Below are 92,224 nucleotides of genomic sequence, written 5' to 3'. Positions count from 1 at the left end.
GGGGAAGTTAATGTTCCCAACGTGGACTCCGAATACATTAGCGCAAACCAACTCCGTTATTACTTAATTGTAGTTGCAATAACGAGGCGGACCATACATTTTTGTGACCTGTCAGTGTAGAGATAGGTATTACTTCACTGTAAGGACCATCTTGCCTACGTGTCCCTTCTCTTGGAATGCCGCTTGCGCTTGGTTGATGTCTTCCAGTGGGAATGTCTGTGCGACTAATGGTTTGATGTTGCCTTGTTCAATATGATGAACCAAGTTTCCAAACACTTCAGGCTCAAGGACGGTACAACCAAAGAAGCTGAGATCTTTGAGATACAGAGTGCGAACGTCTAGCTCAACCATCGCACCGCCAATGGCACCTGATACCGCGTAACGACCTTTCGGGCGCAAGACTTCAAGAAACTGTGGCCACTGGTCGCCAGCAACCAAATCAATCACCACATCGACGCTGTTATTGCCAAGCGCTTCAACAAGATTTGCATTACGTGGCACGACTTCACCTGCGCCCAGTTCCAGCACTTGTTCATTTTTGCTTGGGCTTGTGATGGCAATAACAGTAGCACCGCGCGCTTTGGCGAGTTGAATCGCCGCAGAGCCCACACCGCCGGAAGCACCAGAAATCAGGACTCGATCTCCTTTGGTAACACGAGAGCGAGTGAGCATGTTTTCTGCCGTTGAATACGAACATGGGAAAGAAGCAAGTTCAGCGTCAGTCAAATCCGTCTTTAGCTGGTAGGCGTGCTTAGCTGAGACCACGGTGTATTCAGCAAATCCACCGTCGCATTCTGAGCCAAAGTACCAAGGTGGATTAATGGTTTCCCCGTTTACATCGCTTAGGCAAGGCTCAATCAGAACGCGTTCACCGATGCGACGTTCATCTACCATACCGCCAACGGCAACAATCTCGCCACAGACGTCAGCGCCTTGAATGCGTGGGAGAACCAATGCATTGCCGCTCCAACTTGCATCCTCGCTATCGCTGTCGCCTTTTGAATACCAGCCGATACGCGTATTGATATCGGTATTGTTCACGCCTGCTGCGGATACACGAATCAGCACTTCATTCTCTTTTGGTGTTGGGACAGGAATATCTTGGCGGTATTCCAACATTTCTGGTCCGCCGTGACCGGTCAATAGAACACCTTTCATTGTGGTTGGTAGCGTTGTCATGATTAATCTTCCTTTAGCAATCTTAAAACAGCTTGTTGCGCAGAGTTCAGAGCCTCGTTACCCAGTACTGGCCAAGCGCTGGAGACGCCTTCGTGCAATAAGAACAGCTGCGTGGCGAGGTCTTGGCGAAGGCTCTGTTTACCCAAAAATTGTCGAACGTCTTCTTTGTGCGCTTTCACGGTTTGGTTGATGACGTCGTGCTCGGGAAATGCCGCAATCGCGTTCATCGACATGCAACCATGCGGTGCGTAGTCTTCCATCCATTGTTTGAGCTTGTTGAATACGTGTTGAGTCGCTTCTAGCCCGGCTTGTGGCGAGTTATCCAGCAGGAAGTTTAAGTAGCGCTGGTGGCGGTGTTCTAACGCGGCCACGATCATGTCTTCCTTAGATGGGTAATGCTTGTACAAGGTGCGTAGGCTAACGCCACAGGCAGTCTTGAGCTGTGCCACACTAGGCTCGGCAAATCCAAGCTCGCTAAAAGCTTGCTCTAAACTGGCAGCGATCTGTTCTTTCAACATAGCGTCTTCTCATGAGTAGAATGATTGTTCTACTTTTAGGGTAGAGCGATCGTTCTACTTGTGTCAATGTAAATCGAGAAATAAAAAAACGGAGCGCAAAGGCTCCGTTTAAAATCATTGAGTTAGATCTAATAAGTTTGGTATTGGTCGACAATCAATTGACTGATCTGAGCAATCACTTGGTTTCTTGCTTGCAATGACAAGTCTGTCTCTGTGATATAGATGCTGACATAAATCGGCTTATGATTCTCTTTCCAAATCATCGCTGTCACGCCCCTAGAGCCAAAACCGCCAGCGCCAGAGCGGTCGGCAATCGACCAACCTTTCGGTAGGACTGAACGAATAAGTGGATCCGAAACCTTATTATCCTGCATCCAAATTTTAAGTTGGATGCGAGATTCGTAAGATAGCGCATCGCCTTCTAGCAGAGTGTGCAGAGTGTTTACCATGGCGTTAGGTGTTGTGGTGTCTTGCTTATCGCCTGGTTTGGCTTCATTCAGTCTTGGCTCAAAACGGTCCAACCTCGTCGCTTTGTCGCCAAGAGAGCGTAAAAAGAGCGTGACCCCTCGTGGACCACCAATGCTGCGTAATACGATATTTGCTGCGGTGTTGTCACTCATGAGCATCGCTGCTTCACACGCGTGTTCGATGCGGGTGGTTTGACCTGCCATACGATCCATGACAGGTGACCATACCACCATGTTACGTTCTTCGACTTTCGCAGTGGCGTTTTTATCTAGCTTTCCGGTGTCCATTTGATTCAGCATTGTGGCACAGGCAAGAGTTTTGAAGGTACTCATCATCGGGAAGCGTTCATCGCCTCGGTAATCCCAATGCTCGTTACTTTGTGTATCCCAAATCGCCACACCGATTCGACCCGCGATGTGTTGTTCGATGGCAGAGATGTCTTCGTTCAGTTTGGCGGCGTATGTTGCACTCGAACAGACTAACAATCCGAGTAGCAGAAATAGCTTTTTCATTATTGATTTTCTTAGTGTTATTTATTCCAGTTCGCATCTTGGCGAATTTAGCCGGAACTATAACGAGTGAATACTCTAATGACTGTTAGATTATTGTCTTTTTTCTGTAGGAATCCTTGCATATGTCGAGCTTTACCCGCTTTTACTCTTATTGACGTTGCTTTACATGTGAAGCGCTAAAGTAAAGTTGTCGATTAACCGAGTAACCAATCATGAAAACATTCCGCAATCTCATCTGGGCAATGATCGCCGCGATGTCCGTATTATGGTTTGCGATGGAACCGCAGCTTTTCTCTTCTACCAATGTCTTTGAATGGCGATCTGCCATGATCCAATATTCAGGCATTCTGTCTTTGATGCTGATGTCTATCACCATGGTGTTGGCAATGCGTCTTCCTGTGGTTGAAAACTGGCTACACGGCATGGACAAAGCGTATCGAGTGCACAAATGGCTCGGCATTGGTGGCGTTGCATTAGGTCTTGCGCACTGGCTTTGGTATCAAGTGCCGAAGTGGCTAGTCATGTCTGGCGTACTAGCAAGACCAGAGAAACACACAGGTGCAGGGCCGGAGGGTAACCTCTCTGGAATCGAAGCTTGGATTCATGGTCTGCGCGACCTTGCTCAAGGCATGGGTGAGTGGGGCTTCTACATGCTGTTGGTTTTGCTGGTGGTTTCTCTATGGGGCGCAGTGAAGTACAAACCCTTTAAACTATCGCACCGCTTTATGTCGGTGGCGTATTTGCTGATCGCGATTCACTCCGTACTGCTGCTCAAACGCGCGTATTGGGGCGAGCCTGTTTACTATCTTACTGTTGGTTTTGCAGTCGTCGGTTCGGTTGCCGCACTTTACAGTTTGTTTGGCTTTGTTGGTCGCCGTAATAAACATTCTGCGGTTGTGGCGTCGACACGTTATTTCCCTCTAGCTGAAGTGATGGAATTGGTCGTCAAACCAAATGGGTCTTGGCAAGGGCACAAAGCGGGGCAATTTGCTTACTTACGTTTTGGTGATGAAGATGCCCATCCGTTCACCATCGTCTCTAGCAGTGAAAGTGATGAATTACGTTTCCTAATCAAAGAGCTCGGCGATTTTACTACCGGCTTGTATGAGCGCGTAAAAGCGGACGATGCTGTAATGGTAGAAGGGCCCTACGGACGTTTGGAATTTGATTTAGAGAAACCTCAAATCTGGATTGCTGGTGGGGTAGGGATTGCTTCTTTCTTTGCCGCTTTGGAAGCATTGAAAGTGCAAGCGCAAACTAGCGACGTTCATTTGTTTTACTGCAGTCGCGGTATCGACGGTCAGTTGGTCGATGAACTGTGGCACTTAGCGCACCAAGCAAGCGTCAAACTGCATGTGATAGATACCATGAAATCGCCACGTTTGAATGCTGAACGTATTGCGGCTCAGTGTGGTGATTTGAACAAGTATGAAATGTATTTCTGTGGACCAGAAGCGTTCTCAAAAACACTGAAAAAAGAGCTGGATGCGCATCAATTTAATATTGAGCAGAGTTATCACGAAGAGCTATTTATTATGCGCTGAGTGTCAAGATTGTTAGTCATGAGTTAGCTCAGCGGTGAGCTTTTTAAGCCTCAATTTCGATATTCAGAAATGGGTAGGGTAATAAGCAAATCCAAACCGAGAGAGTAAAGATGACTATCACATCAAAACGCATTCTAGCGCTGACAACATTGGCAACAGTGACCGCTTCTAGCCACGCATTGGCAGAAGGCCGCAACAATTCAATTGAAGCGGGTGCGACCTTCGTTGGCGACCACGAAATGTACACCTTGGGTTACAGCCGTGATGTGGGCAACAACATCGTCACTGGTGGTGGTATTTTTGTTGGTTCTGACGCAATTGATATGCCCGTAAAGAACGATCAAGACGCTTGGGGTATGTACGCGAACATTGGTTACCGCTTTGAAATTGCTGAGTTCGATATCATTCCTAAGCTTGGTATCAACTACTTTAATGCGGACGTTGATATCAATAGCGGCACCCACTCAGGCCAGAGCATGAACATTGATAGCGTGTACGCTTCTGTTGGCGGTACGGTTAACTGGCGCATGGTTGGTCTAACAGTTGATTACGGTAAGATCAACGACTCAGCGGTTAACCCGATCAATGGTAAAGAATTTGAAGAAGATGTGGTTCGCGCTACGTTGAGCTTCAACTTCTAACGTTTTTCATCGACCTTTATATTTTTGTCGTTTTATTTTTACTGCACACACTGCTTGTTTGCCGCCTGTACTGGGCGGCTTTTTTGTATGTCCAGTATGCCAGTAATGACCATTGAAGTTACAAATCGTTGAGAATATCGGATAGGTGCTTTTCTAATTTCACTATCGTTGGGTGTTGATAATAGCCACGGTGAAATTGCAAACCAATATCGAAATACATCTGTTGATTGTTTTGAATCAACGGAATCTTTTTGATGTTTTGTGGTAACACTGAGTCAGGCAAAGTAAAGCAAATCATCACGTAATCGGTTTTAGTTAGCCAGTCTAACGCTGCATGAACAGAGGGGACGGTGAGGCGTTTGGTTAGCGCGAAACCCAACTGACGTTTCACTCTCTCATAGTAAATTGCATCATCGAGCGCGCCCATGGATACTCGTACTAACTTTTCACTTTGTAAGCGCAGAATATCAATTTGTTCTGCTTGCCAGAGTGGATTGCTCTTTGAGGTATAGAGATACAGGCCAAGTTCGCCAATTTTTCTTTCTACCACACGCTCATTCATCACCGAAGGGTAACCTGAAATCCCAACTGCAAGTGACCCTGCTTTGGGAAACTCAATACCGTCTAAATTCCAGTCAACCATAGAAAAATCGTCAACATTTTCATGTTGCTCAAGCAACTCTAGTAAAGGAGTGGTTAGAAGAGCACTAAGAGGATTAGGGACGAAGAAACGAAATTGCGTTGGTTGAGAGGCGGCTTCAAGTACATTGATTTGAGTCTGTGCTGACTCTAGCTGTTCAAGGGGTTCTTCAATAAGACTCATCAGTTGGCTGCAAAACAACGTAGGTTGGTAAAGCCCCTTACTGGCGATAAACAACTCATTTCCAAACAACACTCGGCAATCGGCTAATTGGCGATTAAATGTTGCTCGACTGATATCGAGTGTATGACACACTTTAGGCATCGATTTTTGTTCAAAGATCAAATGCAAAAAGCGGTATAGATTGAGGTCGATAGAGTGTTTCACAAGAGCCCTTTAAATAAAAAAAACACATCGATTAATACGACATTGTGTGTTGATTTAAGGTTCAAATTTGAGTCTCTTAACCGTCAAAAATGCGCACGTAATCCACGTATTCTGAGAGTGGTAAATCGACGTATTCATAGCTCGGAGGTGTCATGCTTAAAGATCTGGTTGGCTTATTCATTTTGGTGCTTTTGCTAAGTGCTCCAGTATTTGCAGAAGAGAGAGAACCCTTTATCGCGGGTGGCGTGACGTTTTTGGATAAGCATGAGGTCTTGAGTGCAGAGATGGGCGCAGAAGTGTTACCCAATATCAATTGGTCACTTGGCTTCAACGCACCGATAGACAGTGGTGAGCAAGAGCACTTCGGCACGCATTGGGCAGAGAAGCAAGTTTGGGGATTACATACGGCATTGGGCTACGAAATTCGCGTGAATGACGTGTTGGCGATAACGCCGCGTATCGGGTTGAATTACAACAATGTCGAGATTGAGTATTTTGAAGAAGAGACGGGTGAGTATGTCGACACAGACAGCCAAAACAACGTTGAACCAACCTTAGGTGTTAAAGTCGATATTGCCAGCGTTGGACTTATTGTTGAAGGCTACAAAATTGACGAGGACATCAGCTTATCGGAGGAAGATGAGATGGCGGTTCGAGTCATGGCAGCCTATAACTTCTGAGCTGATGCCACTGCGTAAGCATGGATTCAGAGAAAAAAGGAGCTGAAATGTCAGCTCCTTTTTGATGTGCAAGTACGATTTACAGCGTAATGTTCTTCGTCATGCCCGCCTCTGCATGCCCTGGAATGTTGCACGCGAACTCAACGTTGTTGTCACCGTGGAAATGCCACAATAACTGCTTCGCTTTACCCGGTTCTACCGTTACAGAGTTGCCCGAGTCGTGCATGTGATCGCCACTCATTGTCTTCATCATTTCGCGATGTTCTAGCTGCTCTTTAGCCGAACCAATCGTAAACTCGTGGTTGATCTTACCGGTGTTCATGACTACAAACTGCACCACATCGTTTGGCTCAATCTTAACGTCTTTCTTGAACTTGATGGTCATGTCATCACCCAAGATAACGTGTACCACCTTGTCTGGCTTTGCGCCTTTTGCTGGCATACCTACTGCCGACATGCCCGGCATATCCATCATGTTTGAATGGTCCATTTTACTGTGGTCCATCTTCATGCTGCTGTGGTCCATATTTTCATGCTTCATGTTGCTATGATCCATGTTTGAATGATCCATTTGGGCAAACGCAGTCGTTGTTGTTAGGGCTAGAGCAAGAGTAATTAGTGTCTTTTTCATTTTTATATCCTTGTTTTAATTCATTAATAACTTGGTTGCTTCCCCTCAAAACCGCATGTTTGAGGGGAAGGTAGGGATTAAGCCTTGTTACCAGTGCGATCTGTGCTGTCGGCGTTTTCGATTTGGTTGCCAGCTTGCGTGTTTGTTTGACTAGGAGTTGAGTTGCCTGAGCGCAACTCGCGTTGTTTCCACAGCTTGAAGATGGCTGGAAGTACCAACAGCGTCAGCAGCAGTGCCGATGCCATACCACCAATCATTGGTGCGGCGATACGTTGCATCACTTCTGACCCTGTCCCTTCGCCGTACATGATCGGAATCAGACCAATAATGACCGTCAGTACCGTCATCATTACTGGGCGAACACGCAGGCCTGCACCTTCACGAATGGCATCAGTTAGGTCTTTCGCTTCAAGCCTCTGTTGGCTCTCTTCCGCATCCAGCTTTTTGTAGTGCCATGCTTGGTTGAGGTAGACGAGCATGATGACCCCAATTTCAACCGCGACGCCTGCTAGGGCAATAAAGCCGACCCCAACGGCAATTGAGAAGTTGTAGTTGAGGATATGCATAAGCCACAAACCACCGACCATAGCGAGTGGTAGGGTAAGCATGATGATCATCACTTCGCCAACGCGACGGAAGCTGAAGTAAAGCAGCAGCATAATGATGGCGATGGTGATTGGTACCACGACGCTCAAGCGGTCTTTCGCACGTTCCATGTATTCGTATTGACCAGACCAAGCCAGGGAGTAACCCGCAGGAAGTTCCAATTGATCGGCCACGACTTGCTGTGCTTCCACGACGTAAGAGCCAAGGTCACGACCATCGATGTCGACAAACACCCAACCGTTTGGACGCGCGTTTTCCGTCTTGATCATCGGAGGACCGTCTTCGTAACGAATGTCCGCTACATCAGCCAGCGCAATACGAGCACCATTTGGTGTCACTAACGGCAGGTTTTGCAGTTTAACCACTGAGTCGCGGTAGTCTTGTGGGTAACGAACGTTGATTGGGTAACGCTCTAAGCCTTCAATGGTTTCACCCACATTCATACCGCCCACCGCAGTGGAGATCACTTGCTGAACGTCTTTGATGCTCAAGCCGTAACGCGCTGCCGCACGACGTTTAATGTCGATCGTGACATAACGACCACCTGCTACACGTTCCGCATAAACCGATGCTGTACCTTGTACGCCATTAAGAATTGGCTCCAGCTGGGAACCGATCTTCTCAATCACTTTCAGATCAGGACCCGCGATTTTAATGCCGATAGGGGTTTTGATGCCCGTTGCCAGCATGTCGATACGCGTTTTGATCGGCATTACCCAAGCATTAGTAAGACCAGGGAACTGAACCAGATTGTCGAACTCTTTGCGTAGTGACTCGGTTGTTACCCCTTCACGCCATTGATCGCGTGGCTTCAACTGAATCACGGTTTCAATCATGGTGAGTGGCGCTGGATCGGTTGCGGTCTCTGCTCGGCCAATCTTGCCCCATACGGTTTTCACTTCTGGAACGGTTTTGATCAGCTTGTTGGTTTGTTGTAGAAGCTCGCGTGCTTTACCAATCGAGATGCCCGGATAGGTCGTTGGCATGTACATCAAGTCGCCTTCATCCAGCGGCGGGATGAACTCGCTACCCAGTTTACTAGTTGGGTAGTAAGCCGATGCCATCAGACCTAATGCGATAATAATCATGGTCTTAGGGTATTTTAAGCTAGTGTTCAACAACGGACGGTACAACGCGACCAAGCCACGGTTAACTGGGTTTTTGTGTTCTGGTAACACCTTACCGCGAATAAAGTAGCCCATAAGAACAGGCACGAGTGTGATTGCCAAACCTGCCGCAGCTGCCATGGCGTACGTCTTAGTGAATGCAAGCGGCGAGAACATCTTGCCTTCTTGGCCTTCTAAGGCAAACACTGGTACGAAGCTAAGAGTAATGATCAACAACGAGAAGAACAGCGGTGCGCCGACCTCATCTGCGGCTTTGCCGATTACTTGCCAGCGGTTCTTGTCGGTCAATGGCGTTCGTTCAATGTGCTTGTGAACGTTTTCAATCATCACGATTGCACCATCCACCATGGCACCGATGGCAATCGCAATACCACCCAAAGACATGATGTTGGCGTTGATGCCTTGCCAATGCATTACGATAAACGCACTAAGAATACCGACCGGTAGGCTCAGAGCAATAACCAACGAAGAACGAATGTGGAACAGGAACAACGCACACACAATCGCAACGACGATGAACTCTTCTGCAAGCTTCTTCCATAGGTTTTCTACCGCTGAATCGATAAGGGTAGAGCGATCGTAGGTTGCAACAATTTCCACGCCTTCTGGTAAGCTGCGTTGTAGGTCGGCGAGTTTGTCTTTGACTTTCGCAATCACTTCACTGGCGTTTTCACCAAAGCGCATCACTATAACGCCACCGACCGCTTCACCTTCGCCATTCAGCTCTGAGATACCACGGCGCATTTGTGGGCCAAGGTTAATGTCTGCGATGTCTCCTAATAGCAACGGCGTGCCTTTCTCGGTGACTTTTAGAGGCAGTGACTTAATGTCTTCAATGCTGGTTAGGTAACCCGTGGTACGAACCATGTGTTCGGCTTCGGCCACTTCGATAACGGACGCGCCGGTTTCTTGGTTGCCGTTTTGGATTGCCATGTTCACTTGTTGCAAAGTGAGGTTGTAAGCACGCAGTTTGGCAGGATCAATCTGCACTTGATACTGCTTCACCATACCGCCCACGGTCGCGACTTCAGAAACGCCATCTACGGTTTGCAATTCGTACTTCAAGAACCAGTCTTGCAGGCTGCGAAGATCCGCCAAATCATGCTTGCCAGTTTTGTCTTGTAATACGTAGCTGTAAACCCAGCCCACGCCCGTTGCATCAGGACCTAGGGTTGGTTTTGCGTTCGGTGGCAGCTTTGGTGCTACTTGGCTCAAGTACTCCAACACGCGTGAACGTGCCCAGTACATGTCGGTATCATCGTTGAAAATGATATAAACGTAAGAGTCACCAAAAATGGAGTAGCCACGAACTGTCTCAGCACCCGGCACGGCAAGCATGGCGGTGGTGAGTGGGTAAGTAACTTGATCCTCAACGACTTGAGGAGCTTGACCCGGATAGCTTGTCTTGATGATCACTTGCACATCAGAAAGATCCGGAATCGCATCAACAGGCGTATTCTTTACACTGTAAAGTCCGCCTAATATAAGGGCTAAGGTCGCGACCAACACTAGGAATCGGTTGCTCAGTGACCAACGAATAATAGCATTGATCATAATTAACCCTCGACGGCTGTTGTTGCAGGAACTAGCTGTTTAAGAACGTAGTCAGATCCTTGTTTTTCAACTAGAAACCGAACTTTCTGTCCTTCTTCAAAACCCGATAGATCAACGTCTTCACCCACAGAGAAGTTCATCTCACCTGCATCCCAGTTCCATTCTGCAACCGGTAAGTGGTTTAAGGTGATCATGCCAAAATCAGCCATCAGCATCGTGATGTCACCAGTTAGCCAAACTTCTGCTGCAATGACGCTGTTGTCTGCCTTATAGTCAACGATTTGGTACTGACCGGAATCTGTCTTTTGCATTTCAAATTCGATAGCCTGACCTTTTTTCAAGTCACCCATCTCAACGCCATCTGCAAAAGTGAAGTTCATTACCATGCCCGGCCAATCCCATTCTGGTACAGGTTGGTGGTTGATGGTCAGCATGCGGTGATCTTTCATTACGTCTGTGATCTCACCTTTAGCCCATGCCGTTTCTGCCGCTGCTTCTACACCATTGATGCGAGATAGATCCGCCGACTGGCTTGATTCAGAGTCGAGCATGAAGTGAGATGACGTAACGATCTTGTCGCCTTGTTTAAGTCCTTGTAATACTTCGATTTGTTCGCCAGCTTCACGGCCAACTTCAATTCGAGCTGAGCGATATTTGCCGTCGCCTTCCGCCAGAACAACGCGAGTCATACCGCCAGAGCGGATAACAGATGATTTAGGAATCGTTAATACTGCGTCGTCAGTGACAGGTTGCAGGGCAATATTGGCGAACATGTTTGGCTTCAATGCGCCATCTGGATTAGGGAATTTAAGACGCACACGCAACGTACGTGTTTTCGGATCGAGGATTGGGTACACGTAATCGACAACACCTTGCCATTCATTGCCCGGAATCGCGTCAAGGGTCATTGTGGCTTGAGAGCCCGCTTTCATCCAGTGTGCTTGACGCTCAAAGACTTCCGCATCAACCCAAACATTATCCAAAGGACCCGCACTGATCACCGCCTGAGCAGGAGACAAATAGCCACCTTCACGCACGTTTAAGCTCGCGATAACGCCATCAGCAGGCGCTTTGATTTCAATTGTTTGTGACGCTTTACCACGACGAGTAATGGATTTGATTTGAGCACGGTCAACACCAAGTGTTACCAAGCGTTCGGTCGCCCCTTTTACAAGACCTTTGCGGCCAGTGCGGTAAGCATTCAGTAATTCTTCTTGTGCTTTAACCAGTTCTGGAGAGTAGAGCGTGAAAAGCACATCGCCTTTCTTCACTTTCTCACCCACAGCATTGATGTAAAGCTTCTCTACCCAACCCGCCACACGAACGTTGGTTTGCCATAACAGACTTTCATCAAAGGCAATATAACCAACCGTTTCGATGCGTGGTGATAGCTGTTGTAGTGTCGCGTTTGCGGTTTTAACCCCGAGGTTGTTTTCTACTGAAGGGTCAATAGTCACTGTACCCGGTGCGTCTTGTTCACCGGATAGGTCTTCTGCGTAAACCGGAATCAAATCCATGCCCATCGGGGATTTACCCGGCTTGTCACGTTTGTAATTCGGATCCATTGGGGCAACCCAGTAAAGTGGATCATTAGAGCTTGCACCAGAATCGCCACCCATCGCACTCATGTCGTGAGCCGAGCCCGTAAGAAAATGATTAGCACCAAACCCTAAAGCACCACCAACAATCAGCGCGATGGTTGCAATTTTTAATGTTTTCATTGTTTTACCTTATTTTCCCCTTCACATTTGACGCTACAGCGTTGTTGCCTGCTCTCGTTCACCCAAGTCACATAGAAGATCCCTTAGTTTGTTAGGGAAAGTACTCATGGGATTCTCTCGTTTGCCGCCTAGCTGGAGCCCCAACTGTCTTGGGGAATCACAAATTAATATGCCGAAATAGAGCGAGCTTCTGGAGAAGCCACTTGGTAGTCGAAACCACCGAGTAGGGTGGCTAAATTGCTGTTTGCGATGTTGAGATCGGTCAACAGACGTTGTTGCTCTAATTGCAGAGCCAATTCGTCTGTGGTGGCAGAAATTACATCGTTAAACTGCGCTGTGTTGTTTTGATAACCCCGCTCAACGGCTTGAATGCGCGCTTTCGCTTGAGGCAATAAGGTGGATTGATAACGTTCTAAACGCTGGGTTAAGTTGCCGCGATCAACCAGCAAAGTGTTCACCTTGGCATTCATCTGCGTTAGTAAGGTGTCCTTTTGTGATTGTGCCGCGCCAACTTGGTATTGAGCGGCCGCGAGATTGCGATCTTGGCGGTCACCTGTGAACAGCGGAATGTCCATGGTGAGGTAAGCGCTGACCAAATCGGAGGCGGGTTCACCCATCATGTTGTCGGCTTGGCGGTAGGCGTACATTACTTCGACGCCAAACTGCGGGTTGTAGGCTTGCTCAGCAATTTCCACCTGAGTTTTATTGGCAGAAATGCTAACGTCAGCCATCTTAACCATCGGGTGTTGGCTGAGTTGCTGGTAATGCTTGGTGGAACCCTGATTAGCAGCAAGTTTGCTGTTCAGAGTATCCCAGTTCAATTGATTGCTCGCGTGCAGAGCCTGTTCGTTTGCCAACCAATCTGACCCCAACCAATCTGACCCCAACCATTCGGAGAGTTGAGAGATAAGACGACGTTGCATTTGTGCGTTGGCTTGCAGTTTCTCATCCAACTTGCTGACTTGAAGCTGGGCGTTGAGAAGGTCTTGCGCTTCACTCTTACCAATCGAATAGTTGGTTTGAATAAAGCTTTCCATCTCCTTCATCAACTTGCGATTCTCAAGCATGATTTGTTCAGCGCGTTGCTGGTAACCAAGCTCTAACCAAAGTTGAGTCATGCTGTTAGCGACCTCAAGCTCACGAGCATGCACTTGAAGCCCAAGGCCGTCGGCTTTTTGATTGGCTTTCTTCTGCTGTAAATCAAGCGTCGAGCCACGCTCAAATTGTTGCATTAAACCAACGGAGATGTTGGTCATTGGGTCTTCATCGAATTTGAAGCTGTCGACAGGCAAGCCACCAAAACCCACTTTCAGTTTTGGGTCCATCAAGGTCGCACTCGCGACGCCCGTTTCACGCATGGCAGCAGATTGCGCTGAGTATTGCTTACGATTGCCATCGTTACTCAAAGCGACGTTGATCAGTTGGGCAAGCTTGGTCGTTGAAGCTCGCTCACTTGATGCGGAATTTTGCGCTGCGTGCGTCTCTTTACCTGCGGCGTTAACCAAGGTTGGCGCAGCGACCAGAGCCACCATAAAAATAGGTGCAGCTAAGCGGTATGGTTTGATATCCATAATCTAAATCCAGTGTTCGCCGGATCGATGGAGGTGCGGATTTTATTGCGGGAACAGTAAAGCCTTGTTACCTCATCGTTCAGGCGCATTAAAACAACCTGCGATACACGCGCAGGGTCGAATGCTAGGACGGATTTAGGCTATAGGAGGTCGGTACAGGTCGCGGCTGACGTGTACGACTGGGGAAGCAACTTCAGGAGTAATGGTTGCGCGATAGACGACGGGCATTGGGCTATTGTTAGGATTCGGTAGGGGGACGAAAACTATCGTACACGCGGCAGTACAGCAGGTATGAACCATGCCGGAGCCTCCACCACAGTTCATGCTGGTTTCTCTTGCATCGCCATCTTCGGACATAGAAGCGTCAGTCATGTAGACGTCCATCATGCCAGGCATACCGCAGTGTTCGCTGTCACTCATCATAGAAGGATGGTGAGCCATGCCAGTAGACATCATTTGAATATTCATCAACGGCTCACTGTTCGCCACACTAGATACCAATAGCACTAGCGTCGTGAAGAGAGTTAACCAGATTGTATGCAGCGATTTTAAGTGCATACCCTTTCCCATGTGTTTGATGAAAATGATGAAAACCCTTCGATTCTAAAGGTTAACCTAAGGGTAAGGTCAATCATTTATTACTCTTATTATCAAAATAGGCCAACCCTTCAGTTTTCGCACTTTCGAGGGAGTAAAACGTTTGTTAAACACCGAGTGTTGAAAGTTAGCGAAAGAAGCCCTCGCTTTTTATGACACGTGAAAAATGTGGTTTATAAGTTTTACATCACACTAACTTGTCTTACAAATGATTATCCTTATAGAATGCATGGTTTTACTTGTGCAGATTTGGATTTGCTTTGCTGCGGGGGTTGCATGATAGAAATTGTCATCGATGGAAAATATAGAATTGTAGAAGAGGGTCTAACCCTTTTAGAAGCAGCAAAAGTGTGTGGGGTCGAGATCCCATCGCTGTGCGGAATGAACAAAAGTAATGAGAAAGTACCGTGTGACTTGTGTGTAGTTGAAGTCGAAAGTGGCGGTACTAAGCGTGCGTGTGAACTCGAAGTTTACCGCGGCCTTAATGTGGTCACGCAATCAGAACAATTAAGCGAGCACCGCAGAAAAGCACTCAACCGCATCATGACGGACCATTACGCCGATTGTGAAGCGCCATGTAAAACCGCGTGTCCTGCGGGCGTGGATATCCAATCGTACCTTTATCACATCGCACAGAACGATCATCAAAAAGCGATTGAAGTGATTAAGCGTACGCTTCCTATGCCGTTATCGATTGGCCGCGTATGCCCAGCATTTTGTGAGAGCGAATGTCGCCGTTCGTTAGTCGATGAACCTATTGCAATTCGTCAGCTTAAACGTCATGCCGCGGATGCGGATTTGTCTGTGCATGAAGCCTACGTACCAGAAAAGAAACCAAGCAAAGGTTTGAACATTGCCGTCGTCGGCAGTGGCCCTGGTGGTCTAACGGCTGGCTACTACTTATCGAATGAAGGCTATGACGTTACGGTCTTTGAATCCATGCCAAAAGCGGGCGGTTGGTTGCGTTATGGCATCCCAGAATACCGTTTACCAAAAGACATTCTCGATAAAGAAATCGAACTGATGTGCCGCAATGGCATGCAAGTTCACACCAATCAAAAGCTGGGTGTGGATTTCACGCTTTCTCAATTGAGTGAAGAATACGACGCGGTGTGTTTGGCGGTCGGCGCGTCTCAAGCGGTCGAAATGCATTACACAGGCAGCGACCTTGAAGGTTGCTACTTAGGCGTTGATTACCTAAAAGATTACGTTACTGAGCAAAACTATGTAACGGGCCAGAAAGTCGCGGTGATCGGTGGTGGTAATACAGCAATTGACTGTGCTCGTACTGCGCGTCGTGCTGGTGCAGACACCACGTTGATTTATCGTCGTACTCGTGACGAAATGCCGGCAGAAGACTACGAGATTGTCGAAGCGGAACACGAAGGGGTGAAATTCCACTTCTTGACCAACCCTGCAGAAAACCTTGCCGATGAAACCGGACGCGTGAATGCGATTCGTCTAGAGCGCATGGCGTTGGGTGAGCCGGATGCATCTGGTCGTCGCAGCCCTAAACCAACTGGCGAGTTCTTTACCGAAGAGTTCGACACCGTGATTGCGGCAGTATCGCAAAAGCCAGACCTGAGCTTCCTCGATGGTGAAGATTTGTCGATTCCACTTACGCGCTGGAACACCTCCGATGCAGATGAAAAGACCATGCACACCGGCACGGGCAACATCTTCAGTATTGGTGATTTCCGCCGTGGTCCAGCAACGGCAGTTGAAGCGGTGGGAGATGGCCGCGTTGCGGCAAAAGCCATTGATCTGTTTTTGAATGGCGATATGGCCGATATGCCAAAGGCAGCGTTCAACTCGCGCAAAGAGAAGAAACTCTCTCAAGTTGATCCGCTTCACTTCGAGAACATCCAGAAAGTCGCTCGCTCTATCATGCCTGAGCTGACTCCTGCACAACGCGAGCAAAGCTTTGCTGAAGTGGAGTTGGGTTTTGATAATGAAGAAGCGATGAAGGAAGCGGCGCGCTGCCTAGAATGTGGCTGTCAGGCAAATACCGATTGTGCGCTGCGTGATTACTCCACCGAATATGAAGCTGAGCAAAGCTTTGATTTCTCTTTGCAGATTAAATCGCATCAAGATTGGTTAGATCTTCGTGCGAAAGACTTGCGTCATAAGTACGAAGTTGACCGCAGCTCGGAATTTATTGAGTTTGATGCAAACCGCTGTATTAGCTGTGGTCAGTGTATCCAAGCGTGTCGCGACAAAGCCGTGCACGGTGTACTGAACTTCGTGTGCGATAAACAAGGTCGTCCGGCATTACGTCCTGACGATCGTCCACACTTTGGAAGTAATAAGAATGGCTTAACCCTAATGGGCGATTCGAACTGCGTGCAATGTGGCGCGTGTGTTCAAGTGTGTCCAACAGGTGCGATGGTCGATAGTCGTGACCGTTCGCAAGGTCGTACTGAAGATCTGAAAGCGGTCGACACCATTTGTACATACTGTGGTGTGGGTTGTAAGTTGACTATGTTCGTGGACGAAGCAACCAATACGATTCGTTACGTTAAAGGCGGTGACTCGCCGGTTAACCAAGGCATGCTGTGTGTGAAAGGGCGCTTTGGTTTTGACTTCATTGGCAGTGAAGAGCGTCTTACCACGCCATTGATTCGTAAAGACGGTTGGTTGCAGCCTGCAAGTTGGGAAGAGGCGATTCAACTGATTGCGAGCAAGTTCTCTGGCATCAAGCAAGATTTTGGCAGCAACGCATTGGCGGGTTTCTCTTCAGCGAAAACCACCAACGAAGACAACTATGCGTTCCAAAAATTTGTCCGTCGTGAACTAGGCACTAACAACGTCGATCACTGTGCGCGCTTGTGTCACGCATCGAGTGTAACCGGTCTTGAGGCGTCACTGGGTAGTGGTGCAATGACCAATGACATTCCAAGCATTAAGCACTCGGATGTGATCTTTATTATCGGTTCGGATACCACATCGGCACACCCGATCATCGCTTCACACATCAAACAAGCAATTCGTCACCACGGTGCTCGCTTGATTGTGGCTGACCCGAAACGTGTCGATATGGCAGAGCATGCTGAGCTGTATATGGCGCACCGTCCGGGTACGGATGTGATGCTCCTTAACGGCGTCATGCAGCAGATCATCAAGAACGGTTGGTACGATCAAGAGTACATTGAAGAACGTGTCGACGGTTTTGATACCTTACTGCAAGAAGTGATGTCGCCAGCTTACAATCTCGATAAAGTGGAGTTGGTTACGGGCGTAAAAGCCGAAGACATTCAAGCAATGGCGCGCATGATTGGCACGGCAGATCGTACCGCTGTGTATTACTCGATGGGGATTACTCAGCACACGACAGGTCATGACAACGTGCGTTCTATCGCTAACCTGCAATTACTGTGTGGCAACATCGGCATTGAAGGTGGTGGTATCAACCCATTGCGTGGTCAATCAAACGTGCAAGGTGCGTGTGATATGGGCGCGTTGCCAAACAGCTTCCCGGGCTACCAAAAGGTATACAACCCAATTGTGCGTCAGAAGTTTGCGATTGAATGGAATGCGCCAAATCTGCCTTCTGAGCAAGGTCTAACCTTGACAGAAATCATTGATGCGGCTTGCCATCGTGACGTTCGTGGTATGTACATCATGGGTGAGAACCCAGTGTTGAGTGACCCGAACCAAGCGCATGTGATTGAAGGTTTAGAAGCACTCGATTTCTTGGTGGTTCAAGACATCTTCCTAACGGAGACTGCACAATACGCGGATGTGGTTCTGCCTTCTTGCTCGTTTGCAGAGAAAGCGGGTCACTTCACCAATACGGAGCGTCGTGTACAGCGCGTGAATCCGGTTGTCACGGCACCGGGTGAAGCGAAAGAAGATTGGTGGATTATTCAAGAAATCGCCAATGCCATGGGCAGTGATTGGGATTACCACTGCGTGTCTGATATCACTAATGAAATCGCACGCGTGACACCTCAATACGCGGGCCTTCGTTGGGATGCAATTACGCCAAACGGTGTCCAATGGCCGAGCAATAAGAACAACCCTGCGGGTACTCGCATCATGCACCAAACCCAGTTTACTCGTGGTAAAGGGCAAATGGTGGGCGTACCGTTCCGTTATGCGGCTGAGCTGCCAGATGAAGAGTACCCACTTGTGCTTACGACAGGTCGTGTACTTGAACAGTTCCATACAGGCACCATGACGCGCAAAACCAAAGGGTTGGATAACCTTGCTGGCCCTCGCGCAATGGTGAGTGTGGAAGACGCAGAAGCGCTTGGCATCAGTAATGGTCAGCGTTTGACGGTGTCTACACGTCGCGGCAGCATTGAGATTGATGCCTTTGTGACTAAGCGGATTCAAAAAGGTGTGGTGTTCATTCCTTTCCACTTTGTTGAGTCGCCGGTTAACCGTTTAACGACAACGGCGACTGATCCGCATGCGAAGATCCCTGAGTTCAAGGTCGCTGCGGTTAAAGTGGAAGTGAGCGAAAAAGCGCTGCTCACAGAGCCTGCAACGGAAGCGGTTCATTCTATTTAAGCCAATCTGTTTAGATACAGGTCAGCAGCGCACTGGCGAGTTGGGCGATTACATATAAGCTTATGATATGTAATCGCTAAACGAGCCGTGCGTGTGCTAAGAGTCATTCAATGGATTGTGTTGTTTTTACCCGCTTCAATTTGGCTGGTGGCAAGGCAATATCATGATATTTGGTGGGCGGAGAATCTAACCTCGATTCCCGCTCTCCTTTTATTCGCCTACCTAGGTTTTGCTTTGGTACTTTTGGGTTGCCGTCATTGGACGAAAGCCATTGCCGCGACCTTGATTGGTTTCGCTTCTATTGCGTATCTCTTACCCACTCAAATCACAAACAACCAAACCTGCGAAAATCCGCTGACGATAGTCCAATTCAACCTGTTCTACGAAAATCCGGACATCAATCAGTTCATCAATTACTTGCTTAAACACCCTGCGGATTTGGTGGTGATGCAAGAGCTCTCGCCTCAAGTGGGGGAGAAACTTCATCTTCTCGACGATATTTATCCTTTCTATTATGGCGGCCAGCGCGGCGTTGGTTACCCTTCAAATCAGATGATTTTGAGCCGTTATCCTTTGGAGCCAGTTTCGATTTATCACACCCCAGATGGTCAAGAGGTGATTCGAGCAACATGGCAAGTGGACAACCCTATTACCCTGATGACGGCGCATCCTCCTTCGCCAAGAACTGAGCCGTTATGGCAACGCCGCAATGCACTGATTCGAACCATAGAAACTCTTACTGATTTGTACCCAACACCAGAAATGATCGTGATAGGGGATTTCAATCTTTCTGCTGCAAGCCCGAGGTTTAATGGGCTGTTTTCTGGTTTCCAAACTCAACCCGTAGCCAGTTGGCCAACATCAGTAAAGAACTTGCCGGTTCCTGCTTTCGCCATGATAGGGATTGATCATCTCTGGCTTAAATCGGAAAGCGTAGAGAGGACCATTTGTTCTTGTAAGTCGACAAGCCATCCAAATGGTTCTGATCATCGCTTGGTAACGACGGTGATAGGTAACGTTATGAATTAATTCCTGTTTCATTCTCAAGATTGTGAGCGAAATCGGTTCACCCCTGACAAAAGCGGTCTTTACTTTATACACCATGCTCCTCTTTCTTTTTTGGAACGGGATTCCATAACTAAAGCAGTAAATAAACTGGTGATATAAGGGTTAGAAATGAAACCATTCAAACGAACGTTAGTGGCAGGTGTCATCCTAGGGTTAATTGGTACCGTGGCAGGATGCAGCCCAGCAGAAGAAGCGAAACAACCACAACAAAAGCCAAAACCTGAGGCTCAGGTAGAAGAGTAAGCTCAAGCTCAAGCAACTGCGCCTGTGGAAAGCGGTGAAACGATCTATCTGGCTGATACCATCATCACAATGGATGAAGACCAACCTCGTGTAGAGGCAGTTGTAGCGGACGATGACGGCAAGATTGTCTTTGTTGGACAAGAAGCGCAGGCGCTGAACCAGTTCCCAAATGCGGATAAAGTCGACTTAGAGGACAAGGTGATCATGCCTGGCTTTATTGAGCAGCACCTTCATCCGTTCCTTGGTGCACTTACGCTGAGCATGCCGGTCATTGCTCCTGAAGAGTGGCAGTTACCAAGCCGTACTTGGCCTGCGGTGAATGGACATGAAGAGTATCTGGCCGCGCTGACTGCCGTTGAAAAAGAGATGAAGGATCCAAATGAAGTATTGTGGACGTGGGGCTACAACAACTTCTTCCATGGTGAATTGACGCGCGCTGATCTTGATAAGATCTCGAAAACACGTCCAATCGGTGTATGGCATCGTTCGGCACATGAGTTCTACGTCAACTCTGCCTTTATTGAAAAGTTTGGTCTTAACCAAGCAGATATTGATAAGCAAGGTAAAGAGGTAGCAGCTCAGTCAGATCTGGAAAATGGGCATTTCTGGGAAGGTGGTGCACTGATTTACTTGTTACCGCGTATCTACAAAGATCTTGGTAGTGAAGCAAGATTCCGTGCCGGACTAGAGCAAATGGTGGAAATGCTGCACGAGAAAGGGATAACAGCTTACAACGAACCTGGCGCGTTTATACCAGAGGATATGGTGGGCCTGTATAAAGAGATCTTGGGGGCTGATGAAACGCCAATGTACTCCTTCTTTACACCAGAGAGTAAGTCACCGTACTTTTTGAAAGGCAAAGAGGGTGTGGTTCAAGCGGTTGAAGAAATCACCAAAACCTTCCCTGATGAAGGCAAAGTTCGCTTCTTTAAAAACCAAGTTAAGCTACTGTTCGATGGTGCGATCATCTCTCAGTTAATGATGATGAAAGACGGTTATCTGGATGGCCACCATGGCGAGTGGATTCAAAGTCCTCAAGAAGTTGAAGACATCACCAAGCTGTTCTGGGAGAAGGATTACCAAATACTCGTTCATGTAAACGGTGATGAAGGCGTTGAAAAGCTGATTGAAATTTTGAAACGTCGTCAAGCTGAATACCCACGTGATAACCACCGTTTTACGATTGTTCATTTTGCCAATTCGACCGACGAGCAAGTCAAGGAACTGAAAGAACTCGGAGCTATCATCAGTGTGAACCCATATTACATCACTGGCTTTGGTGACCGTTTTGGTGAAGTCGGCTTAGGTGAAGAGCGTGCTCATGCCATGGTGCGTCTGGCGACCATAGAGAAAGAGCAGATCCCAGTCTCATTGCATTCAGATATGCCAATGGCTCCGGCTGATCCTCTATTACTTGCTTGGAGCGCCGCTACCCGTCAAACCAACAATGGCAATGTATTACGCAAAGACTTGGCCCTATCTCGTGAAGCCGCATTAAAAGGCATCACTATAGAAGCCGCGTACTCTTGGGGAATGGAAGACACCCTCGGCAGTATCGAGGTAGGTAAGGTTGCCAACTTTACGGTACTCGAAGAGGACCCTTATAAAATCGACATCAACAAGCTAAAAGACGTACCAATTTATGCCACTGTCTTTGAGAACAAGCTATTCCCTATTGATAAGTAAAAGTAACTTTTAGCACTAAAGAGCTGCAAGGTGTCTAGTTATTTAGAATTAGGTTAAATCAGGCGACGGCTTGTCATGGAATTGACCGACTCTGACCGTCGCCTGTTATTTGGGTGAATTCTTTAACCTAAACTTCATCCGCTTCCTATACTGAAATTATAGAGAAAAGCAGAAATTCATAACGATAAGAGGCAACTTGCATGACAAGAACTACCTCAGCAGTGTTAATTATTATTTTGATGAGCGCCTATTTTGCCTATAACCGTTTCTACGTTTATCCGCAAAAGCTGGAAACACAGGCGGAATCAATGCTGATCCAAATGGCCAATCGAGAAGAATGGCTTGATGTTCCACAGATGATGGAACGTGTCGATGCGCACAAAGCACACTTAGAGCTGGATGCCGACATCACTTCAACCAGTGGCAAGCGTGCTTATGGTGAAGGCTATATTACTTACAGTGACCGCAGTAGGAACGTATGCAAACAAGTGGTTTTTAATTTTAAAATCAACTCGTTGAGAAACTACATTATCTCCGATTTGCACGATTGTTCACTCGGTGAGTATTATTGATGTTCTACTCGCTTTGATCAATAACGCCTCCGAATGTGGAGGCGTTTTTAGTTGTGGAATCTGGTGGGTTAATCGAGTGATTTTTTGAAGCGTAATGACGCAACAACTAAACCTATCACTGTAAAGCCCAGTAGCCAGACAGTATCTCGCCATAGCTCCATTAAATCTGCACCACGCAACACCACACCACGAATAATGCGCATAAAGTGGGTGGCAGGCAGGGCTTCTGATATCCATTGTGCCGCGACGGGCATTCCTTCATACGGGAACATAAATCCGGACAGAAGAATCGATGGCAAAAGAATAAACACCGTCATCTGCATGGCCTGAAGCTGTGTCGTCGCAATGGTGGATATCACCAAACCTAAAGTTAAACTCGCGGCGATAAACAACAGCGTGCCAAACAGTATCTGACTAATGACACCGTTTATCGGCACGCCAAATATCCAGTGCCCTAAGCCTAATATGATAAACACCTGTATCAGACCAACAAAGATGTAAGGGATGATCTTCGCCACCATGAGTTCGATGGAGTGGATTGGCGTAGTAATCAGTAACTCTAAATTACCTCGTTCCCGTTCTCGAACAATGGCTGCACTGGTGAACAAGATCATCGTCATGGTCAGAATTACGCCCAATAAACCAGGGACAATGTTCACCGCCGAGCGCCGACTCGGGTTGTAATACAGCGCAACTTCAAAGGTTTTAGTTGGGGCAGGGCGTATCTCAAAATCAAAATCCGTTAACGGCATGGTTTGTAGTGAGAGAATCGCAGAACTGATCATGGTGTCTGAACCATCCACAATCCACTGCCCAAGTTCTCGACCTTGCACCATACGTTGGGTTAAGTCGCTAGGCAGAATTAAAGCCGCTCGCACCAAACCGTCTTGAATGGCTTGCTCAGCTTCAGAAGCGGTAGCGAAGGTTTCGACCACATCGACCACTTGCGTGACTTTGACGGACTCGGTAATCACGCGTCCGGCAGTACTGCCACTTTGATCGACGACGCCAACGGGAATGTTGCGAATATCGGTATTAATGGCAAAGCCGAACAGCAGAAGCTGAATCAGGGGGATCATTACGACCATGCCAAAGGTGATTCGGTCACGTGAAAGCTGACGGATCTCTTTGATCATCACCGCTTTCATACGGGCAATAGATTTCATCATTGGCGACCTTCTCCCGTAACGCTGACAAACACATCTTCCAAGCTCGGGCGAGCAATGTTCATCTCGCAGCCATCAAGCTCAGGAAAGGTTTGGGTTAACCATTCGATCGGTTGTTCGATGTGCTGGTGGATTAAAATGCGTAAGCGAATGCCGAGCTGTGCGGCAGAACGGACTTCTTCGCGTCGAATGACTTTCTCTTTTAGCTCGCGTAAATTATCCGCTTTGACTTCGACGATGTTAACGCCCATTTGCGCCATGAGTTCTTCTGGCTCACCATCGGCGCGGATTTCGCCTGATTCCATAATCGCTAGACGATGGCAGCGCTCTGCTTCATCCATGTAATGCGTAGTGACCAAAATCGTTGTGCCTTGGTCAGAGAGATCAAACAATTGCTCCCAGAAATCTCGTCGGTTCTCTGGGTCAACCGCAGATGTGGGTTCATCGAGAAACAACAGTTCTGGTTTGTGCATGGTGGCTGCGGCGAGAGACAAGCGTTGTTTCTGGCCGCCACTCATTCCGCCGACGCGCTGTTTACGCAACTGGTCGAGACCGTAGGTGGCTAGTTGTTCTTCGATGCGAGCTTTTAGGGCCTTGGTTTCCATACCAAAGATTTGTCCAATAAACTCAAGATTCTCTTGAACCGTCAGGTCATCATAGAGGGAGAACTTTTGTGTCATGTAGCCTATCTTAAGGCGCAGAAGCTCAGATTGTTTTGGGATCTCTAACCCAAGCACATCCACGTTGCCCTCGCTTGGGCTAAGCAAGCCCGTCAGCACACGAATGGTTGTCGATTTACCGCAGCCGTTGGGGCCAAGAAAACCATAAATACTGCCTTTGGGCACATTAAGCGTGATGTTGTTGATGGCGGTGAAGTCACCAAACTTCTTCACTACATTTTCAGCTTGAATCGCGTATTCGGTCATTGGCTTACTCCACCAAATCCACTTGCGCTGGAATACCTGAAGGCAAGGATTGTGCTGAGTCTTGAAGGTCGACTTCTGCTAAGTACATCAACCGCGAGCGTTCTTCCTCGGTGAGCGCGAAATAAGGCGTGAATGAAGGTTCAGTCGCTACCCAACGAACGGTGCCGCTATATGGCTGCTCAACGCCATCTACATGCACGTTAACCGTTTTACCCGGCACAAAATCGACTCGGTAGTTGGCAGGAACATAAACGCGAGCGTATGGGACGCGGCTTGCTTGTATCACAGCAACAACACCATTGACAGGGACGCGTTCGCCAAGGTTAAACGGTAGGTTATCTAACAAGCCATCTCGCGTGGCGGTGATGGTGAGCTCTGCCAGTTTCTGTTCTTGCAGTGCCACATCGGCTTTTGCTGCCATGAGTGCGGCTTTCGCTTGTTCAATATCTTCAGGGCGAGAGCCAGCCGTTAGTTTGCTGAACTCTTCTTGTGAGGAGTCTAGCTCTGCACGGGCAGAATCTCTGGCTGCTAAAGCGGTGTCTTTCTCTGATTGGCTGATGAGTTTCTTACGAACTAACTCCGCTTTACGTTGGTAGTTCTTTTGCGCTTCAACCAATTGAGCTTCCGCTCTGGCAACGCGTGCTTGCGCTGCGGCAATGTCTTCTGGTCGCTCACCATTGGTCAATTTCAAAAGATAAGCGTCAGCCTTGGCTTGTTCAGCTACGGCGTGAGCTAAAACGGCTTCTTGGTTCTTTGTATCGAGCTGAACCAGCACTTCTCCTTCGGTGACTTGGCTGCCTTCCCTGATGGGTAGGGCACGAATTATCTCGCTAGAGGTAGCAGTAAAGGTTACGCGGTCACGCTCCAGTGTGCCAAGGGCTTGCTGTCCGCCATCTTTGGAACAGGCAGTTAAAAGAGTCAGGGCTAGGGTGCCAAGAATGATTCGCTTCATCATGCGACGCTTCCTCTAAGAAGGTGAGCTCGAAATCGTATCAAGCTATAGAAGAGTGTGGGACTGCATTCAGTGTAACGTGAGTCAGTTTTGTCCGGCTAGGAAGTTAATTCCTTCAATATTCATCAATTGATTAATTATTGAAACTGGCCTCACTCTTGAATGCGTCTCTAAGAATATTCTCATTCAAATATAGTGGGTTACCGTGATGTTGGTGAGATTAGGAAAGATAAATTAAAGAATCGAGACAAGGATCAGGTTTACCGTGCACGCGTAAAGAAACGGCTAGATAAAGCAAAGCCCGATGGTTGAGCATCGGGCTTTACAGAGCGCGCTAGGACAAAGTTAACGCAACCTTTAATGGCTGTTTAAGCCGTTTTAAATTGACTGACGATTTCTTGTAGACCAACTGCCAGTTCACTTAAGTCTCGGCACGCTATCGCGGTTTGACGGGAGCCTGTTGCGACTTCACTAGAGAATTGGTTGATGTGTTCAACATTGCGATGCAGCTCTTCAGTCACAGAGCTCTGCTCACTGCACGCACTCGCGATTTGGATGCTCTTTTCAGCGATGTTGTCGGCGCTTTGTTCGATGTGACCAATCGTCGTCCCCGCGCGCTGAGCTTGTTCAACGCACACTTGAATCAAATCGCTGCTGTTGTTTGTTGCCGATACAGCGGTTTTCGAGCAATTCTGAAGTTTACTGATAATGGCAACGATCTCTTCTGTCGATGCTTGTGTGCGACTAGCTAGCGTACGAACTTCATCAGCTACAACGGCAAATCCACGGCCTTGTTCACCCGCTCGGGCAGCTTCAATTGCAGCATTGAGAGCAAGCAGGTTAGTTTGCTCTGCGATGTCTTGAATCACGTCAACCACCACGCTAATGTTCGATGCGTCTTGCTCTAGCTCGCTTACCATGGTGCCAACAGATTGAATCGCGACTGAAGCTTCGTTGATCTGTTCAATACACTCTTGAACCACTTCTAAGCCTTCTTTGGCTTCTTGAGAGGCGCTGTTTGCAGTTTCTGAAGCGGCTTCCGTGTTGCTGGCTACATCATGCACCGTTGCTTGCATTTCGTTCATGGCAGTCGCAATCAGGTTAAGTTGCTGTTGCTGTTCATCCATGCCCGAAGAGGTTTGTTCTGAAATTGCGCTCACTTCCTCGGTGGCGGTGCTCACCTGAGCGGTAGTAGAAGAGATGCTGTCGACCAGACTCAATAGCTTGGCTTGCATATCTTCACAGGCGTCTGCCAATAAACCGAGTTCGTCGTTACCAATTTTATTGCGCGGAAGTTTGTAGGTTAGATCGCCGGAAGCAATCTTAGAGGCCATTTCAACCACGTATTGCAGTGGAGAGCAGATTTGTTTTGTGAGGAATAGGCCGAGTACAAAGCTCAATGCCAATAAAGCAACAATCGCGATAATGCTATAAGTGATGGCGTCTGCTACCACATCGTGAGTGCTGTTGATGTCTTCTTTGATGAAAGTTTGGTTTAACTCAACCAGATCTTTAATCGAGTTAGAAAGTGCTTGGAACGTTGAAAAACCATCCAGCAGCATAGCGTTGGCTTCATCAATGCGTTTCGTGGTTAGTAGCTCTGAATATTTGTCGTTGAAGCTACGGTATTTTGACCATGCACTCGATACTTTATTATAAGCATCACGGTCGCGCTGATCCCAAAGTGATTTACCGTATTGTTCAATATAGTTGTCGATTTTATTTTCTGATTCATCCAAACCTTTAAGCCAAGTGTTAAATTCAGCATGGTTTACATTGGTCAGTAAAGAGAATTCGTCTTTTCTTAAGGTGCCAATTTCGATTTCAATATTTTTTACCAATAAAATACTTGGCACTGTGGTATCAGAAAATTCTGTCATCTTGCCATCAATAAGTTTTATTTGAGAGGTAAAGAAGAAAGATAACGCAATGACGGCAGCGGAGATAACAAGTATCAACGCACTGATTTTACTTTTAATACTTAGGTTAGAAAGTTTCATAGACTCACTGCAAATTGGGGGGCTTGAAAGGCTCGGAGTCTATTCCTGAGATTTGAAATTTAGTGTGATGAAAGTCTCAAATAGTTTTATCGGAAACGAAAATAAAATGGAAACTTAATGTTCATATTTCGTTTGAAAATAAGTTAATAGTTAATCAATATTGATGTGGAAAATAATTAATTAACTTATAAATTATTTCGAGTACGAATTGGTATTAATCTTGATAACCTTACATTCAATCAGAATTTTCTTATTGATGAATCTCGTTATTTATGTGTTAGCAAGTTTTCTTAAATATTAAAACAAGATATCGTACCGAATTGAAGTGTTATCTCGGTAAAATAAAAGCCCGATGCTGAACATCGGGCTTCATTGTTTGAGTTTTATGAGCGAGTTTTTAGTTATCTAGACTACGTTGGCTTAGTCACCAAGAGGCTGTCTTTCCAAACCGCCACGATAAGAATCGAGAGCAACTTTGAGTCGGCGAAGTTTATCGCGCGAGCGTCGCTTATGATTAACGGCTAATGCCATCGAAAGTACATCAACCAAAGCCAACATCGCGTAGCGAGAAGCGGATGGCTTGTAGATGAAGTCCGTCTCTTGGTGCTCAATAGGCAGGACCAAATCGGCTTGCTCAGTCAAAGGCGTGTCTTTCGGTGTAATCACAATAACTTTCACGCCGTACTGCTTGGCTAATTGCGCGGTTTCTATGATGGCAGGGGTATAGCCAGTGGCTGAGATCATCACCAACACATCATTCGTGTCTGCCGTCGCCGCAATCATGCGCGATAACAAGCCATCGTTGTACGCCACAACAGGGTAGCCTAGACGGAACAAACGGTGCTGCATCTCCTGTGCTGCAATGGTCGAGCCGCCACCCATACCAATACAGATCACTTGTCTTGCGTTGTGCAGCCAGTTCACAGCAGTGTCGATATCTTCTTCAACAATCAAACTGCGGTTTACATCAAGGGATTGCTTGATCGACTCATAAATGCCTTGGTAGCCACTTTGATCAGGCGGTTCAAGGATGAATCGTTGTCCAACCGTTAAGGTTTGTGCCAGTTTGATCTTCATATCACGCACGTTTTTGCAGCCAACAGCTTTAGCAAAACGGGTGATGGTGGCTTCACTCACTTCTGCGCTTTCTGCCAGTTCAGTAATGCTGGCATTGGCGGCAGTTTGAATGTCGTCCATGATCAACTTCGCGACCTTCTTTTCGGCATCGCGCAGCGCACTGAAACGTTCAGTGATTTGAGAGATAATATCGACTTCTAAACTCAAGCTGTGTTCCTATCTATTGCATGGAGACGATTGTGCCGCCTCCACTGGTTTGGCATGAAGTATAACGAAAAGCCTCACTAAGCTCATCATCAGAAACGGGTTTTCACCCAATGAGTGACTTGATACTCATCATCACAAACCGCCACGGCACGCCATTTATCAAACGTTAAACATGGGTGAGAGGTTGAGAAGGCAATCATATCACCCACTTGAAGGTCGCTATTTGCGTCTACTTCGATGAACGCGTGCTGATCCATCACCGCGGTCGTTACCGCACTTTCAATAGAGATTGACTCACCATCGCGATAAGCACGCTCAGGGATTGGCAATCCGGCATCAAACGCCACGTCACGTTTACCAAAGCCAGCAACTAACTTGGTTGGTTCAGGGCGAGAAATGACATAAGCCCAAAGCTCTAGTGCCGATTCCAAGTCACCACCTAAATCACACGCCGCACCTTGGTTGTTTTCAGCGCGCTGCATGACTTTGTTTTGTGCGTCTAGGTAAATGCCTGTGTCATGAATCGCGTAGCAACCGGGGCGAATGACGGCATCAAAATCTTCTAGGTTGGCAAAGCATTCAGAAACCACGTCATACCAAGCAGAGCCTGCGCCTGTGACCAGAGGCTTGGACTCAATCAATTTGTCGTTTTGTAGTTGGGCTGCGATTTCTAATGTGGTGTTGAGGAAGTCACGGATGTCCTGCTCAGCATTGTCACCATGAATGACACCTTCGTAAACCTCGATACCTTTTAGCGTGAGGTGAGGTTGCTGGTGGATGAGTGTGGCGAGCTCAATCACATCTTGTTGATTACGGCATCCACAGCGACCGCCTTCGACACCAAACTCAATCAGTACATTAAGCGGCAATTGATGTTCAGCGAAGGCACGCTCAAGCGCTTTGACGTTTCGGCTTGAGTCCACACAGCAATAGAAGTTGACCCCGTGGTTTTCAATCAAGTTGGCGATGATGGTCATATTCGCGCGCCCGACTAGTTGGTTCGCCATGATGATGTTTTTCGCTCCGCCTAGCGCGGCAATCTCTGCCTGAGCCGGCGTTGCGACGGTAATGCCCCAAGCGCCGTTTTCTAATTGCTGCTGAAAGAAAGCGGGAGTCATGGTGGTTTTACCGTGCGGTGACAACTTCACTTTGTGTTGATTGGCAAAACGCTGCATCCAATCGAGGTTGTTCTTTAATGAAGAAGATTTGATCACCGCAGCGGGCAAGGTGATCTCTTCATGGATCAAGCTGTGTAACCCGTCCGAATTGCACGCAACAGGTTGAGCCTTTTCTCCGTAACCTGGCGTGGTAACACACTCATTATGATAGTTTTTATCACACTTTTGGCGATTGTCTTTCATGGCGTACCTACTTCTAACATGGTCTAAGTGATTGATATTAAGTGTTTGTTGCTAACCACCATAAATAATATGTTAGAAAGTATCAAACAAATCTGAGTTTTTTTGTGTGTTTCTTCACTGTTTAAATTTCAAGAATTATTAAGATGGAATCATGTTAACGACGGACGAAGAGAGTGAAGTATGTTGTTCGATACCATTATCAAAAGCGTAGAGGTATTTGACGGTACGGGTGCAGCACCATTCATTGCTGATGTTGCGATTCGTCAAGATCGTATTGAGCAAGTAGGGCAGCTAGACGAGCTTTCTGCAAAGAAGGTTATCAACGGTCAGGGTCTTGCGTTGGCTCCGGGATTTATTGATGTGCACACGCACGATGATACCAACGTGATTCGTTACCCTGACTGCTTGCCAAAGATCAGCCAAGGCGTGACGACGGTAATCGTAGGCAATTGCGGAATTAGCGCGAGCCCTGCGGTACTCAGTGATACTCCGCCAGACCCAATGAACCTATTGGGCAAGCAGGAAGACTTCAAATACCCAACTTTTGCGGAGTATGCGAAGGCGGTACAAGCGGCGAACCCTGCGGTCAACGTTGCTGCGTTAGTCGGTCACACAACTTTACGTAACAACGTGATGGACGACTTACTGCGCACGGCTACCGATGAAGAAATCGAGCAAATGCGCCAAACACTGGCACAAGCGATGGAAGAGGGCGCATTGGGATTGAGCTCGGGTCTTGCTTATGCGAGTGCCAAGCAAGCGAACGCGGATGAAGTCATGCGCCTAGCGGAAATTCTTGGCCATCACGGTGGTATCTACACCACACACATGCGCACCGAGTTTGAAGAAATCATCAGTGCAATGGAAGAAGCCTTTGAAACTGGGCAGTACGCCAAAGTGCCAGTGGTGATTTCTCATCTGAAATGTGCAGGTGCAGGCAACTGGGGACGCACGGTAGAAGTGCTGGATTTGATGGATAAGGTGTCTGAGCATCAAGACGTGTCTTGCGATTGCTACCCATACTCCGCCAGTTCTTCAACGCTGGATTTAAAACAGGTGACGGATGAAATCGACATCTTCATCACTTGGTCTGAAAGTAAACCTGAACACGCTGGCAAGATGCTGAAAGACATTGCTGACGAGATGCAACTGCCTCTTATGGAAGCTGCAAAAGCGTTGCAACCTGCGGGCGCGGTTTATCACTGCATGGATGAAAACGACGTCAAACGTGTACTTAAGTATAAGTTGACCATGGTGGGCTCGGACGGATTACCAAACGACCCGCACCCACATCCACGTTTGTGGGGCACATTCCCGAAAGTTTTGGGGCATTACTGTCGTGAAGAACAGCTTTTCCCATTGGCAGAAGCGATTCACAAGATGACGGGGATGTCAGCAACACGCTACCAACTGAAAGATCGTGGGGAAATAAAAACAGGCGCTTACGCGGACTTGGTTTTATTTAACCCAAATACAATTAAAGATACTGCAACGTTCGAAAATCCAATTTCTGTCGCGCAAGGTATTGAATCTGTATTTGTAAATGGCGTGCTATCTTATTTAAAAGATAAAGTCACCGAAAATAGAAATGGCGTATTTATTTATCGAAATAATACCCATCAATAACTTATTAAATAAATTAATTTTATAGATTAAGCATTATCACTGGAGAATATTATGTCAATTAAACGTTATGGTGTAGAAGGCGGCGTAGGTACAGGCGGTCAACATTTACCATTTGCACGAGCAACAGAAGCGGGCGGCTTCTTATACGTATCGGGTCAAACACCAATGACTGATGGCGAAGTGGTAGAAGGCGGTATCGTTGACCAATCTCGTCTAGCGATTCAAAACTGTGTCGACATCATGGAAGAAACAGGCTATACGTTAGCTGACGTGGTACACGTGAAAGTGGTGCTAACGGATTCTCGTTACTTCCAATCGTTCAATAAAGTGTTCAGAGAGTTCTTCGGTGACCACCCACCGGCACGTATTTGCATGGTATGTGATCTCGTGGTGGACGTGAAAGTCGAAGTTGATGTGACTTGCTACCGCGAAGATCGCCGATAGAAATCACATTTTACCTAATTAAATAAAATTGAGTGCCGGAAATAATTACTTTCCTGTTATTATCTTTTGGGCACTCTCACTCCCTACATAAATATAATTTCATAAAGCAGTAGTGCCTAATATATTTAGCAAAAGCTATAAAAATAAAATTAGATAATTTCTGGAATAAAATCTAATACTTGCTGCTGGAATTATATCAATCTGAAAGATGGATTTTGATATGAGAGGTGTTCAATGAACAGTACACTTTTTCTTACAGGCTTCGGTGCGTATGTCTTATTTTTAATTTGGTTGGGATGGTTTGTCTCTCGCAATCAAAAATCAGGTGAAGACTTTCTACTCGGTGGTCGAGGCTTACCTCTGTTCCTCGTATTAGGTACCACGGTAGCAACCATGGTTGGCACGGGCTCTAGTATGGGCGCGGTGGGCTTTGGTTACTCAAACGGTTGGGCTGGTGCGCTTTACGGCATTGGTGGCGCAATTGGTATCTTGTTATTGGCGCTGTGGTTTGCGCCAGTTCGTAAACTCAACTTTATGACCATGAGTGAAGAGCTCGCATACTACGTAGGTGCAAACCGCATCGTGAAGAACGTGGTTGGTCTGCTTATCTTTATCGCTTCTATCGGCTGGTTGGGCGCACACATCCTTGGTGGTGGTATGTACCTAGCGTGGATTGCCGATATTGAGCTGAGCACTGCGAAGATGATCATCGCAGCAGCGTTTACCATTTACGTTGTTATTGGCGGCTACACTGCGGTGGTTTGGACGGACACCATTCAAGCTATCATCTTATTCGTTGGCTTCATCCTAATGGCGGTACTGTCAGTGCAGCACATTGGTGGCTTGGATAACCTCTACTCTGCCATGGACCCAGAAGCGGTTAGCTTCCTTGCGATTGATAAGCTTGGTTTAATCCCAGCGGTTTCTCTTGCTGTTGTGATTGGTGTGGGTGTACTTGCAACGCCTTCATTCCGCCAACGCATCTACTCAGGCAAAGATGTATCAACCATCCGCCGTTCGTTCGTGGCTTCTGGTGTGCTGTACTTGTTCTTCTCTATCATTCCAGCAGTCATTGGTATGGCGGCGCATGCGATTGACCCTGAACTAAACAACGCGAACTTTGCTTTCCCATACATCGCGGCAACGGTATTGCCAGTAGGTGTTGGTCTTATCGTTCTGATTGCAGGTCTATCGGCAACCATGTCGAGTGCAAGTTCCGATGCGATTGCGGGCGTGTCTATCTTACTGCGTGATGTTTACGTCATGTTCACCGGTCGTGTGCCAAACAAAGAATCCATGTTGAATTACTCTCGCTTGGCTTTGGTTGTAGTGATCGGTTGTGCATTGCTGTTCGCGCTAACTTCGAACGACATCATTAGCTACATCACTAAGATGATCTCGACAGTTATGTCTGGCATGTTCGTGTGCGGTATGTTGGGTCGCTTCTGGAAGCGTTACAACTGGCAAGGTGCATTGGCAACATTGGCAGGTGCGTCTATCGCTTCATTTGCAGTAATGATGAGCCCTGACCTAACCGCTTTCTGGGGCAACCCAGTGATTCCATCTTGCTTATTTGCCCTAACTGCTGGTGTGTCAGTGAGCCTAGTGACTCCAGCTAACCAAGTGTCACCAGAAATGGCACGAGCAATCCTAGATGATGAGCGTGCTCTGATGGAAATGGAACTGTCTGACGATGGTGTTCTAGAAGAAGATGCTTCATTAAAAAACCGCACAACAGCAAATCAAAACGCTTAATAGCAAAGAGCTTCGGCTCGAACAGAAACTTGCTCATAAGCTCCTGACAAACTGGTGGCTCCCCCGAGCCACCATTCTAAATCTATCCAAAGTAGGTGAACGATGACCGATTCATCCCAGACTAAAATTGCTTTCTTTGGCGAATGCATGATTGAACTGAGTGGCGACCCAATTCGAAAAGGCTTTGGTGGCGACACGCTCAATACCGCACTTTACCTCTCTCGACTGACGGCTCAGCAACCAGTCCAAGTGTCTTACGCTACCGGTCTTGGGGAAGACGTACTTTCTCAAGAACTTCTGGAAAACTGGCAACAAGAGGGCATTGCGACTGACCTTGTCGAGATCTTCCCAGCTCAACTACTGGGTTTGTACATGGTGCAGACCGACCAAGAGGGCGAACGCAGCTTTCTTTATTGGCGTGACAGCGCAGCCGTTAAAAGTTACTTCTCTACCTCTTCACTCAACAAATTAGAAGCCGCGATTGCGAACCGAGAGCTGGATTACCTCTACCTAAGTGGTATTAGCATTGCGATATTAAATGACGATAGTAAAGTAAGGCTTAAAAAGGCGTTAAGTCAGTTCTCACAAGGTGGAGGCAAGGTTATCTTTGATAATAACTTCCGTCCTCAACTTTGGTCTGCACAAGAGGCAAAGCATTGGTACAGCCAAATTCTGCCTTTAGTCGACATTGCGCTTATCACTGAAGACGATGATGTCTTGGTATGGGGTGAAGAGGAAAGTGCCGAGCAGCGCTGCCTTCGCTTTGGTTGTCAAGAAATCGTGATTAAACGTGGCTGTGAGCCTTGCAAATTGGTTTGGTCGCATGGTGATGACAAGCAAACCGCTTACGTAGCTGCAGAAAAGGTTGTCAAAGTAATCGACACCTGTGCCGCTGGCGACTCTTTTGCTGCTGGTTACCTTGCAGGTCGATTGACCGGGCAAAGCTGTGAGCAGTCTGCCCAACTCGGTCACGCACTAGCAGCAACTGTTATTCAATATCCTGGCGCGATCATTCCAAACGACGCCATGACTAATCTAATTCGATAATTTCCGAGAACGTATTATGTCCCAAGCAATGATTAAGCAACTTCAGCAATTTAAAGTTATTCCTGTTATCCAAATCAATAAGGTTGAGCACGCGATTCCATTGGCGAAAGTGTTAGTAGAAAACGGTCTGCCAGTCGCGGAAGTGACGTTTCGAACAGAAGCCGCTGCCGATGCGATTAAAGCCATGCGTGATGCTTATCCGCAAATGTGCATCGGTGCTGGCACGGTACTGACGCCAGAGCAGATTACCCAAGCAAAAGACGCGGGTGCAGAGTTTATTGTTGCGCCGGGGTTGAACCCCAATACCGTGCGTCGCTGCCAAGAAATCAATATGCCAATCGTACCGGGCGTCAATAACCCAAGTCAGGTTGAACAAGCACTCGAGCTGGGTTTGAACTTCCTCAAATTCTTCCCGGCGGAAGCGAGCGGCGGTATCGCGATGGTGAAGTCACTACTCGCACCTTATGTTGATGTGAGTCTGATGCCGACAGGCGGTATCGGTAAAAGCAACGTCAATGATTACCTAGCCATCGACCGTGTGGTTTGTTGCGGTGGTACTTGGATGGTGGCACCGAGCTTAATTGAAAACGAACAATGGGACGAAATTGGCAAGCTGGTTCGTGAAGCAGTAGAGCTGGTTGCGTAACTCAAACTGAGCTCTTTTACCCAAGTCACCAGACCCCATTAAATAGCGTGACTTGGGTTGAACAAGTATAGGGTCTGTTGAACTTTCGAGCTGATTTTTGCAGCGAATTGTTGGATATTTATACAAGGCAGAGACTTTGCTATGTAGCTAGCCTACATGAGAAGTCGATAACGCAGTAGAAATGACCAACAAACGCTGCCCAAAGGGTTCGGCTAAAATCGTTTTATGCTTTGTTAAGGAGTATTTGCTTAGAATGACTAGGCGGCACACTCCTTGCCGCGCCTAAAACGATTTTATCTCGAACAAAATTTAACCGCGAAAGATCAACAGACCCTAGTAACGACAGGATGGCGCGGATGAACAAAGGTACATTAGCACTACTCATTTCAGGCTTAATCACAATTCCAACGGCAGCAATGGCGATGACTCCCAACACCGATCTTAACCTAATGCCTTACCCACAAAATGTAGAGTTGGGGCAGGGTAAAATCACACTGGATAAATCCTTCAGCATTTACATCAAAGGCTACGATTCACCGCGCGTGCAGTTCAACGCTAAGCGCACCATGGACCGTCTATATCGCCAAACCGGCTTACCGATGTTGAACTGGCATGCCGAGTCGGAAAAAGACGCGACCTTGGTGATTGATATTCGTAATGCGCCCAAGTCAGAGGTGCAAGACATTAACAGTGATGAATCGTACCAACTTGAATCGCGTAATGGTCAGATCATCATTCGCTCCGAACGCCCTTACGGTGCTTTCCATGGTTTAGAAACCTTCTTGCAGTTGGTGACTACGGACGCGACTAGCTACTCTGTGCCTGCGGTGTCGATTCAAGATGAACCTCGCTTTCCTTGGCGTGGTGTTTCTTATGATACTTCCCGTCACTTTATCGAACTTGATGTGATTCTTCGTCAACTCGATGCAATGGCATCAGCAAAAATGAACGTCTTCCATTGGCATATTTGGGATGACCAAGCGATTCGTATCCAGCTCGATAATTACCAAAAGCTTTGGCAAAACACCGCAGATGGTGATTACTACACCAAAGATGAAATCCGTTATGTGGTGAATTACGCGCGTAACCTTGGGATTCGAGTTATCCCTGAAATTTCTTTGCCGGGACATGCTTCGGCAGTGGCGCACGCTTACCCTGAATTAATGTCTGGTATGGGTGAGCAATCTTATCCGCACCAACGTGGCTGGGGTGTGTTTGAGCCGCTAATGGACCCGACCAATCCTGAACTCTACAAGATGCTGGCGAGCGTGTTTGACGAAGTGGTTGAGCTCTTCCCAGATGAGTACTTCCATATCGGCGGGGATGAACCAAATTACCAACAGTGGAAAGACAACCCGAAGATTCAGCAATTCATCAAAGACAACAATCTGGATGGAGAGCGTGGTCTGCAATCGTATCTGAACACCAAGGTTGAACAGATGCTGGAAGCACGTGGCAAGAAGATGACAGGTTGGGATGAAATCTGGCACAAAGACCTTCCAACCTCGATTGTGATTCAAAGTTGGCAAGGGCACGACAGTATCGGTAGAGCAGCAAAAGAGGGCTACCAAGGTATTCTCTCAACAGGCTATTACCTAGACCAGCCACAACCAACCAGTTACCACTACCGCAATGATCCAATGCCGAAAGGAATCACGGTTGATGATCAACTTCATCAAGGTGAGAAATTCGCGACTTATGACTGGGTGAAACCACGCAACAAAGGTGGTCCACGTACAGGTAATCTAACCATTATAGAAGCGACAGACGGTAGCTACCGTGCGTTTACCGATTACAACGGTAAGTCTCGCGAAGAGGTGTTCATCATCGAGTACGTGCCGGGTGTGAAGTTTAAAGGGCACTTCGATAACTTTATGTCTTACACCGAATTCAACTATGACTTCGCGGATGGCAAGTTGAAAGACACCAGTTACCAATTGATTGGCAATGTTCGTTGGCCTGCGACTGGAGAATTGGTCGCGAGCAGCGACATGGCAGGGAGTGTCATTCCTAAGCCGAATGGCGGCTATCCGGCTGAACTGACCGAGAAAGAACAACAGTTAATTTTAGGTGGAGAAATCACCATCTGGGGTGAGAACCTCGATTCAATGACCATCGAGCAACGCTTATGGCCTAGAAGCTACGCGATTGCTGAGCGTCTATGGTCGAGTCAGGAGCTGACCGATGAGCGCAGCATGTACAAACGCATGAAGGTGATGGATACATGGTCTGAGGTTTCGCTTGGTCTACGCCATCACGCCGATGCCAATATGATGCTAAAACGTCTTGCTAATGGTGCGGACGAAACGCCGCTACAAACATTTGCGCAGTACATCGAACCTGCTCAATACTACGCTCGTCATTGGGAGAAATGGATCTCTACGCCAATTGAAGGTGATTTATACAATCAGTATGAGCGATTAAACCGCTTTGCGGATGCACTGCCAGTAGAAAGCCTAGCAGTGTATGAGATGCAAGATTTGGTCGCGGCTTATGCTCAAGGTGATACAGCAGCATTGGATGCGTTGGCGATGCATTATCAAAGCGTTAAGTTAGCAGCGCAGCAAGCCAAACCTATTTTCGCGTCGAACGTGGCCTCAGCAGAAACAGTGCCGGCTGCAGAAGCCGCAATCAAAGTTGCCGATTTAGGTTTAACCTTGATTGAGCTCGCCAAGCAGGGCAGTGACATTAGCCAATCTGACGCTGAAGCGTATCAACGCACCATCAATGAAAATGCGATTATTTTTGATGAAACGATTGTCGCCATCGTCGTACCAACCGAGCAGTTGCTTCACACTTTAACCGATTGATAACTAAAAGGGATTGCCGTCTGGTAACGCAGGCGGCATCTTATCGGTTAAGCACTCTTTTATCTCCTAAAGGTTTCCCATGATAGTAAATGGTCACTTACATTTTTATGTAGGCACCTATACCGATTCACCAAGCCAAAGTCAGGGCATTGCGTGTGTTTCTCTCGATACTGCTACTGGCGCATTAACGCTCACCAATGAACATGTTCCAGAAGCGGTGAAAACGGTTCGTAACCCTTCTTACCTTGCGCTCAAAGGAGAGGGTTTATATACCTTTAATGAAGTCAATCGCTTGGAAGGTGTAGAGCTGATATTTGCTGAAAAAACAGACAGCTATGGATTGCCAATTGAAGGTGATTACCCTTGCCATATCGATATTAAAGAACCGTTACTCGCTGTTGCAAACTACGGTTCCGGCAATGTAAGTGTTTACCAACTTGATGAGCAAGGCAAGCCTTTGAAATCCATTGCAGAATTGTATGTAGAAGGCAATGGGCCGAATATTGATCGTCAAACTTCACCTCATGCGCATCAAGTCACTTTTTTAAAACACTCCGCTCAATTGGCTGTGGTCGATTTAGGCACAGACTGTGTTCATTTCTATGACTACGGCAATGATGGTGAAACAGTTAAGTTTTCACTTTCTCAAAGCATCGCTATGCCTGCTGGTTCTGGGCCTCGTCATTTGGTCTTCAATCGTGATGAGTCTGTCGCCTACGTTGTTTGCGAACTGTCCGAAACGCTGGTGGTACTTCACAAGCAAAGCGGGCAATGGAATCTGACTCAGCAAGTGAAGCTGCTAGCCGATGAAGAGAACAAAGAAGCGGCGTCTGCTATTCGTCTCTCCGTGGATGAGCGCTTTGTCTATGTCTCATGCCGCGCGCAAAATCTGATCAGTACATTTGATGTAACGAGTAATACTCCGGTTCAAATTGCCGCGTCCGATTGTGGCGGCGCGTTTCCAAGAGATTTTGTTATATCCTGTGACGGGCAGTGGATGCTCGTTGCCAATCAACATTCGAATAATGTCGCTAGCTTCCATAGGAATCCGGAAACTGGCGTTATCACTCCAACCGGATATTCGTGCGACATCGGTGCGCCTGTGTGTTTGGTTGAGAAGCAGTAATTAAGAGAAATAACATGACAATTCATCGTATTAATCCATGTAAACGTTGGTCTGATGTAACGGTATTCAACGGTATTGCCAACTTTGTTGAGGTGGCAGAAGCAGATACAACTGCAGATATGAAAGGACAAGTACAACAGATTTTCGACCAAGCCGAGCAAATGCTAGCCAGTGTTGATAGCGATAAGTCGCGCATCTTATCTGTGACGATTTACGTGACAGATTTTGCTAACTTCGATGCCCTTAACGAAGTATGGGATGCGTGGTTCCCTGAGGGCTGCGCACCAAGCCGTGCTTGTGTCAAAGTTGAACTGGCAAATCCTGAACTGTTGGTAGAAATGGCGTTCGTTGCTGCTGCGGGTGAGAAGTTCCAGTAGTTCGACATCACTCTACTCAAACCATCAAGTCCAGCGTTATATAGTTCAATAACGCTGGGCTTTGTTTTATTGGGCTAATGCTAAAGACAAACTAAAGGTCTACACAAAAATCTTGCCTTTCATGTAGAGCACGCCGTCGCCAGATACTCTTACTTGTTCGCCAATAACTCCGCAATGAAGAATACCTCCGCGCTGGGAAGCTTGGTAAGCGACCAGTGATGTTTTGCCTAATTCTTCTGCCCAGAACGGTGCTAATCCAGCGTGAATCGAGCCGGTTACGGGGTCTTCATCGCCACCATTTGCAGGCCAAAAGTAACGCGATACAAAGTCTTGTTGATCGCCTTTCGCAGTAACGACCACATCGTAAGGAGCGAGTGTCTTGAGGTGCTCCGAACGGTACTGAACATCAAGTACCTCCTGTTGGCTGTCGACCACCACGAAGTACGCTTGAGGGCTAAGCAGTACGCGTTCCACATCGCAACTTAAGCCTTCAATTAATGCCGAGGGAATATCAGAAACGGCTTTTGGAGGACGAGTGGGGAACGTCATCTCGATCTTACTTTGCGCATTCTTCTCCACGGTGAGGGTTCCTACTTCCAGAGTATGAAACTCAATCGTGCCACTAATGCCAAGCTCATCAAACAGCACTAACGACGAGGCCAGTGTGGCGTGTCCACAAAAGTCGATTTCAGTTATAGGAGAGAACCAACGAATCTCATATTGGTTTGCGCCAATGGATTTTAGAAAGGCCGTTTCCGATAAATTGTTTTCTGTCGCGATACTTTGCATCAACTCTGGAGCAAGCCATTCCTCTAACGGCACCACCGCTGCAGAGTTGCCTTTGAATTGCGTATCGGTGAAGGCGTCCACCACGTAGATATCCAGTTCCATTTGAGCTTCCTTGTTTGCTTTTGAGCTAATGAGCATAAACCAAATAGTTCGTAGATAAGCGCAAATTTAAAAATATTACGAAAAGTATCACTGATTAGCTTAAAATGAATGCTATTGATACTTAATGGTGGGCTGCTGTTTCTTTTTGGGCATACACTTATGCCGAACTTAAGAAATAGGAGCATCATCATGAAAGCAATCACTACATCGGTTTTGGCATTAAGCTTATTGGCGGTTGGTTCAGCGCAAGCATTTGAATTAACCAGTAAAGACATTCAAGAAGGTCATCCTATGGCGAAGACCTTCGAATACAACAGCTGGGGCTGTAATGGTGGTAACCAATCCCCACAATTGATGTGGAAGGATGCGCCAGCAGGAACAAAGAGCTTTGCAATCACGGCTTATGACCCTGATGCACCTACTGGCAGTGGTTTCTGGCACTGGGTTGCGTTTAACATTCCAGCTTCAGTTAGCGAACTGCCACGCGCAGTGAACATTGAAAAATTGGGCGGTAAAGAGTCACGTATTGACTACGGAACAGTTGGTTTTGGTGGCGTTTGCCCACCAGAAGCAGATGGCATGCACCGCTACCAATTCACGGTTTGGGCATTGCCAACCGAGAAACTAAACCTAGATGAAAACACACCAGCTGCTGTGGTTGGTTTTACGCTTAACAGCATGGCACTAGACAAAGTAAAACTGACGGCGACGTACACACGTTAAGCCGTAATAGATAGATGATAAAAAACGAGGGGAATAGATGAGCCATCAATATCGAGTCACGTTGTTTCGTGCCGAGCAGTTACAGAAGCTGCGTAATGTGAAGATCCATTCCCCAAGTATCATTCAGATCATCACGGGCAGTAAGCGTCTTTTCTGGAAAGAATCGGCGCTGGATCTTTCCAATTCTGAGCTGCTGCTTTGTGAGGCTTCTGCATCATTGAGTTTTGAGAACTTACCGCAAAAAGGTAAGTTTCTCTCTAGAATGTTCAGCTTTCATTGCTTGCCGTCAGAAGCAATGCTTGAACTGAGTGCAAGCATTGATAAGGGTGAAGAAAAGCCGACATTAGAAGCCGATAAAGCCTTGGAAGACACGCTCAATGCTTTGTTCTCGTTTGACCAACAAACCATGAGCAAAGAGACCCAAACCTTCTGGGTAATGGGGTTGTATCAACAACTTGCTGAGCGTGGTGTGTTGCATCACTTGTTTGCGAGTGCGAACACAACATTCAGCCAGAAGCTGAGCCGTTATTTGTCGTATTCTCCGGGAGAGGAACACCCATTAGAGCTGGTGGCTGAACGTTTTGCCATGAGCCGTGCGACCATGATTCGCAAGCTCAAGCAAGAGGGCACTCAGTATCGGGAAGTGCTGGCGGAAGTGCGCTTAAATCATGCGCTGCACTTAATGCAAAACGGTCACTACAGCGTGGCGATGCTGGCGCAATTATGTGGATATCAATCTGAAGGGCGTTTTAGCCAGCGCTTTAAAGGTAAATTCGGCCTAACACCGAGTGATTACATCAAAACGGTGGTCGTCAATTAATGTGTCCTGAATAAAACTAAGCGCGTTTCACTGAGCTTAATGTGCTCGAAGACTTAGAATCCGCAATCGCAAGATCGGACAAGAGTTGTTGCAGTAGTTCTGCTGCATGAACGTTCGCGCGCACTTTGTCGACATCGGTCAAAGTTGTGCTGTCTTCTTCTTCTAGACACTTAATCGTCTGTTGTGAAAGCTTGAGAACAGCATGCCACTTCAGTTTTTTATATTCTAAATTCATTACTCAAACTCCTATATGAATTTCTAATTTAAAACATTGTTCAAAACTTTGAGTTAGCAAATTGGATTTTGTTGATCTCATCATGCCTAGCATGGAAAACAAAAAGCGCCCGTCGCTTTAACGACGGGCGCTTTCAAGTCACTATAACCTTTGGTTATTTGTAGTATTTCTTTTTCATTTTGAGCGCGACGTTCACCAAAGCAATCAATACAGGCACTTCGATCAGTGGACCAATGACACCAGCAAAAGCTTGGTCTGAATTTAGGCCAAACACCGCGATAGAAACCGCAATTGCCAATTCAAAGTTGTTGCCTGTTGCCGTGAAAGCAATCGATGCGTTTTTGTCGTAGTCGATGCCCATTTTCTTACCAACGAAGAAGCTGACAAAGAACATCAACACAAAGTAGATAGCCAGTGGAATTGCTACACGGAATACATCCATTGGCAGTTCAAGAATCATCTCACCTTTCAAGCTGAACATCAGTACGATGGTCGCAAGCAGGGCGATAAGCGTAATTGGTGAAATGCGTGGGATGAACACGTCGTTGTACCATTGCTCACCTTTCGCAGCGACCAGCCATTTGCGGCTCAGGAAGCCCGCTAGGAATGGAATACCAAGGTAAATAAGAACGCTTTCCGCGATGTCCATCATCGAGATATCAACCACGAAACCTTCGTAACCAAAGACTGGTGGCAATACAGTGATGAACAACCATGCCATCACACTGTAAGTCACGATTTGGAAAGCGCTGTTTAGTGCAACTAGGGCTGCGCCGTATTCTTTGTTACCGCCACCGATATCGTTCCATACCAATACCATCGCAATACAACGAGCAAGACCGATCAGAATGATACCAACCATGTAACCCGGATGATCACCTAGGAAAGTCAATGCAAGGATGAACATCAAAATAGGGCCGACAATCCAGTTCATGACCAAAGACAGCGTGATCGCTTTTCTGTCTTTAGTGACGGTACCTAATAGGTTGTAATTTACTTTTGCCAGAGGCGGGTACATCATTAAAATCAAACCAATCGCTAGTGGGATGTTTGTGCTGCCCACTGACATTGATTCATTCCATTCAGCAACCTGCGGAAAAGCAGCGCCAATACCTACACCGATTGCCATTGCCACAAAAATCCAAACCGTTAAATAACGATCGAGGAAGCTCATTTTGTTGCTGGCACTATTTAAAACTTGAGTAGTCATAGTGGTCTCTTTATTCGTTTATCGTCGAAAGGCGATAGTTAAAGGTATAGTTTATCTCTGCACACCTGACCAGTGTGCAAAGTCAATTAATCAAATAACTTGGAAAATCCTAGATTGAACTTATCAAACGCGTCGCGTTGAATGCGGTAACAAACCTTAGGTGGGTTTGGCTCCGCGCTGATAAAGCCTGCTTGCTTGAGAATACGCAAGTGCTCGGAAACAGTAGATTGTGCAAGACCCAGTTCAGAAACCAAATCACTGTTCAAACAACCGCCCATGGTATCGAGAGTGTGCAGGATATGCAGAATGCGCAAACGTGCTGGATGTGACAAAGCTTTTGCTTGTGCTGCTAGAGTTTGTTCTTTCTCGAGCTGTTGTTGTGTTGTCTGAAAAACAACTTCGCACGTGTCGTTGCACTTATCACTCATTCGCTGGCCTTAATAGTTAATCGTCGAATTACGATAAAGTGTACGCCTGAAGAGCTAAGGATGCAACTACAGAATCGAAACTAAGTAAAAACGCAAGGCAAGTATGAATAATTTGCGGGGTTTAATTGCAAAGCTAGGTCATTGGCTTGAGGAAAAAGAAAAGCAGAACTTAAAGATACAACGAAGTGGGGGTGTAGTATCAGGAGCTAAGTTCTGCTTAAGGTTCGTTTACCAGTTGAAGAAATCGTTCATTGTTACCAGAGCCATTACTTCAAGCTTGTTGTCCGAATGCGCAACGCGCTCTCGGAAATAGGTTGCCATCGTAGGCATGTCTTTCGCTGATCGAATTCGGAATCGCATAGTGTTTCCTCCTTGTTGCTGACAGGGTCAGTATGCGAAGAAAAGAGGAGCTGAAAAAGAGAGTAGATTTCTGTGGTTTATTCCTAGTTAGCCCCAGAAGGTGCGCTAACTCACCGATTTTTGTGTTAGTGGGGGTAAAAAGGGGAACAAAGTGTTTGGAAGTTTTCTTATTTTCTCTCGGATAAGTTGAGTAAAATAAACCTATATCCACTTTTTGAGGGCGCGCGGTGTCTGATCTCAACTTGTTCCGCTACTACCAACGACTCACTCCCTTTGGCGTGGGGAGTGAAGCCAAAACCACATTGCAGGAAGTCGCTGACTTGTTGTTCACTTCTCCTCGCCATGCACGCAGCTTACTGTCGCAAATGCAGGAGCAAGCATGGTTGAGTTGGCTGCCAAAAGCGGGACGAAATCAGCGTTCAACGTTATTGCTGAACATCGAGTTGAGTGCGTTAAAAGAAAGCCTCGCACTGGAGCGAATCAAGCTGGGTAAATACGAAAAAGCGTTGGCGATTCTCGATGAAGATGAAGCTGCGTTTGGACGTTTGCTCAAAACCACTTCTGGGGCGTCTGTTCAAGAAGGTCGACTCAACATTCAGCTCACCTACAAACGTATGTTTGAGCGTATTGTTCCTCATCAACTGCACCGCAGCAGTGAGCGCTTCTTCTTGCGTCAAATCTACTGTTGTTTGGTATCCAGTGACTACAACGGAGTGGTGAAGCCAGAACTTGCTCATCATTGGCGTTATGACGAGAAAAGTTACGAATGGACTTTTTACCTGCGCCCGGGCTTAACCTTTCACAATGGTGCACCGATTGATGCCGATACCGTTGTTAGCCTGTTTGCTAAGCTCAGTTCTCTTGAGTTGTATGAGAAAGAGTTAGCTCATGTCGATAACATTACCGCGCCAAACCCACTCAAGGTTGTGTTTACCCTCAGCAAGCCAGATTTGGGTTTTGCTGGGCTTATTTCTGGCGTGAAGTACGGCATTCAACCCGTTAGCCAAGTGAACGTTGCCAATAACAATTTGGTCGTTGGCAGTGGTCCTTTCTCTGTGATTGAACACAGTGCTCATCGATTAAAACTGCAAGCTTTTGACGGCTATTACGCCTGTCGAGTACTGACCGACATGGTGACAATCTGGATCGTCAATGATGAGAAAATGGAGAACCCATCCCTAGCTGCAAATACACCGCCGAAACAGGTAGAGAAAGCGGACGACGAGCTTGCCGACAGCATGTGCGGGCACTATATGTCGACACAAGATGCGGAAGTGGCTCCGGCGAGTCAGCGCAGTCGCACCGAGGACGGTTGCTTGTTCGCCTTGTTCAATCAACATGCAAAGTATCCTCTGTCTCAAGCGCAGCGTCGTTACATCGCCGAGTTGATTCAACCGGAGCGCCTTGCTGATGTGATGCGCAAGGAAAAGATCGTGTTTGGAAGTGTGCCTGCTTACAACATGTTGCCAACGTGGAAGCCCGTACTAAGACCGTTTGGTGAAGAAAGCAAGCTACCTAAACATATCACCATCGCAGGGTACAACTACACGGCATTGAGACGATGTGCGCGTGCAATTGCTAACCTACTTGAAGGGACGGGAAGCAAAGTCGGCATTGTGATGTATTCCTACCGAGAGCTAAGCGAAAAAGCCAAAAACGGCACGCTAGATGAAACCTTGGTGGTGACGAACATCAACTTGGATGACAACCGTCATGCATCGGCGTTTACCAACTTCTTTAGCAATACCGTGTTGCACCACACATTGGGTGAAGAAAATGCGACTTGGTTGGATGAGCAATTAGAGAAAGTGCGCGCGTATACCTCGCTAGAAGGTTACCTCAAAGCGCTCGAACCTATTGCTTCCACACTCGTCAGCGAATACTGGATTGCACCTATGTTCCACCATACGCAAACTTTGCGCTTCCAAGGTGTGTTAGAAGACGTTGCACTAACTAACTGGGGATGGCCAGATATTCGTTCGGTGTGGTCAGCGGATTAACTGCCTTAGTTATTTAGCAAAGTGCTGCTTCACGAATTCAATGAAGGCCTTGGTTTTCGCTGATTGATAGATAAGTTGCGGATACACTAAGTACACTGCGTTGTGCTGGTGGTCAGTTTCTTCCGATAGAACCTGCACAAGTCGCCCATTATCAACGTCTTGCTCGACAAAGTAACTTGCTAATCGTGCAACGCCATTGCCAGACAGGGCTGATTCTTTGAGTAAGCGGTTTTCATTGCTTGAAAGCCAACCTTGGGTTTGAACCGTTCCTGTTTTTAAAGGCCATTCTTTTTGATGCAGTGTGGTTAAGCATTGATGCTGTTTTAAATCCGCTAACGTCTCCGGCGTGCCTTTTTCTTGCAGATACTGAGGAGAGGCAACCAGCCAGTGGTCGTAGTCCAAAAGGTGATGCGCAATCATATTCTCGGGCGGCGTTCTTGTCGCTCTAAACGCAAAGTCGACGCTGGTTTCCGTCAGATTAAACGCTTGATAGCTAGAAAGGATCTCGAACTCTACGTTTGGATGTAGAGCGCGAAACGCGACGCATAAATCATGCAGCACCGCTTCAGCAAACATCTTGGGAGCGGTAAGCCGAATCAGACCGTCTATTTGCTCAGATTGCTGACTTAAACTCTTTTCCATTTCCATTACGCGTCGTTTGAGATCTTCCGCTTGCGCAAAGATCGATTCACCTTCTGCCGTCAATCTCACGCTGCGTGTAGTTCGAACAATCAAAGGCGTAGCGAGTTCCGATTCCAATCGCTTGATTTGTTCCGACAGGTAACTTTTAGAAATGCCAAGTTGCTCCGCTGCTCTAGAAAAATTGAGTGTTTGAGCCACTTCGGCAAACAGCATCAGTTTTTCGATTCTTTTGTAATCTGCCATCTTAATTGTTCGCTAGTGAGGATAATGAATTCGATTTTACGGTATTAAACTAATTTTTACGAACGGTAAGATGGTTCGAGTTAATTTAAGAAATTGAAAATGCAGAAATCGGAAAAGTGAGAATAACGATGAACAATCCAACACTACCGCTCGCCAAAACCTTACCTAACGTTAGCCGCTTGGTTTTCGGCTGTATGGGACTCGGAGGGGAGTGGAATCGCAACTCATTAACCGCCCAAGATGAAAACCAAGCTTATGCCGCAGTAGAGGTAGCATTAGAGGTGGGCATCAATCTCTTTGATCATGCGGATATCTACAAATTCGGTAAGGCAGAAGAAGTGTTTGGGCGCATCTTAGCCAATGACTCAACGTTACGAGAACGAATGTATCTGCAATCCAAGTGCGGCATCCGTCTAGGAGATGAGCAAGGTGTGAAGCAGTATGACTTCTCTGCTAAATGGGTGACGGCTTCTGTTGAGGGTATTCTTGATCGCCTTGGCGTGGAAAACCTTGATGTTTTGATGCTGCATCGCCCGGATCCTTTGGTTGAATTTGAAGAACTGGGCACAGCGCTACAAGCCCTGAAACAAGCTGGCAAAGTTAACCACTTCGGTGTCTCTAACATGAACAGTGCTCAAATTGATCTTCTCCAACAGGCAACGGGCGAAGTTATTGTGGCGAACCAGTTGGAAATGAGTCTGGCTAAGTCTGACTTCATCAAGCAAGGCATGGGGCTTCCTTCGTCTGCATCTGACTACGTTGCAGGAACACTGGAGCATGCCCGTAAGCACAGTATCCAACTGCAAGCGTGGGGCAGTATGGCGCAGGGAAGATTCTCAGAGCGCGGCTTACATTCTGATGATCACAATACTAGACAGACGGCGGAGATGGTGATGGCGTTGGCTGCTGAATATGGCGTGTCGTCTGAGGCGATTGTTTTAGCCTTCCTGACGCGTCATCCAAACCAAATTCAGCCTGTTATTGGTACTGCAAACCCACAACGTATTCGCGCTTGTGCTCAAGTGGAAAACGTCACGCTGTCGCGCAGCCATTGGTATGGCTTGTTCGAGAAAACCCTTGGGCATGAGATCCCGTAGGAGAGAAAAATGAAATACGTACAAGTTCAAACTCTGATTCAAACGGCATTGGAAATTGCCACTACTCGCAAGCAATACATTGCGGTTGCCGTGGTTGATACGCATGGCGAATTGCTCGGTTTTGCCCGAATGGATGATGTGAGCGTGCAAGCAGGTTTGTTGGCACAAAATAAAGCCTACACCTCGGCTAGAGACCGTCAGCCTAGTGGCAATTTGGGCGCTTGGGCTCGTGAAACAGGTAAGCAGTTGAGTTATTGGACTGACCCAAAGATCACTGGCTTTATGGGCGGAGTACCTGTAGAACAAGAAGGGAAAGTCGTCGGTGCAATTGGTATCAGTGGTTTGGCTGAGCAAGACGATGAAGCGCTTGCGATGGAAGTATTAAAAGCGCTGTAAACAAAAAATCCCACCAATGCTCTTCGCTAGACATTGGTGGGGATGGTCAAAATGATGGAGTTGACCACGAATATCAACGGTAAATGCCTGCTCGCCTTCGAAAGGCGTCATCGAAGTGGAGCGTGACAAGGTGGTTATTGCTGACCACTGACAAAATCAGCGCAAACCTAGGTTAGGAGCGTGCTTACTGGATAACAGAAAGCCGCTATCCAATAAGCTGTCAGTTCATTTTGCCAATCAGTTAAAGGCGCGAGCTAAGGTTCCGTGACCTTGGCAAACGTACTTCACTGAGTTACTGCAGACGAATACCGATTCACCCGCTTTCAAAGTGATGTGATCGTCTTGGCTAGAAACCGAGATTTCCCCTTCGATACAAAACAAAATCTCTGCGCTGCGCACGAATTGAGTGGTTGCTGTACCTTCAACGACCATCACTTCAAAACCGAAATCATCCACCGGAATTGGGTAACTAAGCTTGCCTTGTTTATGTACGGGCGCGAGCTTGATTTGTTCTGGGTCAATCGCGTTGAAGATGGTGTTGTCGATAAGCTCAGGAACGTCGATGTACTTAGGTGTTAAGCCAGCGCGCAGCACGTTGTCTGAGTTCGCCATGATCTCCAAACCTGTTCCTTGGACGTAGGCGTGTGGCGTTTCTGCATGGAGGAACATCGCTTCGCCCGGAGCGAGTTCAATCGTGTTCAACATCAATGGCGAAAACAGACCAATATCGTCCGCGTAATGCTGACGGAAGTCTTGAATATAACCGTAAGCTTCTCGTGCCATAGCGGTTTTCGCAGGGCGCTCTAGGCTTGCGTAAAGCTCATTCAAAGCCTGCTGTTTGCGTTCGCCTTCTAACGACATAATTGCTGAGAAGAACACTTTGAGACCTTCACTGTTTGGTGTGGTTTTCAGTGCGTTGATTTCTGTCTCTAGAGCAGAGATGTTCGCTTGCTCAAACAGAGATAAGATCTGCTCAATTGGACGGAAGCCGTTCATCGCTTTGTAAAACGTCAGCGCGTAAACCAACTCCGGTTTATGGTTTGGATCTTTGTAGTTACGGTTGGCAGCATTAAGTGGAATGCCTTGTTCGTTTTCACGAGCGAAGCCAATTTCCGCTTTGTGCTTACTAGGGTGTACTTGGATAGAAAGCGGTGTTTCAGCGGCAAGCACTTTAAATAGGAATGGTAGTTCACCAAAACGTGCAGCGGTGTAATCACCCAGCGATTGCGTTTTGTTTTGGTTGATGACTTCTGACAACAGTTGTTTGGTGTCAGCAAGCTTTGAACAGCCGTTTGGATGAGCTCCCATCCAGATTTCTGCTTGTGGCTCGTTCGCTGGATTGTCGATGCCGAATAAATCATGAATCGAGGTGTGGCTGCCCCAAGCGTAGTTTTGAATCACATTGTCCAGTTTGAATAGAGCGTGTTGCATGGCGATATTCTCTTGATTGGAACGAAAGAAGAGGAGAGGCTTGCTCCACGATGAGAGCAAGCCTGAGTCGGTTTGGACGGGTTATCTAGTTGATGACCTTACCCTGAGAACCGGATTAGAACTTCACTTGGAAAGACTTAACCTGACACGGTTTCAGCGCGCCGAACGATGATGTATCTACCTCATTTGATAGTACTTTCTCGTCTAGCTGTGTTTCTTTCCATGACGTTACTTCTGCAGTAAATGCCACAGTGTCGTTAATCACTTCGCTCTCTGATGGGTTGTAGACGCGCAGAATGAGTGCATCCTCGTCTTCCGCCTTCTTCAGTACGCTCAGTACTGCGCCTTCTAGCGATTTGTTTAGTAAGCTGTGCGTTAGCGGTAAATTTTGCTCGCCTACGTTCAGCTTCATCGCGTTGTAAGGGATCTTGTTGTAGCACTGGATTGGAGTCACGTTGTCACGCGCTGCCGCCATTACGTTTGCTTCGATGTGGTTGCCCGCGAAACCAAACAGTGCGAACTCACAAACGATCTTGCCGCGTACTTGTGAATCTGGCGTCGGGATCTTGATACCAGATGGACGACCCGGACGAAGCAACAACTCTTCTTTACCCAATACGCCGATACCACGCAGAAGGGTTAGGGCGAATGTGTCACGCTCTTCATTGCCTTGGCTTGAAATCACTTCAAACTCACGCAGACCGTTGCTCATCAGTGCCATACCACCTTGTGCGTTCTCAACCGCAGCAAAGTTCATTAGCTGGTAAACTGGCACTGGTGCTTCTTTCCAGCCGTCTGCTTCCCAGTTCGCCATTTCTGGATCGTTCGTTGGACGAGTGATCAAACCGAACTGGTTGTCCGCTACCACGGTTTCAGACACAAACGGTGTTGGTACTAATACGCGAACGCGGTGGTCGTCAGCTTGGTTGTCCAGCTCCATACGAACTTCAATACGGCGTGTACCTTGTTTTAGAACCACTTGGCAGTTCACGTCTAGGTAACCGTTTTGACCTGTGCGCTCTTCACGTTGTTGTAGGTTCTCAGGCAAGTTCATGCGCAGTTTGATGGTTGCTACAGACTGGAAGCCTTCATGCTTCACATTCACTTCTGCATCGAATTCGTCTGAGAACAGTAGCCACTCTTTACGAGAAGGTGAGTAGTCGTATTCGTCGCCATCGTCAGAGCCGTCTTCAATGCGCAGCGCTTGTTCGTAAAGGTGCTCTGTCTCTTTGTCGAAGATGTTCAGAGTGCCATTCGCGTTTACGTTGATGCGGTAGAATTCATTCTCAAGAAGGAACTCTTTTTGCTCAGCCACTTTTTGCGTGCCTTTCTCATTCGCTTGAATGTGTAGGGTAGTGAAGCCCATCGCTGGCACGGTGTGCTTGATTTGAATATCGTATTCGATGAACGGGTCGTAGTTACCGTAGTGAACGATTTGACGGTCAATCTTACCTGGGTCGATCACGCGTTGATCTTGGATGAAGTACTCAACTGGCGTGCCGTTTTCATCAAACAGGTTGAACTGTTCTGCACGGATAGTGATGGTGGTGTTTACCACTTCTTCACGAGCGTATGGCGATAGGTTGAATAGTGCTAGCTTGTCGCAACCTTCGCGTGCTGGCATGTGGTCAACAATCTTACGTTTGTAGAAGTTGATCAGGTTAGTCGCCATATCGTCCGCAAGGATGTAACGGTTCAAGATCTCTGCGTGTACCTTGTCTGAACAGCAGCAGCCAATCGAGTCGTGAGCGTGGTTCTTCATGCTCTCTTTCCACATCTTCTCGATTAGACCGTGGTGGTATTCAAAGCCCAGTGTCCATGCGATAGACGCTAATGGCTCAAGAATGTTTACGATCTTGTTCTCTACTTCTGCGTGGATCAGTTTGATGTCCATACGTGTTGAAGAAATAGTACGGTGAACACGCATGTATTTACCGTCGTTGAACTCGCCTTTGATGGTATCAAGCTGATCGCGCTCGGCTTCAATACGCTCGAACACTTCTTCAAAGCGGCTCATTTTGAATTCTTTGTCTGGGTAGATTTCACGTAGCTTATCCATCACCTCGAAGATGTCTTTTTGGATAGGCATTTGGTCGTGACCGTTTGGTAGTAAGATGTCTTTGGTTACCGACGGCTTTTCTAGCACTGGGAAGTATTTATCTAGACGTGCGCGCAGACCTTCTTCGTCTTGCGGTAGGTATTTACCAATCGCGTAGCCCAGTGGCAGTACTTGCGCAGAGACTTCGCTGCCATCGTTTGATTGCCACAAGAATTCGGTTTTATCTGTGCCGTGACGCTCTGAACAACCACGCCAGAACATAGCGCGATTGATGCCAAAACCTTTGTAGATAGCTGGCAGCTGAGAGCTCATAGAGAATGAATCTGGTAGGTAACCAATCTTCATTGGCTCACCTAGAGCTAGACAGTCGCGCAATCCGTAAAGCATGTTACGTACGATAGATTCACCAGATACTTGCATTGTATCCGTTTGAGAGTACCAAGGGCCAACAATCAGTTTGCCAGCTTGTGCTAGCTCACGTACGCGCTCTTTGTTTTCTGGCTTGATTGCGAAGTAATCTTCCAGAACTGCGGTTTGACCGTCTAGAACGTAGTATTTGTAGTCTGGATCGTTTTCCAGACGAGTCATGATTTCTTCCATGTTGTTCACTAGTAGAATGCGAGACTCTTCTGTAGTGAAGTACCATTCACGATCCCAGTGCATGTGAGGAGTAATATGAACGCGAGATGTAGTCATAACTTTTACCGTCTTAGGCAATAATTGCCGTTAATTTGTTTTAAATTTGATTGTTTTCTATTCGTTTTTGCGGCATTTATGCTTGCCGACGAATATTTAGGGCGCAGAAATCCCACGCCCAAAGTTTGTGTTGAGCGAATCTATATACCCAAGTGATTTCAAACTGCAGGATTCAGAGCGTTGTCATTGATTCGAGTTCAAGGAAAACAATGCAGTGTAATAGCTCTCTATTTCCAAATTGTTTGAAGCAGAAATCGGGTCAATGACACGCTCCCAAAGGGCGAGTTGCCTTGGCATGTATACTTTGTTGCCGATTTTTGATTTAGACCCACTAGACCTTCAAATCGCCGCCGCGTCTACAAACCAAGTCATTCTCGCTGAACCAAGCAGCTTGAAGTTACTTGGGTATAAATAATTCGAATTAATGTTGAGCGGCAGCCTCAGTGACAAATTTGCCCTTTTTTACTGCGTGTGCTCGCCACATGATGAGAGTGATGGTCGAGATAGTTGCACCAATCAGCGCAGCGCCAAACCAGATTGCCGCAGCCGTGAATGCGCCTAGACCTGCATCGTGTAGTAGGAAGATTGAGAAGATACCAGCCCCCGGAGTCGATAGACCTACGCCAGCAGCACCCACCATTGCGCCTGTTACGACAGAGCCAAGTAGGAATGAGCCAATAACGCGGATTGGGTCTTCGATAGCCATTGGAATCGCACCTTCAGTGATGCCCGCTAGACCAAGCAACCAAGTTGATTTACCCGTCTCGATTTCAAAATCTTTAAACAGGCGAGGCGCAAGCATGGTTGAAGCCGTTACTGTGAACGCAGAGACCATTTTCACCGAACCGAAGATAGCGTATGGGCCGTAAACGCCGTTTGCCATTGCACCCAGACAGAATGCGTAAGCGGCTTTGTTGACTGGACCACCAAGGTCGAATGATACGAATAAACCAATTACTGCGCCTAGAAGTAGGGCGTTGGTGCCAGACATGCCGTTTAGCCAGTCCGTCAAACCTTGGTTTAGCCAAGCAACAGGTTTACCGATAACGAACAGCATCAATGAACCAGCAACCAAAGTACCGATAACCGGGTATAGGTAGAAGGTTAGGAAGCCGTTGAACGCTGGGTTTAGACGTACGTTTTCTTTTACCCAACGCATGACGTAACCAGCAATCAAGCCACCGACAACACCGCCAAGGAAGCCAGAGCCGATAAGGTTCGCTGCAATACCTGCGGCAAAGCCTGGGCCAAGCGCTGGTTTATCTGCCAATGAGTAAGCGGTGTATGCCGCCAGTACAGGAACCATCAATGTACCCAGTAGACCACCACCTAGTTTGCGGTACATCCACAACCAAGAGCCTTCTTCTGCATACAAATCTTGTAGGTTGAACATTTGTGCCAATAGCACGGCAACAGCAAGTACGGTACCGCCAGCGACGATAAGAGGAACCGCGTAAGAGATACCTGATAGCAGTGCTTGTTTTAGTTCAGTTTTAAGTGGTAGCTTCTTAGGTTTGTTGTTGGTCGCAACTGCAGCACCAGCGCTTCGACCTGCTTTACCTGCTTCAACCGCTTCGTTAAGAATGCGCTCAGAGTGTTTGATTGGCTCAGCAACTGGCACTTCTACACGAGGAATACCATCAAAACGCTCTAACTCTTTGATTGCCACTTCAGCCGCGAAAACGACCGCTGTTGCACTGTTGAGCTGTTCAGCAGTCAGGCGATCTTCAATGCCGTTTGCGCCTTGCTTTTCAACATGCACGTTGTAACCCAGCTTCTTACCTGTCTTTTCTAGGTATTCTGCTGCCATGTAGGTGTGCGCAATACCTGCAGGGCAAGCGGTCACACAAACGATGGTTGGTGCATTTGTATCTAATTGGTCTTGTTTTTCTTCTTGCTCTGCTTGACCATCAAGCAAAGCGAAAATTTGTTCTATATTTGTAGCATTGAGCACTGCCTCACGAACATCGTCATCCACTAGCGTTGTGGTCAGTTCGGTCAACAGGTGCATGTGTGTTGAACCTGCTTCCGCATTTGGAATTGCGATTAGGAAGATCAGGTTTACGTCTTCGTCTTCATCCAGACCTTGCCACTTTAAGTCTTGTTTTAGTGTGGCTACGGCAAACGCCGCCTCTTTTACTGCATCTGTCTTACCGTGCGGTACTGCTAAGCCTTCGCCTAGCGCCGTCGGGCCTTGCTCTTCACGAGCAAACACTGCTTGTAGGTATTCTTCCTTGTTATGCAGTTTGCCTTGCTGGTCTAGCTGGTCGGCAAGTGCACGAATCGCTGCGTCACGACTTTCGAACGTCGTTTGTAGGTTTATCAGCGATGGGTTTGTAAGAGAGGTTAATTTCATAACTTTTGTCCCATTGTCACATTCGACATTGTTGTGCATTCAACAATGATGTGAATAATACCTTTTAAATACAAATGATCCGTGATCAGGATCGCAGTTGAATTAAAATATGTATTATTGTTGTATTGTTTTGGTTTGTTTTTGTATGCCGATATGCGAACAAGTGCTTGTCATGTTGACCTGAATTCGTATTATAGAGCTCATAAACCAAGTCTTTCTTGCAATGATAGTTCACACCAGTGTGCTCGGTTCTTGAGTTGTCTCAAACAAGTTCACTTGAATGGTCATTTGTATTGTTTTTATAGAGGTAAACATGGCAAGACTGCCAATGTATCGCCAGATTGCGGACGCGATTCGCGAGAAGATCAGCGATGGCGAATACAAAGTAGGAACCGCTCTTCCTACCGAAGCTCAGTTACGCGAAGAATTTTCTTGTAGCCGAGTCACGGTTCGCCAAGCGTTAAAACTGCTGATTGAAAATGGTGAACTGGAAAGTGTGCAGGGTAGTGGTACCTATGTGAAAGAGAACAAGGTTAACTACGACATTTACCAGCAGACCAGTTTTGCAGAGAAGTGGGCGCACCTAAATGCAGTGACACACAGTGATGTGGTCGCGTTCGAGATTACCAAAGCATCGCTCACGATGGCTGATGCGCTGAACATCAATGAAGATGACAAAGTCTTTTACGTGAAACGCGTTCGTTACCTTGATGACAACCCAATCACAGTAGAAGAAACTTGGTTGCCGACAGACATGTTCCCTGATCTCACCTACCAAGTGATGCAAGGTTCTAAGTACCACTTTATTGAGAAAGAGAAGGGCATGGTGATTGATCGCAGTGAACAAGAAATCATCCCGGTATTGCCACCGCAAGACATTGCAGAGTTGCTAGATATTGATCCGGCCGAGCCGATTATCGAAAAGCGCACGCGTGGTTTCTTGCAAGGGGATGTGGTGTTTGAATACAGCCGCAACTACTTCAAATCGACTGACTATAAGTTTACGCTGGTGGCAAAACGTCATAAGTCGTAAGCGCGATATTACGCATTTCATTTTAAACCCGCCACTCGGCGGGTTTTTTGTGTCTTTTCTCTTCCGACCTTCTGTTCGCTCTATGCTGAAACTAAGCAACGTTTCGATTTCTTTTAGCAAACAAGTGTGATGATTATCCCTGTTTGAAACTCACTAGCGCCGAATTAGTGGAAAATGAAGTTTGAATTTAATCACGATAAATACCGAGTCAAGAGTCGTAATGTGATCGAGATAAATTATTGCGAATTTCTAGAAATGTTTGGATAGGTGCGGAAGTTCAAATTATGCCTATTGACATGTTGCTGAAAGAAAATTTGTTGCTAACTTTCTTTGTCTATTTTTGAGCTACGTTCATTAAAACAAATTGACAGCCATTTAATTGTGATTTGTTGCACAAAAGAGGCGTGCTTGCGCGGTTCTACGACTCTTATTGATAATTAACCCATCGATACCGAACTGCTGATAGGGTTTAAAAATGCTGTATGAATTAATCGACCGCGAACTAGTAGATGTTATTAATGACCGCGCTTACCAATGGCAAGATGCAGTTAAAAAGACAACGCAATACCTAGAAGACAAAGGTTACGTTTCTCAGCAATACGCGGATGCCATCATCCAATCGACCGAAGAAAATGGTCCTTACTATGTGTTGTGCCCTGGACTGGCGATGCCACATGCTCGCCCAGAAACCGGTGTCCTAAAAACGGGCTTGGGCATTCATATTTTCCCTTCACCAGTTGATTTTGGTTCGGACCTTGGTCCTGCCAACATTCTTATTACCCTAGCTGCAAAAGACTCTGATACCCACATTGAGGTGATTCAAGCGCTGAGCGAGATGTTTGTGGACGAAGAGAACATTGCAAAACTGGCACAAGCTTCATCTAAGGAACAAGTGCTAGACATAATAAAAGCATACTAAAAGGAACATAACGTGAAAGCAAACATGCGAGCCAATGTGCAAGCCTTCGGGGGTCATTTGACCGCTATGGTGCTGCCAAATATCGGAGCCTTCATCGCTTGGGGCTTTATTACTGCACTCTTTATCCCAACAGGTTGGATGCCAAACGAAGCGTTTGGGGAACTTGTTGGTCCAATGATCACTTACTTATTACCACTGTTGATCGGTTATACCGGCGGTCAGATTGTTGGTGATAAACGCGGCGCGGTAGCCGGTGCCATCGGTACCATGGGTGTTATCGTTGGTGCGGACATCCCAATGTTTGTTGGCGCGATGATCATGGGCCCACTCAGTGCTTGGGTTGTGGTGCAAATGGATAAGCGAATCCAACACCGCATTCCTTCTGGTTTTGAGATGGTGGTGAACAACTTCTCACTAGGTATTGTGGGCATGATCCTGTGCCTGTTCGCCTACGAGATTGTTGGCCCAGCAGTAACAGCGGCAAACTTGTTTGTGAAATCAGGCATCGAAGCCTTGGTGGCGACGGGATTCCTTCCTTTGCTTGCGATCATCAACGAGCCAGCGAAAGTGCTGTTCCTAAACAACGCTATCGACCAAGGTATTTATTACCCACTGGGTCTGCAGGCGGCAGCTGAAACAGGTAAATCTATCTTCTTTATGGTGGCATCTAACCCAGGTCCAGGTCTTGGTATGCTGCTGGCTTATGCGAAGTTTGGTCAAGGTCTGTCTAAACGCTCTGCGCCAAGTGCCATTATCATTCACTTTTTCGGTGGTATTCATGAGCTGTACTTCCCGTACGTGTTAATGAAGCCAATCATGATCTTGGCGATGATTGCGGGTGCCGCGACAGGTATCGCAACCTTCAACCTACTTGATGCAGGTTTGGTAGCAGGTCCAAGTCCAGGTTCGATCTTCTCTTACTTAGCATTGACTCCGAAAGGCAGCTTCCTAGCGACCATCGCAGGTGTCACAACTGCAACGATTGTTTCCTTCCTTGTTGCAAGTGCGATTCTGAAGATGAGCAAAGCAGAAGACAAAGAAGACGAGTTTGAACAGTCTGTCTCTGATATGAAAGACATGAAAGCGGAAGGTGCAATCAAACCAGTTGCTGCTGCAACACAAGAAGTCAACAAACCAATTTCATTTGTCGCATTCGCTTGTGATGCGGGTATGGGCTCAAGCGCGATGGGTGCTTCAACCTTCAAACGCAAGTTAGTTCAAGCCGGGATTGATATTGAAGTGAAGAACTTCGCCATCGAAAAAGTCCCAAGTGAAGCCGACATTGTCGTGACACACGAAAGCTTAGAAAGTCGAGCCATCAAAGCAACAGGCTTGCCAGTGGTAACGATTAAGAACTTCCTCAATGACCCAGCGCTCAATGAGCTGATGGATACGATTAAGCAACAAGCGGTCGCGACTGAGCAACCAGCCTAACAATGCAGTATGGGGTGGCACCTACCACCCCATTTAGGAGAGAAATCATGGTACAAACAACGGCAGCGGTTATCTGTGGTGAGAAAGATGTTCAACTAAGAACCTTTGATTTGCCAAGCATTTCAGCTGATGAACTTCTGGTTAAAAACATTTCAAACAGCATTTGCTTATCCACTTACAAAGCAGCATTGTTGGGTAGCAAACACAAACGCGTGCCTGAGAACATTGATGAAGTGCCAGTGATGACGGGTCATGAATACGCAGGTGTGATTGTTGAAGTCGGTGAGAACCTAAAAGACCAATACAAAGCAGGCGATTACTTTGTTCTACAACCAGCAATGGGTTTGCCTACTGGTTACTCGGCGGGTTACAGCTACGAAACCTTTGGTGGCAACGCAACGTATTCCATCATCCCTAAAATCGCTATCGACTTAGGCTGTGTGCTGCCTTACCACGGTGACTACTTTGCAGATGCGTCTTTAGCTGAGCCAATGTCATGCATCATCGGTGCTTACCATGCGAGTTACCACACGACGCAATACGTGTACGAGCATGATATGGGCATCAAAGAGGGCGGATCATTAGCGCTACTTGCATGTGCTGGCCCAATGGGCATTGGCGCGATTGACTACGCGATTAACGGACCTGTGAAGCCAAAACTGATTGTGGTGACAGACATTGACGCTGCGCGCTTAGACCGAGCAGAGTGCTTAATCCCGGTTGAAAAAGCAAAAGAACAAGGCGTCGAACTGCATTACGTGAATACCGCTCAAGTCGATGATCCTGTGACTTATCTGAAAGCGCTGAACGATGGCAAAGGCTACGACGATGTGATGGTGTATGCAGCTGTATCGCAAGTGCTAGAGCAAGCCGATGAGCTGTTGGGCAACGATGGCTGCTTGAACTTTTTCGCAGGCCCTACCGATAAAAAATTCAAAGTACCGTTTAACTTCTACAACGTGCATTACGAATCGACGCACATTGTGGGCACGTCTGGAGGTTCAACAGGTGACATGGTGGAATCTATCGACTTGTCTTCCCAAGGTAAGATCAACCCATCGTTCATGATCACGCACGTTGGTGGTCTGCAAGCTGCGCCACATACGATTCTGAATCAGCTCGATATCCCGGGTGGTAAGAAGTTGATTTACCCACACATTGACCTGCCGTTGACCGCGATTGATGATTTCTTATCGTTGGCAGACCAAGACCCGTTCTTCGCCGAATTAGACGCAATTTTGAACGCGAATAACTATGTGTGGAACGCACATGCAGAAAAAGCGTTACTTGAGTTTTATGACGTGAGCTTAACGGTTTAGTTGCAACGAATTTGTGTGGTAGCCTTTGCGCTGCCACATAATGGAGAGGTCATAATACGTTGTCACGTGAAGACGAATTACTGGAGAAACTGGACGAGTGCGAAAATGCGACTGCGTTTCTTCAGGTTTCTAACAAAATAATTAACCTCAAGTTAAAAGCATTACTTCCGAGTGTGTTCGTCCAAGACGACCTTGTGAAGGAGTATGCTGTGGAACCTTTATTGAAAGAAGATGGTCCGTTGGTGACGACCGATGTGGTATCGAAGCTGATGTTTGCGATGGGCAAAATCTCTTTGGAAACTTACGCCGATATCGGATTGTACGATCAGGTCTTGGAGTACGTGGTTAGCCAACCGGAGAAAGTCGAATTCGCGGATGACGTGATTTACGACTTCATCAAAAACCAAGCGGTACTCTCTTCTCAGCAAGACAGCTTTTATCTTGAGTCGATCAATCAGCTTAAGTTCTCTTCGTTTGAGTCCTTTTCGCAAATGAGATACGAATCTCTCATCAAAACAGTGTTGAAGCTGTCGTGTGAAATGTTGATAGAAAGAATCGAAGGGGAGATCAATCAATAAGGGTTCACCATGAAAGTGAATTTAAACGTCAGTGGTTTTGAAACCGAAGCTACCTTTCCCGATGCCGACGTAAAGCGAATCCATCAACCTCTTATCGAAAAGTTTACCCGTCTATATCATGAGAAACAGGAACGCATTGTCGTGTTCTTGTGTGCCCCTCCAGGCAGCGGTAAGTCGACCCTTGCTGCGTTCTGGGAACACCTCTCTGAGCAAGATGAAAGCCAAGAGCCACTTCAGGTTCTACCTTTTGATGGTTTTCACTACCCGAATGAAATCCTCGACAGCAACACCATTGAACGTAATGGCGACATTGTTCCTCTGCGCAGCATTAAAGGCTCTTACGAGACGTTCAATCTCACCGAGCTTATCGATAAGCTGAAACAGCTTAAAGTGAAAGACAGCAAATGGCCTTACTACGATCGCAACCTGCATGATCCGGTTGATGATGCCATTCAGGTTAACCGCAATATTGTTGTCGTCGAGGGCAACTGGCTGCTGCTTGATGAACCAGTATGGAAAGAACTGCATCGCTTGGCTGATTTTACGGTGTTTATTGATACTCAAGCGGAGTTTCTACAAGAGCGTTTAGTCAATCGTAAGATTCGTGGCGGCACAGACCCAGAAGCCGCCTTGGAGTTCTACTTACGCTCTGATGCGGTCAACGTTGATAAAGTGTTGAATCATTCGATTCCTGCTGACTTATCGCTGTTTCTCAATCAAAACGGTTCGTTCGAAATTCGATAGTTCGTCCACAATCTCAGGAGGTCACCATGGATATCGTGATTGATAGCCACACCCATACTATTGCCAGTGGACACGCTTACAGCACCATTTTAGAGAACGCATCGTCTGCTAAGAATAAGGGGCTAAAACTTCTTTGTACCACCGATCATGCTCCCGAGATGCCTGGAGCCCCTCACTACTGGTATTTCAACAATCAAAGAATTTTGCCCCGCTTTTTACACGATGTAGGTATTCTCCGTGGCGTAGAAGCCAACACGCTGAATGTTAAAGGGGAGATAGACTTACCACCGTCCTCTGACCAACATCTTGACTGGGTGATTGCGAGTTTCCATGAGCCCGTTTTCAAGCCCGCGACCGAAGCTGAGCATACGGCGGCCCTGATCAATGCGATTAAAAGCGGCAGAGTGGATGTTCTTGGTCACTTAGGTAACCCAAATTACCCATTTGATATGGAGCAAGTGTTGCGCTGTGCCAAAGAACACAATGTCGCAATTGAAGTGAACAATACATCGTTGACAGGCAAAAGCCGCAAGGGCAGTGATTCCCGTTGTGAGCGCATTGTCGAACTGGGCAAAGAGATTGGCGTTTACTTCAGCACAGGGTCGGATGCTCACTTCTGTGAAGAGATCTCTAAGTTAGACTTGGCGATTGCTTTGCTGGAAAAACATGGTGTGGAAGAAGAGAAGATACTCACTACATCGACGAGCCTATTTCTGAACTTCTTATTACTGAGAGGTAAAGGGAGGATTCCAGAGTTCGAAGCGCTCTATTGAAAAGCGAGCGACTCAAACGGCTATCTACAAACAAACATAAACCCGCAGCGTGCGGGTTTAGTTCGTTTAGGGTGACGCATAAAGCACTACAGCGGGGATTCCACCACAACAAACTTACGCTCGGCTCTGAGTGGCGCAAACCACGTATTTTTGTATTTGAAATAGCTCTGTCCGTCGACGACGACCGTTTCTTTCGTGTGAGGCAATGAATCTACGATCTCTCCAAGCTTGTAAGGGCTAGGTTCAGGTTTTCTAGCCGGAACCACATGAGTGACTCGCGGCGTGTTCGAACTTGGCGAAGAAGACACAACTTGCCCTGACGACGATGGCGCATAGTTTGACGACGTTGAGGAGGACGTAGTGATGGTGTTTCCATTCACAATCGTGTAGTTACCACTTGGCGGGTAACGGACGTAATCATAGCGGTCTCCATTCCTGCGGTAATACGAGTCTTGAACGATTGCATAGGTGATGCCGGCAAAGATGGCGAAGGTCGCTATGCCTACGAGATCGCTATGATAATAGTAATAACGTCCGCGATAGGGTGGATACCAATACCCCGGTCTTACATAGATAAACGACGAATGATAGCGCGGTGGCCTAACGACGTAAGGTGGTCGGTGGTAATAGGGTGGTCTGTAGTAGGGCGGACGGTAATAAGGTGGCCGATTATAGTGGGGTGGCTTGATGGGCCTATGAGGGCGATTCACAGGGCGCAAATCGTGTTTGTTACCCGGTTGCGTGATCGGCTTTACCGCGGGTTTCACTTGCGGTTGTGCAGACAGACTTGTTGCTCCCAGCAAGCAGATAATGACGGTGATCATGACCCAGATGCTTCTCATAAGGCTTTCCCCCATGGTTGGAGTACCGAAGCTCTAATCTTTAAGTTTAGTTCACCTTAGCTTTGTTAAGGGCCTGAGTCTAGAGCACTACTTTTTGTTATCGTTTTTCTGTTGCTCTAGCACCAAAAAAATTAGCTTGGTCAGTAAAGATTGTGCTTCTGGAGACAGTAACCTTGCTGCAGAGGCAACATCTTCTGATGAGATATTACTGACACCTCTTGCATCCAGAGCGATATCCAGATCCGTTAAGTTGAGAGTTCGTAAAATCGAACGGTATTGGGATAGTTTCAAATCCGACTCGCCTCTCTCTATTCTCTGATAGGTTTTTTCGCTCATCCCCGCAACTTTTGCCATTTGTTCACGCGACATCCCTTTCTCTTTTCGTCGAGTAATCAGCACTTCAATCAGTGGGTCTACATGCATAAGAGCTCCTTAAAGGACAGTTTTGTCCTGAAGCACGCAATAAACGGACCAGTTTAACCACCCCGTATTTACCCAAATTGATATAGCGATAAGAATGACGCTCCACAAAAAATTTACGTAATTTCAGTTAGTTTCAGAAAATGGAAAAACATCAGATTTATAAATCAATTTCTGGCAAGGTAGGCATTCGCAAAATGCAATGCGTTTTAGAACAACTGCTTGCTGAGATTCGTAATCGCAGCTGCGATATTCGATTGGACGTAACCTGGCTCACACGTGAATCGCAGAAACGACTAATGAAGTACAAAGAGCTCTTCTTGCATCGAGGTTATATTGAGCAAGCAGAATTGGAGCAAACCTATGAAAACCTGAGTCCGATGGAGCGCTCAGTGGCGGACATGGGCATTGCAGCCATGACATACATTATTGATGCGTTGGATAACGAACTCTGATTCTTAGGCGACATAGTAGGTAAGCGGATGTGTGCGCAAAATCATCAATTGTGATTAGGGGACATAAAGGAATCTAATAGAAAGGATATAAATGCTGGGGAACCACTCCCAGCATTCAGAACACTCATTTACCAAAAACTTCGAACCGTAAATCAGTGTTTAGAGGTATGTGAACCGAATCGTGTCGGTACGTAGCGAATAATAACGATATTGCTGAATCTAGGCTATGTTCTGCGATTCTAATGCCTTCCAACAAAGTGTACATTTTCATGTACACCTCAAAAATGAGCTTGAACGCTCAAGTTTCATTCGCCAAGACAACAAAAGGCTAAATAACAAGCTACTTTGCAACATATCCGTTGCAATTGCCGATAGTTGTTAAAATATATGGCTATAAGATGGAGCTTTTGCTTTTCAATCGTCCTATTTATGCCTTACAATCCTCTCGAACCAAATCCATTTAGCAGAGAATGGGATTGACGAAAAAGGATGTGCTGATTTTGCTTCGAACCCAAAATAAGACGTTCCGTGAATCAAGACTCTGTTCGGAAATGATTCCCCTTACACACAAATGCGCTTGCAGAGTCGAACCTGCGTGTGTTGTTTTTTGTGATCTGAATTTCAGGCGGGGACATTTCTGTTGATCGCGTTTCTAACCAAAACCGCGATAAGTGATAACTAAAACGGATTAAATTTAGAGGTATTAACCGTGAACCTAAAACTTGTCGGCAGCTCCCTGATCGTTGCAGGTACTGCTCTTGGCGCTGGTATGCTTGCTATACCAATGGTGCTTGCTCAATTCGGCCTCCTTTGGGGCACTCTTCTTATGCTGTTCATCTGGGCGGGTACAACTTACGCTGCACTTCTTCTGTTGGAAGCAAGCTGTAAAGTAGGTGGTGGCGTTAGCATGAACGCGATTGCTCGTGAAACCCTTGGTAAAGGCGGGCAGTTTGTAACGAATGGTCTTCTTTACGCCTTACTTGTGTGTTTGTTAATGGCTTACATCATTGGTGCTGGCGATCTTGTACAGAAAGTCACTGCATCAATGGGCATTCCTGTTTCTACTATTTCGAGCCAAGTTGGCTTTACTGTTCTTGTCGGTCTTATTGTATCAGCGGGTACAGGTGTCGTTGATAAACTCAACCGTGGCTTGTTTATCGGTATGATTGTCGCTCTGATTCTGACGCTTTTCTCCCTTGCTCCAAACGTATCGTTTGAAGGTCTAAGTGAAGTAGTGAACGCCGACAAAATGGCACTGATCAAGCAAAGCTCAGTTCTTTTCACAAGCTTTGGCTTCATGGTCGTGATTCCTTCTTTGGTGACTTACAACAAAGAAGCGAGTAAAAACCAACTGCGCAACATGATCATTGTGGGCTCGACGATTCCACTTGTGTGTTACCTACTATGGTTGTTTGCAGTCGTGGGTAACTTGCCACCACACGAACTTATCCAGTTCTCAAACGTGTCTGAGTTGATCTCTGTTCTTGGTCAACAGTACACCGGTCTTGAGTTCATTCTGTCTATGTTTACTGGCTTGGCCCTGCTGACGTCTTTCTTGGGTGTAGCAATGGCGCTTTACGACCAAAATGCGGACCTTCTGAAAGCAAGTAAGCCAGTAGTATTCGTGACGACGTTTATTCTGCCGTTGCTTGGCGCGGTATTTGCTCCAGAGCACTTCTTAGCGATCCTTAGCTACGCAGGCATCATCCTTGTATTCCTAGCAGTGTTTGTTCCATTATCGATGACGATGAAAGTGCGTCGTGTCCCAGTAGAAGACAACAATGTGTACGAAGCGGGTGGTGGTACGGTGGGCATGAGCGTGATCTTCCTATTCGGTTGTTTCTTGCTGTTCGCTCAAGCGGTATAAATCGACTCTACGAACACACAAATTGAATCTAGAAAGCCGCTTGTCCATAACTGGGCAAGCGGCTTTTTTGTGCAGAATTGTTAGTGCTGCATCAGCGGCGTGTATGGCCTGACCGTTGCCTGATAAATCGCGATGATATTTGACCTTGAGGTGAAACTGTCTCGTCAGTGGCTGACATGGATTGTTGATGGGCTCTTTAAAATAGGCAGCAAGTTATAGAGCAAAGGGGAAAAGAGTGTCGAAGCGACTTTCTTTCACGATCGTTGGAATGATGCTTTCTTTGGGGATGTTCAGTGCTGAAGCGAGCGCGCACCCTAAACATCACCACAAGCACGGACATCATCATGGGCATCACCACCATCATAAGCACAGACATAAGCATAAACACAAAAAGGTTGTGGTGATGAAGCACAAGCGACCAAAGCATCACTATTACCATTACAAACACATTCCACCACGCAGCACCTACATTCAGATTGGCAATTTTACCTACCTGAAAGTGGATGATTTTTATTACAAGCGTTCGAAAGATCGCTATATACATGTGGCCTTGTAAGAAAACAAAAAAACAGCGAGCACTTTGGCTCGCTGTTTTACTTGTTGGGTGATGAAGTTTGTTCTGGGTTAAAGAGGAGAAGTTAGACCGTAAATCGGTTTAGAATCTCGTCTTGTTTACGAACGTCTTCATGTTGTGCTTGCATTGCATCGTTGGTGCGGTTCGCTGAGTCAGCAACTTGAGTTGATAAATCTTTTATGTTGACTGTGTTGTTGTTGATTTCTTCGGCAACCAAGCTTTGTTCTTCGGCAGCGGAGGCGATTTGCAGGTTCATGTCTGAGATGCGTTGGATTGCATCACGAATACGTTGTAATGCGCCATTCGCAAATTCAGCTTTCTCGACGGCCTCTACGGCACTGGATTTGCTTTGATGCATTGCGCTTGCCACAGAAGATGCACCCGATTGAAGCTGTTCAATCATGCTGCGAATTTCTGTAGTAGATTCTTGCGTGCGCTGTGCCAGTGTTCGAACTTCATCCGCAACAACGGCAAAGCCACGACCAGACTCTCCCGCACGTGCAGCTTCAATCGCTGCGTTTAGTGCCAGTAGGTTAGTTTGGTCTGCGATGTCGTTAATCACTTTAAGAATCGTCTCGATGTTTGCCGTCGCCGACTCAAGACCTTGCACCTCTTCGACCGCTTGGTCGATGCTATCTGAAAGCAGGTTGATCGTTTCAGTCGATTCATTTACGACGGAAGATCCTTGCACGGTCGCATCGTCCGCTTCTTTAGCCGCACTTGCTGCACCCTGCGCATTGTTAGCGACTTCTGTCGCCGTCACTGACATCTCGTGCATTGCTGTTGCGAGTTGCTCAAGTTCTTGCAGCTGAGTCTGAATCGCTACGGCGGAATCTTTCGCTCCTTCTGCGGTAATTTGAGTACCACTTAAGATCTGATCAGAAATGCTTTTCGATTCGATGATTTGATGCTGCAAGTTCTCCATAAAGGTATTGAAGCCTTTCGCGAGCTCAGAGAATTCTTGGTCAGTATTGGTGTCCAAACGTTGCGTCAAATCGCCTTTGCCTGAGGCAACCGCTTGGATGGTACTGTTCAGCTCATCAAGAGGGCGCATTAAGGTGCGGATAAGAAGAGTAAGCGCGATAATTGATGCAATTACGGCAATCAAAGAGTAAATAATGGCGCTGTTACGTAGAGTATCGATTGCTGAGTAAGCAATGCTTTCATCAACAACCGCGCCCACATACCAGTTCTCACTCGGAATGTGAGTTAGGCTGACCATATACTTGTCGCCGTTCATCTCGATATGTTGAGCACCTGACGTTAGCTCGACTTGTGGGAGGTAGCTAGATAGCTTTTCACCGTTGTACTTTGCTTCTGGGTGGGCAATTGTTGTGCCATCAGCGGTCACAAGGAATAAGTAACCCGCATCGAATAGGTTTACTTGGTTGACTAAGTCAGAAAGGGTTGTTAGCTCCAAATCATAGAACATGGCTGCTAAAAACTGGCCAGCTTCGCGAACTGGGGTACCGATAGAGATGATCACTTTCTTAGAAGAAACATCCACGTAGGGATCGGTGACGACAAGCTTACCTTGTGCTTTTGCTGAGACAAACCAAGGACGGACTCGAGGATCGTAATCAGGTGTCGCTTCCCAGTTGTCATCGTTCTCAATCACGAAACCGTTATTGTCGTACGCGTAACCGATTGCCAAGAAGCTTGATTTTGGCATTGGTTTTTCAAGCACTTTTTTCACGTAGTCGTGATCAGTTGGATTAATTTCTAGAATCTCGGTCATGGATTGAGCGAGTTCTTTCTTTGCACTTATTTCAGATTCTACCGTGTTCCCCACACTAGATAGGATCTCACTAACGCTCGTGTCGATGTTTTCTTCGATCTGCGAACGAATGGTCATAACTTGTTGTGTCGACAGCAATGCCACAGTCACAAGCAATAAAATTGAGGAGGCGGTGACAACTTTATGTCTGAATTTCATACTTTCCCTCTCGAGTCTCCCGGCTGGTTTACTCTGCTTGTACCTCTTATTTATTGGGTACATTCGGCAGAAGTGAACACATTATTGTGTTTGTAATTTTGTTATCGACAGATATATCAGAAACCTGAAGGCGATTTGTTTAATTTCTTAACAATTGCCAGGTCGTGTTCAAAAGTTGTGAGATTGATCTTCTTTGTAAGACTTCGTCATTAAACTGTTAAAAACATAAGAATAGTATCATTGAGCCTTATATAAACAAGTCTGAAGAGATTGTTTTTCTCATTTAAATTAATGAATTTAAAGTGATATTTATAACTTTGTGTTGAAAATTAGATATCTTTATATTGATTCTTTTCAGGAAGGGGGGGCTAAGTTGGAACGGAAATAGCAAAGGTGAACGACAAATACAAAAAAGGCCCCGACAATGCGGAGCCTTTGTTAAAAAATGCGATTTTAGAAAATCAGATGAGCAACACCGGCAATAACAGGAAGCGTAATCAACGTACGTAGAATGAAGATAACGAACAGCTCCACGATGTTTACCGGAATCTTACTGCCTAGAAGCAGTGCACCTACTTCTGACATGTAGATAAGCTGAGTTACTGACATCGCTGCAATCACGAAGCGCGTCATTTCATTATCAATTGAAGCTGCTAGGATCGCTGGAATAAACATGTCTGCAAAACCCACTACAATCGTTTGAGACGCTGCCGCTGCTTCCGGAATGTGCAGTAGTTCTAGGTAAGGGATAAATGGCTGACCTAGGATTTCGAATACCGATGTGTATTCAGCAATAATCAATGCCATTGTACCTAGACCCATAACGACAGGAAGTACGCCAAAGACCATGTCGATTGCGTTATGTACGCCTTCTTTAAATACCGACTGTACAGAAGTCACTTGGCCAGCGCGTTTTAGCGCAAGGTCCATACCCCAAGAGAAAGTTGTGTGACCTGCAGGTACTGCGTCTGCGTCTTTCTTAGGCTCGCTGCCATCCATGTAGCGGTCTTTCTTTAGACTCAATGGCGGTAGGCGAGGAATGATGATAGCCGCGATAACACCTGCTAAACAGATTGCGCCGTAGAAAGGCAGGAATAGATGTTCTAATTGAACCTGAGCAAGAACAACCAAACTGAACGTGATAGATACTGCAGAGAAAGTTGTACCTACAACTGCGGCTTCACGCTGGGTGTAGAAGTTGTTTTCGTACTGTTTGCTTGTCAGTAGGATACCCACACTGCCGTCGCCTAACCAAGAAGCCATACAGTCGATTGCACTGCGACCTGGAAGGTTAAATACCGGACGCATCACTTTACTTAGTAGCGCACCGAATAGCTCAAGCAGACCAAAGTTGAGCAGTAGAGGAAGCAGTAGGCCTGCAAAAATGAATACTGCAAACAGTGTTGGTAGAAGACCAGTCAGAACTAAACCGCCAGTATTCTCTTCCCAGATCGCTTCAGGACCCACTTGGAAGAACGTCATCAGAACCGCTGCACCACCAAATAGTCGAACGATTAACCAAAGTGGGGAAGGGTTAAATAGACCGTTTAAGAAACCATTACGTAGGATTGCTGCTGGCTTAAAAATTTTGCAAAGAACAGAAGCTAGAGCCATGAAAGCGACAATTGCCGTTACGATAGCAATTAAGGTATCGCCAAGAACTGCAGGAATGACTTTTGCCATTACCGCGACAGGAATTGTCAGGCCACCATCGTAAGAAATTGGCGCCATGAAAAGTAGAAGACCGATTAGGGATGGGATGAAGAACATCCAAAAGTTGCCCTTAGGTGCTTCAGCAGCATTGGTGTTGTTATGCATGTTTTGTCTCGTGTTACTACTAGTCAATACTCGCCATATTCCATGACATAAATATTCACTAAACATCCGTATTTAATCACAGTGTGCGGAGGTTACCCGCAAACTGCATCCATTGCAATACTATTCATTAAATACATCTAGTTATTCAGCCGTTTTTATGGTCAAACTGTACTTAACTAGAATCTTGTATATGAATTTGTTGCCTGTGTTAGAAAATTGTAGCACGTGAGCCGCTGTTAACAGACTATGATGAAGCACAGTGTGACTCGAGCAATAAAAAGCCTAGCAAATGTGATTAGGATCTCAAGGCGATCACAATGCTTTCTGTTAGTAGTGCTACTTAATTTATGGATTTGAAGGATAAAACACTGGTTAAGATCAGCCAGTGGCGTCTTTCAAGTAAAAGACAAATATGAAGAAAAGAATAAGAGAAGACGGTTTAAGGCAAATGCTTAAACCGCCACAATCGCATTAAGCAGTTTGTTTACGACTAATAAGGAAAAGATAACTCCAGTAAGCGATAGCAATGATGAAAGCCAAAATCGCTGGGAACGCTAATGCATAAAGCTCAAACGAATTAAACAGCATTGCTCCGGCAGTACCACCTAACAAGAAGCCGAAGAAGATAAAGATAAACAGCTTGGCTTTACGACGGTCAAATTGGCGACCACGCAAGCTTTCACCAATCATAATGCCGAGATCGGTAATAATTCCGGTCATGTGTGTTGTTCGAACCACTGCTCCACTGAAGGTGGTGATCATAGCGTTCTGCAAGCCGCACGCAGCAGAAGCAAGATACTGACCATAAACATTGCCTTGAACTAGGAAGCCTAAGCTGAGAAGTAACAGGCTGCCTTCAATACAGAGTGCAACGCCGTAGCGGCGGCCGAGTTTAAGTGCACTGCTTTCGATAAAGAACCCACTAAACGCTGAACCAATCAAAAAGCTAAATACGATGAAGAGCAGGTGAATAGTGCTGTCTGCATCGGTTAATAAGCTGTTCCCTAGCTGAGTTACGGTTCCGGAAAGATGTGTTATCGCTTGATGTTGAAAGCCTAGGAGACCCACGGCATTGACGCAGCCTGCGAGAAGTGCAAGCAAAAACGCGCCATATTCCACCCAACGAGGAAGTCTGGAAATCACAATAAAACCTCACCAAATGTTAGGGGCAGATTATAGCGCTCATAGCGCGGAACGAAAGTACTTCTGTGAAAACTCGGTTGATCATTCTCAATAAAATCTCAACTTTTGTTGAATGCTTTTCTTGAATTTAGATTGTTTAGTACCATGTTTGTTGAAAGAGATGCTTAGCTAATGTGTTCCATAGTGCAATCAAAGCTCACCCAGCCGTGCTTTCGTTGCTCATAAATAGAGACAGTAGGCTCTGGAAACTCCTTATCGTTAAATAACCCCATAGGAATCACGGCGTACTCGGGAGCATCTGATAGCTTCAAACGCATTGTCGTGCCGCATGCTGGACAGGATTCGTATTGAACTTGATGACCTGAGTCAGCAACACGAGTATAGCTAGTGACATCACCATCGAGGATGACTTGGTCTTTGTTGAAGCGGGCTTGAACGCCGAATACACTTCCCGTGCGTTTTTGGCACTCAAAGCAATGACAGACGGAAGTACGAATAGGTTCTGCGGTGCAGCGCAGTTGAACTAGACCACAGGCGCATTCACAAGAGTGGGTGATTTTTGTCATCGTTGTCCCCAATTGGTTGCTCATCAAACAGTTTAGTTTAATTTTGAAACACTTGAGTCAAATCGAACGAGTAGGCGTTGAGGTCTTCATGGGTGAATTGGTATATACTTCGAGCATAATTAAGAGAACAAGAACACAAGGAAGTCTTCATGGCTCGTAAAAGAATCTTACCCATTCCTCTCATTCTTCTTATCCCGATTGTTTTGCTTGCTGTTGTGATCATCGCTGGTATATATCGCTTCAGTCTCTCAGATGATGAGATCATGGCGAAATTCCCCCAAGTGCAGACTCAATCCAACCCAATCGTTGAAGAGGTATTGGGCATTCAGTCACGAAACCCATGGACTGTCCAAGTCCCAGAGCAAGGGGCGGTCACTTTTTTGCAAGAGTGGGACAAAGAGCATGGCTACTTAAAAGGGGATTACGATGCTGGTGCGACGAAAGGGTCTGTGCTTGTACCGACTGATTTTATTGCTAAGCGAGAGATTGGTAAGACTACATGGGTTGCCGCACCAGTGATTGTGACGACACAAGGTTCAGGGGCATTTTATTACCTGGGCTTGTTTAAGCTCGACCCCGTACCAAGTCGTGTTGTACTGATCAATAGTGTGTTTGTTGGTGATCGAATTCAAATGTCGAAACTCGAATGGAAAGACGACAAACACATATCATTGTCTTACTTAGAACACGGTGAAGATCAAGCGATGGCAGAACAACCAGAACAATTGATATCGAAGACACTCAAGCGTGTAGGTAATGACCTACATATGCAACAGTAATGAATTTTTTTGTCTTCTGTAAAAAATAAGTGTTTTCTGCGCTAGATCTCGTAATTACCTAGTGATTTCTTATGCGGGAATGCATAAGCTATGAGCCTTGTTATAAAGGAGATAGTAATTCCCGTGTCTACAAATGAAATTACAACAAGACGGTTGCCGAATCTGACAAGTCGTAAAGCGCTACTGTTGTACTCCTTGCCAGTATTAGTTGCGATTGGTGTTTCCAACTCTCTCAAAGAGTCTTCCCTTACCAAAACCATCGCTTTAAACCTGCCAGAGTCGCAGGTTGTTGAAAAAATTCTTGATGCGAAGACAGCTGTTGTTGTCACGCCACCCAATTTTGAATATCAAATCCAAGCAGGTGATAACCTGAGTACCATCTTCAGTCAATTAGGCCTCGGCTACAGTTCGCTGATGAAAGTGATGGAAACGGATTTAAACTTCCTTGCCCTTGATACGTTAAAACCTGGTAACACACTGCGTTTTTGGCGTGATGAATCGACGGGTGAACTCGATAAAATGGAGCTGCAATTCTCTATTGCAGACAAAGTGGTTTATCAACGCAATAGCGATGGTAGCTACGACTTCTCTGATATTTCCATTCCAGGTGTATGGCACCAAGAGCCTCTTGTTGGTGTTATTCAAGGTAGCTTCTCTTCTTCTGCAAATCGTTTGGGTTTAAGCTCAGCTGAAATCAGCCAAGTGGTTAACCTGCTAAAAGAGCAAGTGAACTTCGGTAAAGATTTGCGTGCTGGCGATCGTTTTGAAGTTGTGCGTCGCTCTCAAAGTATTGATGGCGTATCGACGGGTAAAAACGAAATTGAAGCGATTAAGATCTACAACCGCGGCCGTGAAGTGACGGCTTACCTTCATACTGATGGACAGTTCTACAATGCGAAAGGTGAAAGCCTACAACGTGCCTTCCAACGATACCCTGTTAGCCGCAGCTGGCGTATTAGTTCTGGCTTTAACCCGAACCGCCTACACCCAGTAACCGGCCGCGTTGCTCCTCACAATGGTACCGACTGGGCTGTGCCTATTGGTACTCCTGTAGAAGCGACAGGTGATGGTACGGTGATCATGACACGTAAACACCCTTATGCGGGTAACTATGTGGTGATTGAGCATGGTAGTAAATATAAAACACGCTATCTGCACTTGAGCAAAATACTGGTTAAGAAAGGCCAGAAAGTTTCACGTGGACAGCGTATCGGTCTATCCGGTAAAACGGGTCGTGTGACTGGTCCGCACCTTCATTACGAATTGATTGAATATGGTCGTCCGGTGAACGCAATGCGCGCTAATATCCCGATGGCAAGTTCGGTTCCGAAGAAAGAGATGGCAACGTTTGTAGCGAACCGGAATGAAATGGATAAGCTGCTTAAAGACAAAGAGAAAGCCGTTCTCTAATTGAATAAAAAAGACCAAACATTGTTTGGTCTTTTTTATGCGCTTTTTACTTGTTTGTCATTGATGATCGAAACCAGTTCTTCGACGCTGTGTGGTCGGGAATAGAAGTATCCTTGAATATGATGACAGCCCATCTCAATCAGCTTCTGCAATGCTCGATCGTCTTCGACCCCTTCTGCAATCAAGTCGACGTCGAGTAATTGTGCCAATTGTGCAATCAGTAAAACCACTTGCTCTGATGTGGTATTAGCGAGCATGTTGCGAACAAACGTTGCATCGATTTTAATGCTATCAATTGGGTAGTTATGGATGTAGTTTAAACTCGAATAACCCGTGCCAAAATCGTCGAGTGCGACTTTGAATCCAAGGTATCTAAGTGAGTTTAAAACCATCTGTTCTCTGCCACTTTGTGATAACAGAACCGTCTCCGTGAGCTCTATAACAAAGTCTGAAGCTTGATGATTGTATTTCTCCAATACTCTAGTTAAGTAGTTTATATAGCGATTGGAATCGACCAGCTCATAAGCAGAACAATTAACCGACAGCTTTACGGTGTAACCCAACTCTCTTTCGAGCTTTTGTTTTGCTCGGCAGGCTAGCTCAACGATGCGTTCGCCTAGTTCAATGATCAAACCGGATTGTTCAGCAGCCTCGATAAATTCGACTGGGGAGACGCTGCCATAAGTACTGCTTTTCCAACGCGCCAATATTTCAAAGTAGTCCCAACGGTCACTGGTGATATCGACAATAGGTTGAACCACAACATAGAGTTCTTCGTTTTCATCGATGCTTAAGCGTAATTGGTCTCGCAATGCTTCTATCAATTGTGTTTGACGGTGGTACAACGCGCTTAAATGCGTGTCATAGTGCTGTATTCGCGTATCACGATGCTTTTTACAGTCTTTTAGCGCCAAACTCGCGTTAAGTATCAAGTCATCGCTATTGAGCATGTGGACAGGGGCACGAGCTATACCAATGCTAACTGTGAAAGATATGCGATTGGATTTGTCGACATAGCCTGATTCTATCTTGTCCAAAATTTCCTGACATACCGCAACGGGATCTTCATCGTAAGTAATGAAGGCAAACTCATCACCTGCAACACGAAAAGCATTATTCGGAGAGGTGAGACTTTGTTGTATGGCATTGGCTGTAAACTTGATGATCTGGTCACCGATGTAATTGCCGTTAATGTCATTGATGGATTTAAAGTTATCGATGTCTAGGTAGGCAAGACTAAAAGGACGGCTAGCGAGTTGCGTTAACGTTTCAAGCGTATCCGCTAGGCAACTTCGGTTGAGTAGGCCGGTTAAGTTGTCGTGTGAAACCTCATAACTCAGCTGGTTTAGAAGTTTGTCTGACCGTTCACTTATCCATTTTTCACGTAGGCTATGGATGATGACGTTAGAAAAAAAACGGTGATGCTCAATGATGTTTTTTGCTTCTGATTCTCCAACCGCTCGGGTAAAGGTTGAGAGCAAAATCCCTAGCACCTCTCCAGCATGGGTTTTTAAGGGCAGTCCAATATAAGCTTGGATACCAGCATCTTGAAACATTTGGTCTTCAGGAAAGAGGCGGTAGACCTCTTCTTGATAGAAGATGATTTCACCAATGTCTTGTGCCACTTTTTCACAAGGTGTACCGGCGAGCCCGTAACTGATGTTATCAGTAATGGTTCCGTCACTCGAATGAGAAAGCGTAACCGCGCAATGCTGGAGATGCGCTATCTCAACCACACATGTACAGTGGCTTTGAAATTGCTGATGAAGATCCAGAGTTACTCTATTGAGCAGAGCGCTTCCGTTCAAATTCAGAATTTCATCAATTACTTGGATACTAATTTGTTCATGATCCATTGAAGGCTTCACCCGACGTTGTCATTAACCGTATCGTGTTTCTTTTGGTTTTGTTACACGATCATTTCTCATTTAATCGATATGCATCACGTTAACTATTGTTTACTTCGTGTGATTTTTCAAATTCTGATGGCTCAAGAAAGGTATTTTTCAACTATTAGGTTAGGAGGAATTGAATCAAGCTCTCACAAAAGTGGTAGTCTTTTTGGTTGTGATTGCGTTTCTGCATTATATGACGAGTCTGAATGCAGAGTGATTTTTGAAGGAACACTCATCTCGAATGAATACAGAGATTCAATATTGAGATTAGCCTGCAGAGTTAGATCGAGTGCGTTTGTCTACAGGCATTTTGATTTTTCAGTAGATTAGCTCAATAAACTGAGCTATTCGCAGACGACCGCTACCTTCTCACTTGCGGCAGTGCTGGCTGGAACCGGGTGGTCGATCAGTCGAATCGGGGACTCATACAGTGCAGACAGTGCTTGTTCATCGAGTAACTTATCGGCGCTGCCTTCGAATGCTATCTGACCTTTCTTCAGAGCAACGATGTATGTCGCGTAACGTAGAGCAAGGTTTAAGTCGTGCAGAATCACGACCACGCCAACGTTTTCTTTTTTATTAAGCTCTGACAGTAAACCCATCAGTTGGAATTGGTGATGAACATCCAGTGCTGATGTTGGCTCATCGAGGATCAATACGGGAGACTGCTGCGCAAGCAACATCGATACCCAAGCACGCTGGCGTTCACCGCCGGATAAATCGTCTGCTAATGCCTGTGAAAACTCGGCGACGCCCGTTCTCTCCATTGCTTGTTGGATGATGGATTTGTCTTCAGAGTTCCAACGACCTAACGCTCCCCGCCAAGGAAAGCGCCCTAAACGAACCAGCTCCGCTACCGTTAAGCCTGCAGAAGCAGGGAGCTTTTGCGGCAAATAAGCAATCTTCTTGGCTAGGTCTTTGCTTTTGAAGGCAGAAAGAGAGGTATCGTCTAACTTCACTGTGCCGTGGTCTGGGGCCATTTGCCCTGAGAGCAAGTTAACCAGCGTAGATTTACCAGAACCATTGTGACCAAGAACTACGGTGAGCTCATTCGTCGGAATAGAAAGTTCGTCGATTGCGAGAATGGTTCGCTCATCACGAACGATTTTGATATTTGAAAGCTGAAACATGTCAGTCCTGTCTCCGACCAATAAAGCCGCTGATAAAAGCAAATGCTCTCTGCTGCTCTTTAATAATAGATGGTGATATTAAGCGATTTTTTTGTTTTCTGGGAGCCTTGGGCAATCGTCGCAATACTTTCCAGAGTCGCATTTGTAGACTAGACAACAGCTGACTCTTATCAGCCTAAGCATCCCTGAATTAGCATCGACCTTGAGGCTGTCTAAATGACTGTCCGGTAATTGGCATGCTTCTAACCAAAGCTTGGCTTGCTCGGTGATGTAATCATTGGTTAGGCTTGGCTCATGCTGCTGCAATTTGATCAAACTGCTTAGCAGTAGATCCGCTAACAAATGGTTGGTGAACCCTGGTCGGATACGTGTCCATTCATTTATCTGACTGCGGTAAAACTCGGTGAGTGCAAGTATGGCTGCACCAGCCTGAGGTATCAGTTCCTCGGGTGAACCGTGTTGATGGTCACCGTTAAAGAAGCGATAACCTGTGACGAACTCTTTGTACCTAAATTGACCAATATTCTTGATATCAGGTAGAGAGTGGAGGCCGTAAATAGAAACGAAAGTGACATAGATGGGCTGCCAACACACTAGATCCCAAGTTCGAGTTAACCAATAAGCTTTACCAGCTTCAGAGTGATTTGCCGCTAGACCATCGTAAACGCGTTTGATTTCGATATGACTCTTATCATTGGTCATCGCGATACTTTTGCTGCTCAGAGAACCATAGCTTCCACTTAGATAAGGTGTGACCTGCTTAGAGTAAGCGAAGATTTTCTGGTGTAGAGAAGGGGCTCTCCGACGAGTAATAATATTGTGCAACTGGGAAAGCATCTTAAACCAATGAATGAGAATTAGTTGCGTTATCATAGCTAACCTTATCGAGGATAACCATACAATATGGAGCATCTCCTCGGAGTTCTTGCACGTTGAGGGAGCTATCAATTGATTATGCATTAGTCATTTTTAAGTGATAAAAGGCTCTTTAAATGATAAAAAGTATTTCTGTATCTACTATATTGTTGCCACTACAGAGATTATTAACGCGTGACTATGAACACACCTGCATTTGATCGTATCAGCCGTGTCTTGGCTTATATCCATGCGAACCTTAGCTCTGCACTATCGCTAGAAGATATTGCGAAACAGAGCTGTTGGTCTCGCTGGCAGCTGCAAAGAGTGTTTCAAGCTGAAACGGGACTGACCGTGGCAAACTACGTGAGGGAGCTAAAGCTAAGTCAAGCGGCTGAAGAACTGTTGGACAGCAAAAAGCGAGTGATCGATATCGCACTTGAACTCGGATTCAATTCAGAAATTAGCTTTAGTCGTTCTTTTAAGCAGATGTTTGGCTCCAGCCCCAGTCAGTATAGAAAAGCGGGCAAAAGAGCAGGGCTTAGAAAACCGATACAAGTATCTGAAACGGTAAGCGCTGCTGATAACGGTCCACTCAGTTTTGTTGAGGTACGCATTGATGAGAGAGAGTCATTCCTTGTTAAAGGTATTACCTCAGAAATAAGTGGCTTATTTTCACTGACACAAGATTTTGCAGAGAAAGTCCCTCAATTGTGGTCGCGCTTGGAAGACGAAGTGAGCTTGCCAGACGATAACGCACTTCAGTTTATTGGTGTTATTGACCTTACTCAGTCTTGCTTTGATGGTACCAATATTCACTATTGGGCGGGAGTAGAGCTCAATGATGAGATTTCAATTCCTCAATTGCCGAGCATTATCTCTGATAAGTTAGACGTATTAACCATTCCAAAGCAAACCTACGCTGTAGTGAAACATTGCGGTCCTATTGAGAATCTTCGACATACTCTAAGCTGGTTTGTTCTTAACTGGTTGCCAAGTTCTGGTTATCGAGCCATCGATGGCTATGAGCTTGAAGTGTATCCCTTGGGTTATCGAGCTCATTCGACTGATGCGGTAATGGAATACTGGGTTCCTATTATTAAATCGTAGTCATATCCCACCTAACGCACTCTCTACAGAGCCTCTCGTTTAATAGGGCTAATTGTGCTTTTAATGAGCAACTGTCTTAGTTTTACTCAAAATAGGCCAAGTTCTTTTTGAACTTGCACCAAATTGTTAATTATCCCATTTATAGATACATACAATGCAAATGAGATTTATTATTGTTTATATTAAGCATTGGTACCGAGGGAATTATGACCACTCACACTCGTTTTAAGTATTCATCATTGGCAGTCGCTTTGTTGACTGCATTTTCAGCGCAAGCTTTGGCGGAAGAAGCCGTTTCAGCGACAGATTCGAATATCGAAACTATCACTGTTTTGGGGAAAGCTTATCGTAATACCGCGACTAAGTCGGCTCTTGAGCCAGAAGAAACGCCTCAAGGTATTACCGTTATTGATGAAGAACAGTTAGAGCAACGAGGTGTTCAATCTTTGAATCAAGCCCTTCGTTATGCACCGGGTGTTGTAACTGAAAACCGAGGTGGCTCGGTAGCAATGTTTGATTCTTACTCTATTCGTGGTTTTAATACTAATAACGTTAACTACTACGATGGCCTTTCACTTCAATTCTTGAATGGTTGGAACCTACAACCGCAGATTGATCCGATTGCGATGCAGCAAGTAGAGGTATTTAAAGGACCAACCTCTGTGCTTTATGGTGCGATGCCACCGGGTGGTATGGTGAACATGATTGCTAAAGCCCCGCAAACCGAATCATCGACTAAGGTTGGCGTAGCAACAGGCTCTCGCAATCTACAAGAAGCTTCTATCGACACAACAGGCCAGTTTGGTAACAGTGATTTTTCTTACCGTTTGATCGCACTTGCTCGCAAACAAGATAGCCAAGTTGATAATGCAGAAGAAGAACGATACCTCATTGCACCTTCAGTGGACTGGCAGGTAACGGACAGCACACTAATCAACTTTAACCTTTACTACCAAAATGATCCTTCAATGGGTATCAACTCGTCAATGCCACTAGACGTGTTGAAAGCAAGCGATCCATCGGTTTCTATGGGTGACAAGAACTGGAGCAAGTTTGAGCGTGAAGTTCTTATGGTCGGCTATAAAATCAACCATGAGTTTAATAGCAATTGGACATTCCTACAGAATGCTCGCTATACCGATGCTTCTTTATACCAAGAGAACACTTATCATGTGAGTTACGACCCAAGCACACCTAATCAGCTGGATCGTTACTTGTACTCTACCGATGAGAGCTTTAAAGGGTTTGTTATTGATAACCAATTGAGCGGTATTGTGGATGTTGGCTCGGTAGAGCATAACTTGTTGCTTGGTATCGATTACCAAGATCTAGACGGTAATGTTAACTACTCATCGTATAGTGCGAATGGCAGCGGGTTTAATAGCTTTGATCCATTGAATCCGAACAATGATCTACTAGACCGCAGTGATGTGACTAAGACGGGTGAATATCTGGATGATACGACGTCAAGTCAGTTGGGTTTTTATGTTCAAGACCAAATTCGTCTAGACGCATTGGTGCTGATTGCAGGTGGACGATTTGACCACTACAAATCAGAGAGTGATTACTACGCCCATGAGTCTGATCATAAGCAATTTACTTACCGTTTAGGTGGCTTGTATCAGTTTGACAATGGGCTTGCACCATTCGCAAGTTACGCGACGAGTTTTGAACCAGCTCCAGATGTTGATAAAGCCGGTAATGAATTCGACCCAGAGACGGCACAACAAGCAGAGATTGGTGTGAAATACCTGTCTGACGATATGTCCAAAGAAGCAACAGTTTCTTTATTCCATATTGTTAAGCAAGACATGTTGATGACCGATCCTAACGACGTTTATGGCCCTAGAATCCAAGTCGGTGAAGTAGTGTCGCAGGGTGCTGAACTATCAGGACGTTGGTTTGCGACAGAAAACTTTGATATTGCGGCTTCATACACGTATGTCGATATGGAAATTACCGAAGACTCTAGCAACGGTTTAGAAGGTACGACGCCAATCTATGTACCTGAGCACACAGCTAATATGTGGGCTAACTACAACGTATTTAACGGCATGTTAGCGGGCTCTCGATTTAGCGTAGGTGCTCGTTACGTTGGTGAGATGCAAATGGATGCGAGTAATACACAAGGGAAAGTTCCTTCATACACTTTAGTCGATTTATCTGTTGGCTATGATCTGGGTGAAGCAAGTGAAACGCTATCTGGCGCGACAGCTAACCTAGCCGTGAACAATATCTTCAACGAAGAATATTACGCGTGTTATGACCAATCGAACTGCTGGTTTGGTGCCGAGCAATCTATCGAGCTTAGTGTGAACTATGAGTTCTAACTAAGTTAGGAATATCACTGCTAAAGCAGCCTTTTCTGGGCTGCTTTTGTCGTTTGTAGAAATCTCGAATTTAGATGAAGTAGGCAAATATATGAGCTTAAAATCAATCGCTTCCCATTTTTCTAAAGTAAAAAAGTTGAATACAAAACTCGTTCTAACGATGTTAGCGAGTGCTTTATCGTTTAATGCGATGGCGGATTTCAAAGTAGAAGACAGTGAGGGGATTAAAACACTTGAAGCTCAACCTGTCAGAGTAGCAGCGCTTAACTGGGACGTCGCTGAGCAAGTGATTGAACTCGGTGTAACTCCAGTAGCAGTACCTGATATTGCAGGGTATAGCGATTGGGTTGTTCAACCTGCGATTCCAGAAGGCGTGGCGGACATTGGCACTCGAACTGAGCCTAACTTTTCTGCTTTGAAGAAGCTAAACCCAGATGTAATTCTTATCGCTTCACCTCAGAAAGATCTTCAGGAGCGACTTTCAGAAATCGCGCCAGTACTTTACTACCAAACGTACAGTGAAGAGCACAGTAATGCGGCGGCAGCTATCGATAACTTCAAGAAGATAGGCCAATTGCTTGGTAAAGAAGAGCAAGCGAACAAGAAACTGGCTGCGATGGATCAGCGTCTTGAGGTTCTTAAGGCTGAATTAGATAAAGCGTACCCGGGAGACAAGCCAAAAGTCACTTCTTTCCGTTTTGCGAGCACCACGTCGGTTTACATTTACGGCGATAACTCGATTCCGCAATACGCGCTTGAGCAGCTAGGTTTTGAAAATGCGTTGGATCTTCCGGCGAGTCAGTGGGGGATCAGTCAAAAGCGTATGACTGAACTTAAGAAGGTGAAGAACGGCATTGCACTTTACTTTGAACCTTTCCCGTATCAAGACAAGTTAGAGCGTTCTCCGGTCTGGAAGAGCATGCCTTTCGTTCGCAATGGTCAATTTAGCCCAGTAGCAGCGAGTTGGAGCTACGGCGGTGCTATGTCTATTTTGTATAACGCTGAAGCCATGGCGCAATCGTTGTTGATGCTAGCGGAGCAGTAATGAGATCCAGTGGGTTCATGATGGGGGCGGTGCTATTGCTCACCGCTCTTGTTCATTTATGGTTAGGCCAGTCAGAATTTGGTCCTGTTGGAGAGTTGTTCCAACAAGTCTCACAGATCAGTGACATCGCTACATTCAATAAAATGGTCGATGATTCATTTGAGTTGATGGCGTTAGTCTATGTTAACTTGCCTCGTTTGGTGATGGCGATTTTGGTTGGTGGAACACTCGGTACCATAGGTAGCTTGTTTCAACAATTAACGCAAAATCGCATGATGTCTCCGCTTACCTTAGGTACATCATCAGGGGCGTGGCTTGGTCTGGTCATCCTGAACGTGGTCGCGCCAATGTTGGTTGCGCAATATTCGGTTTGGTTTGCGCTGATAGGCGCGCTGCTTGCAATGGGACTGATTGTTTCTATTGTTGGCATCAAAAACATGAGCGGCTTGCCAATTGTTTTGGCAGGTATGGCGGTTAACTTACTGCTAGGTGCATTCGCAACTGCGATTATTTTGCTTAACGACCAATATGCGCAAAACTTGTTTGTTTGGGGAGCGGGTGATCTCGGACAGAACGGTTGGGAACAAGTGCTTTGGCTGATGCCTAAGTTACTGCCAATCTTTGCTATTTTCCTGTTGGCTCCAAGAGTTTTGACTCTGCTTTCAATTGGTACAGAAGGGGCTGCTGCACGTGGTCTTAACATCGGTACGACCTTCTTTGTACTCATGGCGATTGGTGTTTGGCTAGTTTCCGTGTCGATCACCTCGGTAGGTGTGATCAGCTTTATTGGTTTGATTGCACCAAACATCGCGAGACATTTGGGGTTCTTAAAGGCAAAATCTGAGCTCATCGCTAGCTGCGTATTAGGTGTGCTATTGCTTTGTATGACCGACAGCTTGGCGATTTTCTTAGCGCAATGGTCTTTGGATATGATTCCAACAGGAACGGCAACCGCGGTGATTGGTGCTCCAGCTTTGATCATTATTGCTCGCAAGCAGATGTCGGCCCAAGATCAGCTCTTCTTCTCGATGCCTAAAGGGCCAAAGTCTATTTCACCTTTGGCTTATTTCTTGTTGGGTGCGATGATTTCCGGTTTACTGGCGTTAAGTGCATTGTCACAACCTTCTTCAGATATGAGTTATTTCATTATCCCAGATGCGTTTGAGTGGTCTATTCGCTGGCCTAGAATGTTAACTGCGATATTTGCTGGTGGCGGTCTCGCTGTCGCTGGTGTGATTTTACAACGGTTGGTTTACAACCCACTTGCGAGCCCAGACATCCTCGGTGTGTCGGCGGGTGCTGTTTTAGCGTTGATTTTCAGTAGCCTGTTTATGGGATACTCGATTCATTCACTAAGCCCGTGGATTGCGTTTTTGGGCAGCGCTGTTGCACTGTGTTTGCTGTTGTTCCTCGGTAAGAAGCATCAGTTTGCACCCTCGATTCTTATCCTGACGGGTATCTCGCTGACCACAGTGTTGGAGGCTTTAGTGCAATTCTCTTTAACGCGAGTAGGGGAAGGGAAGTACACCTTGTTGGCTTGGTTGGCAGGCTCTACGTATCGTGTTGAACCTGATGCAGCAACGATCATGTCTATCGTGATAACCGTTTGTATTGGTGTTGCTTTACTGTTGAGCCGTTGGGTGACATTAATTGCTACTGGTCGCCAGTTTGCAAGTGCAAGAGGGCTGAACATCAACATCGCCTATGTGGCTCTATTGTGTATCGTCGCGATTTTATGTTCGATGGTCACAACCACCATGGGGCCGGTCGCTTTTGTTGGCCTACTGGCTCCACATATTGCAGCTATGGTTGGTGCTCGCTTGGTTCGAGAGCAGATCTTATTGTCTTTCTTAATCGGTGCAGCCCTAATGTTGTTTGCTGATTGGCTAGGGCAAGTTGTGGTGTTCCCCGCTCAACTTGCTGCAGGTACGTTAGTTTCGATTATCGGAGGCAGCTACTTTATCTTTCTTTTGTTGAAATCTCGAAGTGCTTAGGATTGTAAGTTAGCAGATGGTTTTTGCATGATTAGACGTTGTGATTTGTTTTTAATAAGCAACGTTATAACGTCTTATCATATCACTCAAAACATTCACGACAGACCAACGCGCCTCTTGTGACTCTCTACTATCTTTGTTATCAAAGAGTGAGTAGCTTAGGCGCGTTTTTCTTCATCTAAGCGTGATTTAAGGTAGTCGAGAAACAGCTGAGTTCGGGTGTGTTGATAATCCAGTTTTGGATAGTAAGCGTAGACCGTCGCCTCATCAGCAGTGACATCAGGAAGTATCGGTATTAATGCTCCGGACTTAAGCTCTTCTTTGATCATCACATTATTGGACAGTAAAATTCCCATTCCGCGTTTAGCGCCATGGAAAAGAGCTTCAGGGTTCGTGGTCGCGAAATTTCCTGAAAGGCTAATACGCTTTCCACGGTTGGTTTTGAGCTCTCTTGTTGGCTTTTCACCCCAAATCAACATGTTATGTTGTGATAGTTCTTCAACCGTTTGTGGCGTTCCGTGTTTTTCAAGGTAACTAGGCGCGGCATAAAACTGGGCTTTGTGTTCGAACAATGGCGTTGCTTTAAAACTTAAAGAATTGAGATGTTCCAACTCCCTGCTGATGAATAAATCCAAGCTCAGTTCGGGGATTTGACCTGGTAGCGTGGTGATAAGTTGAAGTTTAATGTCGGGGTATTTTTCAAGAAAATCGTCCAGATAATGAACAAGGAACTTAGAGCCAACGGCCAGCGTTGCTCCAATCTTAAGTAAGCCTGCTGGAGATTGATTCACTGAGCGTGTTTCGTCTAGCACAGATTGCCAAGAGTCTAGCTGTACTTTGGCTCGTTCGTAGAATAGGGCGCCAGCTTCTGTTTGGCTGATGGAGCGTGTTGTTCGCTTGAGTAGTTGTACACCGATCTTATCTTCTAGCCACTGGATACGCTTACTAATGGCTGAGCTGGTGGTATTGAGCTTTCTGGCTGCCGCATTGAAGCTTCCTTCTTCTACTACACGAATATAGCTATTGACACTTTGAATCCAATCCATTTTATTCTATCCCCATAGGAAATAATTCTTTTCCATTTTGGTTGATTATCATCTTTGAGTAACAAATATACACTGTCTGTCGTGAAACTGTCATGATGTAAGGAGGGTATATTGCGTAAAACACCATTATTATTGGCGATGATGATCATCGCGACCGGTCAAGTTGGCGTCAGCATTTATCTTCCATCTTTGCCAATGATCGGACATGACCTTGAGCTTCCGCAGCATGCGATTCAAAACCTTGTCACGTTATTCCTTGTTGGCTTTGGTGTCTCTCAGCTTTTTTATGGCCCACTATCCGACTCAATAGGGCGTAGGCCAGTATTCATTCTTGGTCAAAGCATTTATCTCGTAGGTACGGTCATATGTATTGCGTTTGCAGACCATATTGTCGCTTTGGAAGCTGGAAGGCTATTACAAGGTTTAGGTGCGGGAAGCGCCTCTGTTCTTGGGCGCTCAGTATTACGAGACAGTTACGATGGCTCACAACTGACCAAGGCCCTTTCCTATATTTCGGTCACAGCATCAGTGATGCCGATAGTTGCGCCTTTGTTTGGTGGTTGGATCGCTTATCATTTAAGTTGGCATGCGGTGTTTGTCTTCGTATTGTTTTACTTAATCGCGATTTTTACGCTGGGCTTAATCGTTCTTCCAGAAACATTGCCTTATCCCAAGCGCCGTTTTGAACCTAAACGAGTCATATTGAATTACTTAACGCTGTTGACTAATAAACAAGTGGTTGGCAGTGCGAGCTACAACTGGCTCAGTTATCTTTCTGCTCTGGTGACGTTGTCCTTATATCCATTTTTGATGCAGCAAGAGCTTGGATTAACTGCTGCAGACTATGGCTCGTTGATGATTGTCCCTTCAGCAGGGTTGTTAATAGGTAGTTTGGTGCTTAACTTCATCAATTCGCGCTACAAAGAGCAGCAGATCCTATTGATGAGTTTTGTTGTCGTTGCTGCATCAGGAGTGATGCTACTGATTTTACCATTTACGGTTACGTCACTATTAGTTGCCTTCACTTGCTTGAGTTTTGCGCAAGGAATGTCGTTCCCGGTTTCAATCAGTTTGTTGTTATCCCCACACAAACAACAAGCAGGCGCGGTTTCTGCATTATCTGGGTCGATACAAATGTGTCTCGCAGGTTTGTTTGGCGGATATTTGGTGGAGTATTGGGTAACGAGCCAATATCAATTAGGTGTCTTCTATGTGTTGATTGCAGGATTAAGCTGTGTTGTTTTGGCACTGAGTCAAATTCAGACGCCTACCAGTGGTTTGGCTCAACCAGAAAGCTCGCGTTGAATCTGCTTGCAAGCTTACGTGCTCCTTTCTAAAATGCGCAGCAAATTAGGCTCGCAGATGCTGACTCAAAAGCGTTGTGCGAGGAAAACGCCCGTTAATCGTTAGGTGAACCCATGCAACAAAACGAATTTGAAGCGCTATTAAAAGAAATTGGTGAAAAAGAGAACTTGCCTCAGGCTCTTGAACTACTAAAAGCATCTGAAGAAGAAGAGGTCGCTAAAGCAGCGGAATCACTAAGTGGTCAATTTGGCCTTGCGGAGGTCGATGGTGAAAAACGTATTTACCACATTACCTTCCAAGCTGACGAGTCTGGTGAAGAGAAAGAATTTGTTGAGCATGTCATGAATGAAGGCGATCACCTGATCAAATTTGCGGCTTGGTTCTTTGAAACTTTCTTTGAAATTAAACAAAAAGATACTTACAAAGCAGCAGGCAAAACGTACCAACAGCCCAAGCGTTAATCACTTTTTTGATTCGCTAGGATTAAATTTCTTGTAATTAAATTACAATTATTTTGTGATCTTTATCTTGTTTTTGGTGATTTGTGGTGTAAAATTACAACATAAACCAGTCAATTACTTCTTAGGAGAAGGTCATGGGTTACGAACTTGGTGGCGTTTACATTGGTCAAATGATCGCAAAAGACGCGATGCACAAAGCGCTTTACGGTAAAACAAAGAAGAAGAAACCTTCAATGTTTGCTCGAGTAATGAAAAAGCTAGCGAATTAATAGGAAAAGCCCTGATTTGATATCAGGGCTTTTTGCTTTGTTAGAGATGTCGTGTTTCTGCTAGGTGATAATTATGCGCTTTGACTTGGGATCTCAACAACGTTGTTAGGCACTTTATCTAATCCCTTTTCCGCTAACCACTTTTCCAAGTTGTCTGCGCCTCCTATGTACTCTCCATCTAACCAAATTTGCGGCACCGTTACAGGTGTTTTCTCGCCAATGATGGCTTTCACTTCAGGTATCATTCGGTAAAGGGCTGCACTGTCTTTGACGACGTCATAGTATGTGTATTCTATACCCGTCTCATCCAGCAAATTTTTGGCTTTAACGCAGTAAGGACACGTCGCTTTGCCGTAGACAATATTGCCTTTAAGTTGATCGCGTTTAGTCCACTCAGCAATAACTGATTGAACAAGCACGCCTCGGTTTAGCGCTTCCCCTTGGCTGACGACTTTTCCTTCAACAACTAGGATAGGGGCGTGCCAAGCACCAAGTTTTAGTGGTTCCCACCAATGGGATAGCCAATCTTTCACTTCTAGCTCTACGGGGACACCCGCTAATTCGTTTTCAAAAGTATCGGCAAGAATGTCTTTAGTTAGGGTGCATTCGCCACATGGAATATTAACCTTGAATGGTCCCCAGCTGCCTGCCCAACGATAAAGTGTCATTTTGATTGGCTGTGTCATACGATAATCCTCATTTCCTTTCCTGAAAATATAGAACTCAAAACCAAAGAAATTCTTTCAATTTACTTTCTTTTTTTTGCTTCCCAATGAGTGATGAAAGCAATTGAGCCAACGATAATCGCGGCACCCAACCATAATCGACCTGGTGGAACCCAGCTGAACACTAACCAACCGGCAAAGACATTAAGTGGTAATTTCGCGTGGTCAAAAGGTTGAACGAAAGATGCATCTGCTACGGCATAAGCTTTTACGACCGCCCATTGAGCTAAGGCGGTTAACACGCCAGCCGCAATGAGAATACCCCAAACATCCCACCCTTCTGGCATCACGAATGTTGGCACCGCAAGCATGATATTAAATGGTGTGATCAATAACAGTAGATAAACCACCATTGTTGACGGTGGATCATTGACTGATAATTTTTTCACCATCAGAGAGTAAGAAGCCCAGAAAAAAGCAGCGCCAACTGGCAACAGTGTCGCCCAGGTAAAAGAGTCAGACCAAGGCTCAAGGATGATCATTGCGCCAATAAAGCCAGTTAAGGTAGCGATCCAACGCGCCACCCCAACTTTCTCTTTAAGTATCAGACCTGAGCCTATAGTAGCAAACAAAGGCGAGGTCATTAACAACGCAATACCTTGCCAAATTGGCACTGGATACGCGAGTGCCCACAGCCATAGTTGGATCCCGATAACGGCAAGGAAAATACGTAGAGCGTGCCAACCAAAGTGGTTTGTGCGCAGTGATTGACGAATGCCTAGGGTGCGTAAATAAGGCAAGATCGCAAAAAAGGCGATCGCGTATTGGAATAACGCAAAGGTCGTGGACGACACTCCAAAGTGTATACTCGCAACTTGAGCAAAACTATTAACGACGGCGAATGCTAAACCCGCGGTGAGCATCCAAGATGCACCTTGGACAGGATGATGATTCAATTGGATATTTCCGTTTTTAAAGAATGGCCAGAATCATACGTTCTATTCATAGGGTAGCCAATAAAAAAATGCCTCCCAGAGGGAGGCGACATTACCAATTTAAAGGACGTGCCTACCGAAGTAGGTACGAAGAACGAGAAGCACAAACGCTGCCATGCATTTGCTCGATTTAGTTATTGCAGCTAGTGTGCCAACTTTTAATTGGTTGATTTTAAAGGCCTAGATGAATATAGCTTGAGAAAGCCTAGAGGGAATGCACTAACTTCGGGATTAGGTGCATTAAAAGAGGGCAGGTTAGTGAGTACGATCAAAAAAGCCGACACAAGAGTGCCGGCCAAAAGACTCGCTATTAGGACAAGTTTTTATTAGAAGTCGTAACGTACGCCTAGACGTAGTGTGTCTTCACCTTCAGTTACCTTGCCTTCTCCATTCTTTTCTTCATCCAGCTGGTTCATGTAGTAAGAAAGGTAAGTACGGAAGTTGCTGTTAAGTTTGTAGTAACCAACCAGCTCAAAACCATCAACCGCGTCATATTTTGCTGCGCCATTTGGATCGTTCTCTTGGAAAGTGTATAGGCCAGCAACAGTAAACTTACTTGCTAATTTGTAGCTTGCTACAAGCTCGTAAGCGGTAAAGTCTTCAGAGTCATCAATGGCACCTTGAGAGTAAGTTCCTGCAAGGTATAAGTTTTCAAGAGAGTAGGCGATACCACCAAGAATTTGGTCTTCAGAGTTATCTTTATCTACATCGCCACCAGAGTAAGCAAGACCTAGGTCTAGGCCCACTGGTAGAGAATAAAGGCCAGAGATGCCGTATTTGTCTTGGCTGTCACCAGAGTTGGCTTGGTAAGTTGCTTGAACTTGTAGAGCATCAAATTCGCCACGGTAAGCGAATACGCTGTCTTGCTTATCAGAGGATGAATCAATAACTTGTTGAACACCTGAGAACTCAGTGATATCCGTCATATCAGAGATGATAACAGCAGCCATGTCTTGGCGACCTACCGAAAAATCACCTGCATCAGCACTTACACCAGCGTACATGTAACGGTTTTTAAACTCGCTTTTACCTGTTTTTTGTTCAGCTTCGTAAACACCAAAAGCAGATAGGCCATTACCGATATCTGTTTTACCTTTTAGATTTAGACGTGCACGAGATGCATCTTCCATAGTACCGTCAACTTCTGCACCGTCAGAACCGATGAAGTCGCCACGAAACTCCACGCGACCGCCAACTTTCAATTCAGTCCCGTCGTCTTTATACACGGTTGCTGCAAATGATGGTGCTGATACCAATGCTGTTAGAATCGCGGTAGTTAGTGCTGCCTTTTTCATTTTCTTATTACCCTAGTTGTAATCGATGAGCTTACTTGCTCGATTTGTGTCGATGACGCTTAAGGTAAACCGCGAAAATGAAAGATAGATTTCTGTTAAGTTATGATTCCATTGCATTTTTATTTCAAATGCATGAATGCGCTCCTATTCATGAAAATAAGAGGAAAGGGCTTTTTATCTTTTTTGATGTTTCTGTCTTACCTAATTGACAGTGTGTTTTTAAAAAAGTTCCTAATCATATTTCTTTACCCGAAATGTAACATTGGGTTTCTTAAATATTCGACTATCTGACCGTTTAACAATAAATTATGCTTGGTGTTTCTTCATATATGTAACAAAATGTTTCTGTTTTTAGGTGTTGTTTTCCAAATTTGTGTATTGATTCGAGCTAAACGTTTGCCATTTTTCTTTTTTATTACATCTTTTCACTCTGCTCTTGGGAACTTCTGAAATACATTGATTAGCAGTTGTTAAGCAAAAGTGACGCGACATTGGTGGAAGAGATGCCCCAATCCACTTTTGTATAAGACTGACTTATAAACTAATGCATAAATACACGGATTTTATAATGAACAAAAAATTCCTAGCAGCAGCGATCGCAGCAGCAACATTTGGTACACAAGCAGTAGCAGTGGAGCTTTACAACAACGACGGCACTACTTTCTCTATCGGTGGTCACGTTTCAGTTAACCTAAACGGTTCTGAGCAAGGCGACACAGATGTAGGTACTAACTCTCCACGTATCAACTTCACAGCAACTCAAGATCTAGGCAACGGCTTCACAGCTGACGCTCGTGGTGAGTGGGCTCTAAACTACCTAGACGGCGGTGAAGAAACATTCACTACTCGTCTTGGCTACCTAGGCCTAACTCACGACGTATACGGCCGTGCAGTTGGTGGTACTCAATGGGCACCTTACTACGACGTAGCTGGTGTTGCTGATATGCCAATCGCGTTTGCGAACGACTTTATCTACGATGACCACGGTAACCTAGGTACTGGTCGTGCGGACAAGATGCTTTCTTACCGCAATGCAATCGAGCTAGGTGAAGCTGGTGCAATCAACTTCGGTCTAGGTTGGCAAGGTTCTAAAGACGAGTTCGCTCGTGACGAGAACAACCAAATTGTTGGCGGCGCAGACTACGATGATCGTCTACAAGTAGCTCTTTCATACTCAATCATGGGTGCGAAAATCGGTTACACGTACAACGGTGGCGATATCAACCAAGGTCTACGTTCAGAGTCAGCTGAATCTCACCTAGTATCTGCATCTTACGGTTCATACGGTCAAGGCCTATACGTAGCAGCAGTATACGGTTCAAACGAGAACATGAACTTCGGCACAAACGGCGCTCGCCTTGTAGACAGTGATGCGTACGAAGCGCTACTAGCATACGCTCTGCCAAGCAGCCTAAACCTAAGCATCAACTACGAAATGGTTGAAGGTAAAGAGTTTAACCGCAGCAAAACTGAAACTGCACGTGAAGAGATGGCTGTTCAAGCAGAATACAACTTCACTTCTAAGTTTGTTGGTTACGCTGGTTACCAGTTCGACCTAAACGATGCTAACGATCGTAAGACAGACGACAAATGGGCACTTGGTGCTCGTTACTACCTATAATAGTAACCTGTCTGTCTAGTCCTAAAATAGG

The 92,224-nt window shown here is 46.1% G+C and carries 77 protein-coding genes and 1 pseudogene; 41 read left to right on the top strand and 37 right to left on the bottom strand.

The features are described from left to right. Positions 1-129 precede the first annotated feature (129 nt). The 3 genes from BCT11_RS24365 to blaCARB form a co-directional block, all read right to left on the bottom strand. On the bottom strand, positions 130-1,182 hold the full coding sequence (locus tag BCT11_RS24365; protein ID WP_198593996.1) for an alcohol dehydrogenase family protein: 1,053 nt from the start codon (positions 1,180-1,182) through the stop codon (positions 130-132). Continuing rightward, complete coding sequence (locus tag BCT11_RS24360; protein WP_042602550.1) at positions 1,182-1,697, bottom strand: TetR/AcrR family transcriptional regulator; 516 nt, start codon at positions 1,695-1,697, stop codon at positions 1,182-1,184. Before BCT11_RS24360 ends, BCT11_RS24365 begins: the two co-directional genes overlap by 1 nt. A gap of 128 nt (positions 1,698-1,825) precedes the next feature. Then, entirely contained in the window at positions 1,826-2,677 is an 852-nt protein-coding gene (blaCARB, locus tag BCT11_RS24355) for a CARB/PSE/RTG family carbenicillin-hydrolyzing class A beta-lactamase (protein WP_038865209.1), read from the bottom strand. A 212-nt stretch (positions 2,678-2,889) separates the two neighbouring features. On the opposite strand from blaCARB, the gene BCT11_RS24350 reads away from it, so the two are divergent. Then, a complete protein-coding gene (locus BCT11_RS24350; protein WP_102389494.1) occupies positions 2,890-4,221 on the top strand; it encodes a ferric reductase-like transmembrane domain-containing protein in 1,332 nt (443 codons plus the stop codon). 110 nt (positions 4,222-4,331) lie between these two features. Beyond that, entirely contained in the window at positions 4,332-4,862 is a 531-nt protein-coding gene (locus BCT11_RS24345; RefSeq protein WP_042602548.1) for a hypothetical protein, read from the top strand. A gap of 118 nt (positions 4,863-4,980) precedes the next feature. Here the strand turns inward: BCT11_RS24345 and BCT11_RS24340 are convergent, their stop codons facing one another. After that, positions 4,981-5,889, bottom strand: coding sequence for a LysR family transcriptional regulator (locus tag BCT11_RS24340; RefSeq protein WP_039974864.1), 909 nt, complete (start codon positions 5,887-5,889; stop codon positions 4,981-4,983). A gap of 152 nt (positions 5,890-6,041) precedes the next feature. Between BCT11_RS24340 and BCT11_RS24335 the strand changes: the two genes are divergently transcribed. After that, positions 6,042-6,569 (top strand): autotransporter domain-containing protein, encoded by a 528-nt coding sequence (locus tag BCT11_RS24335; protein ID WP_042605704.1) that lies wholly within the window; start codon positions 6,042-6,044, stop codon positions 6,567-6,569. Positions 6,570-6,648: 79 nt separating this feature from the next. Here BCT11_RS24335 and BCT11_RS24330 read toward each other — a convergent pair whose 3' ends face one another. From BCT11_RS24330 to BCT11_RS24310, 5 genes are all read right to left on the bottom strand, one after another. Continuing rightward, complete coding sequence (locus BCT11_RS24330) at positions 6,649-7,200, bottom strand: cupredoxin family protein (protein ID WP_042605703.1); 552 nt, start codon at positions 7,198-7,200, stop codon at positions 6,649-6,651. A 77-nt stretch (positions 7,201-7,277) separates the two neighbouring features. Then, on the bottom strand, positions 7,278-10,487 hold the full coding sequence (locus BCT11_RS24325) for an efflux RND transporter permease subunit (RefSeq protein ID WP_102389493.1): 3,210 nt from the start codon (positions 10,485-10,487) through the stop codon (positions 7,278-7,280). A 2-nt stretch (positions 10,488-10,489) separates the two neighbouring features. Continuing rightward, a complete protein-coding gene (locus BCT11_RS24320; RefSeq protein WP_102389492.1) occupies positions 10,490-12,208 on the bottom strand; it encodes an efflux RND transporter periplasmic adaptor subunit in 1,719 nt (572 codons plus the stop codon). 164 nt (positions 12,209-12,372) lie between these two features. Beyond that, positions 12,373-13,779 carry a TolC family protein gene (locus BCT11_RS24315; RefSeq protein WP_102389491.1) on the bottom strand — a complete coding sequence of 469 codons (1,407 nt, stop codon included), beginning with the start codon at positions 13,777-13,779 and terminating at the stop codon, positions 12,373-12,375. Positions 13,780-13,914: 135 nt separating this feature from the next. Continuing rightward, positions 13,915-14,337 carry a hypothetical protein gene (locus tag BCT11_RS24310; protein WP_054755572.1) on the bottom strand — a complete coding sequence of 141 codons (423 nt, stop codon included), beginning with the start codon at positions 14,335-14,337 and terminating at the stop codon, positions 13,915-13,917. 315 nt (positions 14,338-14,652) lie between these two features. Between BCT11_RS24310 and fdhF the strand changes: the two genes are divergently transcribed. From fdhF to BCT11_RS24290, 5 genes and pseudogenes are all read left to right on the top strand, one after another. Next, positions 14,653-18,891 (top strand): formate dehydrogenase subunit alpha, encoded by a 4,239-nt coding sequence (fdhF, locus tag BCT11_RS24305; RefSeq protein ID WP_102389490.1) that lies wholly within the window; start codon positions 14,653-14,655, stop codon positions 18,889-18,891. A gap of 93 nt (positions 18,892-18,984) precedes the next feature. Next, on the top strand, positions 18,985-19,920 hold the full coding sequence (locus BCT11_RS24300) for an endonuclease/exonuclease/phosphatase family protein (RefSeq protein ID WP_102389489.1): 936 nt from the start codon (positions 18,985-18,987) through the stop codon (positions 19,918-19,920). A gap of 147 nt (positions 19,921-20,067) precedes the next feature. Beyond that, positions 20,068-20,202, top strand: coding sequence for a hypothetical protein (locus BCT11_RS28555; protein WP_277869664.1), 135 nt, complete (start codon positions 20,068-20,070; stop codon positions 20,200-20,202). A gap of 30 nt (positions 20,203-20,232) precedes the next feature. Continuing rightward, positions 20,233-21,888 (top strand): annotated as a pseudogene (locus tag BCT11_RS24295) (amidohydrolase); the annotation flags it as partial. A 200-nt stretch (positions 21,889-22,088) separates the two neighbouring features. Continuing rightward, positions 22,089-22,460, top strand: a complete 372-nt coding sequence (locus BCT11_RS24290) for a hypothetical protein (RefSeq protein ID WP_171374330.1) — start codon at positions 22,089-22,091, stop codon at positions 22,458-22,460. Positions 22,461-22,528: 68 nt separating this feature from the next. Here BCT11_RS24290 and BCT11_RS24285 read toward each other — a convergent pair whose 3' ends face one another. The 6 genes from BCT11_RS24285 to BCT11_RS24260 form a co-directional block, all read right to left on the bottom strand. Next, entirely contained in the window at positions 22,529-23,626 is a 1,098-nt protein-coding gene (locus BCT11_RS24285; RefSeq protein ID WP_198593995.1) for an ABC transporter permease, read from the bottom strand. Further along, positions 23,626-24,552 carry an ABC transporter ATP-binding protein gene (locus BCT11_RS24280; RefSeq protein ID WP_102389487.1) on the bottom strand — a complete coding sequence of 309 codons (927 nt, stop codon included), beginning with the start codon at positions 24,550-24,552 and terminating at the stop codon, positions 23,626-23,628. The genes BCT11_RS24285 and BCT11_RS24280 overlap by 1 nt, the downstream gene beginning before the upstream one ends. Before the next feature lie 4 nt (positions 24,553-24,556). Then, complete coding sequence (locus BCT11_RS24275; protein ID WP_102389498.1) at positions 24,557-25,504, bottom strand: HlyD family efflux transporter periplasmic adaptor subunit; 948 nt, start codon at positions 25,502-25,504, stop codon at positions 24,557-24,559. Positions 25,505-25,872: 368 nt separating this feature from the next. Next, positions 25,873-27,504: a methyl-accepting chemotaxis protein gene (locus BCT11_RS24270; protein ID WP_102389486.1), complete on the bottom strand. Its 1,632-nt coding sequence runs from the start codon at positions 27,502-27,504 to the stop codon at positions 25,873-25,875. Between the two features lie 420 nt (positions 27,505-27,924). After that, entirely contained in the window at positions 27,925-28,788 is an 864-nt protein-coding gene (locus tag BCT11_RS24265; RefSeq protein ID WP_102389485.1) for a MurR/RpiR family transcriptional regulator, read from the bottom strand. 89 nt (positions 28,789-28,877) lie between these two features. Beyond that, positions 28,878-30,149, bottom strand: coding sequence for an amino acid deaminase (locus BCT11_RS24260; protein ID WP_102389484.1), 1,272 nt, complete (start codon positions 30,147-30,149; stop codon positions 28,878-28,880). 180 nt (positions 30,150-30,329) lie between these two features. Between BCT11_RS24260 and BCT11_RS24255 the strand changes: the two genes are divergently transcribed. From BCT11_RS24255 to BCT11_RS24215, 8 genes are all read left to right on the top strand, one after another. Continuing rightward, entirely contained in the window at positions 30,330-31,775 is a 1,446-nt protein-coding gene (locus BCT11_RS24255; RefSeq protein ID WP_102389483.1) for a D-aminoacylase, read from the top strand. A 51-nt stretch (positions 31,776-31,826) separates the two neighbouring features. Then, positions 31,827-32,219, top strand: a complete 393-nt coding sequence (locus BCT11_RS24250; RefSeq protein WP_102389482.1) for a RidA family protein — start codon at positions 31,827-31,829, stop codon at positions 32,217-32,219. Positions 32,220-32,453: 234 nt separating this feature from the next. Further along, a complete protein-coding gene (locus BCT11_RS24245; protein ID WP_102389481.1) occupies positions 32,454-33,974 on the top strand; it encodes a sodium:solute symporter family protein in 1,521 nt (506 codons plus the stop codon). Between the two features lie 102 nt (positions 33,975-34,076). Next, positions 34,077-35,021, top strand: coding sequence for a sugar kinase (locus tag BCT11_RS24240; protein ID WP_102389480.1), 945 nt, complete (start codon positions 34,077-34,079; stop codon positions 35,019-35,021). Positions 35,022-35,037: 16 nt separating this feature from the next. Then, complete coding sequence (locus BCT11_RS24235) at positions 35,038-35,667, top strand: bifunctional 4-hydroxy-2-oxoglutarate aldolase/2-dehydro-3-deoxy-phosphogluconate aldolase (protein ID WP_038882113.1); 630 nt, start codon at positions 35,038-35,040, stop codon at positions 35,665-35,667. 356 nt (positions 35,668-36,023) lie between these two features. Beyond that, positions 36,024-38,477 (top strand): beta-N-acetylhexosaminidase, encoded by a 2,454-nt coding sequence (locus tag BCT11_RS24225; protein ID WP_102389479.1) that lies wholly within the window; start codon positions 36,024-36,026, stop codon positions 38,475-38,477. 79 nt (positions 38,478-38,556) lie between these two features. After that, the gene (locus BCT11_RS24220) at positions 38,557-39,603 is read left to right on the top strand and encodes a lactonase family protein (protein WP_102389478.1); all 1,047 of its coding nucleotides are present in this window, start codon (positions 38,557-38,559) and stop codon (positions 39,601-39,603) included. A gap of 14 nt (positions 39,604-39,617) precedes the next feature. Beyond that, a complete protein-coding gene (locus BCT11_RS24215) occupies positions 39,618-39,980 on the top strand; it encodes a RidA family protein (protein ID WP_005534602.1) in 363 nt (120 codons plus the stop codon). Between the two features lie 99 nt (positions 39,981-40,079). Here BCT11_RS24215 and BCT11_RS24210 read toward each other — a convergent pair whose 3' ends face one another. Beyond that, positions 40,080-40,871, bottom strand: a complete 792-nt coding sequence (locus BCT11_RS24210) for a PhzF family phenazine biosynthesis protein (RefSeq protein ID WP_102389477.1) — start codon at positions 40,869-40,871, stop codon at positions 40,080-40,082. A gap of 189 nt (positions 40,872-41,060) precedes the next feature. Here BCT11_RS24210 and BCT11_RS24205 point away from each other — a divergent pair, with 189 nt between their 5' ends. Both BCT11_RS24205 and BCT11_RS24200 read left to right on the top strand, forming a co-directional pair. Further along, positions 41,061-41,594: a YbhB/YbcL family Raf kinase inhibitor-like protein gene (locus tag BCT11_RS24205; RefSeq protein WP_102389476.1), complete on the top strand. Its 534-nt coding sequence runs from the start codon at positions 41,061-41,063 to the stop codon at positions 41,592-41,594. 37 nt (positions 41,595-41,631) lie between these two features. Further along, a complete protein-coding gene (locus BCT11_RS24200; protein WP_102389475.1) occupies positions 41,632-42,414 on the top strand; it encodes a helix-turn-helix transcriptional regulator in 783 nt (260 codons plus the stop codon). Positions 42,415-42,430: 16 nt separating this feature from the next. Here the strand turns inward: BCT11_RS24200 and BCT11_RS24195 are convergent, their stop codons facing one another. The 4 genes from BCT11_RS24195 to BCT11_RS28550 all read right to left on the bottom strand — a co-directional run bounded on the left by BCT11_RS24195 (position 42,431) and on the right by BCT11_RS28550 (position 44,647). Next, a complete protein-coding gene (locus BCT11_RS24195; protein WP_038875496.1) occupies positions 42,431-42,649 on the bottom strand; it encodes a hypothetical protein in 219 nt (72 codons plus the stop codon). 154 nt (positions 42,650-42,803) lie between these two features. Next, on the bottom strand, positions 42,804-43,859 hold the full coding sequence (gene arsB / locus BCT11_RS24190) for an ACR3 family arsenite efflux transporter (RefSeq protein WP_102389474.1): 1,056 nt from the start codon (positions 43,857-43,859) through the stop codon (positions 42,804-42,806). 86 nt (positions 43,860-43,945) lie between these two features. Beyond that, positions 43,946-44,287, bottom strand: coding sequence for a winged helix-turn-helix domain-containing protein (locus BCT11_RS24185; protein ID WP_038865258.1), 342 nt, complete (start codon positions 44,285-44,287; stop codon positions 43,946-43,948). A 228-nt stretch (positions 44,288-44,515) separates the two neighbouring features. Beyond that, a complete protein-coding gene (locus BCT11_RS28550; RefSeq protein WP_258070320.1) occupies positions 44,516-44,647 on the bottom strand; it encodes a hypothetical protein in 132 nt (43 codons plus the stop codon). Positions 44,648-44,874: 227 nt separating this feature from the next. Here BCT11_RS28550 and BCT11_RS24180 point away from each other — a divergent pair, with 227 nt between their 5' ends. After that, positions 44,875-46,647 (top strand): SgrR family transcriptional regulator, encoded by a 1,773-nt coding sequence (locus BCT11_RS24180; RefSeq protein WP_042605684.1) that lies wholly within the window; start codon positions 44,875-44,877, stop codon positions 46,645-46,647. A 9-nt stretch (positions 46,648-46,656) separates the two neighbouring features. On the opposite strand, the gene BCT11_RS24175 is transcribed toward BCT11_RS24180, so the two are convergent. Beyond that, positions 46,657-47,532, bottom strand: a complete 876-nt coding sequence (locus tag BCT11_RS24175) for a LysR family transcriptional regulator (protein ID WP_102389473.1) — start codon at positions 47,530-47,532, stop codon at positions 46,657-46,659. Positions 47,533-47,660: 128 nt separating this feature from the next. On the opposite strand from BCT11_RS24175, the gene BCT11_RS24170 reads away from it, so the two are divergent. Together BCT11_RS24170 and BCT11_RS24165 are read left to right on the top strand one after the other, a co-directional pair. Beyond that, positions 47,661-48,629 (top strand): aldo/keto reductase, encoded by a 969-nt coding sequence (locus tag BCT11_RS24170; protein ID WP_102389472.1) that lies wholly within the window; start codon positions 47,661-47,663, stop codon positions 48,627-48,629. Between the two features lie 9 nt (positions 48,630-48,638). Beyond that, a complete protein-coding gene (locus tag BCT11_RS24165; RefSeq protein WP_102389471.1) occupies positions 48,639-49,025 on the top strand; it encodes a heme-binding protein in 387 nt (128 codons plus the stop codon). 237 nt (positions 49,026-49,262) lie between these two features. On the opposite strand, the gene manA is transcribed toward BCT11_RS24165, so the two are convergent. From manA to mngA, 3 genes are all read right to left on the bottom strand, one after another. Next, positions 49,263-50,456 (bottom strand): mannose-6-phosphate isomerase, class I, encoded by a 1,194-nt coding sequence (gene manA, locus BCT11_RS24160; RefSeq protein ID WP_102389470.1) that lies wholly within the window; start codon positions 50,454-50,456, stop codon positions 49,263-49,265. 115 nt (positions 50,457-50,571) lie between these two features. Continuing rightward, entirely contained in the window at positions 50,572-53,211 is a 2,640-nt protein-coding gene (mngB, locus tag BCT11_RS24155) for a mannosylglycerate hydrolase (protein WP_102389469.1), read from the bottom strand. A gap of 421 nt (positions 53,212-53,632) precedes the next feature. Then, positions 53,633-55,567, bottom strand: coding sequence for a PTS 2-O-a-mannosyl-D-glycerate transporter subunit IIABC (mngA, locus tag BCT11_RS24150; protein WP_102389497.1), 1,935 nt, complete (start codon positions 55,565-55,567; stop codon positions 53,633-53,635). A gap of 313 nt (positions 55,568-55,880) precedes the next feature. On the opposite strand from mngA, the gene BCT11_RS24145 reads away from it, so the two are divergent. From BCT11_RS24145 to BCT11_RS24115, 7 genes are all read left to right on the top strand, one after another. After that, complete coding sequence (locus BCT11_RS24145) at positions 55,881-56,600, top strand: GntR family transcriptional regulator (RefSeq protein WP_020194774.1); 720 nt, start codon at positions 55,881-55,883, stop codon at positions 56,598-56,600. 475 nt (positions 56,601-57,075) lie between these two features. Next, positions 57,076-57,519, top strand: a complete 444-nt coding sequence (locus tag BCT11_RS24140; protein WP_102389468.1) for a PTS sugar transporter subunit IIA — start codon at positions 57,076-57,078, stop codon at positions 57,517-57,519. A gap of 12 nt (positions 57,520-57,531) precedes the next feature. After that, positions 57,532-58,953, top strand: a complete 1,422-nt coding sequence (locus BCT11_RS24135) for a PTS mannitol transporter subunit IICB (protein ID WP_079855974.1) — start codon at positions 57,532-57,534, stop codon at positions 58,951-58,953. Between the two features lie 47 nt (positions 58,954-59,000). Next, positions 59,001-60,272: a zinc-binding dehydrogenase gene (locus BCT11_RS24130; RefSeq protein ID WP_102389467.1), complete on the top strand. Its 1,272-nt coding sequence runs from the start codon at positions 59,001-59,003 to the stop codon at positions 60,270-60,272. Between the two features lie 59 nt (positions 60,273-60,331). Continuing rightward, positions 60,332-60,850, top strand: a complete 519-nt coding sequence (locus BCT11_RS24125) for an MltR family transcriptional regulator (RefSeq protein ID WP_038875471.1) — start codon at positions 60,332-60,334, stop codon at positions 60,848-60,850. Positions 60,851-60,859: 9 nt separating this feature from the next. Further along, complete coding sequence (locus BCT11_RS24120) at positions 60,860-61,594, top strand: nucleoside/nucleotide kinase family protein (RefSeq protein WP_038875469.1); 735 nt, start codon at positions 60,860-60,862, stop codon at positions 61,592-61,594. Between the two features lie 26 nt (positions 61,595-61,620). After that, positions 61,621-62,367: a phosphatase gene (locus tag BCT11_RS24115; RefSeq protein WP_102389466.1), complete on the top strand. Its 747-nt coding sequence runs from the start codon at positions 61,621-61,623 to the stop codon at positions 62,365-62,367. 86 nt (positions 62,368-62,453) lie between these two features. Here the strand turns inward: BCT11_RS24115 and BCT11_RS24110 are convergent, their stop codons facing one another. Both BCT11_RS24110 and BCT11_RS24105 read right to left on the bottom strand, forming a co-directional pair. Then, positions 62,454-63,209, bottom strand: coding sequence for a hypothetical protein (locus BCT11_RS24110; RefSeq protein WP_102389496.1), 756 nt, complete (start codon positions 63,207-63,209; stop codon positions 62,454-62,456). Between the two features lie 87 nt (positions 63,210-63,296). After that, a complete protein-coding gene (locus tag BCT11_RS24105; RefSeq protein ID WP_038875463.1) occupies positions 63,297-63,632 on the bottom strand; it encodes a helix-turn-helix transcriptional regulator in 336 nt (111 codons plus the stop codon). Positions 63,633-63,772: 140 nt separating this feature from the next. Between BCT11_RS24105 and BCT11_RS24100 the strand changes: the two genes are divergently transcribed. From BCT11_RS24100 to BCT11_RS24090, 3 genes are all read left to right on the top strand, one after another. Continuing rightward, positions 63,773-64,084, top strand: coding sequence for a hypothetical protein (locus tag BCT11_RS24100; protein ID WP_038875460.1), 312 nt, complete (start codon positions 63,773-63,775; stop codon positions 64,082-64,084). Positions 64,085-64,793: 709 nt separating this feature from the next. Next, entirely contained in the window at positions 64,794-65,951 is a 1,158-nt protein-coding gene (locus BCT11_RS24095) for an aromatic amino acid transport family protein (RefSeq protein ID WP_038865281.1), read from the top strand. 235 nt (positions 65,952-66,186) lie between these two features. Then, positions 66,187-66,507: a hypothetical protein gene (locus BCT11_RS24090; RefSeq protein WP_102389465.1), complete on the top strand. Its 321-nt coding sequence runs from the start codon at positions 66,187-66,189 to the stop codon at positions 66,505-66,507. A gap of 82 nt (positions 66,508-66,589) precedes the next feature. Here BCT11_RS24090 and BCT11_RS24085 read toward each other — a convergent pair whose 3' ends face one another. From BCT11_RS24085 to BCT11_RS24065, 4 genes are all read right to left on the bottom strand, one after another. After that, a complete protein-coding gene (locus tag BCT11_RS24085) occupies positions 66,590-68,461 on the bottom strand; it encodes a methyl-accepting chemotaxis protein (protein ID WP_102389464.1) in 1,872 nt (623 codons plus the stop codon). 453 nt (positions 68,462-68,914) lie between these two features. Continuing rightward, positions 68,915-70,279: a YjiH family protein gene (locus tag BCT11_RS24080; protein WP_038865286.1), complete on the bottom strand. Its 1,365-nt coding sequence runs from the start codon at positions 70,277-70,279 to the stop codon at positions 68,915-68,917. Between the two features lie 471 nt (positions 70,280-70,750). After that, positions 70,751-71,422 (bottom strand): YoaK family protein, encoded by a 672-nt coding sequence (locus BCT11_RS24070; RefSeq protein WP_038865287.1) that lies wholly within the window; start codon positions 71,420-71,422, stop codon positions 70,751-70,753. 164 nt (positions 71,423-71,586) lie between these two features. Continuing rightward, complete coding sequence (locus tag BCT11_RS24065; RefSeq protein WP_102389463.1) at positions 71,587-71,988, bottom strand: GFA family protein; 402 nt, start codon at positions 71,986-71,988, stop codon at positions 71,587-71,589. A 149-nt stretch (positions 71,989-72,137) separates the two neighbouring features. Between BCT11_RS24065 and BCT11_RS24060 the strand changes: the two genes are divergently transcribed. After that, positions 72,138-72,767, top strand: coding sequence for a hypothetical protein (locus BCT11_RS24060; protein WP_102389462.1), 630 nt, complete (start codon positions 72,138-72,140; stop codon positions 72,765-72,767). A 123-nt stretch (positions 72,768-72,890) separates the two neighbouring features. Beyond that, a complete protein-coding gene (locus BCT11_RS24055; protein ID WP_038865290.1) occupies positions 72,891-74,177 on the top strand; it encodes a peptidoglycan DD-metalloendopeptidase family protein in 1,287 nt (428 codons plus the stop codon). A 35-nt stretch (positions 74,178-74,212) separates the two neighbouring features. On the opposite strand, the gene BCT11_RS24050 is transcribed toward BCT11_RS24055, so the two are convergent. From BCT11_RS24050 to BCT11_RS24040, 3 genes are all read right to left on the bottom strand, one after another. Further along, on the bottom strand, positions 74,213-76,033 hold the full coding sequence (locus tag BCT11_RS24050; RefSeq protein ID WP_038875444.1) for a bifunctional diguanylate cyclase/phosphodiesterase: 1,821 nt from the start codon (positions 76,031-76,033) through the stop codon (positions 74,213-74,215). Between the two features lie 383 nt (positions 76,034-76,416). Continuing rightward, entirely contained in the window at positions 76,417-77,202 is a 786-nt protein-coding gene (locus tag BCT11_RS24045) for an ABC transporter ATP-binding protein (protein ID WP_102389461.1), read from the bottom strand. Positions 77,203-77,280: 78 nt separating this feature from the next. Then, entirely contained in the window at positions 77,281-78,039 is a 759-nt protein-coding gene (locus tag BCT11_RS24040) for a siderophore ferric iron reductase (RefSeq protein ID WP_038865369.1), read from the bottom strand. Positions 78,040-78,258: 219 nt separating this feature from the next. Between BCT11_RS24040 and BCT11_RS24035 the strand changes: the two genes are divergently transcribed. The 4 genes from BCT11_RS24035 to fhuB all read left to right on the top strand — a co-directional run bounded on the left by BCT11_RS24035 (position 78,259) and on the right by fhuB (position 84,536). Continuing rightward, a complete protein-coding gene (locus BCT11_RS24035; protein ID WP_102389460.1) occupies positions 78,259-79,167 on the top strand; it encodes an AraC family transcriptional regulator in 909 nt (302 codons plus the stop codon). A gap of 206 nt (positions 79,168-79,373) precedes the next feature. Further along, positions 79,374-81,497 carry a TonB-dependent siderophore receptor gene (locus BCT11_RS24030; RefSeq protein ID WP_102389459.1) on the top strand — a complete coding sequence of 708 codons (2,124 nt, stop codon included), beginning with the start codon at positions 79,374-79,376 and terminating at the stop codon, positions 81,495-81,497. Positions 81,498-81,588: 91 nt separating this feature from the next. Then, positions 81,589-82,542 carry an iron-siderophore ABC transporter substrate-binding protein gene (locus BCT11_RS24025; protein WP_054755601.1) on the top strand — a complete coding sequence of 318 codons (954 nt, stop codon included), beginning with the start codon at positions 81,589-81,591 and terminating at the stop codon, positions 82,540-82,542. Next, entirely contained in the window at positions 82,542-84,536 is a 1,995-nt protein-coding gene (gene fhuB / locus BCT11_RS24020) for a Fe(3+)-hydroxamate ABC transporter permease FhuB (RefSeq protein ID WP_102389458.1), read from the top strand. Before BCT11_RS24025 ends, fhuB begins: the two co-directional genes overlap by 1 nt. 158 nt (positions 84,537-84,694) lie before the next feature. Here the strand turns inward: fhuB and BCT11_RS24015 are convergent, their stop codons facing one another. Next, positions 84,695-85,582 (bottom strand): LysR family transcriptional regulator, encoded by an 888-nt coding sequence (locus BCT11_RS24015; RefSeq protein WP_038865303.1) that lies wholly within the window; start codon positions 85,580-85,582, stop codon positions 84,695-84,697. A 111-nt stretch (positions 85,583-85,693) separates the two neighbouring features. Between BCT11_RS24015 and BCT11_RS24010 the strand changes: the two genes are divergently transcribed. The 3 genes from BCT11_RS24010 (at position 85,694) to BCT11_RS28545 (ending at position 87,617) form a co-directional block, all read left to right on the top strand. Further along, positions 85,694-86,887 carry a multidrug effflux MFS transporter gene (locus BCT11_RS24010; RefSeq protein ID WP_102389457.1) on the top strand — a complete coding sequence of 398 codons (1,194 nt, stop codon included), beginning with the start codon at positions 85,694-85,696 and terminating at the stop codon, positions 86,885-86,887. Positions 86,888-87,000: 113 nt separating this feature from the next. Beyond that, complete coding sequence (locus BCT11_RS24005; protein WP_045419226.1) at positions 87,001-87,348, top strand: hypothetical protein; 348 nt, start codon at positions 87,001-87,003, stop codon at positions 87,346-87,348. 134 nt (positions 87,349-87,482) lie between these two features. Then, entirely contained in the window at positions 87,483-87,617 is a 135-nt protein-coding gene (locus tag BCT11_RS28545; RefSeq protein ID WP_095760458.1) for a hypothetical protein, read from the top strand. Positions 87,618-87,688: 71 nt separating this feature from the next. Here the strand turns inward: BCT11_RS28545 and BCT11_RS23995 are convergent, their stop codons facing one another. From BCT11_RS23995 to BCT11_RS23985, 3 genes are all read right to left on the bottom strand, one after another. Further along, entirely contained in the window at positions 87,689-88,303 is a 615-nt protein-coding gene (locus BCT11_RS23995; RefSeq protein ID WP_102389456.1) for a glutaredoxin, read from the bottom strand. A 62-nt stretch (positions 88,304-88,365) separates the two neighbouring features. Beyond that, a complete protein-coding gene (locus BCT11_RS23990) occupies positions 88,366-89,205 on the bottom strand; it encodes a DMT family transporter (protein WP_061035525.1) in 840 nt (279 codons plus the stop codon). Positions 89,206-89,603: 398 nt separating this feature from the next. Further along, on the bottom strand, positions 89,604-90,572 hold the full coding sequence (locus tag BCT11_RS23985; RefSeq protein WP_061035524.1) for a porin: 969 nt from the start codon (positions 90,570-90,572) through the stop codon (positions 89,604-89,606). Positions 90,573-91,140: 568 nt separating this feature from the next. On the opposite strand from BCT11_RS23985, the gene BCT11_RS23980 reads away from it, so the two are divergent. Then, entirely contained in the window at positions 91,141-92,193 is a 1,053-nt protein-coding gene (locus BCT11_RS23980; protein ID WP_102389454.1) for a porin, read from the top strand. Positions 92,194-92,224: the final 31 nt, after the last annotated feature.

Origin of the sequence: Vibrio sp. 10N.222.52.B12 (assembly GCF_002875385.1) — a bacterium.
Lineage (GTDB): Bacteria > Pseudomonadota > Gammaproteobacteria > Enterobacterales > Vibrionaceae > Vibrio > Vibrio jasicida.
Note: the sequence above shows the minus strand (reverse complement) of the source record. Positions and strands in the feature narration are given on the sequence as shown.

Bases quoted from the DNA above. Each gene is read 5' to 3' on its own strand.
- BCT11_RS24360 (WP_042602550.1), bottom strand. From the start codon at position 1,697: ATGTTGAAAGAACAGATCGCTGCCAGTTTAGAGCAAGCTTTTAGCGAG.
- blaCARB (WP_038865209.1), bottom strand. From the start codon at position 2,677: ATGAAAAAGCTATTTCTGCTACTCGGATTGTTAGTCTGTTCGAGTGCA.
- BCT11_RS24350 (WP_102389494.1), top strand. From the start codon at position 2,890: ATGAAAACATTCCGCAATCTCATCTGGGCAATGATCGCCGCGATGTCC.
- BCT11_RS24345 (WP_042602548.1), top strand. From the start codon at position 4,332: ATGACTATCACATCAAAACGCATTCTAGCGCTGACAACATTGGCAACA.
- BCT11_RS24335 (WP_042605704.1), top strand. From the start codon at position 6,042: ATGCTTAAAGATCTGGTTGGCTTATTCATTTTGGTGCTTTTGCTAAGT.
- BCT11_RS24330 (WP_042605703.1), bottom strand. From the start codon at position 7,200: ATGAAAAAGACACTAATTACTCTTGCTCTAGCCCTAACAACAACGACT.
- BCT11_RS24325 (WP_102389493.1), bottom strand. From the start codon at position 10,487: ATGATCAATGCTATTATTCGTTGGTCACTGAGCAACCGATTCCTAGTG.
- BCT11_RS24320 (WP_102389492.1), bottom strand. From the start codon at position 12,208: ATGAAAACATTAAAAATTGCAACCATCGCGCTGATTGTTGGTGGTGCT.
- BCT11_RS24315 (WP_102389491.1), bottom strand. From the start codon at position 13,779: ATGGATATCAAACCATACCGCTTAGCTGCACCTATTTTTATGGTGGCT.
- BCT11_RS24310 (WP_054755572.1), bottom strand. From the start codon at position 14,337: ATGCACTTAAAATCGCTGCATACAATCTGGTTAACTCTCTTCACGACG.
- fdhF (WP_102389490.1), top strand. From the start codon at position 14,653: ATGATAGAAATTGTCATCGATGGAAAATATAGAATTGTAGAAGAGGGT.
- BCT11_RS28555 (WP_277869664.1), top strand. From the start codon at position 20,068: ATGAAACCATTCAAACGAACGTTAGTGGCAGGTGTCATCCTAGGGTTA.
- BCT11_RS24290 (WP_171374330.1), top strand. From the start codon at position 22,089: ATGACAAGAACTACCTCAGCAGTGTTAATTATTATTTTGATGAGCGCC.
- BCT11_RS24285 (WP_198593995.1), bottom strand. From the start codon at position 23,626: ATGAAATCTATTGCCCGTATGAAAGCGGTGATGATCAAAGAGATCCGT.
- BCT11_RS24280 (WP_102389487.1), bottom strand. From the start codon at position 24,552: ATGACCGAATACGCGATTCAAGCTGAAAATGTAGTGAAGAAGTTTGGT.
- BCT11_RS24275 (WP_102389498.1), bottom strand. From the start codon at position 25,504: ATGAAGCGAATCATTCTTGGCACCCTAGCCCTGACTCTTTTAACTGCC.
- BCT11_RS24270 (WP_102389486.1), bottom strand. From the start codon at position 27,504: ATGAAACTTTCTAACCTAAGTATTAAAAGTAAAATCAGTGCGTTGATA.
- BCT11_RS24260 (WP_102389484.1), bottom strand. From the start codon at position 30,149: ATGAAAGACAATCGCCAAAAGTGTGATAAAAACTATCATAATGAGTGT.
- BCT11_RS24255 (WP_102389483.1), top strand. From the start codon at position 30,330: ATGTTGTTCGATACCATTATCAAAAGCGTAGAGGTATTTGACGGTACG.
- BCT11_RS24250 (WP_102389482.1), top strand. From the start codon at position 31,827: ATGTCAATTAAACGTTATGGTGTAGAAGGCGGCGTAGGTACAGGCGGT.
- BCT11_RS24245 (WP_102389481.1), top strand. From the start codon at position 32,454: ATGAACAGTACACTTTTTCTTACAGGCTTCGGTGCGTATGTCTTATTT.
- BCT11_RS24240 (WP_102389480.1), top strand. From the start codon at position 34,077: ATGACCGATTCATCCCAGACTAAAATTGCTTTCTTTGGCGAATGCATG.
- BCT11_RS24235 (WP_038882113.1), top strand. From the start codon at position 35,038: ATGTCCCAAGCAATGATTAAGCAACTTCAGCAATTTAAAGTTATTCCT.
- BCT11_RS24225 (WP_102389479.1), top strand. From the start codon at position 36,024: ATGAACAAAGGTACATTAGCACTACTCATTTCAGGCTTAATCACAATT.
- BCT11_RS24220 (WP_102389478.1), top strand. From the start codon at position 38,557: ATGATAGTAAATGGTCACTTACATTTTTATGTAGGCACCTATACCGAT.
- BCT11_RS24215 (WP_005534602.1), top strand. From the start codon at position 39,618: ATGACAATTCATCGTATTAATCCATGTAAACGTTGGTCTGATGTAACG.
- BCT11_RS24210 (WP_102389477.1), bottom strand. From the start codon at position 40,871: ATGGAACTGGATATCTACGTGGTGGACGCCTTCACCGATACGCAATTC.
- BCT11_RS24205 (WP_102389476.1), top strand. From the start codon at position 41,061: ATGAAAGCAATCACTACATCGGTTTTGGCATTAAGCTTATTGGCGGTT.
- BCT11_RS24200 (WP_102389475.1), top strand. From the start codon at position 41,632: ATGAGCCATCAATATCGAGTCACGTTGTTTCGTGCCGAGCAGTTACAG.
- BCT11_RS24195 (WP_038875496.1), bottom strand. From the start codon at position 42,649: ATGAATTTAGAATATAAAAAACTGAAGTGGCATGCTGTTCTCAAGCTT.
- arsB (WP_102389474.1), bottom strand. From the start codon at position 43,859: ATGACTACTCAAGTTTTAAATAGTGCCAGCAACAAAATGAGCTTCCTC.
- BCT11_RS24185 (WP_038865258.1), bottom strand. From the start codon at position 44,287: ATGAGTGATAAGTGCAACGACACGTGCGAAGTTGTTTTTCAGACAACA.
- BCT11_RS28550 (WP_258070320.1), bottom strand. From the start codon at position 44,647: ATGCGATTCCGAATTCGATCAGCGAAAGACATGCCTACGATGGCAACC.
- BCT11_RS24175 (WP_102389473.1), bottom strand. From the start codon at position 47,532: ATGGCAGATTACAAAAGAATCGAAAAACTGATGCTGTTTGCCGAAGTG.
- BCT11_RS24170 (WP_102389472.1), top strand. From the start codon at position 47,661: ATGAACAATCCAACACTACCGCTCGCCAAAACCTTACCTAACGTTAGC.
- BCT11_RS24165 (WP_102389471.1), top strand. From the start codon at position 48,639: ATGAAATACGTACAAGTTCAAACTCTGATTCAAACGGCATTGGAAATT.
- manA (WP_102389470.1), bottom strand. From the start codon at position 50,456: ATGCAACACGCTCTATTCAAACTGGACAATGTGATTCAAAACTACGCT.
- mngB (WP_102389469.1), bottom strand. From the start codon at position 53,211: ATGACTACATCTCGCGTTCATATTACTCCTCACATGCACTGGGATCGT.
- mngA (WP_102389497.1), bottom strand. From the start codon at position 55,567: ATGAAATTAACCTCTCTTACAAACCCATCGCTGATAAACCTACAAACG.
- BCT11_RS24145 (WP_020194774.1), top strand. From the start codon at position 55,881: ATGGCAAGACTGCCAATGTATCGCCAGATTGCGGACGCGATTCGCGAG.
- BCT11_RS24140 (WP_102389468.1), top strand. From the start codon at position 57,076: ATGCTGTATGAATTAATCGACCGCGAACTAGTAGATGTTATTAATGAC.
- BCT11_RS24130 (WP_102389467.1), top strand. From the start codon at position 59,001: ATGGTACAAACAACGGCAGCGGTTATCTGTGGTGAGAAAGATGTTCAA.
- BCT11_RS24120 (WP_038875469.1), top strand. From the start codon at position 60,860: ATGAAAGTGAATTTAAACGTCAGTGGTTTTGAAACCGAAGCTACCTTT.
- BCT11_RS24115 (WP_102389466.1), top strand. From the start codon at position 61,621: ATGGATATCGTGATTGATAGCCACACCCATACTATTGCCAGTGGACAC.
- BCT11_RS24110 (WP_102389496.1), bottom strand. From the start codon at position 63,209: ATGAGAAGCATCTGGGTCATGATCACCGTCATTATCTGCTTGCTGGGA.
- BCT11_RS24105 (WP_038875463.1), bottom strand. From the start codon at position 63,632: ATGCATGTAGACCCACTGATTGAAGTGCTGATTACTCGACGAAAAGAG.
- BCT11_RS24100 (WP_038875460.1), top strand. From the start codon at position 63,773: ATGGAAAAACATCAGATTTATAAATCAATTTCTGGCAAGGTAGGCATT.
- BCT11_RS24085 (WP_102389464.1), bottom strand. From the start codon at position 68,461: ATGAAATTCAGACATAAAGTTGTCACCGCCTCCTCAATTTTATTGCTT.
- BCT11_RS24080 (WP_038865286.1), bottom strand. From the start codon at position 70,279: ATGCATAACAACACCAATGCTGCTGAAGCACCTAAGGGCAACTTTTGG.
- BCT11_RS24065 (WP_102389463.1), bottom strand. From the start codon at position 71,988: ATGACAAAAATCACCCACTCTTGTGAATGCGCCTGTGGTCTAGTTCAA.
- BCT11_RS24060 (WP_102389462.1), top strand. From the start codon at position 72,138: ATGGCTCGTAAAAGAATCTTACCCATTCCTCTCATTCTTCTTATCCCG.
- BCT11_RS24050 (WP_038875444.1), bottom strand. From the start codon at position 76,033: ATGGATCATGAACAAATTAGTATCCAAGTAATTGATGAAATTCTGAAT.
- BCT11_RS24045 (WP_102389461.1), bottom strand. From the start codon at position 77,202: ATGTTTCAGCTTTCAAATATCAAAATCGTTCGTGATGAGCGAACCATT.
- BCT11_RS24040 (WP_038865369.1), bottom strand. From the start codon at position 78,039: ATGCTTTCCCAGTTGCACAATATTATTACTCGTCGGAGAGCCCCTTCT.
- BCT11_RS24035 (WP_102389460.1), top strand. From the start codon at position 78,259: ATGAACACACCTGCATTTGATCGTATCAGCCGTGTCTTGGCTTATATC.
- BCT11_RS24030 (WP_102389459.1), top strand. From the start codon at position 79,374: ATGACCACTCACACTCGTTTTAAGTATTCATCATTGGCAGTCGCTTTG.
- BCT11_RS24025 (WP_054755601.1), top strand. From the start codon at position 81,589: ATGAGCTTAAAATCAATCGCTTCCCATTTTTCTAAAGTAAAAAAGTTG.
- fhuB (WP_102389458.1), top strand. From the start codon at position 82,542: ATGAGATCCAGTGGGTTCATGATGGGGGCGGTGCTATTGCTCACCGCT.
- BCT11_RS24015 (WP_038865303.1), bottom strand. From the start codon at position 85,582: ATGGATTGGATTCAAAGTGTCAATAGCTATATTCGTGTAGTAGAAGAA.
- BCT11_RS24005 (WP_045419226.1), top strand. From the start codon at position 87,001: ATGCAACAAAACGAATTTGAAGCGCTATTAAAAGAAATTGGTGAAAAA.
- BCT11_RS28545 (WP_095760458.1), top strand. From the start codon at position 87,483: ATGGGTTACGAACTTGGTGGCGTTTACATTGGTCAAATGATCGCAAAA.
- BCT11_RS23995 (WP_102389456.1), bottom strand. From the start codon at position 88,303: ATGACACAGCCAATCAAAATGACACTTTATCGTTGGGCAGGCAGCTGG.
- BCT11_RS23990 (WP_061035525.1), bottom strand. From the start codon at position 89,205: ATGCTCACCGCGGGTTTAGCATTCGCCGTCGTTAATAGTTTTGCTCAA.
- BCT11_RS23985 (WP_061035524.1), bottom strand. From the start codon at position 90,572: ATGAAAAAGGCAGCACTAACTACCGCGATTCTAACAGCATTGGTATCA.
- BCT11_RS23980 (WP_102389454.1), top strand. From the start codon at position 91,141: ATGAACAAAAAATTCCTAGCAGCAGCGATCGCAGCAGCAACATTTGGT.